Source organism: Aeromonas sp. CD (genome assembly GCF_033349375.1).
In the GTDB taxonomy this organism is placed as follows: Bacteria; Pseudomonadota; Gammaproteobacteria; order Enterobacterales; family Aeromonadaceae; genus Aeromonas; species Aeromonas hydrophila.
The window spans coordinates 3,455,368-3,569,916 of record NZ_CP137631.1; the positions used below are offsets into that span (position 1 = coordinate 3,455,368).

General features: G+C 63.2%; 97 protein-coding genes and 4 tRNA genes (2 of these 101 cut by a window edge). 54 read left to right on the forward strand and 47 right to left on the reverse strand.

Annotated features, from left to right (window positions below; genetic code table 11):
• Both thrA and R2E40_RS15950 read right to left on the reverse strand, forming a co-directional pair.
• Positions 1-289 carry the start of a bifunctional aspartate kinase/homoserine dehydrogenase I gene (gene thrA / locus R2E40_RS15945; protein ID WP_318163872.1) on the reverse strand. It extends 2,171 nt beyond the left edge of the window, so 289 of the gene's 2,460 nt are visible here — the first part of the coding sequence; it begins with the start codon at positions 287-289; the stop codon falls past the left edge of the window.
• 260 nt (positions 290-549) lie between these two features.
• The gene (locus R2E40_RS15950) at positions 550-1,242 is read right to left on the reverse strand and encodes a tRNA/rRNA methyltransferase (protein ID WP_318163873.1); all 693 of its coding nucleotides are present in this window, start codon (positions 1,240-1,242) and stop codon (positions 550-552) included.
• 195 nt (positions 1,243-1,437) lie between these two features.
• Between R2E40_RS15950 and aceK the strand changes: the two genes are divergently transcribed.
• On the forward strand, positions 1,438-3,165 hold the full coding sequence (gene aceK / locus R2E40_RS15955; RefSeq protein ID WP_318163874.1) for a bifunctional isocitrate dehydrogenase kinase/phosphatase: 1,728 nt from the start codon (positions 1,438-1,440) through the stop codon (positions 3,163-3,165).
• A gap of 115 nt (positions 3,166-3,280) precedes the next feature.
• Here the strand turns inward: aceK and R2E40_RS15960 are convergent, their stop codons facing one another.
• Complete coding sequence (locus tag R2E40_RS15960) at positions 3,281-3,679, reverse strand: META domain-containing protein (RefSeq protein WP_024943684.1); 399 nt, start codon at positions 3,677-3,679, stop codon at positions 3,281-3,283.
• Positions 3,680-3,851: 172 nt separating this feature from the next.
• On the opposite strand from R2E40_RS15960, the gene R2E40_RS15965 reads away from it, so the two are divergent.
• Positions 3,852-4,328, forward strand: a complete 477-nt coding sequence (locus R2E40_RS15965; RefSeq protein WP_318163875.1) for a hypothetical protein — start codon at positions 3,852-3,854, stop codon at positions 4,326-4,328.
• 5 nt (positions 4,329-4,333) lie between these two features.
• Here the strand turns inward: R2E40_RS15965 and R2E40_RS15970 are convergent, their stop codons facing one another.
• Entirely contained in the window at positions 4,334-4,813 is a 480-nt protein-coding gene (locus R2E40_RS15970; RefSeq protein ID WP_318165570.1) for a putative 4-hydroxy-4-methyl-2-oxoglutarate aldolase, read from the reverse strand.
• Between the two features lie 42 nt (positions 4,814-4,855).
• Positions 4,856-5,272: a DUF3293 domain-containing protein gene (locus R2E40_RS15975; RefSeq protein WP_318163876.1), complete on the reverse strand. Its 417-nt coding sequence runs from the start codon at positions 5,270-5,272 to the stop codon at positions 4,856-4,858.
• Between the two features lie 376 nt (positions 5,273-5,648).
• Here R2E40_RS15975 and arcA point away from each other — a divergent pair, with 376 nt between their 5' ends.
• Together arcA and R2E40_RS15985 are read left to right on the forward strand one after the other, a co-directional pair.
• Positions 5,649-6,368, forward strand: coding sequence for a two-component system response regulator ArcA (gene arcA / locus R2E40_RS15980; protein ID WP_011706824.1), 720 nt, complete (start codon positions 5,649-5,651; stop codon positions 6,366-6,368).
• Positions 6,369-6,545: 177 nt separating this feature from the next.
• Positions 6,546-7,508 (forward strand): IS1595 family transposase, encoded by a 963-nt coding sequence (locus R2E40_RS15985; protein ID WP_318163877.1) that lies wholly within the window; start codon positions 6,546-6,548, stop codon positions 7,506-7,508.
• Between the two features lie 46 nt (positions 7,509-7,554).
• Here R2E40_RS15985 and R2E40_RS15990 read toward each other — a convergent pair.
• Both R2E40_RS15990 and R2E40_RS15995 read right to left on the reverse strand, forming a co-directional pair.
• Positions 7,555-7,629, reverse strand: a tRNA-Gly gene (locus tag R2E40_RS15990).
• Positions 7,630-7,723: 94 nt separating this feature from the next.
• A tRNA-Gly gene (locus tag R2E40_RS15995) sits at positions 7,724-7,797 on the reverse strand.
• A 201-nt stretch (positions 7,798-7,998) separates the two neighbouring features.
• On the opposite strand from R2E40_RS15995, the gene cydD reads away from it, so the two are divergent.
• The 4 genes from cydD to R2E40_RS16015 all read left to right on the forward strand — a co-directional run bounded on the left by cydD (position 7,999) and on the right by R2E40_RS16015 (position 12,546).
• Entirely contained in the window at positions 7,999-9,768 is a 1,770-nt protein-coding gene (gene cydD, locus R2E40_RS16000; protein ID WP_318163878.1) for a heme ABC transporter permease/ATP-binding protein CydD, read from the forward strand.
• Positions 9,761-11,506, forward strand: coding sequence for a heme ABC transporter ATP-binding protein/permease CydC (gene cydC / locus R2E40_RS16005; RefSeq protein ID WP_318163879.1), 1,746 nt, complete (start codon positions 9,761-9,763; stop codon positions 11,504-11,506). Before cydD ends, cydC begins: the two co-directional genes overlap by 8 nt.
• A 253-nt stretch (positions 11,507-11,759) precedes the next feature.
• Positions 11,760-12,131 carry an Rcs stress response system protein RcsF gene (gene rcsF, locus R2E40_RS16010; RefSeq protein ID WP_010633326.1) on the forward strand — a complete coding sequence of 124 codons (372 nt, stop codon included), beginning with the start codon at positions 11,760-11,762 and terminating at the stop codon, positions 12,129-12,131.
• A 22-nt stretch (positions 12,132-12,153) separates the two neighbouring features.
• The gene (locus tag R2E40_RS16015) at positions 12,154-12,546 is read left to right on the forward strand and encodes a DUF488 domain-containing protein (protein ID WP_043166616.1); all 393 of its coding nucleotides are present in this window, start codon (positions 12,154-12,156) and stop codon (positions 12,544-12,546) included.
• 70 nt (positions 12,547-12,616) lie between these two features.
• On the opposite strand, the gene R2E40_RS16020 is transcribed toward R2E40_RS16015, so the two are convergent.
• Positions 12,617-13,597: an NAD-dependent epimerase/dehydratase family protein gene (locus R2E40_RS16020; protein WP_318163880.1), complete on the reverse strand. Its 981-nt coding sequence runs from the start codon at positions 13,595-13,597 to the stop codon at positions 12,617-12,619.
• Between the two features lie 247 nt (positions 13,598-13,844).
• Between R2E40_RS16020 and tsaA the strand changes: the two genes are divergently transcribed.
• Positions 13,845-14,552, forward strand: a complete 708-nt coding sequence (gene tsaA / locus R2E40_RS16025; protein ID WP_318163881.1) for a tRNA (N6-threonylcarbamoyladenosine(37)-N6)-methyltransferase TrmO — start codon at positions 13,845-13,847, stop codon at positions 14,550-14,552.
• Positions 14,553-14,614: 62 nt separating this feature from the next.
• On the opposite strand, the gene R2E40_RS16030 is transcribed toward tsaA, so the two are convergent.
• Genes R2E40_RS16030 through R2E40_RS16040 form a run of 3 tightly spaced genes read right to left on the reverse strand, consistent with a single transcriptional unit; the run spans position 14,615 to position 17,801 of the window.
• Positions 14,615-15,736, reverse strand: a complete 1,122-nt coding sequence (locus tag R2E40_RS16030) for a beta-ketoacyl-ACP synthase III (protein WP_318163882.1) — start codon at positions 15,734-15,736, stop codon at positions 14,615-14,617.
• Between the two features lie 55 nt (positions 15,737-15,791).
• A complete protein-coding gene (locus R2E40_RS16035) occupies positions 15,792-16,955 on the reverse strand; it encodes a vWA domain-containing protein (protein ID WP_318163883.1) in 1,164 nt (387 codons plus the stop codon).
• Between the two features lie 3 nt (positions 16,956-16,958).
• Positions 16,959-17,801 (reverse strand): AAA family ATPase, encoded by an 843-nt coding sequence (locus R2E40_RS16040; RefSeq protein ID WP_011706832.1) that lies wholly within the window; start codon positions 17,799-17,801, stop codon positions 16,959-16,961.
• Between the two features lie 167 nt (positions 17,802-17,968).
• Here R2E40_RS16040 and cysK point away from each other — a divergent pair, with 167 nt between their 5' ends.
• From cysK to crr, 4 genes are all read left to right on the forward strand, one after another.
• Entirely contained in the window at positions 17,969-18,937 is a 969-nt protein-coding gene (gene cysK / locus R2E40_RS16045; protein WP_011706833.1) for a cysteine synthase A, read from the forward strand.
• A 442-nt stretch (positions 18,938-19,379) separates the two neighbouring features.
• A complete protein-coding gene (locus R2E40_RS16050) occupies positions 19,380-19,637 on the forward strand; it encodes an HPr family phosphocarrier protein (RefSeq protein WP_005303128.1) in 258 nt (85 codons plus the stop codon).
• Between the two features lie 44 nt (positions 19,638-19,681).
• Positions 19,682-21,409 (forward strand): phosphoenolpyruvate-protein phosphotransferase PtsI, encoded by a 1,728-nt coding sequence (gene ptsI, locus R2E40_RS16055; RefSeq protein ID WP_318163884.1) that lies wholly within the window; start codon positions 19,682-19,684, stop codon positions 21,407-21,409.
• Between the two features lie 43 nt (positions 21,410-21,452).
• Entirely contained in the window at positions 21,453-21,962 is a 510-nt protein-coding gene (crr, locus tag R2E40_RS16060) for a PTS glucose transporter subunit IIA (protein WP_005303134.1), read from the forward strand.
• 78 nt (positions 21,963-22,040) lie between these two features.
• Here crr and R2E40_RS16065 read toward each other — a convergent pair whose 3' ends face one another.
• Positions 22,041-23,003, reverse strand: a complete 963-nt coding sequence (locus R2E40_RS16065) for a GGDEF domain-containing protein (protein ID WP_318163885.1) — start codon at positions 23,001-23,003, stop codon at positions 22,041-22,043.
• A gap of 61 nt (positions 23,004-23,064) precedes the next feature.
• Positions 23,065-23,883: an ABC transporter substrate-binding protein gene (locus R2E40_RS16070; RefSeq protein WP_318163886.1), complete on the reverse strand. Its 819-nt coding sequence runs from the start codon at positions 23,881-23,883 to the stop codon at positions 23,065-23,067.
• 219 nt (positions 23,884-24,102) lie between these two features.
• Here R2E40_RS16070 and R2E40_RS16075 point away from each other — a divergent pair, with 219 nt between their 5' ends.
• Positions 24,103-24,651, forward strand: coding sequence for a cytochrome b (locus R2E40_RS16075; RefSeq protein WP_318163887.1), 549 nt, complete (start codon positions 24,103-24,105; stop codon positions 24,649-24,651).
• A 41-nt stretch (positions 24,652-24,692) separates the two neighbouring features.
• On the opposite strand, the gene R2E40_RS16080 is transcribed toward R2E40_RS16075, so the two are convergent.
• The 4 genes from R2E40_RS16080 to R2E40_RS16095 all read right to left on the reverse strand — a co-directional run bounded on the left by R2E40_RS16080 (position 24,693) and on the right by R2E40_RS16095 (position 31,020).
• Positions 24,693-25,334, reverse strand: coding sequence for a polymer-forming cytoskeletal protein (locus R2E40_RS16080; protein WP_318163888.1), 642 nt, complete (start codon positions 25,332-25,334; stop codon positions 24,693-24,695).
• A gap of 174 nt (positions 25,335-25,508) precedes the next feature.
• Positions 25,509-29,267 carry an AAA family ATPase gene (locus R2E40_RS16085; RefSeq protein WP_318163889.1) on the reverse strand — a complete coding sequence of 1,253 codons (3,759 nt, stop codon included), beginning with the start codon at positions 29,265-29,267 and terminating at the stop codon, positions 25,509-25,511.
• The gene (locus R2E40_RS16090) at positions 29,264-30,490 is read right to left on the reverse strand and encodes an exonuclease SbcCD subunit D (protein WP_318163890.1); all 1,227 of its coding nucleotides are present in this window, start codon (positions 30,488-30,490) and stop codon (positions 29,264-29,266) included. Before R2E40_RS16090 ends, R2E40_RS16085 begins: the two co-directional genes overlap by 4 nt.
• A 101-nt stretch (positions 30,491-30,591) precedes the next feature.
• A complete protein-coding gene (locus tag R2E40_RS16095; protein WP_045527681.1) occupies positions 30,592-31,020 on the reverse strand; it encodes a GNAT family N-acetyltransferase in 429 nt (142 codons plus the stop codon).
• 180 nt (positions 31,021-31,200) lie between these two features.
• Here R2E40_RS16095 and rdgC point away from each other — a divergent pair, with 180 nt between their 5' ends.
• The 4 genes from rdgC (at position 31,201) to R2E40_RS16115 (ending at position 37,681) form a co-directional block, all read left to right on the forward strand.
• Positions 31,201-32,112, forward strand: coding sequence for a recombination-associated protein RdgC (gene rdgC / locus R2E40_RS16100; protein WP_011706841.1), 912 nt, complete (start codon positions 31,201-31,203; stop codon positions 32,110-32,112).
• Positions 32,113-32,291: 179 nt separating this feature from the next.
• Positions 32,292-34,070 carry a gamma-glutamyltransferase gene (ggt, locus tag R2E40_RS16105; RefSeq protein WP_318163891.1) on the forward strand — a complete coding sequence of 593 codons (1,779 nt, stop codon included), beginning with the start codon at positions 32,292-32,294 and terminating at the stop codon, positions 34,068-34,070.
• Between the two features lie 386 nt (positions 34,071-34,456).
• Positions 34,457-36,100, forward strand: a complete 1,644-nt coding sequence (ybaL, locus tag R2E40_RS16110) for a YbaL family putative K(+) efflux transporter (RefSeq protein ID WP_318163892.1) — start codon at positions 34,457-34,459, stop codon at positions 36,098-36,100.
• A gap of 399 nt (positions 36,101-36,499) precedes the next feature.
• Positions 36,500-37,681, forward strand: a complete 1,182-nt coding sequence (locus R2E40_RS16115; protein WP_024944172.1) for a M28 family metallopeptidase — start codon at positions 36,500-36,502, stop codon at positions 37,679-37,681.
• Between the two features lie 74 nt (positions 37,682-37,755).
• On the opposite strand, the gene R2E40_RS16120 is transcribed toward R2E40_RS16115, so the two are convergent.
• On the reverse strand, positions 37,756-37,968 hold the full coding sequence (locus R2E40_RS16120) for a hypothetical protein (protein ID WP_318163893.1): 213 nt from the start codon (positions 37,966-37,968) through the stop codon (positions 37,756-37,758).
• Positions 37,969-38,272: 304 nt separating this feature from the next.
• On the opposite strand from R2E40_RS16120, the gene pykF reads away from it, so the two are divergent.
• The 4 genes from pykF to R2E40_RS16140 all read left to right on the forward strand — a co-directional run bounded on the left by pykF (position 38,273) and on the right by R2E40_RS16140 (position 45,276).
• Positions 38,273-39,685: a pyruvate kinase PykF gene (pykF, locus tag R2E40_RS16125; protein WP_010633307.1), complete on the forward strand. Its 1,413-nt coding sequence runs from the start codon at positions 38,273-38,275 to the stop codon at positions 39,683-39,685.
• 149 nt (positions 39,686-39,834) lie between these two features.
• Positions 39,835-43,158 (forward strand): mechanosensitive channel MscK, encoded by a 3,324-nt coding sequence (mscK, locus tag R2E40_RS16130; RefSeq protein ID WP_318163894.1) that lies wholly within the window; start codon positions 39,835-39,837, stop codon positions 43,156-43,158.
• Positions 43,159-43,370: 212 nt separating this feature from the next.
• Positions 43,371-44,204 (forward strand): hypothetical protein, encoded by an 834-nt coding sequence (locus R2E40_RS16135; protein WP_318163895.1) that lies wholly within the window; start codon positions 43,371-43,373, stop codon positions 44,202-44,204.
• A 64-nt stretch (positions 44,205-44,268) separates the two neighbouring features.
• Positions 44,269-45,276 (forward strand): beta-propeller fold lactonase family protein, encoded by a 1,008-nt coding sequence (locus R2E40_RS16140; protein ID WP_318163896.1) that lies wholly within the window; start codon positions 44,269-44,271, stop codon positions 45,274-45,276.
• A 101-nt stretch (positions 45,277-45,377) separates the two neighbouring features.
• Here the strand turns inward: R2E40_RS16140 and R2E40_RS16145 are convergent, their stop codons facing one another.
• The gene (locus tag R2E40_RS16145) at positions 45,378-46,616 is read right to left on the reverse strand and encodes a uracil-xanthine permease family protein (protein ID WP_318163897.1); all 1,239 of its coding nucleotides are present in this window, start codon (positions 46,614-46,616) and stop codon (positions 45,378-45,380) included.
• Positions 46,617-46,921: 305 nt separating this feature from the next.
• Here R2E40_RS16145 and R2E40_RS16150 point away from each other — a divergent pair, with 305 nt between their 5' ends.
• Both R2E40_RS16150 and R2E40_RS16155 read left to right on the forward strand, forming a co-directional pair.
• Positions 46,922-48,223 carry a hypothetical protein gene (locus tag R2E40_RS16150; protein ID WP_318163898.1) on the forward strand — a complete coding sequence of 434 codons (1,302 nt, stop codon included), beginning with the start codon at positions 46,922-46,924 and terminating at the stop codon, positions 48,221-48,223.
• Entirely contained in the window at positions 48,220-48,561 is a 342-nt protein-coding gene (locus R2E40_RS16155) for an RT0821/Lpp0805 family surface protein (RefSeq protein WP_139707086.1), read from the forward strand. Before R2E40_RS16150 ends, R2E40_RS16155 begins: the two co-directional genes overlap by 4 nt.
• Before the next feature lie 68 nt (positions 48,562-48,629).
• Here the strand turns inward: R2E40_RS16155 and R2E40_RS16160 are convergent, their stop codons facing one another.
• The gene (locus R2E40_RS16160) at positions 48,630-50,345 is read right to left on the reverse strand and encodes an NAD-dependent malic enzyme (protein ID WP_024944164.1); all 1,716 of its coding nucleotides are present in this window, start codon (positions 50,343-50,345) and stop codon (positions 48,630-48,632) included.
• Positions 50,346-50,585: 240 nt separating this feature from the next.
• Between R2E40_RS16160 and R2E40_RS16165 the strand changes: the two genes are divergently transcribed.
• A complete protein-coding gene (locus tag R2E40_RS16165) occupies positions 50,586-51,716 on the forward strand; it encodes a hybrid sensor histidine kinase/response regulator (protein ID WP_318163899.1) in 1,131 nt (376 codons plus the stop codon).
• Between the two features lie 65 nt (positions 51,717-51,781).
• Here R2E40_RS16165 and R2E40_RS16170 read toward each other — a convergent pair whose 3' ends face one another.
• The 10 genes from R2E40_RS16170 to R2E40_RS16215 all read right to left on the reverse strand — a co-directional run bounded on the left by R2E40_RS16170 (position 51,782) and on the right by R2E40_RS16215 (position 61,537).
• Entirely contained in the window at positions 51,782-52,753 is a 972-nt protein-coding gene (locus R2E40_RS16170) for a formate dehydrogenase subunit gamma (RefSeq protein WP_318163900.1), read from the reverse strand.
• Complete coding sequence (gene fdh3B, locus R2E40_RS16175) at positions 52,750-53,373, reverse strand: formate dehydrogenase FDH3 subunit beta (RefSeq protein ID WP_011706855.1); 624 nt, start codon at positions 53,371-53,373, stop codon at positions 52,750-52,752. Before fdh3B ends, R2E40_RS16170 begins: the two co-directional genes overlap by 4 nt.
• A 4-nt stretch (positions 53,374-53,377) precedes the next feature.
• A complete protein-coding gene (locus R2E40_RS16180; RefSeq protein ID WP_318163901.1) occupies positions 53,378-56,266 on the reverse strand; it encodes a formate dehydrogenase subunit alpha in 2,889 nt (962 codons plus the stop codon).
• A gap of 23 nt (positions 56,267-56,289) precedes the next feature.
• Positions 56,290-56,493 carry a transcriptional initiation protein Tat gene (locus tag R2E40_RS16185; RefSeq protein WP_005303194.1) on the reverse strand — a complete coding sequence of 68 codons (204 nt, stop codon included), beginning with the start codon at positions 56,491-56,493 and terminating at the stop codon, positions 56,290-56,292.
• A gap of 69 nt (positions 56,494-56,562) precedes the next feature.
• On the reverse strand, positions 56,563-57,183 hold the full coding sequence (locus tag R2E40_RS16190) for a molecular chaperone (RefSeq protein WP_017409114.1): 621 nt from the start codon (positions 57,181-57,183) through the stop codon (positions 56,563-56,565).
• Positions 57,184-57,193: 10 nt separating this feature from the next.
• Positions 57,194-58,936: a 4Fe-4S dicluster domain-containing protein gene (locus R2E40_RS16195; protein ID WP_318163902.1), complete on the reverse strand. Its 1,743-nt coding sequence runs from the start codon at positions 58,934-58,936 to the stop codon at positions 57,194-57,196.
• Positions 58,937-59,040: 104 nt separating this feature from the next.
• Positions 59,041-59,643 carry a DUF3306 domain-containing protein gene (locus R2E40_RS16200; protein WP_318163903.1) on the reverse strand — a complete coding sequence of 201 codons (603 nt, stop codon included), beginning with the start codon at positions 59,641-59,643 and terminating at the stop codon, positions 59,041-59,043.
• Positions 59,636-60,214, reverse strand: coding sequence for a DUF3305 domain-containing protein (locus R2E40_RS16205; RefSeq protein ID WP_253626346.1), 579 nt, complete (start codon positions 60,212-60,214; stop codon positions 59,636-59,638). Before R2E40_RS16205 ends, R2E40_RS16200 begins: the two co-directional genes overlap by 8 nt.
• Before the next feature lie 355 nt (positions 60,215-60,569).
• Positions 60,570-60,911: a hypothetical protein gene (locus R2E40_RS16210; protein WP_253626347.1), complete on the reverse strand. Its 342-nt coding sequence runs from the start codon at positions 60,909-60,911 to the stop codon at positions 60,570-60,572.
• Positions 60,912-60,913: 2 nt separating this feature from the next.
• Positions 60,914-61,537, reverse strand: coding sequence for a hypothetical protein (locus tag R2E40_RS16215; protein ID WP_202000167.1), 624 nt, complete (start codon positions 61,535-61,537; stop codon positions 60,914-60,916).
• Positions 61,538-61,876: 339 nt separating this feature from the next.
• On the opposite strand from R2E40_RS16215, the gene R2E40_RS16220 reads away from it, so the two are divergent.
• Complete coding sequence (locus tag R2E40_RS16220; protein ID WP_318163904.1) at positions 61,877-62,734, forward strand: formate dehydrogenase accessory sulfurtransferase FdhD; 858 nt, start codon at positions 61,877-61,879, stop codon at positions 62,732-62,734.
• An 89-nt stretch (positions 62,735-62,823) separates the two neighbouring features.
• Positions 62,824-63,690, forward strand: a complete 867-nt coding sequence (locus tag R2E40_RS16225) for a helix-turn-helix transcriptional regulator (RefSeq protein WP_318163905.1) — start codon at positions 62,824-62,826, stop codon at positions 63,688-63,690.
• Between the two features lie 150 nt (positions 63,691-63,840).
• On the opposite strand, the gene R2E40_RS16230 is transcribed toward R2E40_RS16225, so the two are convergent.
• Positions 63,841-65,934, reverse strand: a complete 2,094-nt coding sequence (locus R2E40_RS16230; protein WP_318163906.1) for a cache domain-containing protein — start codon at positions 65,932-65,934, stop codon at positions 63,841-63,843.
• A 31-nt stretch (positions 65,935-65,965) separates the two neighbouring features.
• Positions 65,966-67,321 carry a sigma-54-dependent transcriptional regulator gene (locus tag R2E40_RS16235; protein WP_017409121.1) on the reverse strand — a complete coding sequence of 452 codons (1,356 nt, stop codon included), beginning with the start codon at positions 67,319-67,321 and terminating at the stop codon, positions 65,966-65,968.
• 248 nt (positions 67,322-67,569) lie between these two features.
• Here R2E40_RS16235 and R2E40_RS16240 point away from each other — a divergent pair, with 248 nt between their 5' ends.
• The 6 genes from R2E40_RS16240 to R2E40_RS16265 all read left to right on the forward strand — a co-directional run bounded on the left by R2E40_RS16240 (position 67,570) and on the right by R2E40_RS16265 (position 73,460).
• Complete coding sequence (locus tag R2E40_RS16240) at positions 67,570-68,412, forward strand: substrate-binding domain-containing protein (RefSeq protein ID WP_171281360.1); 843 nt, start codon at positions 67,570-67,572, stop codon at positions 68,410-68,412.
• 67 nt (positions 68,413-68,479) lie between these two features.
• A complete protein-coding gene (locus R2E40_RS16245; RefSeq protein WP_016351543.1) occupies positions 68,480-69,181 on the forward strand; it encodes an ABC transporter permease in 702 nt (233 codons plus the stop codon).
• A 109-nt stretch (positions 69,182-69,290) separates the two neighbouring features.
• Positions 69,291-69,986, forward strand: coding sequence for an energy-coupling factor ABC transporter ATP-binding protein (locus R2E40_RS16250; protein ID WP_318163907.1), 696 nt, complete (start codon positions 69,291-69,293; stop codon positions 69,984-69,986).
• A complete protein-coding gene (gene mobA / locus R2E40_RS16255) occupies positions 69,958-70,596 on the forward strand; it encodes a molybdenum cofactor guanylyltransferase MobA (protein ID WP_118880736.1) in 639 nt (212 codons plus the stop codon). The genes R2E40_RS16250 and mobA overlap by 29 nt, the downstream gene beginning before the upstream one ends.
• Positions 70,593-72,338: a bifunctional molybdopterin-guanine dinucleotide biosynthesis adaptor protein MobB/molybdopterin molybdotransferase MoeA gene (locus R2E40_RS16260; RefSeq protein WP_318163908.1), complete on the forward strand. Its 1,746-nt coding sequence runs from the start codon at positions 70,593-70,595 to the stop codon at positions 72,336-72,338. Before mobA ends, R2E40_RS16260 begins: the two co-directional genes overlap by 4 nt.
• A 63-nt stretch (positions 72,339-72,401) precedes the next feature.
• Positions 72,402-73,460 (forward strand): FUSC family protein, encoded by a 1,059-nt coding sequence (locus tag R2E40_RS16265; RefSeq protein ID WP_318163909.1) that lies wholly within the window; start codon positions 72,402-72,404, stop codon positions 73,458-73,460.
• 46 nt (positions 73,461-73,506) lie between these two features.
• Here R2E40_RS16265 and R2E40_RS16270 read toward each other — a convergent pair whose 3' ends face one another.
• The 8 genes from R2E40_RS16270 to R2E40_RS16305 all read right to left on the reverse strand — a co-directional run bounded on the left by R2E40_RS16270 (position 73,507) and on the right by R2E40_RS16305 (position 79,097).
• Positions 73,507-74,127, reverse strand: coding sequence for a DUF3332 domain-containing protein (locus R2E40_RS16270; RefSeq protein ID WP_259230441.1), 621 nt, complete (start codon positions 74,125-74,127; stop codon positions 73,507-73,509).
• Between the two features lie 95 nt (positions 74,128-74,222).
• Positions 74,223-75,524, reverse strand: a complete 1,302-nt coding sequence (locus R2E40_RS16275; protein WP_318163910.1) for a PAS domain-containing methyl-accepting chemotaxis protein — start codon at positions 75,522-75,524, stop codon at positions 74,223-74,225.
• 91 nt (positions 75,525-75,615) lie between these two features.
• Positions 75,616-76,080, reverse strand: coding sequence for a GNAT family N-acetyltransferase (locus tag R2E40_RS16280; RefSeq protein ID WP_253626358.1), 465 nt, complete (start codon positions 76,078-76,080; stop codon positions 75,616-75,618).
• Positions 76,081-76,158: 78 nt separating this feature from the next.
• Positions 76,159-76,602, reverse strand: a complete 444-nt coding sequence (locus R2E40_RS16285; protein WP_042065681.1) for a DoxX family protein — start codon at positions 76,600-76,602, stop codon at positions 76,159-76,161.
• Between the two features lie 5 nt (positions 76,603-76,607).
• Entirely contained in the window at positions 76,608-77,363 is a 756-nt protein-coding gene (locus tag R2E40_RS16290) for a DNA-binding domain-containing protein (RefSeq protein ID WP_318163911.1), read from the reverse strand.
• Positions 77,356-78,204 carry a DUF692 domain-containing protein gene (locus R2E40_RS16295; RefSeq protein ID WP_318163912.1) on the reverse strand — a complete coding sequence of 283 codons (849 nt, stop codon included), beginning with the start codon at positions 78,202-78,204 and terminating at the stop codon, positions 77,356-77,358. Before R2E40_RS16295 ends, R2E40_RS16290 begins: the two co-directional genes overlap by 8 nt.
• 71 nt (positions 78,205-78,275) lie before the next feature.
• A complete protein-coding gene (locus tag R2E40_RS16300; protein WP_016351554.1) occupies positions 78,276-78,539 on the reverse strand; it encodes a DUF2282 domain-containing protein in 264 nt (87 codons plus the stop codon).
• Positions 78,540-78,896: 357 nt separating this feature from the next.
• Positions 78,897-79,097, reverse strand: a complete 201-nt coding sequence (locus tag R2E40_RS16305) for a YbfA family protein (protein WP_011706879.1) — start codon at positions 79,095-79,097, stop codon at positions 78,897-78,899.
• A gap of 214 nt (positions 79,098-79,311) precedes the next feature.
• On the opposite strand from R2E40_RS16305, the gene R2E40_RS16310 reads away from it, so the two are divergent.
• Positions 79,312-79,605: a hypothetical protein gene (locus R2E40_RS16310; RefSeq protein ID WP_011706880.1), complete on the forward strand. Its 294-nt coding sequence runs from the start codon at positions 79,312-79,314 to the stop codon at positions 79,603-79,605.
• A gap of 62 nt (positions 79,606-79,667) precedes the next feature.
• On the opposite strand, the gene R2E40_RS16315 is transcribed toward R2E40_RS16310, so the two are convergent.
• Positions 79,668-79,741 (reverse strand) — tRNA-Cys (locus R2E40_RS16315).
• A gap of 55 nt (positions 79,742-79,796) precedes the next feature.
• Positions 79,797-79,872 (reverse strand) — tRNA-Gly (locus R2E40_RS16320).
• 249 nt (positions 79,873-80,121) lie between these two features.
• Between R2E40_RS16320 and R2E40_RS16325 the strand changes: the two genes are divergently transcribed.
• The 11 genes from R2E40_RS16325 (at position 80,122) to R2E40_RS16375 (ending at position 96,613) form a co-directional block, all read left to right on the forward strand.
• Positions 80,122-83,559, forward strand: a complete 3,438-nt coding sequence (locus R2E40_RS16325) for an ATP-binding protein (protein WP_318163913.1) — start codon at positions 80,122-80,124, stop codon at positions 83,557-83,559.
• A 402-nt stretch (positions 83,560-83,961) separates the two neighbouring features.
• Positions 83,962-85,647, forward strand: a complete 1,686-nt coding sequence (locus R2E40_RS16330; RefSeq protein ID WP_076360291.1) for an ABC transporter substrate-binding protein — start codon at positions 83,962-83,964, stop codon at positions 85,645-85,647.
• Positions 85,648-85,766: 119 nt separating this feature from the next.
• A complete protein-coding gene (locus R2E40_RS16335) occupies positions 85,767-86,750 on the forward strand; it encodes an ABC transporter permease (protein WP_011706883.1) in 984 nt (327 codons plus the stop codon).
• A 1-nt stretch (position 86,751) separates the two neighbouring features.
• Positions 86,752-87,672: an ABC transporter permease gene (locus R2E40_RS16340; RefSeq protein WP_011706884.1), complete on the forward strand. Its 921-nt coding sequence runs from the start codon at positions 86,752-86,754 to the stop codon at positions 87,670-87,672.
• Complete coding sequence (locus R2E40_RS16345) at positions 87,669-88,691, forward strand: ABC transporter ATP-binding protein (RefSeq protein ID WP_011706885.1); 1,023 nt, start codon at positions 87,669-87,671, stop codon at positions 88,689-88,691. The genes R2E40_RS16340 and R2E40_RS16345 overlap by 4 nt, the downstream gene beginning before the upstream one ends.
• 11 nt (positions 88,692-88,702) lie before the next feature.
• Positions 88,703-89,695 (forward strand): ABC transporter ATP-binding protein, encoded by a 993-nt coding sequence (locus tag R2E40_RS16350; RefSeq protein ID WP_101150162.1) that lies wholly within the window; start codon positions 88,703-88,705, stop codon positions 89,693-89,695.
• A gap of 102 nt (positions 89,696-89,797) precedes the next feature.
• Complete coding sequence (locus tag R2E40_RS16355) at positions 89,798-91,525, forward strand: glycoside hydrolase family 9 protein (RefSeq protein ID WP_318163914.1); 1,728 nt, start codon at positions 89,798-89,800, stop codon at positions 91,523-91,525.
• Positions 91,518-92,390 (forward strand): BadF/BadG/BcrA/BcrD ATPase family protein, encoded by an 873-nt coding sequence (locus tag R2E40_RS16360; RefSeq protein ID WP_318163915.1) that lies wholly within the window; start codon positions 91,518-91,520, stop codon positions 92,388-92,390. The genes R2E40_RS16355 and R2E40_RS16360 overlap by 8 nt, the downstream gene beginning before the upstream one ends.
• A 160-nt stretch (positions 92,391-92,550) precedes the next feature.
• On the forward strand, positions 92,551-94,419 hold the full coding sequence (locus R2E40_RS16365; protein ID WP_130631929.1) for a beta-N-acetylhexosaminidase: 1,869 nt from the start codon (positions 92,551-92,553) through the stop codon (positions 94,417-94,419).
• A gap of 216 nt (positions 94,420-94,635) precedes the next feature.
• Complete coding sequence (locus R2E40_RS16370; RefSeq protein ID WP_318163916.1) at positions 94,636-96,189, forward strand: PAS domain-containing methyl-accepting chemotaxis protein; 1,554 nt, start codon at positions 94,636-94,638, stop codon at positions 96,187-96,189.
• A gap of 67 nt (positions 96,190-96,256) precedes the next feature.
• Entirely contained in the window at positions 96,257-96,613 is a 357-nt protein-coding gene (locus R2E40_RS16375; protein WP_024944134.1) for an MGMT family protein, read from the forward strand.
• A gap of 15 nt (positions 96,614-96,628) precedes the next feature.
• On the opposite strand, the gene R2E40_RS16380 is transcribed toward R2E40_RS16375, so the two are convergent.
• Together R2E40_RS16380 and topA are read right to left on the reverse strand one after the other, a co-directional pair.
• On the reverse strand, positions 96,629-96,796 hold the full coding sequence (locus R2E40_RS16380; RefSeq protein ID WP_005303277.1) for a hypothetical protein: 168 nt from the start codon (positions 96,794-96,796) through the stop codon (positions 96,629-96,631).
• A gap of 114 nt (positions 96,797-96,910) precedes the next feature.
• Positions 96,911-99,532, reverse strand: a complete 2,622-nt coding sequence (topA, locus tag R2E40_RS16385) for a type I DNA topoisomerase (protein ID WP_318163917.1) — start codon at positions 99,530-99,532, stop codon at positions 96,911-96,913.
• A 361-nt stretch (positions 99,533-99,893) separates the two neighbouring features.
• Between topA and astB the strand changes: the two genes are divergently transcribed.
• Positions 99,894-101,231, forward strand: coding sequence for an N-succinylarginine dihydrolase (gene astB / locus R2E40_RS16390; protein WP_017409145.1), 1,338 nt, complete (start codon positions 99,894-99,896; stop codon positions 101,229-101,231).
• Between the two features lie 85 nt (positions 101,232-101,316).
• Here the strand turns inward: astB and sohB are convergent, their stop codons facing one another.
• Positions 101,317-102,324, reverse strand: coding sequence for a protease SohB (sohB, locus tag R2E40_RS16395; RefSeq protein ID WP_318163918.1), 1,008 nt, complete (start codon positions 102,322-102,324; stop codon positions 101,317-101,319).
• 233 nt (positions 102,325-102,557) lie between these two features.
• Between sohB and R2E40_RS16400 the strand changes: the two genes are divergently transcribed.
• Positions 102,558-103,313 carry a YciK family oxidoreductase gene (locus R2E40_RS16400; protein ID WP_318163919.1) on the forward strand — a complete coding sequence of 252 codons (756 nt, stop codon included), beginning with the start codon at positions 102,558-102,560 and terminating at the stop codon, positions 103,311-103,313.
• Between the two features lie 99 nt (positions 103,314-103,412).
• A complete protein-coding gene (locus tag R2E40_RS16405; RefSeq protein WP_011706897.1) occupies positions 103,413-104,297 on the forward strand; it encodes a LysR family transcriptional regulator in 885 nt (294 codons plus the stop codon).
• A gap of 65 nt (positions 104,298-104,362) precedes the next feature.
• Here R2E40_RS16405 and R2E40_RS16410 read toward each other — a convergent pair whose 3' ends face one another.
• A complete protein-coding gene (locus R2E40_RS16410; protein ID WP_318163920.1) occupies positions 104,363-105,535 on the reverse strand; it encodes an MFS transporter in 1,173 nt (390 codons plus the stop codon).
• Between the two features lie 161 nt (positions 105,536-105,696).
• On the opposite strand from R2E40_RS16410, the gene R2E40_RS16415 reads away from it, so the two are divergent.
• A complete protein-coding gene (locus R2E40_RS16415; protein ID WP_039215611.1) occupies positions 105,697-106,833 on the forward strand; it encodes a MalY/PatB family protein in 1,137 nt (378 codons plus the stop codon).
• Positions 106,834-107,095: 262 nt separating this feature from the next.
• The gene (locus R2E40_RS16420) at positions 107,096-108,487 is read left to right on the forward strand and encodes a TAXI family TRAP transporter solute-binding subunit (protein ID WP_318163921.1); all 1,392 of its coding nucleotides are present in this window, start codon (positions 107,096-107,098) and stop codon (positions 108,485-108,487) included.
• Positions 108,488-108,557: 70 nt separating this feature from the next.
• On the opposite strand, the gene R2E40_RS16425 is transcribed toward R2E40_RS16420, so the two are convergent.
• Positions 108,558-109,466, reverse strand: a complete 909-nt coding sequence (locus tag R2E40_RS16425; RefSeq protein ID WP_011706900.1) for a LysR family transcriptional regulator — start codon at positions 109,464-109,466, stop codon at positions 108,558-108,560.
• Positions 109,467-109,653: 187 nt separating this feature from the next.
• Between R2E40_RS16425 and R2E40_RS16430 the strand changes: the two genes are divergently transcribed.
• The 4 genes from R2E40_RS16430 to ygjK form a co-directional block, all read left to right on the forward strand.
• Positions 109,654-110,910: an adenylosuccinate synthetase gene (locus tag R2E40_RS16430; RefSeq protein WP_005303296.1), complete on the forward strand. Its 1,257-nt coding sequence runs from the start codon at positions 109,654-109,656 to the stop codon at positions 110,908-110,910.
• A 214-nt stretch (positions 110,911-111,124) separates the two neighbouring features.
• Positions 111,125-111,661, forward strand: a complete 537-nt coding sequence (locus R2E40_RS16435; protein ID WP_025201329.1) for a YbhB/YbcL family Raf kinase inhibitor-like protein — start codon at positions 111,125-111,127, stop codon at positions 111,659-111,661.
• Between the two features lie 11 nt (positions 111,662-111,672).
• On the forward strand, positions 111,673-112,485 hold the full coding sequence (locus R2E40_RS16440) for a helix-turn-helix transcriptional regulator (protein ID WP_263677900.1): 813 nt from the start codon (positions 111,673-111,675) through the stop codon (positions 112,483-112,485).
• A 184-nt stretch (positions 112,486-112,669) separates the two neighbouring features.
• On the forward strand, positions 112,670-114,549 hold the 5' portion of the coding sequence (gene ygjK / locus R2E40_RS16445; RefSeq protein WP_318163922.1) for an alpha-glucosidase. The gene runs 601 nt beyond the window's last position; 1,880 of the gene's 2,481 nt are visible here — the first part of the coding sequence; the start codon lies at positions 112,670-112,672; its stop codon lies beyond the right edge, outside the window.

Sequence of the window (114,549 nt, forward strand, 5' to 3'; positions counted from 1 at the left end):
CGGCGGTGAGGCGGGCCTGCAGCGCCTTGTCATCCAGCGCCGGATAGGCTGCCTTCAAGCCGGCCAGCAGGCGGGAGAAGATGCCGTTGATCTCGAACAATGTGCTGCTGGCATCCATGCCGCGGCTGGTCTGCTCTACCAGTGCCACCAGGTGGTTGGTCACCTTGGCCGGTGCCGACAGCACCAGGGCAACCTGGGATTGGCCGTGGGTATTCACCGCGATATCGGCGACCCGTAAAAAACGCTCTGCATCGGCCAGTGACGACCCGCCAAACTTCAACACTCTCATCGCTTTCTCTCCCTGTGATCCTTGCAAATTTGCCCGAAAATGGTTCTGAAAATCATCCAACAAAAAGGCCCGTACTGGGTGGGTACGGGCCTTTTCTGATTTCTGTGCTTGTTCGTCAGCGCATCAACCGGCCCCAGTGCCACCTGTGGTGGTACCGGTAATAATGGTGGTGGTGATGACGTTGGTGAATAACTGCATGACGAACACTCTTGAACGAAGCTGGCTTTTAGCAATACCGCGCCGGGCGCAGGGCTGTCAACCTAAACCTCTTTGCCAAGTTTGCGGGCAAGGTCTTTGCAGAGCAGATGGAGCATATTCAAATCCCGCTGCGGCAGCATGGGCACTCGGTCCATCACCCATTGATGCAGTTTTTCATCCTGCGAAACACCGAGTTCACCGAGAATTTCTGCTGCTTTGCTTTTCAGCACCCGAACCTGTCCGGCGTTATCAACATTTTCTGCTACCACCTCCGGCTCATCGAGCAACTGGCTCAGCTCGTAGGCGTACAGCATGATCGCCTGCCCCAGGTTCAGGGACGGGTAGCTCACCTTGAGCGGCAGATAGCTGATGAGGTCGACCTGGGCCAGCTGCTCATTGGAGAGCCCCGACTCCTCGCAGCCAAACACGATGGCGACCTTGTCCAGCGACGGCTTGGCCTTGATCTGATCGCGGATCTCGGCCGGCGTGAGGTAGTGCTGATAACGGCCGCGCTGGCGGGCGGTGGTGGCCACCACCAGGTCCATGTCGGCCAGCGCCTCTTCCAGGGTGTCGAACGCCTCGGCCTGGGTCAGGATCTCCTGCGCACCGTGGGCCACCCAGCTCGCCTCCTCCTCTTCGTGCACCCGGCTTGCCACCAGCCGCATGGCATCAAAGCCCATGGTTTTCATGGCGCGGGCGGCAGCGCCCACGTTGGCCGGGCGGGCAGGGGCCACCAGCACAAAATAGAGTTTCATCGGGTTTTCTCCTGGGCAGGGCCGAACGCGCAAACAACAGCGGATCATCGGCAAAACAGGGGCGCAATCTACCGTTTTCACCCGAAAATTGCCACTTGAACAGACGTTTGAATATTGCCATAGTGGCCGGGAATGTGAACAAATTGCAGCCAATCCCAGGCGCCATCGGCCCGACAGATCACAAGGAAGAGAGAGATGCAGCAGCCATTGGAACAGGCCGTCGCCGAGACGATTCTGCAACGCTTCGAGTCGTTTTACAGCCGGTTTCTCGAAATCACCCAGGGCAGCAAGAGCCGCTTCGAGAACAGCGACTGGCTGGGGGTGCAGCTCGCCGGGCGCGAGCGCATTCGCCTCTATGATCATCACGTCGGCGCCACCACGGCGCTGATCAAGCAGATGATGGGGGCTACCCTGCCGAGCCAGGCCCTGCTCAAGCAGGTGAAGGGGGCGTTCAGCGATCTGCTGCCCAAGTGCGAGAACTTCGAGGTGGCGGAGTCCTTCTTCAACTCCGTCTATCGCCGCATCTTCCGCCATCGCAACATTCGCGACGAGAACCTCTATATCCACCCGTTTCGCAGCCGGGGGGAGCACCCCGATCTGAGCGCCCTGCTGCGCATCTATCGCACCGATCTCGCCCACCTGCCGCAGACCCTGAGCCAGCTGCTGGGGGATTACAGCTTCACCCTGCCCTATGAGGACAAACAGCGCGATATTGTCGACATCCAGCACCATCTTGCCGAGAACGGGCCGGCCATCCTGCACGATGAGCCGTTCGCCATCGAGCTGCTCAAGGAGGTGTTCTACCGCAACAAGGGGGCCTATCTGGTGGGACTGATCCGGGTCAAGGGGCAGGTCTTCCCCTTCATCCTGCCGCTGCTCAGTACCGGCCAGAGCATCTATGTGGATACCGTCATCTTCGAGCCGGAGCTGGCCTCCATCGTGTTCGGCTTCGCCCGCGCCTACTTCATGGTCTATGCCCCCGTGCCGGCGCTGTTCGTGCTGTTCCTGCGCCAGATCATGCCCCACAAGCCGGACTACGAGATCTACAACGCCATCGGTTGCCAGAAGCACGGCAAGACCGAGCTCTATCGCCACTACCAGCAGCACCTGGCCCAGAGCCGGGAACAGTTCGTCATCGCCCCCGGCATCAAGGGGATGGTGATGAGCGTGTTTACCCTCCCCTCCTATGACGTGGTGTTCAAGGTGATCAAAGACGAGTTCACGCCGCCCAAAGACGTGAGCCACGAGCAGGTCAAGGCGAAATACCGGCTGGTAAAACAACATGACCGGGTGGGCCGCATGGCCGATACCCAGGAGTTCACCAACTTCGAGTTTCCCCTCGATCGCATCTCGCCCGAACTGCTGGCCGAGCTCAAGACGGTGGCACCGTCAGCACTGACCCTCACCGACGACAAGCTGGTGATCAAGCACCTCTACACCGAGCGCAAGATGATCCCGCTCAACCTCTATCTGGACAAGGCGGACGAGCAGCAGACCCGGCTCGCGCTGGAGGAGTATGGCAACGCCATCAAGCAGCTGGCGGCGGCCAACATCTTCCCGGGCGACATGCTGTTCAAGAACTTCGGCGTCACCCGTCACGGCCGGGTGGTGTTCTACGACTACGACGAGATCTGCTACATGACGGAGTGCAACTTCCGCCAGATCCCGCCGCCGCGCTACCCCGAGGATGAGTGGAGCGCCGAACCCTGGTACTCGGTTGCCCCCAACGACATCTTCCCCGAGGAGTTCGCCACCTTCTTGCTGCAAAAACCCCAGGTGCGCGACATCATGATGCAGCTGCACAAGGAGCTGTTCGATGCCAACTACTGGAGGATGCTGCAGAGCAACATCAAGGAGGGAGTGTTCGAGGATGTCTATCCCTATCGGCGCAAGAAGCGCTTCAAGTTTCAGCGAGGGGGCTAGCCTATCCGGGAGCCCAGTTGCAAAAGGGAGTGCAAATAGCAAAAGGGACGCCGAGGCGTCCCTTTTGCTTTGGGTCATCAGCTCGCGCTACGACAGCCCCTGACAAAACCGTCAGTTACTTGGCGGCAGGCATGGCATCGAAGGTGAGCAGCGCCGCCTTGTTGGCGTCGCTCAATACCAGCTGCTGACCGCTGATCTGGAAGCTCGCCACTTTCTCCAGCTTCTGCAGATAGAGCATCTCCTTGCCGGCCAGATCGCCCATGCACATCATGCGGGTCGAACCCATGGGGCCCAGCGCCAGCACACCGTCACCCTGCTGGGTGATGGCGCCGAAATAGCGGTTGCAACCGCCCTTGCCCGCCACCTTGTCACCGGCGACTTGCAGGGTAAAGGTGTCGCCGCTCGCCCCTTGCAGTTGCCAGGTGGAGGCTTGCAGTTGAGTCAGCTTGGAACCAGTTGCCATGGCGCAGCCTCCCAGGGCCAGTACGGCCAGCAGAGTCAGTTTTTTGTTCATGGGTTCACCTCTTGATATCAGCAAAATAGGGGAAGAAACATGGTGATGGGGGCCTGTGTATCATGAGAGCGGAGCAAATCAAAACTGTTTTATTGTGATCGGGGTTCCCTTTACTACCAGCTGGCATGTGCCATGCTTGTATTCCTGTTCCGGACCCAGGGAGGGGAAAAGAATGGTCAAATCATCCGTCATCGCACTCGTCTCATGCCTCAGCCTTACCGCCCAGGCCGCCGACTGGGATTTCCTCAAGAACGACGCCAACAGCCAGCTCTACGTCAAGAGTTACTCCGGCGTGCTGCTCGGCAATCAGGCTCATCACAACGACAGTTTCGATCTCTGGCTCATCAATACCGGCTATCAGTATCCGCTGCACGATGGCGTCAGCCTCTACATGGAAGCAGGCCCGGCCGTCGGCCCCAGCAGCGAGCAATCCGGCTACAACCTGAGCTCGGGGGTGCGCTATCAGCTCTCCCCCATGCTCAACATCGGCAGCCAGCTCAAACAGCTGGAAGTGAACAAGCCCAGCACCCTGCTGGAGCTCAACACCAGCCTGCTGTTGACCCCGCAACTGGCCATCACTGCCAACTACGGTGTCAGCGCCTTTCGCACCGAACAATCCCTCAGCGTCGGGGTCGGCTTCAACTTCTAGCGGGATCAGATCAGCCGGGTGGCACTCACCAGCACGCCGTTGAGATCGGCGTAAACGTAGTCCCCCGGATGTATGGTCACCCCGGCAAACGACACCACGGCATCCAGTTCCCCTTGTCCCCGCTTCTCGGTTTTGACCGGACAGGGCGCCAATGCCTTGACCCCCAGCGCCAGTGTCGCCAGCGTGCCCACGTCGCGCACTGCGCCGTAGATCACGATGCCTTCCCAGCCCTGCTCCGCCGCCTTGATCGCCAGCTGATCGCCGAGCAGGGCACGGCGCAGGGAACCGCCGCCATCGATCACCATCACCCGCCCCTGCCCGGGCCGGTTGACCAGCTCCCGCACCAGACTGTTGTCCTCGTAACAAGAGAGGGTGACCGCCTGGCCGTGAAACAGCGCCTTGCCACCAAAATTTTGAAACAGCGGCTCCGCCACCTGCAGGCCATCGCCGTACTCGTCACAGAGATCGGGCAGTAGATCCAGCATCATAAGTCTCCTTCCATGGACATGAATTCGCTCATTCTTTCATCAAGCAGAGCCCCTGACAATCCAGTGGGATTCAATTCTGCCCAGATGGTGTGGCTCCCCCGCCAGCAACACCGGCAGCAGCCAGAGCTCCCCCTGTTCCACCCAGTAGATGGCATTCTGGCCAAAGCGGGCCGCCAGTTGGATGGCCTCGCTGCGCGTGGAGGCCAGCAGCAGCGACGACTCCTGCCAGCTTTCGTCCAGCGAACTGCCCCGACAAGGCCCCATCGCCTGCCAGCGAGGAACCGCCGCAATGGCCCGCCACAGGGCCCGCTGACGGCGGGTATTGCGACGCATTCCCAGCTGGCGGCTGGCAGGATTCCAGGCCGTCACAATGGCGTAGGCAGGCCATTTCGGCGCCGAAAAGGGTGCAATAAAGCAGATTTTTCTGTAGTTTTCCCACAAATTCATGTCAACCACATGTTACATTCCATTACATTTTATAGGGGCGAAAATGGGGGCAACCCCAAGTATCATGCTGTGAACTCAGGGTTTGACCTATATCAAACCAGAGTTAAAAAGTTGCTATCTGACGGCAAAGAGTGTTGTTATGCGCCTGTTAACTGATAAAATGCAGCCACTTTTGTAATGGACTACCTTTCCAGGCTTCTCTCGATCAGACTTATTGAGAGCCTATGTGTGGCACAGGGATGTTTGCCAACGCTGATGCCAAATTCGCGATAATCCGACCTGACATTCATACCCAGGATGACGTAATAAATTTTCAGGACCGGTCGGGTAACGCCAAAGAGTGTTAAAATTTAGATAACTAACTGATAAGAATCTGGGAATACTCATGCAAACACCACACATTCTGATCGTCGAAGACGAACTGGTCACTCGCAATACCCTGAAAAGCATCTTCGAGGCAGAGGGCTATATCGTGCTCGAAGCCAACAATGGCGACGAGATGCATCAGGCTCTGACTTCCCACACCATCAATCTGGTGATCATGGACATCAACCTGCCGGGCAAGAATGGCCTGCTGCTGGCACGCGAGCTGCGTGAGGACGACAACATCGCCCTGATGTTCCTGACCGGTCGTGACAACGAAGTGGACAAGATCCTGGGTCTGGAGATCGGTGCCGACGATTACATCACCAAGCCGTTCAACCCCCGTGAGCTGACCATCCGTGCCCGCAACCTGCTGAGCCGCACCATGAACGTGGCCGCCGGTGGCGAAGAGAAGAAGCTGGTGGAGCGTTACCTGTTCAACGGCTGGGCACTGGACATCAACAGCCGCGCCCTGGTCAGCCCGGCTGGCGACATGTTCAAGCTGCCGCGCTCCGAGTTCCGCGCCATGCTGCACTTCTGCGAAAACCCGGGCCAGATCCAGACCCGTGCCGAGCTGCTCAAGAAGATGACCGGCCGTGAGCTCAAGCCCCACGACCGCACCGTGGATGTCACCATCCGCCGTATCCGCAAGCACTTCGAGAGCGTCAACGACACCCCCGAGATCATCGCCACCATCCATGGCGAAGGCTATCGCTTCTGCGGTGAGCTGGAGCAGGAGTAATCCTCCCTCCTCCCGAGTTGAAAAGGCGCCGATGGCGCCTTTTCCATTTCTGCGCCATTCAGCTTGGCCGATCTGGCACTATCGCCGGCATCAAAAAACAGACAACAAAAGGCTCTGTCCCAGTTATGTGTTGAAAGGCTAACCTTGAAGTAGGTCATCACCTTGAGGGCCTCCATCATGGATACCCAAGCCTTTCAACAGCTACTGTCCCTCTTCCCATCGCTCACTTCGCGTCAGCGTCGTCTCGCGCAACATGAACTCACCACCCCTCACCCCATCACCTCGCTGGCAACTCAACTCCCCGCATGCCAATGCTGCCCTCACTGTCAGGCCGAGACCACACAGCTGGCTCCCTGGGGCTGGTCTCGAGGGCTGCGCCGTTATCGCTGCAAGCAGTGTCTGCGCACCAGTTCCGTTCTCACCAACACGCCTCTCGCTCGACTTCGCAAGCCACAATGCTGGGAAGACTATGCACAGGCCCTCATCGACGGTCTGACCGTCCGGCAGGCGGCGCTCCGCTGTGGGGTCGGTAAAAACACCGCCTTTTTATGGCGCCACCGCTTCCTGAAAGCCATGGCAACCCATCAGGCGGTACGGGAAGACGGTATCGTCGAGGTCGATGAGACCTTCTTCCTGGAGTCATTCAAAGGACAGCGCGGATTGCCCCGGCCGGCCCGCCATCGTGGCGGCAAAGGCCGTACCCGAGGCACAGGACCGGATTACATCCCGGTGATGGTGGTGCAAGACCGAGCAGGCCACCTGGCCGATTTCCAGTTGGAACAGTTGAATGCCAGGGCGGTGAAGGCGGTGCTTGAGCCGCTTATCGCCCCGGATGCCGCCCTGTGCAGCGATGGTGCCGGGGTGTATGCGAGTTTCAGCGAGGGACTGGGGATAACACACCAAGTGGTGCGCAATCGAGCGGGAGAGCGGGTGGTGGGTGCATATCACATCCAACATGTGAACGGGTACCACAGGCGATTGAAGGAGTGGATGGAGCGGTTCCATGGGGTAGCGACCCACTATCTGAAGAATTATCTGGGTTGGCGCAGGATGTTGGAGCGCTATGGGCGGGAAGTGAATATCTCACGTTGCTTGCATGAGGCGCTGGGGCGCCCCATGCAACACGTAATTGGGACATAGCCCAACAAAAAGCCCACTCGCAGGAGTGGGCTTTTTGCATGAAGGCTGGAGCGGGCAGCGGGAATCGAACCCGCATCATCAGCTTGGAAGGCTGAGGTAATAGCCATTATACGATGCCCGCCTGGCATCAAAACTTGCTTGGTGTGATGGGGAAGCCCCACGACAGACAGCCGTTTCGGCTGAGGTGACAACGGCCTTGACCATTATCTGGAATTTGGAGCGGGTGATGGGAATCGAACCCACGTATGCAGCTTGGGAAGCTACCGTTCTACCATTGAACTACACCCGCGTCAGGGCCTCTACTATATGCATTTTGCCGCCGAGCGCAATCACCTCGATACGGTTTTTTACCGTAAATCAATCTGTTCGACCAACTAATGAGCAGCAAGCCGCTTTTTCAATCAACCGTTTTCACAAGCCGGAATTTACAAGGTTGCCAAGCCTGGGGGGCGAGGATAGTCTTGCGCCACTCGACGCGAGGATGGTGGTAATGGATAAAAAAACGCAAAAACGACTCTATGGCTGGTTGCGCAATCAATCGAGCCACGGCCGGCGCTGGATCGGCCTCTCCATCGGCTTTGGCCTGGGTCAGGGCATCCTGATGGTGGCGCAGGCCTGGCTGCTGGCCACCCTGCTGCACGGTTTCATCATCGAAGGCACCACGCCGGCGCAATCCATTCCCCTCTTCATCGCCCTGCTGCTGGCCACCCTCGGCAAGGCGGTGCTGGCCTATGGCCGTGAAGTGGCCAGCTTCAAGGCCGGCAGTGCGGTGCGCCAGGCCATCCGCGAGCTGGTGCTCACCCGCCTCGGTCGCTTGGGGCCGGCCTACATCCAGCGTCGACCGGCCGGCAGCTGGGCCAGCCTGCTGCTGGAGCAGATTGAAAACATGCAGGATTTCTTCTCCCGCTACCTGCCGCAGATGGCGATTGCCGTGTTCATTCCGGTGGTGATCCTGGTGGCCGTGTTCCCGGTCAACTGGGCCGCTGGCCTGATCCTGCTGGGCACGGCGCCCCTTATTCCCCTCTTCATGATCCTGGTGGGGGTCGGCGCTGCCGATGCCAACCGCCGCAACTTCCAGGCGCTGGCCCGTCTCTCCGGCCACTTCCTCGATCGCTTGAAGGGACTGCGCACTTTGCAGCTGTTCATGCGCACCCAGGCGGAAGGGGATGCCATTCGCGATGCGTCGGAAGATTTTCGCGAACGCACCATGGAGGTGCTGCGCCTTGCCTTCCTCAGCACCGCCGTGCTGGAGTTCTTCGCCGCCCTCTCGGTGGCGCTGGTGGCCGTCTACTTCGGTTTCTCCTATATCGATCACCTGAACTTCGGCCACTATGGCACCAAAGTTACCCTCTTTACCGGCCTGTTCGTGCTGTTTCTGGCACCCGAGTTCTATGCCCCGCTGCGCGAACTCGGCGCCCACTACCACGCCAAGGCGCAGGCCATCGGCGCCGCCGAACAGCTGCTGGAGTTCCTCGAAGCCGAGGTGACGGAACCCGCCTCAGGCAATGCGCCCTTCCATGCCGACGCCCCCGTCAAGGTAGAAGCCAAAGGCCTTGAAGTGCTGAGCGCCGAGGGCAAGGTGCTGGTCGGTCCCATCGACTTCACCCTGGCGTCCGGCTCGCGCACCGCCCTCATCGGCATCAGCGGCGCCGGCAAGAGCTCGCTGGTCAATGCCCTGCTCGGCTTTGCCCCCTATCGCGGCGAGCTCAAGGTCAACGGCCAGGAGCTGGCCAGCCTCGACATGAGCCAGTGGCGCCGCCAGCTGGGCTGGCTCTCCCAGAACCCGCAGCTGTTCCATGCCTCGCTGCGCGACAATTTGTTGCTGGCCAACCCCTCCGCCAGTGACAGCGAACTGGAGGAGGCCCTGAAACGGGCTCAGGCCTGGGAGTTTGCCATGGAGAAGGGGCTCGACTATGCGGTGGGGGATCAGGCCGGCGGCCTCTCGGTCGGCCAGGCCCAGCGCCTCGCCCTGGCTCGAACCCTGCTCAAGTCCACCCAGCTGATGGTGCTGGACGAGCCGACCGCCAGCCTGGATCGCCACTCCGAGCGGGCCATCATGACCACGCTCGAACAAGCCGCCGCAGGCCAGACCCTGCTGATGGTCACCCACCGCATCGACCAGCTCACCAAGATGGACCAGATCCTGGTGCTAGAGCGCGGCAAGCTGGTGGAGCAGGGCAGCTTCCAGCAACTGAGTACCGCGCAGGGGCCGTTCGCCCGCCTGCTCTCCCAACGTAACGAGGGTTCTCTCGATGACTGATCTCTTGCCGTTTCTGCGCCTCTATCGCCAGCACTGGCTGAGCCTCTCCCTCGGCCTGCTGCTGGCCCTGGTGACCCTGGTGGCCGGGATGGGACTGCTGTCGCTCTCCGGCTGGTTCCTCTCCGCCGCCGCCGTGGCGGGGATGGCGGTCGCCAGTCGCGACACCTTCAACTACATGACGCCGGCTGGCGGGGTACGCTTCTTCTCCATCATCCGCACCGCCGGCCGCTGGGGTGAGCGGGTGGTGAGCCACGACGCCACCTTCCGGGTGCTGACCCGGCTGCGGGTCTGGTTCTGGCAAAAGCTCTCGCCGCTCTCCACCGGTGCCCTGGCGGGCTTTCGCCAGGCGGACCTGCTCAACCGGCTGGTGGCCGACATCGACGCCATGGACCACGTCTACCTGCGGCTGGTCACTCCCATAGGTGCGGCCCTGCTCAGCACCGCCGGTCTGGTGTTCTTCCTCTCGCTGTTCGATGCCGACCTGGCCCTGATACTGGGCGCCATCCTGCTGTTCGGCATGCTGGCCCTGCCGCTGGTGTTCTACTTCCTCGGCCGCCAGCCTGGTCGCCAGCTGATCGCCGAGAAGTCCAGCCTGCGTACCCGTCTGGTGGACTATCTGGACGGTCAGGCCGAGCTACAGATGTTTGCCGCCGCCCCCCGGGCGCGCGACGAGCTGCAGCAGGCCGAACAGGCGCTGATCCAGGCCCAGGCCCGCATGGCCCGGGTGAGCGGGCTGGCCAACGGCTCGGTGCAACTGCTGAGCGGCTGGACCCTCACTCTGATGCTGTGGCTGGCCGGTCACGGGGTAGCAGGCGCCGCGCCGGATCCCATCACGGCGCTGATGGTGTTCGCCACCCTGGCCAGCTTCGAGGCGCTGATGCCGCTGGCCGGTGCCTTCCAGCACCTCTCCACCAGCCTCACCTCGGCCCGCCGCCTCAACGAGATCCTGCAGGAGGCCAAGGCCCCCGAGTGGGGCCACGAACAGCGCCACGCGCCGCAGGGGGCGCTGCAGATAAGCGACCTCTATTTCAGCTACCCAGGCAACCCGCAGCCGGTGCTGCGCGGCTGCACCCTGCAGTTGCAGGCCGGCGAAAAACTGGCGCTGCTGGGCCAGACCGGCTGCGGCAAGTCCACCCTGATGGGGCTGCTGACCCGCGAATGGAACCCGCAGGCCGGCAAGATCCTGCTCGATGGCAAGCCGCTCACCGACTACAGCGAAGGGGCGCTGCGCGCCTCCCTCTCGGTGGTGAGCCAGCGGGTGCACCTGTTTGCCGATACCCTGCGCGGCAACCTCAAGCTGGCCACCCCCCATGCCAGTGACGAGCAGCTGGTGCAGGTGCTGACCCAGGTCGGCCTCGCCAATCTGCTGGAAGATGACAACGGCCACAGCGACAGCGGGCTCGATGCCTGGCTGGGGGATGGCGGCCGGCCGCTCTCCGGTGGCGAGCGCCGCCGCATCGGCATCGCCCGCGCCTTGCTGCACGACGCCCCGCTCTGGCTGCTGGATGAGCCGACCGAGGGGCTCGACAGCCAGACCGAGCGGGAGATCATGGATCTGTTGTTCAAGCTGGGATCGGATCGCACCCTGCTGCTCATCTCTCACCGTTTGCTGGGGCTGGAGCAGATGGACCGGATCGCCCTGATGGAAGAGGGGCAGATCCGCCTCTGCGCCCCCCATCAGACGCTGCTGGCGGACGACTACTATCGCAGCCTGCATCAGCGGCTGGCGCCGGCCTGATGAGCAACGAGAGAGGGGCGCCCGGTGCGCCTCTCTCTCATGACACCGGGCCAGTCATCTTTGCCGGCAGCGTGCAGCTGCACGGGCAACACACCGCCGGATCCTGATCACACCCCGCCCATACGGCTAAAAATGGGGCTGGTCGACACCGTCGACTGGCCCCTATAATGGCCCCTTCGCTATTCCACAAGATGCCGACATGGAGCGCCTGCGCCTTGCTACTGTCCTCATCACCGACACAAGATACGAGACGATGAAACGCCTGATCCTGATGATGCCCCTGATTGCCTCCGGCTGCGCCGACTTTGCCTTCAACAGCAATCTGGACAAAGAGAACTTCGACGAGTACTTCAAGCCGGGCAGCGTTCAGATCTATGAACAGGGCCAGCTGGCCGATCTCAACTACCTCTACCTCGGCACCGTCGAAGGGGAGTCCTGCCAGAGCGATGCCAAGCAGCCGATCCCCAACGCCGGCGAGGCCCGTACCCTGGCCCGCCGCCGCGTGGCCGACATGGGCGGCAACGGCGTCACCTTCGACAAGTGCGCCGAATTCAGCGATACCCCGGGCTGCCTGAAGCAGGTGATCTGCTACGGTCAGGCACTGAAGGTCGCCACCGAGAAATAAGCGTCAACTGCAAGGAGCCTGCATGGCACTGGCCATCGTTCGCCTCGGCACGCCCCGTCTGACCGACGAGGGGCTGCGGATCGGCACCGTGCGCCGCCCGCCCCGCGGCGTGCCCAAAACCGAGTTTGCCAGCCAGGATTGGTACGACGTCTGGTTCCCCAATCTCGCCCCCAGCAACGACACCATGAAGCTGGGCCAGGCTGCCGAGACGCCCGCCCAGTGGAACGCCTTCTGCAAACAGTACAAGGCCGAGCTGGCCACTCCGGCCGCCAGGCACGATCTGGCGCTGCTGGCCGCCCTCTCCCACACCACCAACCTGTCGGTGGGCTGCTACTGCGAGCAGGAGTCCCGCTGTCATCGCGCCATCCTGCGCGAGCAACTGACCGCTGCCGGCGCCGCCATGCGCACCGAGTAGCGGCGCTCACACCAGACAGAAAAGGGCATCTCTCGATGCCCTTTTGCTTTGCTGCCGCATTTGCCGGCCTCTATCGGACAAGCTGACGCAGCCGCGTCTCCTGCTCGGCGGTGATGCCGGCGGCCACCGCGGCGTCCGGCGCGCCGGCCAGCCACTCGGCCACATCCGCCACCGTCTCCTCCAGCGGCCGAAAGTTGAGACCCTGCACGATGGCCGCCTCGGCGCTGATGCGACCATAACCGGCATACTCGGGCTGCTCATTGGGCAACAGGGTCGGATAGCTCTGCCAGGGCTCCACCCCGGCAGCCAGCAGCGCGGGCCATGGCGCCCACTCCGGCACGAGCGGGGTCGCAGGAGCCAGCCTGGCAGCCAGACGATCCACCCAGTCGTTCAGTGCGATACCGGGCTTGACCAGATTGAAAGTACCGCTCAATTGCTGCTCGGCGGCCCGCAGCACGAACTCGGCGCAGTCGCGCACGTCCAGATATTGCAGCCGGTCTTCCCCCTGCCCCGGCAGCAGCCAGGGACCGCCCTGCTGCACCCGCTTCACCCACCAGGCCAGCCGGCCGGTGGGATCATGGGGGCCGCACAAGACACCTGGGCGCAAAACACAGAGCCGCTCGCCCCAACGGGCCCGATACGTGGCCTCGCACAGCACCTTGAGGGGGCCGTAATCTTCCGGCATCTTCCCCTCGGCAATCGCGTGCAGCGGCGCCGACTCGTCCTGCCCGGGCTGGGCGAAGTCGCGATAGACGCTGATGGTGGAGATGAAGATCAACCGCTCGCAGCGCCCGAGCAGGGCGGCCGAGAGGCTCGTCGCCTGTTCGGGACGATAGCAGCAGGTGTCGATGGCCAGATCCCAGCTTCCCTGATAGCGATGCAGCGGGGTCAGGTCCTGATCCCGGTCCCCCTGCAGCTGGGTGAGTTCGCGCCAGTCCGGGTGCTGGCGTCGGCCGCGATTGAACAAGGTCACCTCGTGGCCCCAGTCCAGCGCCAGCGCAGTGAGATGGCGCCCCAGAAATCCGGTGCCGCCGATGATCAGCAGTTTCATCCCTGTCTCTCCTGTGCGGCGCGGCCCCTCTCCTGCGGTCACGCCGGTTGTAGCAAGCCGCCCTGCTGGCGGACGCGCCTTTCACTCATCCTGCGCCCACCCTACGCAACTTGGCGGCGCGATACAGCCCCGAAGCGGCCGGGATGGGAGCGGGATCACGGCAAGCAGGCAGCCACCGGCCGGCGGGCAAGCCTGCGTTTTGAGGGCCGCTGTGCTACATTGCCGGGGTTTTCAGTCAGGATCCGCCATGAAGTTCGAAATCGACACCCTGGGTATCATCCGCTCTCCCTACAAGGAGAAGTTCGCCATCCCGCGCCAGCCCGGTCTGGTCAAATCGGCCCGCGCCCGCCTCGAGTTGCTGCCCCCCTACGATCAGCCGGACGTGCTGCGCGGCATCGAGCAGTTCTCCCACCTCTGGCTCAGCTTCGTGTTTCACCAGACCATGGCGCAGGGCTGGCACCCGACGGTGCGCCCGCCGCGTCTGGGCGGCAACGAGCGGGTCGGAGTATTTGCCACCCGCTCCACCTTTCGTCCCAACCCGCTCGGCCTCTCGGTGGTCGAGCTGCACGGGGTCGGTCGTGAGCGCGGCAAACTCTGGCTCGAGCTGGGGGCGGTGGACCTGCTCGATGGCACTCCCATCGTCGACATCAAGCCCTATATCCCCTATGCCGACAGCCTGCCGGATGCCCGCGGCGGTTTCGCCCCCGATGCGCCCACCCCGCCGCTGGCGGTGAGTTTCAGCCCCGAGGCGGAGCAGCAGCTGCAACCCTGGCTCAAGGCCCACCCCGAGCTGCGCCTGCTGGTGAGCGAAGTGCTGGCCCAGGATCCGCGCCCCGCCTACAAGAAGGGCAAGCCGGATGACAAGGAGTACGGCGTCAGGCTCTTTGACTGCAACGTACGCTTTCGCATCAGTGAGCCCAGTTGCCAGGTGCTCGCCATCGAGCCGGCCCAGTGAGCCAGCCATAAAAAAACCACCCGCCCGGGTGGTTTTTTGTTGCTTGCCGCTGCTCGGCCCCCTTACAAACGGGTGAGCAGCAGGCTGCCGATGGAGTAACCGGCGCCGAACGAGCAGAGCACGCCGCGCGCCCCGGCGGGAAGGTCGCCGTTGTGGAGGTGGAACGCAATGATGGAACCGGCCGAGCTGGTGTTGCCGTAACTGTCGAGAATGACCGGCGCCTCCTGCTGGCTGGCGTCGTGACCGAGCAATTTGCGGGCGATGAACTGGTTCATGGTGAGGTTGGCCTGATGGAGCCAGAGCCGGCTCAGGGAATCGGCTGCCCAGCCCTGCTCGTCGAGCTGGCCGGCAATCTGGTCACACACCAGCGGCAGCACCTCCTTGAACACCTTGCGCCCCTGTTGGCGGAACAGCTTGTCATCGCCGTAGCGGGTGCGCGGGCTGAGCCGGTTCAGGAAGCCGAAGTTGTTGCGGATGTTGTTGGAGTACTGGGTCACCAGCTTGCTGGCCACCAATTGCCAGGGGTTGGCCACCTTGCAATCGGCCTCCCGCTCCAGCAGCACGGCGGTACAGGCGTCGCCGAAGATGAAGTGACTGTCCCGATCGCGAAAGTTGAGGTGCCCCGAGCAGATCTCCGGATTGACCACCAGCGCCAGTTTGGCACTGCCGGCCGCCAGCATGTCTGCCGCCGTCTTGATGCCGAAGGTGGCGGAGGAGCAGGCCACGTTCATGTCAAACGCCATGCCGCCCGCCCCCAGATAGTGCTGTAGCTCGATGGAGAGGGCCGGATAGGGGCGCGGCATGTTGGAGGCGGCGACGATGACCAGATCGATCTCGCCGGGCTCGCGACCGGCGGCGATCAGCGCCTGCTCGGCGGCGGCCACCGCCATCTCCACCATGATGGAGGGCTTGTCATCGGGCCGCTCCGCCAGCAATGGCTGCATGATGTCGGGATCCAGCACCCCCTCCTTGCTTACCAGATAACGGCTCTTGATGCCGGAGGCCTTCTCGATGAACTCGCTGCTCGAGTGCTGCTTGGCGGGCAGCTGGCCGGCGTCGATGGCGGAGGCGTTCTCCTCGTTGTAGAGATCCACATACTGGTTGAAGGCGGCCACCAGCGCTTCGTTGCTGACGGCAAAGGGAGGGGTATAGAGGCCTGAGCCACTGATCACGATAGAGGTCATCTTTGCTCCTCGCCGGGTTCACTCCCGGCTTGTTGGTCTGTTCGGGTAGAGAGGGTCACAGCTGGTCGATGGCCGCAGCCAGACCCGCCAGGGTCAGCGGGTGCATGCGCCCGCCGATCAATTCGTTCATCAGCTTGATGGAGGGATGCCAGAGCCACTCCCGCCGCGGGGTGGGGTTGATCCACACCAGCTTGGGAAAGTGCTGCTGCAGGCGGGCCAGCCACACCTGACCGGCCTCCTCGTTCCAATACTCGACGCTGCCGCCCGGCCAGGTGATCTCGTAGGGGCCCATGGTGGCATCCCCCACCAGGATCACCTTGTAGTCGCTGCCGTAGGTGCGCAGCAGGCGCAGGGTATCGAAGCGCGCCTCCTGCCGGCGGGCGTTGTCCTGCCAGACGAAGTCGTAGAGACAGTTGTGAAAATAGAAGTACTCCAGATGCTTGAACTCGTGGCGCAGGGCCGAGAAGAGCCGCTGCACCTCGGCCACGTGGGCATCCATGGAGCCTCCCACATCGAAGAAGACCAGCAACTTGACCCCGTTGTGGCGCTCGGGTCTGAGCTTCACATCGAGCCAGCCCTGTCTGGCCGTGCTCTGGATGGTGTCGTCGAGATCCAGCTCGTCGGGGTTGCCCTTGCGCACCCAGCGCCTGAGCTTGCGCAGCGCCAGCTGGATGGCCCGTTGCCCCAGCGGCGAATCGTCGCTGAAGTTGCGATAGTGGCGCGCCTCCCACACCTTGACCGCCTTGCCATGCTGGCCCTCTCCCCCCATGCGCACTCCTTCCGGGTGAAAACCGCCGTGACCGAACGGGCTGCTGCCGCCGGTACCGACCCACTTGTTGCCGCCGGCGTGACGCTCCTTCTGCTCGCTTAACCGCTGGTTGAGGGTCGCCAGCAGCTGGTCGAGCCCGCCGAGGGATGTGAGCAACGCCTTCTCCTCGGCGCTCAATAGCCGCTCGAACTCCTTGCGCAGCCACTCCTCGGGCAGGCTTTCCGGCAACAGGGGGATGGCGGCCAGCCCCTCGTAATACTCGGCGAAGGCGCGATCGAAGCGATCGTAGTGGGCCTCGTCTTTCACCAGCAGGCAGCGGGAGAGCTGGTAGAACTCGTCCATGTCGAGGCTGGCCAGCCGGGCTGCCAGCGCCGCGTGCAAGTCCAGCAGTTCACGCAGACTGCAAGGGAGCTTGTGGCGGCGCAGGTGGGTAAAAAAGTCGATGAGCATCAGTCAGCTGCCGCGCCGGGCCAGAAAGGCGAGCTTCTCAAACAGATGCAGGTCCTGCTCGGTCTTGAGCAGGGCGCCGTAGAGGGCAGGCACCAGCTTGCCCGGCTCGCGGGCACGCATCGCCTCGGGAGCGATATCGTCGGCCAGTAGCAGGCGGATCCAGTCCAGCAGCTCCGAGGTGGAGGGCTTCTTGCGCAGCCCTTCTACTTCGCGCAGCTCGAAGAAGAGATCCATCGCCTCACCGAGCAGGCTCTCCTTGAGGTCGGGGTAGTGGAGTTTGACGATGGCCTGCATCTCGGCCTTGTCGGGGAAGCGGATGTAGTGGAAGAAGCAGCGGCGCAGGAAGGCGTCCGGCAGCTCCTTCTCGTTGTTGGAGGTGATGATGACCACCGGCCGCTGCTGGGCCTTGACTCGCTCGCCGGTCTCGTAGACATCGAACTCCATCCGATCGAGCTCCTGCAGCAGATCGTTGGGGAACTCGATGTCCGCCTTGTCGATTTCATCGATGAGCAGCACCGGGCGCTGGTCGGCGGTGAAAGCCTGCCACAGCTTGCCCCGGCGTATGTAGTGGCTGATCTCCCCTACCCTGGGGTCGCCGAGCTGGGAGTCCCGCAGCCTGGCCACCGCATCGTACTCATAGAGCCCTTGCTGGGCCTTGGTAGTGGATTTGATGTGCCAGGCAATCAGCTCGGTGCCCAGATGGCGGGCCACCGCTTCGGCCAGCTCGGTCTTGCCCGTACCGGGCTCCCCTTTGATAAGCAAGGGTTTTTCCAGCACGATAGCGGCATTGACCGCCATCTTGAGCGATTCAGAGGCGAGATAGCGATCGCTTCCTGCAAATCCCATAACGTCCATTCCTTTGACGATGAGAGACCTTTTTGAGATCGAGGCCTCAATAAGAAAGAATAAGCTCTATATCTTGTAATAACATATTGTTATAACAAATCGTCACTTCTCATTCAGAAACCACAGGGTAATCTTGTTTCATCGCCGTAACAAACAGGGATAGCACCATGAGCAAAATTTTTGAGGACAACAGCCAGACCATAGGTCACACCCCGCTGGTTCGTCTCAACCGTGTTACCAAGGGCCGCGTGCTGGCCAAGATTGAGAGCCGTAACCCGAGCTTCAGCGTCAAGTGCCGTATCGGCGCCAACCTGATCTGGGATGCCGAGAAACGCGGCGTCCTGACCAAGGGCAAGGAGATCATCGAACCCACCAGCGGCAACACGGGTATTGCTCTGGCCTTCGTGGCCGCCGCCCGTGGCTATCCCATCACATTGACCATGCCGGCCACCATGAGTCTGGAGCGCCGCAAGCTGCTCAAGGCACTCGGCGCCAATCTGGTGCTGACCGAAGGGCCGCTCGGCATGAAGGGCGCCATTGCCAAGGCCAACGAGATCCTCGAATCCGAGCCGGGCAAATACGTGCTGCTGCAACAGTTTGAAAACCCCGCCAACCCGGAGATCCACGAGAAGACCACGGGCCCCGAGATCTGGGATGCCACCGATGGTCAGGTGGATGTATTTGTGGCCGGCGTCGGTACCGGCGGCACCATCACGGGTGTCTCTCGCTACCTGAAACAGACCAAGGGCAAGGCGGTGGTCTCCGTCGCCGTCGAGCCGAGCGAATCGCCGGTGATCAGCCAGCGTCTGGCCGGTCTTGAAATAAAACCGGGTCCCCACAAGATCCAGGGCATCGGTGCCGGTTTCATCCCGGGTAACCTGGACCTCACCCTGCTGGATCGCGTCGAGCAGGTGAACAGCGATGACGCCATCGAGATGGCTCGCCGCCTGATGGAAGAGGAAGGGATCCTGGCCGGGATCAGCTCAGGCGCCGCCGTGGTGGCCGCTGCCCGCCTTGCCGAGCTGCCGGAGTTTGCCGACAAGACCATCGTCGTCATTCTGCCGAGCGCCGCCGAGCGTTACCTCTCCAGCGCCCTGTTTGCCGGGGTGTTCAGCGAGCAGGAACTGCAACAATAAGTGATCGGATTATTTCAAAACAACGGCGCTCCCAGGAGCGCCGTTTCTTTATGAGCTAGACTGAGCACTTGGCAGCGCCAGTCGACCCCTTATTTTTCGGGGTAAAATAACAAGCAACCCAGCGACAAAAAAAGCAGACATTCTGTGATAAATCTCATATCCTGTGCCGCGTCACGAGGTGTTTGCCGACTAGGTATCACAAAGTAACAAAGTGTTATTTTTCGTTATAAAATAATTTCAAGCCAGCATTGACGCGGCTTGTAGAGCGATAACGGAAAAGAGTTGAGGCAGACACCGAATACTGCACAGAAAATTGACCTGGATTAAACCATTGCAGGTCTGATTTCGTTACTTTACAACATATCCATACTGACACGGTGCGAGAAGGAAGCGTCAAAAGCATCCCTCACACCAAAAAATATCAATAATATGGGGTGAAACCATGTACGAGAAGTCTGTTGTTATTACTGCTGAAAACGGCCTGCACACCCGTCCGGCAGCTCAGTTCGTGAAAGAAGCCAAAGAATTCCAAAGCGAGATCACTGTGGTCTCCGGTGGCAAATCCGCCAGCGCCAAGAGCCTGTTCAAGCTGCAGACCCTGGGCCTGACCAAAGGCACCAACGTGACCATCCAGGCCGACGGCCCGGACGCTCAGAAAGCCGTTGAGAAGCTGGTTGCCCTGATGGACGAGCTGGAGTAATCCAGCTTTATTCCTCCCCCACAGTCGTTTTAATAGGAAGGATTATGATATCTGGCATTCTTGCGTCCCCCGGTATCGCATTCGGCAAGGCGCTTCTTCTGAAAGAAGATGAAATCGTTATCAATCAGGGCAAAATTGCTGCCGAACAGATTGATGCCGAAATCAACCGCTTCCTCGAAGCCCGCACCAAGTCAGCCGCACAGCTGGAAGCCATCAAAGAGATGGCCGGTCGCACCTTCGGTGAAGAAAAAGAGGCCATCTTCGAAGGCCACATCATGCTGCTCGAAGATGAAGAGCTGGAAGGGGATATCAGATCCTTCATCAAAGACAACAAGGCCAGCGCCGACAAGGCCATCTACGAGGTCATCGAGCAGTACGCGAAGATGATGGCCGAGCTGGATGACCCCTATCTGCGCGAGCGCGCCACCGACTTCCGTGACATCGGCACCCGTCTGGTCAAGAATGTACTGGGCATCGCCGTTGTCAACCTGAGCACCATCGACGAAGAGGTGATCCTGGTCGCCAAAGACCTGACCCCGTCCGAAACCGCTCAGATCAACCTGAAATACGTGCTGGGTTTCGTCACCGACATCGGTGGCCGTACTTCCCACACCTCCATCATGGCCCGCTCCCTGGAGCTGCCGGCCATCGTGGGCACCAACGACATCACCGAGCGCGTCAAGAATGGTGACGTGCTGGTGCTGGACGCGATCAACAACCAGATCATCATCAATCCGACTGCCGAACAGCTGAACGAAGCCAAGCAATTCCAGGCCCAGTTCCAGGCCGAGAAAGATGAACTGGCCAAGCTCAAAGATCTGCCTGCCATCACGCTGGATGGCCATCAGGTCGAAGTGTGCGCCAACATCGGTACCGTCAAGGATACCGAAGGTGCCATCCGCAATGGCGCCGAAGGCGTGGGTCTGTACCGTACCGAGTTCCTGTTCATGGACCGTGACGCGCTGCCGACCGAAGACGAGCAGTTCAAAGCCTACAAAGAAGTGGCCGAAGCGATGCCGGATCAGCCGATCATCGTGCGCACCATGGACATCGGCGGCGACAAAGAACTGCCCTACATGAATTTCCCGAAAGAGATGAACCCCTTCCTGGGCTGGCGTGCCGTGCGGATCTTCTTCGATCGCGCCGACATCATGCACGCCCAGCTGCGGGCCATCCTGCGTGCGTCTGCCTTCGGCAAACTGCGCATCATGTTCCCGATGATCATCTCTGTCGAAGAGTTCCGCAGCCTGAAGGCTACCGTAGAGACGCTGAAAGCCGAACTGCGTGCCGAAGGCAAAGCCTTTGATGAATCCATCGAAGTGGGTATCATGATCGAGACCCCGGCTGCTGCCGTGATGGCTCATCATCTGGCCAAGGAAGTGGATTTCTTCAGTATCGGTACCAACGACCTGACCCAGTACACCCTGGCTGTCGACCGTGGTAACGAGATGATTTCCGCCATGTACAACCCGCTGTCACCCTCCGTCCTGACGCTGATCAAGATGGTTATCGATGCATCCCACGCCGAAGGCAAGTGGACCGGTATGTGTGGTGAACTGGCTGGTGACGAGCGTGCCACCCTGCTGCTACTGGGTATGGGTCTGGATGAGTTCTCCATGAGCGCCATCTCTGTACCGCGTATCAAGAAGCTTATCCGCAACACCAACTTCGAAGATGTGAAGGCCATGGCTGATCAAGCGCTGAGCTTTGCCACCGCCGCCGAAATCGAAGCCTGTGTAGATAACTTTATTAAGCAGAAGGCAGTCTGCTAAGATCGGCTGCAAACAGCGACAATCATCTCTAGGAGCTTTTACTATGGGTCTGTTTGATAAACTGAAGAAACTGGTTTCCGATGACAGTTCTGATACCGGCGGCATCGAAATTTTTGCCCCGCTGTCAGGCGAAATCGTACCGATCGAAGATGTACCCGACGTAGTCTTCGCCGAGAAGATCGTCGGCGACGGCATCGCCATCAAGCCGGCTGGCAACAAGATGGTTGCGCCGTGCGACGGCACCATCGGCAAGATCTTCGAGACCAACCACGCGTTCTCGCTGGAATCTGACTCTGGTATCGAGCTGTTCGTTCACTTCGGTATCGACACCGTTGAACTGAAAGGCGAAGGCTTCAAGCGCATCGCCCAGGAAGGTCAACAGGTCAAGCGCGGTGACACCATCATCGAGTTCGATCTGGCCGTTCTGGAAGCCAAAGCCAAATCTACCCTGACTCCGGTGGTCATCTCCAACATGGACGAGATCAAAGAGCTGGTGAAGATGACAGGTGCCGTGACCGTGGGCGAGACCCCGGTGATCCGCATCAAGAAATAAGGCCGCATGGGCCGAGCGCCCGTCGCCGCAACAAAAAACCGAAGCCCTGGCTTCGGTTTTTTTATGGGCGTTTTCCGGCTAGGCCCTGCCAAATACCACCCGGTTGCGGCCGTTGCTCTTGGCCTGGTAGAGCGCCTTGTCCGCCACCTGCAGCAGGCTGTCGCAGCTCTTGCACTCGCCTCGGGTGGCACAGCCCAGACTCATCGTCAGGGAAAAACTCTGCCCCTCCCACGCCACCACATGGTCGACAAACTGCCGGCGCAACTGCTCGGCTCGCTCGACCACCTGTTCGGCATCCACCCCAGGCAGGATCAACAGAAACTCCTCCCCGCCCCAGCGGGCCAGATGCTCTGCGGGCTGCAGCTGCTGCGCCATGATGCGGGCCACCTCGCACAACGCCGCATCCCCGGCGGGATGACCGTAGCGGTCATTGATCTGCTTGAAGTGGTCGATATCGCACAGGATCACCGAGAAGGGCTCCCCCTGCAGCCAGAGCGCCTGCAACTGCTGCCCGGCGGCACGCCGATTGCCGAGCTCGGTCAGCGGATCGGTGCAGGAGAGCCGGCTCACCTCCTCTATCATGCAGTGCAGGTCGTGGATGTCGCGCAGCGTCACTATGTGCCAGCCCGGCATGGCATCCGCCGTCAGCTGGGCCGTGATGGTAAACCAGCGCTGCTGGCCGCTCTTGCAGTAGAGACAGGCGTTCATCTCGGCCACCGCCGCGCCGTTGGCCAGACTGGTCATCACCGCCTGATTCCAGCTCTCAATCGCCTGGGCCCTGCTCTCTTCATCGCGATAGACGGTGGCAAACCAGCTGGCCATGTCGGGCAGATCCGTCAGGTCGTAGCCCAGCTGAGTCACGAAGGCCCGGTTCACGAACCTGTGATGACGGGCCGGGATCTCCGACAGTCGGGTGGGTATGCTGCCCAGCGTCTCGCTGCAGGCGGATTCCGATATCAGGATCGGAAACGGGATCACGTCGAAGGAGCGAAACAGGATCTGCTGCAGCTCGGTCAGGATCACAGGATCGGTGATGTTCAAGGTAACTCCTTTACCAAGGTACCGTTCCAAGGTAAGTGAGCGCTGATCGCGGGTAAAGCGCTCATTGCGCGGCTCTGACCGCCTTGGTCGCAGCATTTTCTCCCGGTTGCCACTCCTGATAGGGACCGTGAATGCCGGAGTAGATCTTGTCGAGCTGACCGGAGGCCCTGAGCCGCTCGATGGACTGGGTCAGGAAGCGGTCGACCGCATCCCCTTTCGGCCCCTTGGGGATGATGAACACATCGTCGAACTCGCCGAAATAGACCCGGTGGATATTGGTCAGCCCCATCTTGCGCAGGGTGAAATCCGCCTCCTCCTGCGCCCACAGAAAGGCATCGATGCGGCCCCGGCTCAACTTGCCGAGGGATTGCTCGAGCGAGAGGGAGCGCTTGACCGAGAAGGGCCAGAAGTCGGTCACCCCCTCGATGAGCAGATCCCGCTTGGTGTACTCGTAGCCCAGCACCATGGCGGGAGTAATGGGCGCCGCACTGTTGCTGTAGAGCACGTGGGTCACCTTGCCAAAGGTCGCCGAGCTGAAGCGATAGGGCAGCATGGACTCATCGATGTAGGGGTTGCGCAGCGCCGGCAGGTTGAAGTCCGCCTCCCCCACCACCACGCTGCGGGTGGCACGGGACATGGGGTAGACCATCACGCTCACCTCCACCCCGTCATCCAGCCCGGCGATGGCCTTGACCAGGTCGACGAAGGGACCGGTGCCGTTGGAATCGATGAGCCCCGGCAACAAACCAAGATAGGCTGAAAAATGAGTCGGTCGGCCAGGTTCTGCCGCAGCCAGCCGCTCCTCGTCGACCCCCATCATCCCCAGCAGCATGGCAAGCAGCATCAAGCCTGCCAGCACGCCCACTCTCAGATGCTTCATGATGCAACCTCTCACCACCCTGGCCGGCATGGCCCTGTTGATCAGAAGCATAGACTCGGCACCGAGTGTGTCGGGCGAGTTGCAAATAAGATGTTAAAACACACACCGAGATCAAGGTTTTGACACATCTGCGCGGTAACATGAAAAGGAATGGTGCGGGGGCAGGATGCCCGATGCGACCACCCTTGATGCAATGCGAGCCCCGAGAAGGATATGAGCATGTTGAAAAATACCGAACAACGTTATGGCAGCCTGAGCATAGGGCTGCACTGGTTGACCCTGCTGCTGATGATCGCCGTCTATGCGCTGATGGAATTCAGGGGTATATTCCCCAAAGGGTCGGCCGGCCGCGACCTGATGAAGGAGTTTCACTTCATGGTGGGTCTGCTGATCCTGGCGCTGGTGGTCGTGCGCCTGCTGGTGCGCGTGGCTAGCCCCTCACCGCGTATCGTGCCCGAGCTCTCCCCCCTGATGCTCACACTGGCCAAGCTCGCCCACCTGGCGCTCTATGGCTTCCTGATCCTCACCCCGCTGCTGGGCTGGCTGCTGCTGAGCGCAGGCGGCAAACCCATCCCCTTCTTCGGCCTGGAACTCCCCGCCCTCATCGCCCCCGACGACGGCCTGAAGGGCACTATCAAGGAGCTGCACGAGACGCTTGCCAACATTGGCTATGCCCTGATTGCCCTGCACGCGGCGGCAGCCATCTACCACCACCATGTTCTCAAGGACAACACTCTGACCAATATGCTGCCCGAGCGGCGCAGTTGATCCCTCGCCAGCAAAGAGGGGCGTACTCGCCCCTCTTTTGATCAGGCCTGTTTGGCCACCACCTCGGCAGTATCGGCAGCCTTGTTTTTACCTTCAGGCTGTAGCTGCTTGACGTTGCCCTTGCTCTCGCCCTTCTGCTCCTCCTGAGACTGGGACTGGCCGACAAACTGTCCTCCTTTGCGGATGGAGAGGCTCCCGCCCTTGAACAACCCCTTCATCTTGCCGTTTTCGAGGATCTCCACCTCGCTTGAGGCGCAGGTGCCATCCAGAGTGCCATTGATGATCACGTGGGCGGCGCTGACATCCCCTTCAATCCGGCCGCCTTCCATGATGCGTACCGTCCCGCCGTTCAGTTGCAGCGTCCCGACGAACTGGCCATGCACCTCCAGATTGCCCTCCACCTGCAACTCGCCCTTGAAACGGGCCCCCTTGGCGATCACCGTGGTCGTGCTCCCTGCCCCGACCACCTCAGACTCATTGCGCTTTCGTCCAAACATCTTGGTTTTCTCCACCATCAACAGCAGCACCATCAGTAGCAACGGCACTATGGGTAATTTGTAATATGCAGATCCCGCCACATAGAGCAGCAACGCCAGGCCCCAGCAGAACCAGATGAGATACAGCGCGTCACTGCGTGGCCGCATCGCGATGCGAGCCAGGATCCTTTCAGGCATCAATGTCATTGACCATTCCCTCTTGCGGGCAGATGGATGCAAGACCGGGGTCAACCCCTCACTCTCGTTTCCCGCGATACGCGGGCATGGACCTAGCTCAAGCGACCAGATTGCCGAAACACTGAAACAAAAAAGCCCCGCCAGAAGGCGGGGCCGTGATTCATCAGCAAACAGAGGCAGGACTCAGGGCAGTACCACCCGGCTTTCGCCGCCGCCGAGGGCCTCCACCCGCACCTGCACGCCGATCCGCTCCACCAGGGTCTGCACGTGGGAGATGACTCCGATCTGGCGGCCGGCCGCCTGCAGGGAGTCGAGGCTGGAGAGCGCCAGATCCAGGCTGTCGGGATCGAGCGTGCCGAAGCCCTCGTCGATAAAGAGCGATTCGACCTGGGTCTGGCGCGACGACAGGCTGGAGAGAGCTAGCGCCAGCGCCAGCGACACCAGAAAACTCTCGCCGCCGGAGAGGGAATCCACCGAGCGCACCTCATCCCCCATGTCGAGATCCACCACCTGCAGCGCCAGATCGGTGCCGGGCACTCGCTCCAGCCGATAGCGGGGGGAGAGCTCGGCAAGCTGGGCGTTGGCCTCCAGCAGCAGCCGTTCCAGCGTGAGGCTCTGGGCGAAGGTACGCAGCTTGGCGCCGCTGGCCGAGCCGATGAGATCGGAGAGGCGCTGCCAGTGATCCGCCACCGCCTGCTGGGCGGCCAGCTCCTCCTGCAAGGTGCCCGCCTTGAGGGCGGCTGCCTCGGCCTGGGCCAGCGTACTCTTGCACTGGAACAGCTGCTCGTCGAGGGCGCGGCAGTGCGCCTCCAGCGCCGTCAGCCGGCTGGCGAGATCCTGTGGCGCCAACGCGGCCAGCTCGGGGTGATGCTCGCGGTAACGATCCCGCTTGCTCTCCTCCAGCGCCAGTGCCCGCTGCCGCTCGGTCAAACGGGTACGCGCCTCGGCGCGGGCATCCTCCAGCGCCTGCAAGGCGGCACGGCGCCCCTTGAGCTCATCCGGGCTCATGGCCAGCAGGCGGCGCAGGTCATATTCGGCGATACCGAGACTGCTGGCGTGGGCAGCCCAGCGCCCCAGCACCTCCCGCCGCCGCCGACTGCTCACCTGTTTCTCCTGCTCCAGATGGCTGAGACGGGTCTTGAGCTCGGTCTGGCGCTCGCGCAAGGCGCGGGCCGCCCCCTGCATCGTCTCCAGCTCGCTGGCCAGCTGCTGCAGCCGCTGCTGCCAGCGATGCTCGACCAGGGCTATCTCCTCGCCCCCCAGACAGGTGGCACGGCTGGTGACCAGCCCCTGCCGCTGTTGTTCATGCTCCTTGTAGTCGCGCTCGAGCTTGTGCAGCAGCTCGCGCTGGGTCTGCAGGCGCGCCTCCTGGGCGCTCAGGGCCGGGGTGAGGCTGGCAATCTCGCCGGCCAGCCGCTCCCACTCGCTCTGGCCGTGCAGCCAGGCCTCGCAGGCCCGCTGCCACTCGTGCCACTGCTGGCTGCCGAGCCACTGGCGCCAGGGCTGGCCCCCCATCTGTTCGTCGAGCCGGCTGCCCCCCTGCTCAAGGCGCTGGCGCAGGGTCGTTTCCTGCTCGCCCATCGCCTTCACCTCCCCTTCCAGGGCGATGCGCTGGCGGTCGGCCTCCTGCCACTGCTGCTCGAACTGCTGATGCTGGCTGGCCAGTTGGCTCAGTTGCTGACGCACGGCCTGCAACTGCTGCTGGCCGAGCTGGGCCTCGCGCAGTTGCTGCTGGCTGCGGGCCAGCCCCTGCTCCAGACTCTGGCCGCGGCCGAGCAGGGTACTCATCAGTTCGTTCCACTCGATCGGGCTCTGACGCAGCGGCAACGGATGGCCCAGCAGTTCGGCACCGCCGAGCTGCTGCCAGCGCTGGGTCAGCTGCTCGGCGCGCGTCTCCAGCTCAGGCAGATGTTGCTGGCGCACCGCCAGCTGGCGAGCCAGCTCCTGGCGTTCGCTCTCGCACTGAATGTATTGGTGATTGAGCCGATCCCACTCGAGCTCCAGGCTGCGGACGCGCTCCGCCAACTGCCCCAGAATACCCGCCACCTGTGGCTGACTCTGGTGATAGGGGTGCTCCTCGGCGCCGCAGAGCGGGCAAGGTTCACCGTCGCGCAGGATGTGGCGATGCTGCTCGAAACTGGCGATGGCGCGAGACTGCTCCAGCGCGTGGCGTGCCTCGTCTCGTTGCAGGGCGAGCCGCTCGCGGGCCGGCGTCAACTCGTCGCCGAGGATGGCCAGCTTGCCGAGCGCCTGCTCCAGCTGGGCGATCTCCTGCTGCAGGCGACCATGCTGCTCGCCGTGATTGCGGCCATAGTCGGCCAGCTCCAGCAGCTGGCGCAGCTGGCCCAGCTGCTCGGTCTGCCCTTGCCACTGCTCCTGCGCCTTGGCCAGACGCCCCTCCCACTGCAGCTCCTGCAGCTCGTGCTGTTGCTGCTGCAGCCGCTCCTGCTCGCGCTGCCAGTAGTCGCGCTCCTGCTGCCCCTGCTCCAGCTGGTGCTGCAACTGCCTGAGGGCGCGCAGCTTGTGTTCGCGCAGGGTAAGGAGCTGCTGCAGCCTGTCGGCATCCTCGGCCCAATCCTGCATGGCAGTGAGCAGAGGCTGCCACTGGCGGGCCACCGGCGCCAGCTCCTTGTGCTCCTCAAGCCAGGCACCCCACTGCAGGTGCTGGGCCTGGAGCTGCTCCACCTGCTGGCGCTGCTGGCGCCAGCCCTGCTCCAGGGTAAGCTGCACCTCCCGCTCCTGCGCGCCCTCCTGCTGGATCTTCTGCAGTTGCTGCTGCTTTTCCCGAATGCGGGTATCGAGCTCCTGCGCCCGTTTGAGTTCAGGCTGCAGGGCGCCCCACTCGCGCTCGGCGGCGATCTTCTCCGCCAGCAACTGCTGTTCGGTGAGGGCGCTCTGCTGGGTCTGCTCCTCCAGCTTGCCAAGTTCGGGACCAAACTCGGCCAGCGCCTTCTCCTGCTGCTGCACCTCCAGGGTGAGGCGGGCCAGCTCGTCGTGATCGGCGCGGGCCACCTGGGCCTGCTCGGCGCGGGAGAACTCCTCGCGCTCGGGGGCGGCCGCAGCGTGGGCCGCCTCAGTCGCGGCAAGGGCCGCCTCTCCCTCCTGACAGGCCTGCACCTGGGCGGCGATACGGCCGTTGAGATCGCGCAAGTCCTGCATCAGCTGCTGTTGCTGCTGCTCGTGTTTGAGGCTGGTGGCGAGGCTGACCTGCTGGCTAACCCACTGCTCGCGGGTCGCCTCGTCCATCAGTGCCACGTCGCCGAGCCGCTGGCTGATGGCGGCCAGTTTCTGCTGCTCCTCCCGCGCCCGCTCATGAGTCTGAACCGAAATGGCGGAGTAAAGCTCGGTGCCGGTCATCCGTTCGAGCAGGGCTGAACGCTCGTCGGCGCTCGATTTGAGGAAGGCGGCAAACTCCCCCTGCGGCAGGATGACGGCGCGGCGAAACTGCTCCCAGGAGAGCCCCACCAGCTCGTCGATGCGATCCTGCAGCTCCCGCTTGCTGCCACTGAACACCTGACCCGACGCCACGTCGGTCAGGCTGCGCTCCTGGGCCTGAAAGCGCCCCTCGGCGCGGTTGCGGGCCCGGCGCACCGCCCAGCGGGCCAGCCAGATGCGGCCGTCACAGCCGCGAAACTGCACCTCGGCAAAACAGCTGGCATGGCCGCGGCTGAGGATGTTTTTCACATCATTGGCGGTTAACTTTTCTTTTTCGTCTTCATCTGCTCGGCCAATTTTCTCAACATTCTTGCGGTTGGCGATAAAGCGCGGCATCTCGTCGTAGAGCGCCAGACAGATGGCATCGAGCAGGGTGCTCTTGCCGGCGCCGGTATTGCCGGTGATGGCAAACAGGCCGGCGGCCCCCAGGGCGCCACCGGCAAAATCGATGGTGAATTGACCGGTCAGGCTGGCCAGATTCTCCCCTGACAGCGACAAGATTTTCATTGGCTAGACTCCTTCACCTGCTCCAGGATCTCTTCAAACGACGCCACCAGCTCGGCCTCCGGCTCCCCGTCAAACTGACGCTGATAGCAGAGGCGAAACACCTCGCTGGGGGAGAGTTCATCGAGCCGGCGCTGGCCGGCACCGTCCGCCAGTCCCTGGCCCGAGCCCTGATAACTGGTCGTGATGCGGGCAAGGCGCACCGGCTTGTCGCCGATGGCGACCAGCACGCGCTCGCGGATGCGGGCCTCGGGTTTGGGCAACAGCAGCCGCACCTCGAGGAAGGGCTGCGCCTGCTGCGGGCAAGCGGGTAGCTCCAGCGCCTCAATGGCCTGGAGCGCCTCGTCGAGGCCGCTCTGGGGCAGCCGGATCATCTCCACCGCGCGGGGCACCGGGATCCGCTCAAGCCGGGCCAGCTTGCCCCCCTCAAACGTCACCTCCAGCACCTGATGGTTGTAGTTCGCCTCGGCCAGCGAGAGCGGCAGCGGCGAGCCGCTGTAGTGCACCCCCTCGGCCGGGCTCTGGGCCAGGTGCAAATGACCCAGCGCCGTGTAGTCGGCGGCGGCAAACAGCTCGGCAGGCAGGGCATGCTGGTTGCCGCCGAGCACCCGCCGCTCGGAGAGCTCGGAGAGCTGGCCCGCCGCCAGATAGGCGTGGCCCATGGCGATGAGGGCCTGATCCGGATTGCAGCGCGCACGCCCCTCGCTCAGCACCGCCTCATAGACCTGGCGTACCCCTTCGATGAGTCTGTCCTGCCCCTCGCTGAGCCCGTCGGGGCGCAGATCGCTGCTGCGCAGAAACGGCACGGCGGCGCACCAGGCGGCCACCTCACCATCCTTGCCTCGCAGCGGCACCAGCAGACGCTCGGTCTCGAGGCGCCCCTCGTCGTCCCGGCTGATGCTGCCCACCAGATGCAGGTCGAAGGCGCGCAGCAGCTCGTGAGGGGCATCCAGCTTGGAGGGAGAGTCATGGTTGCCGCCGATCAGCACCATCTCCAGTGCCGGGTGCTCGGCGCGCAGCCGCGCCAGAAAACGGTAGAGCTGCTGCCAGGCGCTGGCGGGGGGATTGGCGGTATCGAACAGATCGCCCGCCACCAGCAGGGCGTCGATGTCGCGGCGCTTGATGGTGTCGGCCAGCCAGTCGAGAAAGGCATCGTGTTCAAAACGGCGATCGTGGCCATGGAGTTGATGGCCAAGATGCCAGTCGGCGGTATGCAGGATCTTCATGAAAAACGGCTCGTATGGAGGAGGTGTCAGCGGCACCCGATGCAGACAAGATGAGGATATGCCTCCCCTTTTTCAAGCCATACCCGGCGCGGCCGGCAGAGTCAGGCGGGCTCGCAGCACATCTGGTACTGGGAATGGCCGGTGAGGGGATCGGCCACCTCCCCCTCGATCACGAAACCGTGGCGACGATAGAAGCGCACCGCCAGATCGTTTTCCACGAACACCCGCGCATGCAGTCGGGCCCCCTTGGATTTGGCCTCCTGCAGCAGGGCATGGCCCACCCCCCGCCCCTGGCGGTCGGGGCGCACGAACAGGGCCGCCAGATAGTCATCCACCAGCGCCATGAAACCGAGCAGCTCGCCGCGCTCCTCGAACACCCAGATGCGGGCGTGATCGAGATAGCGGGTGCGCAGATCTTCCTGGGCCTGCCACCAGCAGGAGGCATCGACAAAGTCGTGGGCCTGCAGGGAGGCCAGCAACCAGATTTCGACGATCTCGTCCATGTCGTCGGACCGACTCGCCCTCAGCATATTGGTATCCTTGTTAACAACCTGAACATCCGCAGTCTAGGGGAGTTTGATGACGGCTTTGGGGACGAATATGACTCCCTGTGAAGTCGATCGCCCTTTATTTAACAAGAATGATTGGCTGATCACAAAGCGCCTCTCTAGTACAATGCCCGCCGGACAATCTATGAGACCGAGGACGCCATGTGGTTTAAAAACCTGCAGATTTATCGCTTTACCCGCCCCTTCGAGCTGACCGTCGAGCAGCTGGAAACCCAGCTGGAAGCCTGTGCCTTCACCCCGTGCGGCAGCCAGGACATCTCCCGGTTCGGGTGGGTCAAGCCCCTTGGCAAATTCGGCTCCACCCTGACCCACTCCGCCGCCGGCCACATCCTCATCTGTGCCCGCAAGGAAGAGAAGATGCTGCCCGGCACCGTGGTCAAGGAGATGCTGGCGGAGAAAGTAGAAGCGATCGAGTTCGAGCAGGGCCGCGCCCTCAAGAAGAAAGAGAAGGAAGCGCTCAAGGAGGAGATCCTCCACACCCTGCTGCCGCGCGCCTTCAGCCGCACCAGCCAGACCTTCGCCTGGATCAATCCGGCCGACAACCTGATGGTGGTGGACGCGGGCTCCGCCAAGAAGGCGGATGACCTGCTGGCCCTGCTGCGCAAATCCATCGGCACCCTGCCGGTGGTGCCGGTGGCCCTCAAGAACCCGCCCGAGATCACCATGACCGAGTGGCTGAACGAGGGCAACCTGCCCGCCTCCTTCACCCTGGAGGACGAGGCCGAGCTGCGCAGCGCCATGGAGCACGGTGGCATCATCCGCTGCAAGCAGCAGGATCTGATGACAGACGAGATCAAGAACCACCTGGCCAACGACAAGCTGGTCACCAAGCTGGCCCTCAACTGGGGCGAAACCCTGAGCTTCGTGCTGGGGGACGATCTCTCCATCAAGCGCCTGAAATTCAGCGAAGAGCTGCGCGAGCAAAACGACGACGTCACCAGCGAAGATCCAGCCGCCCGTCTGGATGCCGACTTCGCCCTGGTCACCGCCGAGCTGGCCCAGTTCATCCCGGCCCTGTTTGCCGCCCTGGGCGGTGAAGAGCAGTCCATCTAAGCGAATTGGCCCAGCCTGATTGCAAAAAGCCGCCTCCGGGCGGTTTTTTTTATGGGCGTACGCAGGCGTGACTTGTTGATAGATGAGTAACTTGTTGATCTGATTCAACAACTTGAGTCATTAGCGCCAATCGTGACATAGTCGCCCTTCATGCTCATAAAACAGACAAGGAGAGTGTCATGTTGCGCAAACCACTGGGGCTGGCCATCGCCCTCGCTCTGCTGGCCGGCTGCGCCGCTCAGCAGAGCCTGCAAGCGCCCCCCGCCCACACCCTGATCGCACCGGAGGCCGCCAGCGGCTGGCAGGACAAGCAGGGCTGGCAAGGCCGCGACTTCATGGTGGCCGCCGCCAACCCGCTGGCGGTGGAAACGGGCTACCAGATGATCCAGGCCGGTGGCAGCGCGGTGGACGCCGCCATCGCGGTGCAGCTGGTGTTGACCCTGGTGGAACCGCAATCCTCCGGCATCGGCGGCGGCTCCCTCATGCTGGTGTGGGATGGCCAGAAAGTTGCGGCGGTGGATGGCCGCGAGACAGCCCCCGCCGCCGCTACCGATCAGCTGTTCATGAAGGATGGCAAGCCGATGGCCTTCTACGACGGCGTGGTGGGCGGGCGCTCGGTGGGCGCCCCCGGCACGGTGCGGGCACTGGCGCTGGCCCACCAGCGTTACGGCAAGCTGCCCTGGGCTGCGCTGTTCGAGCCCGCCATCACCCTCGCGGAGCAGGGATTCGTGATAAGCCCGCGGCTGGCCGCGCTGCTGGCCAAGGACCCTTACCTTGCCAAGGACCCGGACGCGCGGGCCTACTTCTATCAGGCCGACGGCAGCCCCAAACCAGCGGGCAGCCGACTGACCAACCCGGCACTGGCCAAGGTGCTGCGAACCCTGGCAAGCCAGGGGCCGGACGCCTTCTATCGCGGCCCGCTGGCCGAGGCCATGGTGGCCAAGGTGCACGCCCACCCAACCAACCCCGGAGTGCTGAGCGCCGTCGATCTCGCCAGCTACCGCGCCAAGCTGCGCGACGGCCTCTGCTTTGACTATCGCCAGAGCCGGGTATGCGGCTTCCCGGCCCCCTCGTCCGGCACCATTGCCCTCGGCCAGATCTTCGGCATGCTGGAGAGCCGCGACATGGCGGCCCTCAAACCGGTGCAGGGGGAGCAGGGCCAGCCGGCCGCCTCCGCCGAGGCGATCCACCTCTACAGCGAGGCGGCGCGGCTCGCCTTTGCCGATCGCAACCAGTACCTGGCGGACAGCGACTATGTGGCGGTCCCCGTCAGTGGCCTGCTCGACAAGCACTATCTGGCCCGCCGCGGCGCCCTCATCGGTGAGCGTTCCATGGGCCTGGCCAAAGCGGGCACCCCGCCACTGGCGCCGGCTCGCGGCCAGGATGCCACCCCGGAGCTCCCCTCCACCAGCCATGTCTCCATCGTCGACAGGGCGGGGATGGCGGTCTCCATGACCAGCTCCATCGAAGACGGCTTCGGCTCGCGGCTGATGGTCAACGGCTACCTGCTCAACAACCAGCTCACCGACTTCTCCTTCACCTCGCTGGACGCCGCCGGGCTGCCGGTGGCCAACCGGGTGGAGCCGGGCAAGCGGCCGCGCTCCTCCATGTCCCCCCTGCTGGTATTTGACAAGAGCAGCGGCGAGCTGGAGATGAGCCTGGGCTCGCCGGGGGGCTCCGCCATCATCAACTACGTGGGCAAGACGTTGCTGGGCACCCAGGATTGGGGGCTCAACCTGCAGCAGGCGATCAATCTGCCCAACTTCGGCAGTCGCAACGGCCCTACCGAGCTGGAGGCGGGTCGCACCCCAGCCGCCGTAGTCGAGGCGCTCAAGGCGAAGGGGCACGAGGTGGTGCTGAGCGAGCAGACCTCGGGCCTGCAGGGCGTGCAGCGCAACGCCGGTGGCTGGCTTGGCGCTGCCGATCCGCGCCGGGAGGGGATCGCCAAGGGCCAGTGAGCGCGGCTAACTCTGCACTCGGAACCTCATGCAGCGAGCGGCCAGTCGGCCGCTTTTTTATTCTCCACCCTCCTCCAGCTATGGCCGGAAAAACCATCATCGATTGATTACTGTTGCCAACCTGAGCACCAGAGAAGCGCGCTTTCGCCTCAAAACAGCCACTTATACAGTTTTAATCGCAAATTAAGTCTTAGATGTGGATAAATATTGTTTTTCTACCAAAAACGTATTATTTTTCAACAGAAACGGCAACTGTTGTCCCCCAGACACACCCTCTGTGCATGCGGCCAGCATCTGTCTCTTTCGCCCCCTGCTCATTGACAGCTGCCCTCTTCGCCCGCGCGGTGATCTGGTAGCCCCCTGACTGCCATTAGCGAGGTGACGACATGGACCACTCCCTTCCCCTGATTACCACTCTGGTCGGCGGCTTCGTGCTGGCCTACATCCTCGGCATGTTTGCCCAGCGCCTCAAGATCTCCCCCATGGTGGGTTATCTGGCGGCCGGGGTGATCTCGGGCCCCTTCACCCCGGGTTATGTGGCCGACATGAAGCTGGTGCCCGAGCTGGCGGAGCTGGGGGTGATCCTGCTGATGTTCGGGGTGGGGCTGCACTTCTCCTTCCGCGACCTGATGTCGGTGAAGCGGATTGCCATCCCTGGCGCCATCGCCCAGATCGCGGTCGCCACCCTGCTCGGCATGGGGCTCTCCTCCCTGCTGGGCTGGGATCCGGTCGCCGGCCTGATGTTCGGCCTCGCCCTCTCCACCGCCAGTACCGTGGTGCTGCTGCGGGCGCTGGAGAGCCGTCAGAATCTGGAAACCCTGCAGGGGCGCATCGCCATCGGCTGGCTCATCGTCGAGGATCTGGTGATGGTGCTGGCGCTGGTGATGCTGCCGATCATCGCCGACATCCAGTTCGGCGAGCAGACCCTGAGCTGGCAGAGCATAGCGCTGGATCTGGGCTGGACTCTCGGCAAGGTGAGCCTGTTCGTGGCACTGATGATGGTGGTGGGCAGCCGCTTCATCCCCTGGCTGCTGGCCCACACCGCCAGCACCGGCTCACGCGAGCTGTTCACCCTGGCGGTACTGACCTGCTCGCTCGGCATCGCCTTCGGCGCGGTCAAGCTGTTCGGCGTCTCCTTCGCCCTCGGCGCCTTCTTCACTGGCATCGTCATGAACCGCTCCGAGCTGAGCCACCGCGCCGCCAACAACACCCTGCCGCTGCAGGACGCCTTCGCCGTGCTGTTCTTCGTCTCGGTGGGCATGCTGTTCAACCCGGCGGTGCTGCTGACCGAACCGCTGGCGGTGCTGGCCACCCTGTTCATCATCATGTTCGGCAAATCGGCGGCGGCTTACGCCATCGTGCGACTGTTCCGCTACAGCCGGCGCACCGCCCTCACCATCTCCGCCAGCCTGGCCCAGATCGGCGAGTTCTCCTTCATCCTCATCGGGCTGGCCATCGTGCTCAAGCTGGTGCCGGAAGGAGCCCGTGACCTGATCCTGGTGGGTGCCAGCCTCTCCATCATGCTCAACCCGCTGGTGTTCAACGCCGTCGAGCGCTACCTGGAGAAACACCCGGACGCCGACAACGCCAAGGTGCTGGCCGAGTGCAAATGCCCGGCGGTGGAGATGAAGGCCCACACCATACTGGTGGGCTATGGCCGGGTCGGCCGCCTGCTGGTGAACGGCCTGCAGCAGGCCGGGCGCGAGCTGGTGGTGATCGAGCAGGATCCGCACCGGCTGGAGAGCCTGCGCCAGGCCGACATTCCCCACGTCAACGGCAACGTGGCCGATGACGAGGTGCTGTGCCGCGCCGCCATCACCGACGCCAGCTGGCTGCTGGTGGCCATCCCCAACAGCTTCGAGGCCGGCGAGGCCATCGCCCAGGCCAAGCTCATCAACCCGGCGATCCGGGTGATCGCCCGCGCCCACAGCGACGACGAGGTGAGCTTCCTCACCAGGCAGGGGGCGGACAAGGTGATCATGGGCGAGCGGGAGATAGCCCTTGGCATGCTGGCCCAGGCCACCGCATAAACCGCCATCCAGTGAACCAGAGGGGCCTTGGCCCCTCTTTTCATGCCTCTTTGTCCACCCGCGCTTTGGGGTACCCAGGCCCCTCCCCACCCATTCCCGCCAGCTTCTCGCGGCGATATGGCACAATTTGACTCCCTTTGTCAGCCCCCCAGGTCAGGGCGGCACGCCGCCTCTGCGGCGGGCACGCTGCGCAGCTTCCCCTCGCCAGCACAAAGCTCCAGCGGTTACCCCCAGCGGGGCACAGTAGACAGCAGATCCTGCAGCGGCCCCCACCGGACGGGGGTAGGGTCGCGCCAGATGGGCAAATTCGCCGGTCAGCCACCTTGGCTAGACTGGGCCAGTCGTCTTATGACACCCACTTGGCACACATGCCCGCAACTCATTCTGGAAGGATCCGCTATGAAACCCTTGTTGACCGCCCTCTTGCTTCCCCTGCTGCCCCTCGCCGTACAGGCTGCCGAACCCGTCTGGATCACGGTCGGTGCCGACAGCGGCGTCGAGCTCAAGCAGGTCAAGGCCAAGCTGGCCCCCCTGTTCAGCGCCAGCGGCGCCCCGGTCCAGCTGGCCCAGGTCGAGGCGAGTGAACTTGGTACCCTCTCCCACCTGATGCACGAAGGGCACCAGCGCTGCGGCGGCTATGTGGTGCACAGCACCCTGGCCGACGCCCTGCAGAGCATGGCCCAGCCCATCAGTCAGAACCTGTTCAGCGCCCCGCCGCTGACCCAGGGGGCCAGCGTCAACCGGCTGCTGCCCTATCTGGATCAGGGCAACATAGTCGGCACCATCAGCCAGCTCGCCAGCTGGCGCAACCGCTACTACACCACCACCACAGGGGTGCAGTCGGCGGACTGGGTAGCCGGTCAGTGGCAGACCCTGAGCGCGACCCTGCCCTGGGCCAGCGTCAGCCGGGTCAAGCACAGCGGCTATCCGCAGCAATCCGTGGTGCTGACCCTCAAGGGCAGCCGCTACCCGGACGAGGTGGTGGTGCTCGGCGGTCACCTCGATTCCACCGCGGGCTCGGCCCCCAACAGCCGCACCCTGGCCCCCGGCGCCGATGACGATGCCTCCGGCATCGCCACCCTGACCGAGGTGCTGCGGGTCATCGCCGAGCAGGGCCGCCAGCCGGAGCGCACCCTGCAGTTCATCGGTTATGCGGCGGAAGAGGTGGGGCTGCGCGGCTCCAAGGACATCGCTACCCGCTACAAGGCGGCCAACACCAAGGTGCTGGCGGCGCTGCAGCTGGACATGACCAACTACCAGGGCTCGGCGGAAGATATCGTCTTCATGACCGACTACACCGACAAGGGGCTGACCGGCTATCTGGCCCAGCTGCTCGACGCCTATCTTCCCCAGATCCGCTACGGCTATGACAGCTGCGGTTACGGCTGCTCGGATCACGCCTCCTGGCACAATCAGGGCTACCCGGCCGCCATGCCGTTCGAGTCGCGCTTCAACGACTACAACCCCAACATCCACACCGCCCAGGACACCTTGCAAAACTCGGATCCCTCGGCTGCCCACGCCCTCAAGTTCGCCCAGCTGGCCACCAGCTTTGCCATCGAGATGGGCAAGATAAACTGAGCCGCCGAGGCGAGGTGACGCATCCAAAACAAGAGGGAGGCCAGGCCTCCCTCTTTCGTCTCAGCGTCTGCCACTCAGGGCTGTCGATGCGCCCCGTCAAGCGGGGGATTGGGGTGCGGCAAGCCTTGCTGCGCGCGGACCGTGGCGGCCTGGGCCTGGTGCATTTCAAGGCGCTCGAACGCGCGCAGCGCGCCATCTAGGGGAGCAGGATCCGCCGGCCAGCAGCTGGCGGGCAGCGCCTGCACGCCCAGCAGGGCAACGGACAACAGCAACAGATAAGGGGCCATTTTGCAGCACTCCGGTGGCAACAGAGTGTCTATTCTTGTCGAGGACCGATGACGGCTTGATGACGGGACGGGATCGTCATTTTACAACATCTGACGAGGCAGGCCGGCGCCGAGATACATATGGCGACATTTATGCCAAATCTGCGCGGACCAGTTAATTTATGCCCTAAAAAGTAGCCAAGAGGAAAACGTTATCCCTGAAAAGAAAACGTTATCTGGTCAAAACGTTGTTTCTGGATCATAAAAAGTATCCAAAAACTGGTGTATATTGCACGGCGGAAACTCCTTAACCATGAAGACTGACATGAAAAAGACCAAAATCGTCTGCACCATCGGTCCCAAGACCGAATCCAAAGAAATGCTGGCCAAGATGCTGGACGCCGGCATGAACGTCATGCGCCTGAACTTCTCCCACGGCGACTACGCCGAGCACGGTGGTCGCATCAGCAACCTGCGCGCTGTCATGGCCGAAACCGGCAAGCACGCAGCCATTCTGCTGGACACCAAGGGTCCGGAAATCCGTACCATCAAGCTGGAAGGCGGCAACGACGTTGCCTTGGTCGCTGGCCAGACCTTCACCTTCACCACCGACCAGACCGTGGTTGGCAACAAAGACAAAGTAGCCGTGACCTATGCCGGTTTCGCCAACGACCTGCGCGTCGGCAACCGCATCCTGGTTGACGATGGCCTGATCGGTCTGGACGTCATCGAGATCACCGAGCGCGAAGTCATCTGTAAAGTACTGAACAACGGCGATCTGGGCGAGAACAAGGGCATCAACCTGCCGGGCGTCTCCATCAAGCTGCCGGCCCTGGCCGAGAAAGACAAGCGCGACCTGATCTTCGGTTGCGAGCAAGGCGTTGATTTCGTTGCCGCCTCCTTCATTCGCAAGAAAGAAGACGTGCTGGAAATCCGTGAGCACCTGAAAGCCCACGGTGGCGAGAACATCCAGATCATCTCCAAGATCGAGAACCAGGAAGGCCTGGACAACTTCGACGAGATCCTGGCTGTCTCCGACGGCATCATGGTTGCTCGTGGCGACATGGGTGTAGAAATTCCGGTTGAAGAAGTTATCTTCGCCCAGAAGATGATCATCGAGAAGTGCAACAAAGCCCGCAAAGTGGTCATCACCGCCACCCAGATGCTGGACTCCATGATCAAGAACCCGCGTCCGACCCGCGCCGAAGCCGGCGACGTGGCCAACGCCATCCTGGACGGTACCGACGCAGTCATGCTGTCCGGTGAGTCCGCCAAGGGCAAATACCCGCTGGAAGCCGTAACCATCATGGCCACCATCTGCGAGCGTACCGATGCCGTGATGCCGTCCAACCTGTCTGCTGCCAACGACAGCAACAAGCTGCGCATCACCGAAGCCGTATGTAAAGGCGCGGTAGAGACCTCCGAGAAGCTGGACGCCCCGCTGATCGTGGTTGCCACCGAAGGCGGCAAGTCTGCCAAGGCCATCCGCAAGTACTTCCCGAAAGCCTGGATCCTGGCCATCACCACCAACAAGAAGACCGCTGCCCAGCTGGTACTGACCAAGGGTGTGGTTGCTCACGTGGTTGACAGCATCGCCTCCACCGACGATTTCTATCGTATCGGTAAAGAAGCGGCGCTGGCCAGCGGCATGGGTCTGAAGGGTGACGTGGTTGTCATGGTCTCCGGTGCCCTGGTACCGAGCGGCACCACCAACACCGCTTCTGTTCACGTTCTTTAATCGGAACTGAACAAGCTGAAAACGGCGCCTGCGGGCGCCGTTTTTTTTATCTGCCCCCCTGCTGCCCATTCCTGCCCGGTGTTAGAATCCACGCGGATTTAATCCAAGTGGGAAATCTCCCAAATATCGCGTAATAACCCGGAAGTTTTATGCTCTCAACACGCTTCAAAAGAGCCTCGGCCACCCTGTTGCCGGTGCTCTGCTTACTCGTCAGCCTCTGCGCCCCGCAGGCCATGGCGCAGGATGTGCCCTCACGTGCCAGTGTGCAGCGGGCGCTCGATGCCCTTGGCAAGTCTGATACCCTCACCGTCAGCCAGCAGGCCGACCAGAAATTCCTGACCGACACCCTCAGCCTGCTCGACAGCATCGAGAAGGAGAAGAGCAAGGCCAAGAGCCAGAGCGAGCGCATCCGCTCCCTGCCGGCCGAGCTCAGGGACATCAGCGCCAAGCTCGATGCCCTGACCCAGAACAAGAGTGCCGAACAGATCAAGAGTGAATACGCCAGCATGAGCCTGAGCGAGCTGGAGAGTCGCCAGCCCGACGTCATGGCCAACATGCAGGATGCCCAGGAAGCCCTCGGCACCATCGGCAGTCAGATCACCAGCCTGCAAACCCTGCCGGAGCGGGCCCAGGCCCTGATGAGCCGCGCCTATCAGCGCAGCCAGGAGATCCGTACCCGCCTCAACGCCGGTGACGGGGTGAGCGGCGCCGAGAAGATGAAGCTGGGCGCCGAGCTGGCCTTGCAGGAGCTGCAACTGGCCAACCTGCAACAGCAGCTGGACAACCGCACCAGCATGCAGGATCTGGCGGTCAAGCAGCGCGACTACCAGAGCGCCCGCCTCGCGAGCGAAGAGCAGAAGCTGCAACTGCTGCAAGAGCAGAGCAGTGCCAAGCGCCTCGGTGACACCGAAAAGACCGCCGAACAGACCGGCGAGCTGGTCGCCGCGGATGACAATCCGCTGGTACAAAAAGAGCAGGAGCTCAACCATCAGCTCAGCCAGCAGCTGGTCAGCGCCACCACCAACCTCAACTCGCTGGTACAGAAGAACCTGCAGGCCAAGAGCTGGCTGGAGCGCGGCACCCAGACCGAGCGCAACCTCAACGAACAGGTGCAGATGCTCAAGGGCAACCTGCTGCTGTCACGCATTCTCTACCAGCTCTATCAACAGCTGGAGTCGTCGCCCTCCACGCTGGTGAAGAACCTGGAAGAGCAGATCGCCGACCTGCACCTGGCCCAGTTCGAGCTGAGTCAGCAGCGCGACCAGCTGTTCCAGAAGACCCAGTATCTGGACAACCTGATCGCCAACAGTAGCGAGCCGGTGAGCGAGGAGGACAGAACCAGCCTCTCCAAGCTGCTCGACACCCGCATCAGCCTGCTCGACCAGCTCAACCGCCAGCTGGATGCCCAGCTGACCAACGCCATCAGCCTGCAGCTGACCCAGCAGCAGCTGGCGCGGATCTACTCCTCCATCGAATTTACCCTGCAGCAGCACATCTTCTGGGTGAGCAGCAACAAGCCCATCGATGCCAAGTGGTTCATCAACTGGCCGGCCCAGGCCTACAAGCAGGCCTCCGACTGGGTGCTGAAACCGGATTGGAGCGGCTGGGGTGAAACCTTGCTGCCCATCACCCTGCTGGCCCTGCCGCTGCTGCTGATTGGCGGTCTGCTGATCTGGAAGCGCCCGGCGCTGGTGGAGCGGCAGAAGAAGATCACCAAGGATCTGGGACGTTTTCGCCAGGACAGCCAGTGGCACACCCCGCGTGCCCTGCTGTTTACCGTGCTGCAGCGCCTGCCGGGCAGCCTGTTCATCCTGGCTGCCGGCCTGCTGCTGACTGACTGTGGTCTGCTCAGCTCCAAGCTGATTTTCCAGATCACCCTCAACCTAGCGCTCGGCTACCTGGTGTTCAGCGTCTATCTGGCGGTGATGCGGCCGGGCGGCATTGCCGAGACCCATTTCCGCATGCCGAAAGCCGAGCTGCAGGCCAAACGCACCAGCATGCGCTACCTGTGGGTGCCCTTGCTGCCGCTCATCATGCTGTCGACCAAGGCGGTGGTAGAACCCTCCTCCCTTGGCAATGACGTGGTGGGTCAGGCGCTGACCCTGGCCCTGCTGGGGCTGGCCGCCTACCTGGTGTTCCCCATCTCCCGCGCCCGCATCAAGGGCGAGGCGAGCATGCAGCAGTCCATCACCGCCATCGCCCTGGCGCTGGCACCGGTGGCGCTGATAGTGCTGGTGGGACTGGGTTACTACTACACCGCCCTCAAGCTGACCGGCCGGCTGATCGAATCCTTCTACCTCATCATCATCTGGAGCCTGGTCTACCGCACCGCCCTGCGCGGCCTGGAGCTGGCGGCCCGCCGTCTGGCCTATCGCCGTGCGGTGGCCAAGCGCGAGCACAAGGCCCAGGAGGATGCGGAAGGGGGTGAGTCCATCGAAGAGCAGCCCATGGATCTGGAGGATGTCAGCCAGCAGTCCCTGCGTCTGACCCGTACCGTGCTGCTGCTGGTGTTCGGCGTCGCCTTCTACTGGCTCTGGTCCGATCTGGTGGCGGTCTTCTCCTACCTCGACAGCATGGTGCTCTGGCACCGCACTGAAGGGACAGGGGCCAATGCCGTGCTTTTCCCGATCAGCCTGAGCGACGTGCTGATAGGCTTCCTGCTGCTAGGCGGCGCCTGGTCGCTGGCCCGCAACCTGCCGGGTCTGCTGGAGGTGTTGGTGCTCTCCAAGCTGAACCTGGCCCAGGGCACGGCCTACGCCATCACCACCATGCTCAACTATGTGCTGATCGGGGTCGGCTCGCTGACTGCCCTCTCCATGATGGGGGTGCAGTGGGACAAGCTGCAGTGGGTCGCCGGTGGTCTGTCGGTCGGTATCGGTTTCGGCATGAAGGAGATCCTCTCCAACTTCGTCTCCGGCATCATCATCCTGTTCGAGCGTCCGGTGCGGATCGGTGACACCGTCACCATAGGTTCCTTCTCCGGCACCGTCTCGCGGATCCGTATTCGCGCCACCACCCTGACCGACTTCGACCGCAAGGAGGTGATCATCCCCAACCAGCAGCTGATGACCGAGCGGCTGATCAACTGGTCGCTGAGCGACACCGTCACCCGGGTCATCGTGCGGGTGGGGGTGGCCTACGGTTCGGATCTGGAGCTGACCCGTACCCTGCTGAAACAGGCGGCGGACGACAACAGCCGCGTCTTGAAAGACCCGGCCCCCATCGTCTACTTCCTCACCTTCGGCCCCAGCACCCTGGATCACGAGCTGCGCTTCTTCGTGAGCGAGCTCGGCGATCGCAACCCGGCGGTGGACGAGCTGAACCGCAAGATAGACCAGCTGTTCCGCGAGAACGGCATCGAGATCGCGTTCAACCAGATGGACGTCTACATCAAGAACATGAAGGACGAAGAGCAGAAGGTGGAGTCCGACTCCGCCCAGCCTCCCGCCCTGCCGGGTGCCCAGCCCGTCTAAGGCAGCACGCCATGCCACTCGAAGGCCCCGCAAGGGGCCTTTTTTATGACCAGCCGCCGGCCGCCCACGCTGGTTTTGTGACATGCCGGCCAGAATGGGACACCGTTTGCCGCTAGCCTGAAGCGCTTACCTCCCCCAGTGAGGGGGTCTGCCAATCCGGGCCGGCCGCGATACACTGAGGGGCCAACCCCCACATTTGCCAAGGTGCGCCAATGAGTTCCCAACCCTCTCTGCTCTCTTTTCTCGGCTCTCCCCTGCTCGGGGTGGCCGCCACCTATGTCGACCCCGCCAGCAAGGAGACCGGCGTCTACATCTGCGGGGTCGAGATCCAGGCCGGCGACGAGCTGCTGCTGAGCTTCCCCAAGGGGCACCAGCTGGTGGTGGGGGAGAAGATCACCCTGCATCTGGACAACCGCACCGGGGTCGACGAGTACGATGCCTCCTTGAGCGTCTATCGCGTCTCCTACAAGGGGGTGATAACACGCACCGCCCCGGACAAGGTGCAGGTCACCCCGCTGCAGTTCGAGCTCTGGTACGGCAACCGGGTAGTCTATGGCTTCGCCCGGCCGGACTATCAGCATCCGGCCGATGAACGCCCCGCCCGCGAGCTGCCGGTCACCCCGCTCACCGGCCTGCCGGTGCCTGACCTGCGCGAAGTGGAGAACAAGATCGGGGTACTGGTAACCCAGGCCCAGTCCCAGCCACACACCACAGTGCTGGCGTTTCTCTCCTCCGATGAGGACGACATCTTCTTCATCACCTTCCCCGAGACCTTCAAGTCGCAGTTGCTCAAACGCGACGGGCGCTGCCACTTCGCCATCGACTCGCGGGCGGTGTTCACCTACACCCGCGCCATCGAGTGGAACTACACCATCATCGCCGCCGATGCCTACCAGATCCCGCAGGATCACCCACTGTTCGAGCCCATCCGCGCCGCCTTCGTGCAGAAAAACCCGTGGGAAGTGGGCTTCTTCAGCCACCCGCAAGTGGAGCTCTACCACCTCAAGGCCCGTCAGGTGGTCTGCCCGAGGCGGGCAAAAGAGTAGGCCAGAGCGGTCCCGAAAGAGGATAAGATGACCGCCGTTGCCCATGACAAGGAGTAGAGAGCAGATGCAGCAGGTAGTTTATGTCGCAAGCCCCGCCAGCCAGCAGATCCACGTGTTCGCCCTGGCCGCGAGCGGGGAGCTCGCGTTATTGCAGGTGGTCGACACCCCGGGCCAGGTCCAGCCGCTGGTGATCAGCCCGGACGGACACTGGCTCCATGCCGCCGTGCGGCCCGATTTTGCGCTTATCAGCTACCGGATTGGTGTGGATGGCCGGCTCAGCGAGCCGGGCTCGGCGCCGCTGGCGGGCAGCGCCTCCCACACCGCCATCTCGGCCGATGGCCGCTTCCTGCTGGCGGCCTCCTATGCCTTCAATCATGTCACCGTCTCCGCCATCGGAAGCGCCGGTCGGGCAGAGTCGCCCCACCAGCAGCTCGACGGCTTGCAGGCCGCCCACTCGGTCACCCTGCTGGCCGCCGATGGCCAGGGCGAGCAGGAGGTGCTGGTCGCCTGCCTCAAGGAGGACCGTATCCGCCGCTTGGTGCTCTGCCGGGAGGGTCGGCTGCGCCCCCATCCGCTGGGGGATCTGCAGACCGCCAGCGGCGCCGGCCCGCGCCATCTGGCGCTCCACCCAAGCAATGGCGACCTCTATTGCCTGAACGAGCTCGACTGCACCATCAACCGCTATCGGCGTAGCGCCGATGGCGACATCACACTGTGCCAGAGCCTGGAGATGCTGCCCGCCGGTTATCAGGGGGAGTACTGGGGCGCGGATCTGCACGTGACGCCGGATGGGCGCTTTCTCTACAGCAGCGAGCGGGCCAGCAGCCTGCTGACCCAGTTCGCCATTGCGCCGGATGGCGAGCTCGGCGTAGTCGACCACTTCCCCACCGAAACCATGCCGCGCGGCTTTGCCATCGACGGGCAGGGCCGCTGGCTGCTGGCGGCAGGGCAGGCCTCCCACCGGCTGGCGCTGCACCGCATCGATCCGGCCAGCGGCGCCCTCACCCTGCAGGCTCGCCAGCCGGTGGGCGAAGGGGCCATGTGGGTACGGGTATTGACGCTGACGCCCTGAGCCCTCAGCACTTAGCCCCGAGCCCGGCGCATCGACAAAACAGAGAGGCCACCCTGGGGTGGCCTCTTTTTTCATCATCTCAACGAACAACAGCCAGGCGCTTAATCCTTGGCGCTCTCCATGTCCCCCTCTTCGGAGTGTTGGGGCAGGATGAGGTTGAGCAGGATGGCGGCCACCGAGGCCAGACCCACGCCCGCCAGGGCGAAGTCACCGATCTTCATCTCCAGCGCGCCGACACCCACGGTCAGGGTCACGGCCACGATGGCGATGTTGCGCGACAGCCCCAGGTCCACCTTGGACTCCACCAGGGTCTTGAGACCGATGGCGGCGATGGATCCGAACAGCAGCAGCATGATGCCGCCCATCACCGGCATCGGGATGGAGGTGAGCAGGGCGTTGAACTTGCCGAAGAAGGCCAGAATGATGGCGAACACCGCAGCCCAGGTCATGGTGACCGGGTTGAAGTTGCGAGTGATCATCACGGCGCCGGTCACTTCGGCATAGGTAGTGACGGGGGGGCCACCGATGAAGCCGGCGAAGCAGACGCCGATGCCGTCACCGGCCAGGGTACGGTGCAGACCCGGGTTCTTGGTGTAATCCTTGCCCGTCACACCACCGATGGCCAGCACGCCGCCGATGTGTTCGATACAGGGGGCGATGGCCACCGGCAGCATGAACAGCGCCGCAGCCCAGTTGATCTCGGGGGTCACGAAGTGGGGCAGCGCCAACCAGGGGGCGTTCACCATGCCATCGAAGCTCACCTGACCCATCAGCACGGCGGCCACGTAACCGGCGATGACACCGGAGAGGATGGGGATGAGCTTGATCCAGCCCTTGCAGAACACCGCCGCAATCAGGGTGACCGCCAGCGAGATGCCAGCCAGGGTCAGCGCAACCGAGGCTGGCACGACCTGCTCACCACCGGCACGGCCCATCGCCATGTTGCAGGCCACCTGGGCGACCGACAGACCGATCACCATGATCACCGGACCAATCACCACAGGCGGCAGCAGCTTGTGCACGAAGCCCATCCCACGCACGCGAATGAGCGCGGCCAAGATGAAGTACATGAAACCGGCGGCAAACAGACCGAACATGGTGGAGGGCAGGCCCCAGGTCTGGGTGGCGTAAATGATGGGGGCGATGAAGGCAAAGCTGGAACCGAGGAAAATCGGGACCTGGCGGCGGGTGCAGAGCTGGAACAGCAGGGTGCCCACACCGGCGCCAAGCAGGGCCATGGAGGGGTTCAGTCCGGTGAGCAGGGGCACCAGAACCATGGCACCGAAGGCGACAAACAAGATTTGCAGCCCGGCGACACTTTGCTTGACTAAGGAAAACATGGATGTCCTTAATTTTTTGATAACTGACAGGGATATTTGACACTTTTCAGTTATCACAAGACTTTTTCAAGGCACTGAATGAGCCATTTGGCGTCATTTGTTGCCTCTTACTGCTTGGGGAGGGCATGAAACTGGCTTTTTAGGCGGGATTCGTTGCTACAAGCATCGAGGAAGCGATTTTACGCACTTTTATGGCCGGCGCCAATCGTTTTTCCATACTGTTTTGTTGTCAGGTGTTGCCCCTGCCCCGCCACCGGCCCCCTCTATACTTGATGACGTGAACCCAGCCGGACAAGGAGTCCCCCATGTCACTGCCCGCTTTCAAGCCCAGCCAGCGCCGACTGCTGGTGGGCTCGGCCATCGCCCTGGCCCTGTTTGCCACCCCGCTGAGCTATGACTTCAGCCACCATCAATGGCAGCTGAATCAGGCCTATGCCAAGTCCTGTTTCGTAGCCGGCACCCGCATCCTGATGGCCGACGGGGAGGAGCGCCCCATCGAGACCCTACAGATCGGTGAACGGGTACGGGATCAATATGGCCACAGCAACCGGATCCTGGCGGTCGAACGGGTGCTGCTGGGAGCGCGCCGGCTCTACGGGCTCAACCGGCTGGCCCCCTTCTTCACCGCCGAACACCCCTTTCTGACCACCCGCGGCTGGGCGGCCATCGCCCCGGCCATGACTCGTACCGAAAACCCGACCCTCGCCGTGCTGCCGCTCTTTACCGGCATGTATCTGCTGGGTTGGTCGGAACACGGCAGCGCAGGCAGCCTGGCGCTGGCACCTCACCCCACCCCACTGCTGGTGGAGTCCCTCTGCTGGCTTGACGCCCCGCCCACCACCGCACTGTTCAACCTGATCCTGGATGGCAGCCACAGCTATGTCGCCAATGGGCTGATCGTTCACAACAAGGATGGCGATGGCAGTGGAAACGGTGGAGGAGGAAATAGCGGCGGAGGTGGTAGCGGTAGCAGTAGTGGAGGCAGTGACAGCGATGGCGGTGGAGGCAGCGACAGCGATGGCGGCGGCAGCGGTGGTGGAGGCAGTGACAGCGATGGCGGCGGCAGCAGTAGTGGAGACAATGACAGCGATGGCGGCAGCAGCAGTGGTGGAGGCAATGACAGCGATGGCGGCAGCAGCCATGGCGGTGACGACCACGGCGGTGGGGAACACGCCGGGGGCGATCGGCATGCCGGTGGTGAACAGCATGGCGGAGGGGACCGCCACGCCGGCGGCGATCGTCACGGTGGCGGGCGTGGCCTCGGTAACGGCCTCGACAACAACGGGGTAGACGCCGTCGATGCCAATGGCAACGAGATCCGGGGCGACGGCACGGTCGACGACAACGGCATGGATGCCATCGATGCCAACGGCAACGAGATCCGGGGCAACGGCACGGTCGACGACAACGGGATAGACGCCGTCGATGCCAATGGCAACCAGATCCGGGGTGACGGCACAGTCGACGACAACGGGGTAGACGCCGTCGACGCCAACGGCAACCAGATCCGGGGCGACGGCACGACCGACGATCGCGGCCAGACCCTGACCGATGCACAGGAGCAAGCGCTGATCCAGCAAGGATTCAACAGCAAGGTGCAACCATGAGCCGTTATCTGCTGATCTGCCTGGCGCTGTCGCTGTCCGGCTGTGCCACCCAGCCAACCGCCCCGCTCTATCACCAGATGGACGAGCAGGACGTGGTGCTGGCCAATCAGGCACTGGCCGAGGCGCTGCAAACCCGTCCCAAGGGCCAGAGCCTCACCTGGTTCAACTCCGCCAACCGCCACTCGGGCAGCGTCACGCCGCTGCGCACCTTTCGCCATTCCAACGGCCTCTGGTGCCGCGACTACCGCGAGCAGCTCTACATAGGCCAGGCCAGTCAGCAGTGGCAGGACACCGCCTGCCGCAGCAAGGCGGGCCACTGGCTGCCGCTGCGCAGCTGACAGCTCAGGTAACAAAAGGGGGTGGCCATGGCCACCCCTCTTCTATTGCAAGTGCAAGCTTGCGACCATCATACCCGGCGATAGGGCAGATAGACCGGCTCCCACATGTGGTTGAGGATGTGCTGCTGCAGATCCTGACCGATCAGCGGGTGGGAAGGATCCCGCCGCACTATGTCCTTGAGCACCGCTGTCGCCACGTGCACCGAGATGTTGCGCAGCTCGCGAATGCGCGGATAGACGGCCCCCTTGGCCAGGTCCACCTCGCTCACACACTCCGCCAGCGCGAAGGCAGCGGTGGTGAAGATGTCCGGCGTGATCTCGCGGATCTGGCTGACGATGGCCGCCAGACCCACCCCCGGGAAGATGAAGACGTTGTTGCCCTGGCCGACCCGGAACTCCTGACCCTCGTAGTGCACATCCTTGAATGGGCTGCCGGTGGCGACAATGGCCTTGCCCTGGCTCCAGCGATAGATGTCGTCCGGCAGCGCCTCGCAGTTGGCGGTCGGGTTGGAGAGCGGGAACACCATGGGGCGCGCGCAGTGTTTTTGCATCAGCTGCACGTGCTCCTCCTTGAAGGCGCCGCCCGAGCCGCTGGTGCCCAGCAGCACTGTGATCGGCACGTGACGCAGCACGTCGGTCAGGTTGGCCTTGCCGGGCACTTCGGTGTCCCAGCCGGCCAGCAGCAGGCCCGGCTTGGCGTAGCGACGCTTGTACTCGTCGAGCCCCTCGCGGTTGTCACACACCAGCCCCTGGGTATCCAGGATGTAGATGCGATCGCGAGCCGCCTGCGGATCCAGCCCTTCGCGGATCATGCCCGCGCAGATCTGATCCGCCACCCCGACCCCGCCGGCACCGGCGCCATAGACCAGGTAGTTCTGCTGGCCCAGGGTCTCGCCCTTGACCTTGACCGCCCCTATGATGCCCGCCAGCACCACGGCCCCGGTACCCTGGATGTCGTCGTTGAACGACGGCAGCGACTGCTGATAACGAGAGAGATTGTTGAAGGCGTTGGACTTGCTGAAGTCCTCCCACTGCAGCACGGCGTTCGGGAAGTGACGCTTGACCCCGGCCACGAACTTGTCGATGAAGTCGTCGTACTCCTTGCCGCGAATGCGCTTGTGGGGCTGACCCAGGTACATGGGATCATCCAGCAGCGCCTGATTGTCAGTGCCGACATCCAGCGCGATGGGCAGGCAGCAGGCGGGGTGAATGCCGGCGGCCAGGGTATAGAGGGAGAGCTTGCCGATGGGAATGCCCATGCCGCCCACCCCCTGGTCACCGATCCCCAGGATCCCCTGGCTGTCGGTCACGACGATGATGCGCACCGATTTGGCATCCAGCTGACGGGCCAGGGAGCCCATGTCATCGACGTTCTTCGGGGTGATGTAGAGGCCGCGCGCCTTCTGGTAGCGGTGGCTGAACTCCTGGCACGCCTTGCCCACGGTCGGGGTGTAGATGATGGGGGTCATCTCCTCCACGTGGCGCGCCAGCAGGGCGTAGAACAGGGTCTCGTTGCGATCCTGCAATGCCCGCAGGTTCTGATACTTCTCGATGTCGCTGCAGGCGCTCAGAAAGCCCTGATAGACCCGATCCAGCTGGGCTTCGAAGGTTTGCACCTGGGGAGGCAACAGGCCGTCGAGCTCGAAGTCGGCGCGCTCCTGTTCGGTAAAGGCGGTGCCCTTGTTGAGATTGCGATCGTTGAGCAGATCGGTGCCAGTCAGTGCAACGGGGCGAAAATCTTGTCCCTGTGCATCTTTCCACAGCAGATATTGTCCGGTAGCCATAGTCATTCTCTTTGATTTACGTGAAATTGCCGTTCGGCAGGAGAGCAAGACTCATAATGAAATCAATCATATGACGTTTGCCTGTTTAGTTTTGTGAGCTTGGGCATACCCTGCGGCCAAAATCCGCGCCGAGGCGGGTAATGGTCTCATACCGGCCACGCGCCACAGAGAGCGGCCAACTATGCTCAACAGCAGGCCACCGGCAGGGAGAGGTTCCCGGGGGCAGGAGAAAACAAACAGATGAGTGAAATCCTGATCGTCGATGACATGGCATCCAACCGCTACATCTTGCGCAGTCTGCTGGAAGAGGCGGGTTACCGGGTGCGGGAGGCCACCGACGGCCTGCAGGCGGTGGATGCCGCCACCGAGTTCCCCCCCGATCTGGTGCTGATGGACATCAACATGCCGGTGATGGACGGTTACGAGGCGTGCCGCCGCATCAAGCAGTTGCCGGGCCAGTGGTGCCTGCCGGTGCTCTTCATCAGCACCAACAGCGGGATCGGGGCGCTCGAGCAGGCCTTTCAGGCCGGTGGCTGCGACTATGTCTCCAAGCCGTTCCACCAGCTCGAGGTGCTGGCCCGGGTGCAAAACCAGCTGCGCCTCAAGGAGCTGGGGCGCCAGCAGGCCAAGGTGCAGCTCTACCAGAGCCTGTTTCAGCTCACCGCCGGCATCGCCCACGAGATCAACACCCCCATCGGTATCGGCATCACCGCCTCCAGCCTCATTCACGGCGCCGGCGATCTGCTGGCCAGCGCGGTGCAAAACGGCATGCTGGGGCAGCGCCTGCTCCAGCAGCAGCTCACCGACATCAAGGAGGGCACCGAGCTGGTGGAGTCCAGCCTGCGCCGGGTCGCCCTGCTGGTGACCCGCTTCAAGGAGCTGACCCGGGATCAGACCGAACTGCCCGCCACCCCCTTCGCCGTACAGAAAAGCCTGCGCAAGCTGCTGCAGGCCTTCACCCCGGAGTTTCTCATCGCCAGGGTCAACGCCGATCTGGGTGGCGAAGAGGTCACCCTGACCGTCCCCGAGTCGCTGTTTCTCGACCTAGTGCAGGAGCTCATCAAGAACAGCATGGAGCACGCCTTCAAGGGGCCGGGGGAGCATCGCCTCACCCTGCAGGTGGAGCGGGCCGGCAGCGAGCTGCTGCTGATCTACCGGGACAACGGCCCCGGCATGGCGGCCGAGCAGCTGGCCCACCTGTTCGAGCCCTTCTTCACCACCCTGCGCGGGGACGCCCGCCACTGCGGGCTGAGCGCCTGTCGCATCCACAATCTGGTGGAGAACAACCTGCACGGCCAGCTTGCCGTCACCAGCCCGCCCGGCGAGGGGCTCTGCTACCGCATCCGGCTGCCGCTGCAGCCGCCGCTTTGAGGGGCAGACACAACAAAGGGGCGCCGCAGCGCCCCTTCTCTTTCATCCTGATCTCGCAGTCAGCCTCAGCCTGACTTGCCTGCCTTGGGCTCCTCAAGCTGGTGCTTCACCTCTTCATACCAGAGGTCGTGGTGCTCCTTGGCCCAGGTCTCGTCCACCTCGCCGCTGATCATCCCCTCCAGCGCCCCTTCCAGCTGGAACAGGCCCATATAGATATGGAAGATGAAGCCGCAGATGAGGATCAAGGCGCCGACGATGTGGATGAAACTGGCCCACTCCATCTGGCGGCGCAGCTGGCCGAAGATGGGGAAGTCCAGAAACAGCCCGGTCGCCACCACGATGCCGCCAAACCAGATCAGCAGCCAGAAAATGGCCTTCTCGCCGCCGTTGGAGAAGCCCGCCGAGGGGTGACTCCCCTTGTGGGGCCCCAGCATGCCGCCCGCCTTCATGAACCAGCGCACGTCCACCATGTTGACGATGTTGTGGCGAAACCACTTGATGAGCACTCCCATCAGACAGAGGAAGAAGAGCGGCCCCACGTAGTTGTGGAACACCTTGGCGAACCAGATCCAGTTCTCCCACACCCCGAGGCTCACCACCGGCTTGATGAAGTGCTTGCCATAGATGATGGCCAGCCCCGACCCGGACAGGGTCAGAAACATCCCAGCCGTGCTCCAGTGCAGCGCCCGATCGAGCCGGCTCCAGCGCTTGAGCTTGCGCCCGGTGCGCGGTTTGGAGAGCTTGGTCGGCCCCACCGCCCAGTACATCAGGCCGCACATGGCCAAGGAGCCGAAGATAGCGATGGCACCGAGCGGCGACACCCACTTGGTCTTCACCTCGAACCAGAGCTGGCCCGGCACCGAGATGAGCACCCCGTGCTCCGGCGAGCGGGAGGTGGTCACCCCCTCCTGCCCGTCCTTCACCGCACGCCAGTAGTCGGCGCCGGCAAAGCCGACCGCCTCTTTCTCGGCGTCGGCGAAGCTGGCGGTACTCACCAGCAGCAGGGCAGCAAACAGGGCCATTAGCCAGGTTTTCATGCCGCCCCTCCCTTGCCCGCCTTGCTGGCGTCGTAAAACAGCTCTTCACCACTGCCCCAGCCCGCTTCCTTGGCGCCGCGATAGGCGACCCGCTCGCGGAAGATGTCGGAGATGACCTGCGCGTCACCGGCCAGCAGCGCCTTGGTGGAGCAGAGCTCGGCACACATGGGCAGCTTGCCCTCGGCGATGCGGTTGGCACCGTACTTCTGGCGCTCCGCCTCGCTGTGATCCTCCTCCGGGCCGCCGGCACAGAAGGTGCACTTGTCCATCTTGCCCCGATCGCCGAAGGCGGCGGTCTTCGGGAACTGGGGCGCCCCGAACGGGCAGGCAAACAGGCAGTAGCCGCAACCGATGCAGAGATCCTTGTTGTGCAGAACGATGCCGTCGTCGGTGTGATAGAAGCAGTCGGCCGGGCAGACCGCCATGCAGGGAGCGTCGGTACAGTGCATGCAGGCGACCGAGATGGAGGTTTCCCCCGGCAGGCCGTCGTTGAGGGTCACCACCCGGCGGCGCTGGATGCCCCACTCCAGGGCATCGTCGTTCTCGTTCTTGCACGCCGTCACACAGCCGTTGCACTCGATGCAGCGCTTGGTGTCACACATGAATTTCATTCTGGCCATGAGATCAGGCTCCTACTTGGCGAAAACGGCACAGGGTGACCTTGGTCTCCTGCATCTGGGTAACCGGGTCATAGCCATAGGTGGTGACTATGTTGACCGACTCCCCCAGCACATAGGGGTCTGACCCTTCCGGATATTTGGCGCGCAGATCCTGGCCCTCGAAGTGGCCGCCGAAGTGGAACGGCATAAAGGCAAGCCCAGGTTTGACCCGCGGGGTCACCAGCGCCTTCACCTTGACCCGGCCCCCTTCCGGCCCCTCCACCCACACATCCTGACCGTCACGCACGCCGACGTCGTTGGCATCCGCCGGGTTCATCTCGACGAACATCTCCTGCTGCAGCTCGGCCAGCCAGGGGTTGGAGCGGGTCTCATCGCCCCCTCCCTCGTATTCCACCAGACGGCCGGAGGTGAGGATGATCGGGAACTCCTTGCTGACGTCTTTCTCCTGCACCGAAGCGTACTGGGTCGGCAGGCGCCACAGGCTCTTGGCATCGGGCCAGGTGGCGTAGTCGGCCAACAGATCCCGGCGCGGGGTGTAGAGCGGCTCGCGGTGCTTGGGCACCTGATCCGGGAAGGTCCACACCACGCAGCGCGCCTTGGCGTTGCCGTAGGGCACGAAGCCATGCTTGATGGCCACCCGCTGGATGCCACCGGAGAGGTCGGTCTTCCAGTTCTTGCCCTCGGCCTCTTTCTTCTCGGCCTCGGTCAGCTCATCCCACCAGCCAAGCTGCTTCAGCAGATCTGCGGTGATCTCGGGATAGCCATCCTCCACCTCGCTCCCCTTGGGCCAGGAGTCTTCGGCCAGCAGCGAGACGCCCTGATACTCGATGCCGAAACGGGCGCGGAAACCGCCGCCCCCTTCCGACACCGGAATGCTGGTGTCGTAGAGGATGTGGCTGCCGGGGTGCTTCATCTCCGGGGTACCCCAGCAGGGCCAGGGCAGACCGTACACTTCGCCACTGACCGGGCCCCCTTCGGCCTTGAGGTTGGTCTTGTGGAAGGTGTGCCAGTTCTGCTGGTGCGCCTTGAGCCGCTCCGGGCTCTGGCCGGTGTAGCCCACGCTCCACATGCCGCGGTTGTATTCGCGGGTGATGTCTTCCAAGAGCGGCTCGTTGTTCTCCACCTTGATGTGCTTGAACAGCTCATCGGCAAAGCCAAGCTTCTTGCTCAAGAGATACATGATCTCGTGGTCGACCTTGGATTCGAACAGGGGTTCTATCACCTTGTCGCGCCACTGCATGGAGCGGTTGGTGGCGGTGACAGAGCCATAGGTCTCGAACTGGGTGGTGGCCGGCAGCAGGTAGACGCCGTCGGTGCGATCGTTCATGACGGCGGCGACCGTAGGGTACGGGTCGACAATCACCATCATGTCGAGCTTTTGCATCGCCTTCTTCATCTCGGGGCCGCGAGTCTGGGAGTTGACCGCATGGCCCCAGTAGAACATGGCGCGGATGTTGGAGCCCTGCTCGATGAGATCGGCGTTCTCCAGCACCCCATCCACCCAGCGGGAGACCGGAATGCCGTTGTTGTTCATCGGCAGCTTGCCGTTGTAGGCCTTGTTGTCAAAACGCGCCTTGATCCACTCGTAATCGACGTCCCACACCCGGGCCCAGTGTTTCCAGGAGCCCTCTTCCAGCCCGTAGTAACCGGGCAGGGAGTCGGAGGTGACGCCAAAGTCGGTGGCGCCCTGCACGTTGTCGTGACCGCGGAAGATATTGGTGCCCGCCCCGCTCTTGCCCACGTTGCCGAGGGCCAGTTCGAGGATGCAGTAGGCGCGGGTGTTGTTGTTGCCGGTGGTGTGCTGGGTGCCGCCCATGCACCAGACCACGCAGCCGGGGCGGTTGTCGGCCAGCAGCTTGGCGGCACCATGAACCTGCTGTTCGTTGAGGCCGGTCACCCGTTCCACTTCGGCCGGGGTCCAGCGCGCCACCTCTTTTTGCACCTCGTCCATGCCATAGACGCGGGTGCGGATGAACTCTTTATCTTCCCAGCCGTTCTTGAAGATGTGCCAGAGCATGCCCCAGATAAAGGCGACGTCGGTGCCCGGACGCAGGGAGAGGTACATGTCCGCCTTGGCGGCGGTGCGGGTACGGCGCGGGTCGACCACCAGGATCTTGCAGCCGTTGCGCTCTTTGGCCAGCAGGATGTGCTGCATGGCGACCGGGTGGGCCTCCGCCGGGTTGGAGCCGATGAACATGATCGACTTGCTGTTGTGCATGTCGTTCAGGCTGTTGGTCATGGCGCCGTAACCCCAGGTGTTGGCGACCCCGGCCACCGTGGTGGAGTGGCAGATGCGCGCCTGGTGATCCACGTTGTTGGTGCCCCACAGGGACGCCATCTTGCGAAACAGGTAGGCCTGCTCGTTGGAGTGCTTGGCGGAGCCAAGCCAGTAGACGCTGTCGGGGCCGGACTCCTTGCGAAGGCGCAGCACTTCATTGCCCACCTCTTCGATGGCCTGATCCCAGCTCAGACGCTGCCACTTGCCGCCCACCAGTTTCATCGGGTACTTGAGGCGACGCTCACCGTGGCCGTGCTCGCGCAGGGCCGCCCCTTTGGCGCAGTGACCACCGAGGTTGAAGGGGTGATCGAAGGCCGGCTCCTGACCGGTCCAGACGCCGTTTTGCACCTCGGCATAGACGCCGCAGCCCACCGAGCAGTGAGAGCAGATGGTGCGCTTCACTTCGACCGGCACCTCGGCCGCTACGGTTTTGGCCTCGGCCCGCTGCATCATGGCCGGTGCCAGCCAGCCGGCTGCCACGGCGCCACCGGCCACCAGACTTGAGTTGACCATAAAGGCGCGACGGGTCAGCCCCTGACCGCGGGCGGTCCCATTGCTTTGCAAGCTGCCCTGCTCGCCCGCCTGGGGCTGCTCGGCACGTTTCGTCAGTTTCATGAGTTCTCCTTCACTGAGTCGGCTCAGTCGGTGCCGCGCAGGGTGCGATAAAAGTCGTGAACGTGGGGGGTCTCCCGATAGCCCTTGTCGGGCTCGGTGTCGTGGGTCAGCACCTCTTTGCCCACCACCCGGCCCGTGGCACCGGCCAGCACGCCTATGGTGGCAACCACCCCCACCCCCTTGATCAGATTGCGGCGGGACGGGTCTTTCAGCTGTTCATCGCTCATCTTTCTGTGACCTCTGTTGTTATGGTCGGCTGCGGTGAGCCGGTTTTGCTATGAGTGGGTGGCGCAGCGTCATGGCTGCGTCACCACCGGGCTGCCAAAGGGCAGGCGCAGTTCCTGTTCCAGTTTGAAAAAGTCTTCGGCAAGGGCCCCGACCGCCCGGTAGAAGCTGCCCCCTTTCGCCTGTTGTTGATCGCGGCAGCAGGCGAGTACCCAGGGGGCAAGGTGGCGTTCATAGAAGCGGTTGCGATCCGGGTGCTGCTCGGCAATCAGTACCGCCATCACCTCACAGAGGGCGGCGAGGTGATCTTCCGGCTCGCACACTCCGCTCTGGCGCTCGAAACCGAGGGACTGCAGGTCTGCACGCAGCACCGCCAGCGGCAGCTCCATCAGTGAACCGGTGAGATACCAGGAGGCAAACGGCACGATTTCACCACGCCCCAGCCCGATAAAGAGATCCTGATACTCCTCGGCAAGCTCGTTTTCGTGGTGGCTGCTGGCTGCCAGCTGCACCAGCCCCAACCCTCTGGCAAAGGGGCCGGGCATGGCCTGCAGGCCTTGCAGCCAGGCGAGTTGCTCGCCACGGGGGGCGGCGCGCCAGAGGCTCGCCAGCAGGGCATACATGTCGGCGCTATTGCGATCCAGGTCGGTCATTGCCGGCGCCTCCGGGTAGTCATTGCGTTGTTCAGTCATCAGAGCCCCCTCACACCTTGAGCTGGGAGACGGGATCCGCCGCCAGCGCCGCAAACACATCCTTGACCCTGCAGTCCTCGCACATCAGCAGCCGCTGGGCGGCCTCGTTCTGAAAGTGGGAGTGACCGGCCAGTTTCTGCTGGATGCGGCGGATAAGGGAGGCCGGCGCGAACGGCTTGCCACAGCGAATGCAGCAGGCGGCTTCTTCGGCTTTGAGGCTCTGCACGGTGCGGCGCGCCTCGGGCACGGGTTGCAGGCGGGGCATCAGCACGATGGCCTGCTCGGGGCACGCCTTTTCGCACATGCCGCACTGGATGCAATCCTGCTCGATAAAGTTGAGGCCTGGGGCATGGCCCACCGCATGCAGGGCGCGGCTCGGGCAGACCGCCACGCAGCCCATGCAGAGGGTGCAGTCAGCGTCTTTGAGCTCCACGCTGCCGTAAGGGGCGCCGTGGGGCACCGCCAGCGGCTCGCGGCTTCCCTCGTTGGCCTGCCAGAGGGCGTCGAAGGCGGCAAACAGATTCTCCCGTTTGTCCCCTTTCAGCGGTTTGTCCAGCAGGGCAACAGCTGGCTCACAGAAGAGCGGCTTATCTTGTTCGGCATCCGGATTAAACAGGGCGATGCGATCGGCAGCAAGACCGGCACCCGCCAGCAGCACGGCGGCGCTCGCCAGCTCCCGCTCAACCAGCGCGCGGACGCTGGCGGGGGTATCATCGCCCAGCGCAATGCGCACCCCGCAGGCGCCATAGGCGAGGGCGGCGAACCAGCTCTCGATGCCTAGACTCGCACTCTCCTCCACCCAGACCGGCAGCCAGTTGGCGGGTAGAGCAGCAAGTTCGGCTTCCACCCATTCGCGCTCGCTTTCACCGGCAATCAGCAGCCGAGGCGCGTCTCCCCCCGCCTCCCGGTAGTGCTTGAGCAGACGCAGCAGGTAGTCGCCGCTGGTGTTGGCATCGGGCTGGTGATAGCCAATCGCCCCGGTCGGACAGGCCGAGGCGCAGCTGCCGAAGCCCTGACAGAGATGGGGATCGATCTGGATGCGACCATTGACGGGCTTGAGGGCATCGGTCGGGCAGACATCGAGACAGCGGCTGCAACCGGGCACGCCGCGGGCGGTAAAGGCACACGCCTCGGGGTCGAGGCGAAAATAGCGCGGCTTGTCGAAGATGCCGGTCAGCGCACAAAGTTCTGCGAGTTGCCCGGCGAGTCGTGCGGCCTGGTCAGCGTCATCAAAGAGATGCAGATAGCCCACCGGCGGGCGCTCCAGCGCAAACAGCTGGGTCGTACCCAGATCGGCCACCAGATCGAAACGCGGTTCGCTACCAACAGTCGCTTGTTGTGGAAAACAGAGCGCCGCCAGAGAAATACGCTCACCCTGCCCATCGAGGCCGGTGAGCTGGAACTGACCGAGATACCCGGTCAGGCTCGGTTCGCGCAGGGTCAGGGCATCCAGGGCGGCGGTAGCCTCGAAGATGGCCTCGAGATCCGCCGCCTCGGCGTCGTGGACCGCTTCGGTCACCAGCAGGGTCGGCATCACGCCTTGGGGCAGCAGGCTGGCGGCGCGGCGAATGCGGTCTTCCGGGCCGACCAGCAGCAAGCGCCCCTGACTCTGGTAGGAGACGGTGGCCGGGATCAGGTTGTCGGTCTTGACCGTATGCTGCAGGGCATGGGCGCGGGCACGTTCGCTGCGCGCGGCCACGCCATCGGCGGTCAGAGTTGCGACGGATGTTGTTATGGGTTGTTCGATGCTCACATGCACTCCTGTGCGCGCCACCTCGTGGGATGGCGTGCTTGTTGGTCAGCTGGGAGAGCAAGAGCCGAGCCAACTCCCCCAGGAAAAAAGTGACTGGCAGGGAGTCAGGATCCCAAATGCTCCATTCCCCCACCCTTGGTTGGGACATTTTGTCCATCATGGTCAACCAAAATGTCCCGATCGTCGGTGGGGTTTTGAGAATGGTTATCAGCCAACCCTTGCGGCTCGCTGGTTATGGCCGTGGCGGCCACCGTCGCCGGTTCGGGTGCGGCAGCGGTTGAGTGAGGGGCTTCACCATCCGGTGTGCTCACCTGCTCCACCAGCCAGTTGCGCAGCCCGGCGCTCAAGGCTGCTGGCAGCAATTCGGGCTGACTGAAATCCTGGGTGTAGTCGTCGAGCCCATCCGGCTTATGGCTGCGAAACATGGCGCGCAGCGCCTCCTTGTCGGGGAGTTTGGCCTTGCCCGACTGCGCCGTTTTCAGCGGAGGTTCGCCACTCTCTGCCCCCTCAACAGCAAGGGGGTCACAGCTCCCCTTGTCAGTGCTGACTACGGGGCTATCCAGCGCAGTATCAGGCATTTCACCTTCGCCACTGCCTTCGATGGGGGTCGCAAGCGCCTCAGGAGTCACCTCCTCTCGTGGCTGCAATGCCTGATGCTTGCGCGCCTCACTCTTGCGAGACGACCAGCGCTTGAGAAACTCACTCATGGGCGCTGTTTCCGGCCTTGTTTCCGGCACAGGTTCCGGCGTCGCTGCCACGCTCGCGGCCATCGGGGCCGGTGGCCTTGACGGCGCCACAACTGGCTTGATCCTGGCTATCGACACCGAGCTGATCCTGCGCCCGCCCCTTGCCCTTCTTGCCCTTGCGACGGGCCTCCAGCAGCTCGCCGTGGCGGCCGATAAAGGCCTCCACCCAGGCTTGCAGCGCCTCGGGCAGCGGGCAAGAGAGCACCTGCCGCTCGCCATCCATATAGGCGGCGGCCACGGTCTGACTCAGGGTGAGGCCATCGGCCACAAAGCCATTGTCCACGCGGCTTCCGGTGACAAAGAGGCGGGGCGAACCGGAGCTCAAATTGAAGCGATAATCCCCCCGCTCGTCGCGAAACAGGGTAAGGGGCAAGGCACCGGCAGCCTCGGGCTCGGCGGGATGGAGCGCCGCAATCTCGAAACGGCGGCTCTGCCAGCGGCCAACCTGGCTGTCGATGGCCTTTAACTCCAGCTGCAGCCAGCGCTGCGGGGAGAGAATATTGGTTGTGTCTTGCACTGTCGCGGCTCCCATCAGAAGGTCTCTGCCGGGCCGCCCTCCCCCGTGATTCCACCCCATTAGGAGCGGATCAGAGCAGGAGATTCATGGCGGCCACGGCCATCAATGGGATAAGACTTAGCAAGAGTGGGGCCAAGGCCGGTTTGGTGGTTGATGGTGGGGCCTTGTGCGGGACATGGGTTGGCGCTGAGCACAGCCCAACATACGGAGCAAGGCTAATCTGCCAGTACCGAGTAGAGGGGATGACAATAATCGAATAACACCGAACTATCCGATTATTGCTGTTGAAATATTCCGCGGTAAACGTTGGGCTTCACTTCGTTCAGCCCCAACATACGAGATAACCTACGATTTATCATCTCATATGAAATTAACAATCATGGACATTAATTAACGTCACATTGATAGTCTTCCCTTTTGGCCATTTGTACTCAACTTTTTTACAGAGTCCTTTGGGTTTGAACTCGACAATGCCAATTGCGCTGAAATATAACGATTCACTTCCAGAAAATGTAGCTTTAGAAGTGAGCTGATTTTTATTTATTGCATCCAATTGCTCCCCTCCAGATAGCCATCCCTCCTGTTCCGTTAAATAAAACAAAGCAAACCCAGATTCCCAGCGCCCTTGTTTTAGCTCAGCAGCATGACGATTATAAATATATAAAGTTACAGCTATCAAAATCAAAAAACAGATGATTGATATTTTATTCATAACTATCCAAAGATATAAGCAACAAAAAATGGGCTTTGATAGTTCTGATTCGATAAGTATGTCAACGTTGGATTCAAAACATCTTTTTCATCAGCCTGTTCCATTTCCCATTCTTTATATGCAACCGGAACCGCTACCTCTTTTATCCACCTAAACATACTTAACGGCCCACCTTTTATCGCATAACCTGCCGATTTCTCAATAAAAGTCATCCATAAAGCCAATGCTTTAGAACCATCAAGGGTTTTATCATACATATAGTAATAGGTATTTGAAACCTCTTCATTAAATGAATATCCCGATGGAGGTGTAAATACAGTACATTTATTTCCATAAATGTTTCTATCCCCTACAACCCTAAATCTTTCCATACATTGCAAAAAATATTGTTCCGCCTCTGCCGGTGTCGGTTCTAAGTCATAACCGAGTAACTTATATTTTGACTCAATTAGACCAAAAATATCCTCGCCCTTACAGTCAAGAACTTCAGATATGGAAAGATTAGGTAAATTAAATGCTTTATTCATTTTTTCAAATTGCGCAGCCTGCAGTTCCTTTATTGACAAATCAACATTGAATGAATTTAACGCATCTGCAGCTTTTAATCTGAAATCAGCCATAGTCATCAATCAACCTCCACAAGAAACTCAATTGAACCACTATACATACTAACTAATGTTGTTTTTGTGATATGGCTGGCATTTATTTTCTTGACATTAACATTGGTTTGCAATCATCGAATTTAATTACTCATACGAGAATTTGTGTTGCAAACTGACCGACAATCAATCTCTGAATGCACACCGTCAGATCCTACTTTTAAATATCCACTGTTCATACTTGCAATTTTTCTTTCACCAGATGTTCTCTTCAAATGAGATCGCGCCACCATCTACTTAACCGGTCTGGAACAAAACTTGCTGTACCTCTCCCCTTAGATCCCGGCAACCGGTCGCGAGGGGCCCATGACACCGACCTTTATCAAAAGCAATGCCGCCGCCCAGCTCACCATGGCCGTCGAGGTGATGGATGAGCAGGGGCAGTTGCAAACCCGCCAAATCGCCTGTGAGCGGCCACTGACGGTCTACCTCAACTGGAAGGAGATCGTAACCCTGATGACGCTGGGGGCCCGCCCCGAGGCGCTGGTACTGGGTTATCTGAAAAATCAGGGCTTTATCGAGGATATTTCGGCCATCGAGTCGGTGATCGTCGACTGGGAGAGCGAGGCCGCCGCCGTGGTGAGCAGCCAGCAGGCCGCCGATCTCGACAAGTCACTAGAGAAGAAGACGGTCACCTCCGGCTGCGGTCAGGGCACCATGTATGGCAGCGTGATGAAAAAGCTCGAAGGGGTCGTGCTAGCGGCGCCAGAGCTTAAACAGAGCACCCTCTACGCCCTGCTCAAGGCGCTGTCGGCCCATAACGAAACCTACAAGATGGCCGGTGCCGTGCATGGCTGCGCCATCTGCCGCGGCAGCGAAATCCTCTCCTTTGTCGAGGATGTGGGGCGTCACAATGCGGTGGATACCCTGGCGGGCGAGCTCTGGATGCGCGGCGAGGCTGGCCACGACAAGATCTTCTACACCACCGGGCGGCTCACCTCGGAGATGGTGATCAAGGTGGCGCAGATGGGCATTCCGGTGCTGCTGTCGCGCTCCGGCGTCACCCAGATGGGGCTGGATCTGGCCCGCCAGCTCGGCATCACCATGATTGCCCGCGCCAAGGGGCGCCACTTCGAGGTCTTCAGCGGCCACGACCATCTCGTGCTGGACGAGAAGCCACCGGTGCTGGCGCCCGGTTCGGCCGGTCGCGGGATGCGGGATTAAGCCATGAACGAATTGATGAGTACCCAGCAGATCGCTCAGTGTCTCGATCAGACCAGCCAGAGGGCCAAACGCAAGCCATGAACGAGTTTATGAACGTGAAGCAGGTGGCGGAATACCTCGATCTCAACGAGAAGAAGGTCTACCAGCTCGCCAACGAGGCGCGTATCCCCGCCACCAAGGCGACCGGCAAGTGGCTGTTTCCGCGCTCCCTGCTCGATCGCTGGCTGCTCGGCAGCTGTCACGAGGGGGTGATGAACGACCGGCTGCTGCTGGCGGGCTCGGACGACGTGCTGCTCCACTACGCCAGCAGCCGGCTAGCCCAGCAGCTCGGCACCCAGGCACTGGTGGGCTATACCCCGTGCGGCACAAGGCAGGGGTTGGCGATGCTGGCGCGCGGCCACGTGGATCTGTGCGCCATCCACTGGGGTCAGGCCGAAGAGGCCCACCTGCGCCACCCGGCGCTAGTACAGCAGTATCAGGGCCACCGGCAATGGGTGATCGTTCATGGATTTCGGCGGGTGCAGGGGCTGGTGCTGCGCCGGGGCTTGCAACCGAAAGAGGCGAGACAGGCGCTCGACTGGCGCTGGGCCATGCGCCAGGAGGGGGCCGGCAGCCAGCGCGCCCTGCAGGAGTGGCTGCAAACGCAAGGGGAGTCGCTGACCCGGCTGGAGCGCACCCTCGAGGTCAACAGCGAGCGGGAGCTGGCCGCCGCCATCAGCCGCGGCGATGCCGACGTCGGACCCGGCGCCCAGAGCACCGCCACCGAGTTTGGCCTCGACTTCATGCTGCTCTCCCAGGAGTGCTTCGATCTGGTGATGCCACAGGGGGTCTTCTTTCGCACCCTGCTGCAGCAGCTGATCGGCTGGCTGCAATCCCCCGAGGGGCGCGAGCTGGCGGCCCGCCTCGGCGGCTATGACCTGACCCAGAGCGGCAAGCTGGTGTGGAGCCCGCAGTAAGTATCCCCTCACTCACCCGTAAAAAAGCCCGCCAAGACCAATATTGACGGGCTTTTTTGTGCCTCACTCTGAAGCTCGGCAGCCACCCCCTCCCCATTGAGGGCAATGCGCACCCTTCAAGTTCGGCGGGCTTTTTTGTGGCTGGCGTGGTTAAGACGGGTGGTCGCCACCGGCATCACGCCCCTCGGCATTGAGGGCGATACGCCACCCCTCCAGTCGGGCGCGCTCGCCGCCACTGGCCAGCCGGGCGTGGCTGCGCAGGCGGATGGTAAAGCAACTGCCCAGCCCCGGGGTGGAATCCACCAACAGCTCCCCGCCCCAGCGGCTGATGATGCGGTGGCTCAGGGCCAGCCCCAGCCCAGTGCCGGTGGCGCGGGTGGTGAAGAAGGGGTCGAAGATCTTGTCGATGATGGCCGCCTCGATGCCGCTGCCGTTGTCGATGACCCGCACCTCGGCCCCTTGCAACTGGCCGGCGTCATCCAGCCAGTCGCGGCTCTCGACCCGGATCTCCCCCTGCTCCCCCAGCGCATGGCTGGCGTTGACCAAAAGGTTTATCAGCACCTGCAGCAGCTGCTGGCGATCCGCCTCGATGGGCTGCTGGGCCCTGAGATCGGCCACCAGGTTCACCTGCTGCTGGCGCAGGGCGGAGCGCACCAGGGTCAGGCTCTCCTCGATGATGGGGGTGAGGTGCTGCCACACCGGCGCCGTCTCGTAGTCGCCGGGACGGGAATATTGCAGCAGGCTGCGGGTGATGGCGCGAATGCGCTCGATCTGGGCCAGCACCAGCGCCAGCTCCTCGCTCACCGGCGCGGCCGCCTCCCCCAGCTCCAGCTTCATCAGCTCCACGTTGCCGAGGATCACCGCCAGCGGGTTGTTGATCTCGTGGGCCACCCCGGCGCAGAGCTCGCCGAGGGCCGCCAGCTTCTCGCTGATCAGCAGCTGCTGGCGGGCCTGGGTCAGCATGTGGATGTGGTGCTCGAGCTCGGCGGTCTTCTGCTCAAGACTCTGGGTGCGCTCGGCCACCTTCTGCTCCAGCTCGTCGGCGCTGCGGGCCAGCTGCTGCTGGTGCGCCGCCTGCTGATCCAGCATGGCGTCGAACTGGCGACCGAGCTGGGCCAGCTCGTGAGCGGGGTCGAGGGCCAGCACGCCGATGCGGGCCGGCTGACCCGCCTGCACCTGGCGCACCACCTTGTGCATCCGCTCGATGGGGGTGAACAAGTCGCGCGCGCCGCGATAGACCAGCAGACCGGAGAGCAGCAGCAACACCACCACGCCGGAGCCCAGCTCCAGCAGGTTGGTGAGGTAAGTGCGGATGATGGGCCACTCGAGAAAACCGACGTAGAGCATGCCGATGCGCTCACCATTGGCCCCCAGCAGCGGCTCGTAACCCGACACATACCAGGCGTCGTGCACGAAGGCGCGATCAATCCAGGGCTCACCGCGTCCCAGCACCTGCTCGCGCACCGGCGCCGACACCCGGGTGCCCACCGCCCGCCCCAGCTGGCGACTGCTGCTGGCGGGCACGTTGGTGCTCACTCGCAGATCGCCGAGAAACAGGGTGACGGTGCCGATGCTGCCGGCCGGCAGGGTGTTCTTGGCGAACACCTGGCCCTTGAGCTCATCCACCAGCCGGGTGCTGCCGTTGATGAGCTCGCCCCCCTCCAGCACGCCCCAGAGGCTGCCGTCCCGCCCCATCACCGGGGTCAGCGAGAGGCTGACCAGGCCGCGGGTCTCCTGCCCGGCCACCGGATCATACTCCCGCTCCAGCACAGCGCGGCTGGCCAGTGCCGGCGAGAGCGCCAGCAGTTGCTCCCGCGACCAGACCACGAAGTGGCTGATGCTGCGCCCGGCGGCGAGGGCCGCGCGATCCTGCGCTGGCAGCAGATCCAGCTCGCTGCCGCTGCGCAGGCGCAAAAAATCGAGGCCGTAGTTGGCGGCCAGCGGCATCACCCATTGGCGCAAGCGAGCGGGGGATTCACGCAGCTGCAACTGGAAGGCCCAGGCATCGCGCAGGTGCTCGAGGTGTTCGGCCTGACGCTGCTGCTGCACGCTCACCGCGTGGTGGGCAACGCCAAGGTCGCTGCGCACCGTGGTGAGCAGGTTCTGCCAGCTGTAGGTGAGGGTCCAGTAGAGAGTGAGCCCGATCATGCCGGCCAAAGTCAGCATGATGGGCACCGAGGTGAGCAGCAGCAGACGCCAGCGCACCTTGGTTCTGAGCAACCCCGGGATCTGCGCCAGCCTCATGACTCACTCCGGCGGCAAGGGGCGAGCCGGCTCATTCGATGGCCCACTCCTTGAACTTGCGCTCCAGGGTCTTGCGCGCCACCCCGAGTACCCGGGAGGCAGCTGACTTGTTGCCATCATGGCTCGCCACCACCTGCAGGATGTGGGCCTTCTCCACCTCGGCCAGCGCCCACTCCAGCGGATAGCCCTCCTCGCTCCGCGCCGACTCGGCCGGCTTGGCGCTCTGCCAGTACTCGGCGGGCGGCTTGCCCAGCAGCAGGCAGCGCTCAATGAGGTTGCGCAGCTCGCGCACGTTGCCAGGCCAGGGGTAGGCCTGCATGGCCACCACGTCCTCGTGGGTCCAGTGCAGGGCCCCCATGCCCATCTCGGCGGTGAGCTGGCGGGTGAAGTGGTGCACCAGGGCGGGGATGTCGTCGATGCGCTCGCGCAGGGGCGCCACCGGCAGCGCCACCACGTTGAGGCGGTAGAAGAGGTCTTCACGAAACCGGCCCGCCTCCACCTCCGCCTTCAGGTTGCGGTTGGTGGCGGCGACGATGCGCACGTCCACCGAAAGCTCCCGCTCGGCCCCCACTGGGCGGATGGCCTTCTGCTCCAGCGCCCGCAGCAGGGAAGCCTGCATGGCGAGCGGCATCTCGCCGATCTCGTCCAGAAACAGCGTGCCCTGGTGGGCGACCCGGAACAGGCCGTCGCGCCCCTTGCGGGCGCCGGTAAAGGCCCCCTGCACGTGGCCGAACAGCTCGCTCTCCAAAAGCTCGGGGGCGATGGAGGCGCAGTTGAGCGGCACGAAGGCTCCCATCCGGCCGGAGAGCTGGTGCAGGGCGCGGGCCACCAGCTCCTTGCCGGTACCGGACTCCCCCTCCACCAGCACGGCGGCGTTGGAGGGGGCGACCCGGGCGATCAACGTCTTGAGCTCGCGGGTCTTGGCGCTGTCGCCGATCAGGGTGGGCGGGAACAGCTTGCTCACCTCCCGGCGCAGCAGCAGGTTCTCCCGCTCCATCTGGCGGCGCTCGATAACCCGGTCCACCGCCTGCACCATCTGATCCAGGTTGAAGGGTTTGAGAATGAAGTCGCTGGCGCCGAGCCGCAGCGCCTTGAGGGCGGTCTCCATGTCGCCGAAACCGGTCATGAAGATGATGTCGCTGCGCCGGGTGGCGGGATCGATGGCCTCGTGCCACTCGATGCCGGAGCGTCCCGGCAGGCGGATGTCGGCGATAATGAGATCAAAATGCAGGCGGCAGCGCAGGGCTTCGGCCTCCTCCACGCTGGCGGCCGTCTCTATCTGGGCGAAGCGGCGGGCCAGCGCCTTGGCGAGGAAGCTGCGCATGCCGGGTTCGTCGTCGACGATGAGCAAGGAGAGGGCGGACCAGCGGCTGGCGGGTGCAGTCATCAAAAAAGTACCTCAGATTCGACAAGGTTCCGGGATTGTCCCACCGACCTTATAAACTGTGGGACATTTTGTCGCTAACCGGCCTCAAGTGCCAACTCCGTTTATTAAAAGCGACGGTGCCATCACGCAATTAGTGCGCTTAACCGACTGTTTTCACATTAAAAACCGGGCCAAACAAGGCACGCGGTCAGCTTGGCACCCTGCTTGCTTAGTCCTGCCCTCTCTCCATCACCGGGTACCCTGACATCATGATCACAGCCACAGTGCGCAAACGCCTCGCCCTTGCCCTCTCCTCCGCCCTGCTGCTCAGCCTGCCGCTCTGGAGCGCTGCCAGCCATGCCGAGACCAAGGCGCCCATCCGCCTCGCCACCACCACCAGCACCGAACAGTCCGGCCTGCTGGGCTGGCTGCTGCCCCAGTTCACCAAGGAGACCGGCTACCCTGTGCAGGTGATGGCGGCCGGTACCGGCCAGAGCCTGAAGATGGGCGAGAACGGCGACGCGGATCTGGTGATGACCCACGCCCCCTCTGCCGAGAAGGCCTTCGTCGAAGCGGGCTTTGGCATCGAGCCGGAGCATCTGATGTACAACGACTTCGTCATCGTCGGCCCGGCGAAAGATCCGGCCGGTCTTGGCAAGCTGCACGACGCCGCCAAGGCGCTGGAGGCCATCAAAGACAAGGGGCAGACCTTTATCTCCCGCGGGGACGAGTCCGGCACCCACATCAAGGAGAAGACCCTGTGGCAGGCGGCCGACGTCAAGCCTGAGTTCGCCGGCTACAAGTCCATCGGCCAGGGTATGGGGCCGACCCTGACCATGGCTTCGGAGCTCGGTGCCTACACCCTGACCGACCGCGGCACCTGGCTCGCCTACCAGAGCAAGCTGGATCTCGCCGTGCTGCTGGAGGGGGACAAGCGGTTGTTCAACCCCTATCAGGTGATCCTGGTCAACCCCAAGCGCTACCCGGATCTCAACACCGAAGGGGCCCGCACCCTGAAGAACTGGCTGGTCTCCCAGCATGGCCAGCAGCTTATCGGTGACTTCAAGGTGGCCGGCCAGCCGCTGTTCGTGGCCGACGCCAAGCCACAGTGATGCCAAGGCCGACCCTGCTCGACCTGCCCCTGGTGCCCCTCGCCACCTTGAGTGACGGAGGCGCCCGGTGCCGACCCTGATCGAGACCACACTGGCGGCGCTGGCGCTGCTGTTCAGTGGTGACGCCGAACTGTGGCAGGTGGTGGGGGTTTCCTTCTCGGTGTCGGGCCTCGCGCTCGGGCTGGTGCTGCTGCCGGCCCTGCTGCTCGGCTTCGCGCTGGCCTACCTGCCGATCCCGGCCCGCTGGCTCTGGCTCTCCTGCATCAATACCCTGCAGTCGGTGCCGACCGTGGTGATTGGCCTCTTGCTCTACATGCTGCTGTCGCGAGCCGGCCCCTTCGGCGACTGGAAGATGCTGTTCACCCAGCAGGCCATGGTGGTGGGGCAGATGCTGATCGCCTTTCCGGTGATCGCCACCATGGCCCACGCCGCGTTCGTGCAAAGCGATCGGCGCGCCTGGGAGACCGCCCGCACCCTGGGGCTCTCCTGGCCCAGGGCGCTGCTCGGGCTGATGCGCGAGTGCCGTTTCGGCCTGCTGGCGGCGGTGATCGGCGCCTTCAGCCGCATCGTCACCGAGGTGGGCTGCTCCATGATGGTGGGGGGCAACATTTTGCACTTCACCCGCAACATCCCCACCGCCATCGCGCTGGAGACCCAGAAAGGGGCCTTCACCCAGGGGGTGGCACTCGGCATAGTGCTGCTGGCCCTGGCCCTGCTGCTCAACCTGTTGCTGACCGCGTGCCGTGGTCACAGCTATCTGAAGAACTGACCATGGCGCAGCGCACTATTATCCATAACCAAATGCTGCTGACCCCCTCTCTGTCACGGTTATGTGAAGAACCGACCATGCCCCCACCGTCCATCCACCGGAGTACGCCATGGCCCTGACCGCCCACCAGCTGATGATGCGCTTTGGCGAGCGCGACCTGTTCCAGATTGAGCAGCTCTCCATCGCGGCCGGCGACGCCATCTGGCTGCGCGGCGCGAACGGGGTGGGCAAGACCACCCTGCTCAAGATCCTGGCCGGCCTGCTCACCCCGACCCGGGGCCACACCAACCTCCCCTCTGGCTGGCACGGCAAGCTTGGTCAGTGGCTCAAGCGCGATCCGGGGCCTGGCCGGGTCACCTACCTGCATCAGACCCCCTACCTGTTTGATCGCAGCGTGCACGACAACGTGGCCTGGGCCCTCGGCCATCGCGCCGCCGACGAGGTGCGGGTGTTCGAGGCGCTGCGCCGGGTCGAACTGGAGAGCCTGGCGCGCGAGCACATCAGCATTTTGTCTGGCGGCGAGCGCCAGCGGCTGGCCATGGCCCGCGCCTGGGCGCTGCAGCCCGCCTTTTTGCTGATGGACGAGCCCACCGCCAATCTGGATGCACATTCGGTTGCCCTGATGGCCGCCATGGCGCAAGATCTGCGGGAACAGGGCAGCGGCCTGGTCATCATCAGCCACCAGAGCAACGATCTGACCGACCTGTGCGAGCGGCAATGGACCCTCGCCCGGGGCCGGCTGCACGAACCCACTCCTTTGAAAATCATCGAGCGACATGACTTCAAACAGCGAACCTCGTACTGACCGCTTTCCCGTCTCCGCCGTGGTGCTGGCCGGCGGCCGTGCCACCCGCATGGGGGGCGCCGACAAGGGCTGGGTCGAGTTGGCGGGCCGCCCGCTCATCGACCACGTGCTTGACCGACTGAGGCCCCAGGTGGACGAGATCCTGATCAACGCCAACCGCAGCCAGGCCCGCTACCAGGCGCTGGCCCCGGTCATCGGCGACGACAACCCCGACTATCTCGGCCCACTGGCCGGCATGCAGGCAGGCCTTGCCGCCGCCCGCCACGACTGGGTGCTGTTCGTGCCCTGCGACGGCCCCGCCCTGCCCCGCGATCTGATGGCGCGCTTTCGCGCCGCCCTGACCCCGGCGACCGAGCTGGTGGTGGCCCATGACGGTGACTGGCTGCAACCCGTGGTGGCCCTGCTGCACAAATCCCTGCTCCCCTCCCTATCCGCCGCGCTGGCCGAGGGAGAGCGCAAAATCGATATCTGGTTTGCCCGCCACCAGATGGCGGTGGTGAGCTTTGCCGACCAGCCGGATGCCTTCATCAATCTCAACAGCCCGGACGAGCTGGCCGCCTACGAGGCGCGCCTGCCAGACGCCACGACCGGACAAGGAGCCACTTCATGACCCCGGCCCCCACCCTGCCCCTGCTCGGCTTTGCCGCCTGGAGCGGCACCGGCAAGACCACCTTGCTCGAGCAGCTCATCCCCCTGCTGGTGAGCCGCGGCCTGCGCCTCGGGGTGCTCAAGCACGCCCACCACGACTTTGATATCGACCAGCCGGGCAAAGACAGCCACCGCCTGCGCCAGGCCGGCGCCAGCCAGATGATGGTGGCCTCCCGCCGCCGTCACGCCCGCATCGTTGAGACCGATCTGGGTGAGGCCGATTTTCGCGAGCTGCTGGCCAGCTTCGATCAGCGCAGCCTCGACCTGCTGCTGGTGGAAGGGTTCAAGCACGAGCACTTCCCGAAAATCGAGCTGCACCGCGCCGCTATCGGCAAGCCGCTGCTGTTCCCAGACGATCGCGACATCATCGCCGTGGCCAGCGACCAGCCCGCAGAGACCGCCCTGCCCCGGCTCGACATCAATGATCTGGAGGCCATCGCCGACTTCGTCTGCCACTGGCTCAAAGAGAGTCAGACGCGGGAGCAGGAGGCTGGCAACGGCTTTCTGTCGGTCGAGGGGGCGCGCCAGGCCATTCTTGACGCACTCGAGCCTGCCACCCGCAGCATCGACCTGCCGCTCGCCCGCTGCCACGGCGCCGTGCTGGCGGAGGATCTCGTCAGCCCCATCAATGTGCCGCCCCACGCCAACTCGGCGATGGACGGCATTGGCCTGCGCAGCGACGATCTCGCCGCCGGCCGCTGGCAACTGGTGGGAGAAGTGCTGGCGGGCCAGCCGCGCAGCGAGCCGGTACTGGCGGGCGAGGCGGTGCAGATCATGACCGGCGCCCCGCTCCCCCCCGGCGTCGACACCGTGGTGATGCGCGAAGAGACCCAGCTTGAGGGTGAGTGGGTCAGCGTCAGCGCCCCCGTCAAGGCGGGGCAGAACGTGCGCCAGGCAGGCGAAGATCTGGCGCTGGGCGCGGTCGCCATCCCAGCCGGCACCCGCCTCGGCGCCCCTCAGCTCGGGCTGGCGGCTTCTCTGGGGCAGGCAACTCTGACGGTGCGCGCACCGCTCAAGGTGGCGCTGTTCAGTACCGGCGACGAGGTGCAGGCACCGGGCGAGACGCTCGCTCCGGGCCATATCTTCGACAGCAACCGCTTCACCCTGATGGCGCTCATCGCCGGGGCTGGCTGCGAGGTGATGGACCTTGGCATCATCCCCGATGACCCAGCCATCCTGCGCCAGCAGTTGGCACAGGCCGCGGCCGATGCCGACCTGGTGCTGAGCTCGGGCGGGGTGTCGGTGGGCAATGCCGACTTCATCAAGCAGGTGCTGGCCGAGCTTGGCCAGATCGCCTTCTGGCGCATCCAGATGCGGCCGGGCCGTCCGCTCGCCTTCGGCAAGCTGGGGCAGACCCCCTTCTTCGGCCTGCCCGGCAACCCGGTGGCCGCCATGATCTGCTTCCTGCAATTCGTCGAACCCGCCATCGCCCGCCTGCAGGGCCGGGTCTGGCAGCCGCTGCGCCTGTCGGCGCTGGCCGAGCAGCAGATGCAGAGCCGCCCTGGCCGCACCGAGTTTCTGCGCGGCATCTTCCATCAGGACGCCAGCGGCGTGCTGCGGGTGCGCACTACAGGGCCGCAGGGCTCCGGCATTCTCAGCTCCATGAGCGATGCCAACTGCCTGATTGAAATCGTCCCCGCCCAGCCCGCCATCGCGGTCGGCGAGCGGGTCTGGATCCACCCACTCCAGGGACGAGTGGCCTGATACCGGTCTCCACCCCGCCGGGCGTGGCGGGGTGGCTGCCCCCATGAATCCGAGGCTTGTCCCTTGCGCCTGAATGCCCCCCTCTCCCGGCTCGATCTGCTGATCTACGGCCACTACCGCATCGTCCACGGCCTGCGCATCGCGCTCGCCTTCATGCTCACCTTTCTGCTGACCCGCGAGCTCAAGCTGCCGGAAAGCACCTGGCCCCTCATCACCCTGGTGGTGGTGATGGGCCCCATCTCGTTCTGGGGCAATGTGCTGTCGCGCGCCCTGCAGCGGGTGGTCGGCACCATCTTCGGCGCCAGCTGCGGGGTGGTGGCGCTCTATCTGGAGCTCTACTCCCTGCCGCTGATGCTGCTGTGGTGCGGCTGCATCATGTTTTTGTGCGGCTATCTGGCGCTCGGCAAACGCCCCTACGTGGGGCTGCTCATCGGCATCACCCTCGGCGTCACCATGGGGGCCATGCCCGGCGACATCGAGACCGCCCTGTGGCGCAGTGCCGACGTGATCCTGGGCTCATTGCTGGCGCTGCTGTTTTGCAGCATCTATCCCCAGCGCGCCTACAGCCACTGGCGGCTGCAGATGCACGACACCCTGCAGCAGGCCCAGCGGCTCTATCACACCCACCTCTCCCCCAACGTGCTGGAGCGGCCACGGCTCGCCCACAGCCACGCCAGACTGCTCTCCAAGATGGTGAGTCTGCGTCCCCTGCTGACCCCGGCCGTCAAGGAGACCCGCCTTGGCAGCGCCCTGTTCGAAGCGATCCAGACCACCATGCGCAACACCCTCTGCACCCTGGAGATGTTGGCCAACACCTACTGGCGCGATCGCCAGAGCCACTTTCTGATGCAGAGCACCCCGGAGCTGCGCGCCTGCCAACAGGCGACCGAGGCGCTGATGAGCGAGCTGGCGCTGATGCTCAAGAGCGGCAAGCTACAGGGCTCGGAACTGGCCATCAGCCGTCTGCAGGAGGCGGCCGGTAGAGTGCGGATCGATGCCGGTGGCGAGGCCGCCATCAGCGGCTATCTGTGGCTCAATCTGCAACTCACCGAACAGCTCACCCACCTGCGCCGGCTGCTGGGCCTGGTGATGCACCCGCCCCGCAGCCAGAGCCACCCATAGCAAAACGCCCCGCAAAGCGGGGCGTTGTCGTTGCAGGCCGGTGACGTCAGGCCATCGCGGGGTGGCGGCTGGCCAGCTCGTCCAGCTGGGCCGGCGTCAGGGTCGACACCAGCCGGCCGTCGAAGTAGATGTCCAGCAGCTCGCCGCGCTTCTCACCACGCATCAGGCTGCTGCGTCCGTCCAGGTAGTGCACCTCCATCTGGGCGGTGCGCTCGTCCGGGTAGCTTACCTCCACCTCGCGCACCCCTTGCGGCAGCATGGCCAGCGGCACCTTGTTGAGAGACGGATCCAGGTGCTGATTGACCTTGATCAGGGCGTCCAGCTTCTGATCCACCAGCGCCGGCGACTTGCCGGTGATGGGGTTCTTGCCAGACCAGAATTCGATGGTGTTGAACACGAACAGATCGGCGGTGGCCGCCAGACCGTAGACCGGCGAGAGCAGGACGAAGACCCCGGCCCGGCCGTAACGGTTGTCCACCACACTGAGGTTGCCCTTGGTCACCATGGAGGAGAGCCCCATCTGCCCCATGCAGCCGCTCAACCCCACGCTTGCCACCATGCCCGCCAGCAGCGCCAGTGCCCTGCCATGTCTTCTCGTTGCCATCGTCTTCGCTTGCTCCAGAAATAATGAGGCGGCAAGCCTAAACAGGCCGCTGCCGGCGGGCAATTCACAAGCAGGGAGCGATACAGCGGGGGTTCAGATTGACGAGTCGTTCGCACAAATATCAGGCAGCCACCCACGGGCGGCTGCCTGGAACAGACTCAGGCACCGATGGCCAGACCGGAGACGGTTTCAGTCACGTTGCTCGCCCCCTGTTCGATCTGGGTCATCACGCTGCTCGCCTCGACAATCTGTTCCTTGCCGCGCTGAGCACTCAGGGCAACCTCATTGATGTTGTTGGTGATCTGCGCCGTCAGTTCGCGGTTTTTCTGCACCACGCCGTCAATCTCGCTGGTAGAGAGGGTGGTGCGTGCCGCCAGCTGGCGCACCTCGTCGGCCACCACTGCGAAACCGCGTCCCTGATCCCCGGCCCGAGCAGCCTCGATGGCGGCATTGAGGGCCAGCAGATTGGTCTGCTCGGCAATGCTGCTGATGGTGGAAACGATGGACTGGATGCTCTTTGACTGCTCGTTGAGCAGCCCGATGAGCTCTGCCATCCTGCCCACCTGCTCCGAAATGGCGGTGGAGAGCGTCACCGATGAGTTGAGCAAGGCGGTACCGGTTGCCGCCGCCCGAGTCGTATCCTGCGAGATGGAGTGCGCCACCCGGGCGGCATCGCTCACCGCTTGTGCCCGCAGGATCCGCTCGGTCACATCGCTGGCAAACTTGATCACCTTGATGACCTTGCCCTCTTCATCCTTGATGGGGTTGTAGCTCGCCTCCAGCCAGATGTCGTTGCCATGGCTGGTGCGGCGCAGGAACAGTCCGGACTTTACCTGGCCCCTGGCCAGATCCTCCCAGAAGTGCGGCTGCTCCCGATAGAAGCTCTCATCGCAGAAGATCTTGTGATGCTGGCCTTTTATCTGCGACAGCGAATAGCCCATGCAGGAGAGAAAATTCTGGTTGGCACCGACAATCTCCCCTCTGGGGGTGAACTCTATGATGGCTTGAGAACGATCGAGGGCGCTTGAGGTCGCTTCCTGGCTCAGCAGTTGCTCATGGCTGTGGGTGATGTCGGAAGCGACCTTGATCACCCGTACCACCCGCCCCTCTTGTCTGACCGGAAAGTAGGTCGCATCCAGCCACAGCGTATGACCCTGCTTGTTCAGCCGCCGAAAGACACCACTGTGGCTGCGCCCTTGCCGCAGCTGTTCCCAGAATTGCTGATAGGCATTTGACTGGGCATACAGACCGTCACAGAAGATCCGGTGTGGCTGACCCACGACCTCAGACTCACTGTAACCAACCACCCCGAGAAACAGGGGATTGGCCTCCAGGATCTGCCCCTCAGGCGTGAAGGTAATCACCGCCACCCCGCCCTTGACCGCATCAATGAAGGTCTGTGCCTGCGCCAACTGCTCCTGACAAGCCTGAAGTTCGGCTTTGAGTTTAAGATTGAACATCTTGTCTTTACCTCGTCATCAGGGTACGCGCCCCGCCTGAATTGATCTTAGTCAAGGTTTCTAGCGTTTCAGCGTCTGAATCGCAATGGGCTTAGCCGGTAACGGGCCACTCCAGATAGGCGGGATTGGCCACAAAACCGATCCGCTCATAGAGCGGGCGTCCCTCGTCGCTGGCGTGCAGCCAGACCCGGCCCAGTTGCTGCGCCCTGGCATAGTCCGCCATCTGATCCAGCAGGGCGCCGGCCAGCCCCTGCCGGCGGTAGGGCGGCAGGGTATACATGTTGAGCAGATAGCCCTCCCTTCCCGCCAGGTTGCCGGGATAGGGCGGGCGCACGAAGAGGGCCAGGGTCGCACTCGCCACCACCTCGCCATCCACTTCCGCCACCCAGGAGCGAGCGCTCTCCTCGGCCTGCGCCGTGCTGAAGTAGCGGCTGGTCGCCTGCCAGAGATCGAGGTCGGCCAGCGGTTCGCTCAGCTCCCCCACCTCGCAAAACAGTGCCATGCGCAGGGTCACCAGCGCGGGAATGTCTGCCTGCGTTGCCTGACGGATGATCATCGGCGCTTCTCCTTGTGACGCTCGTTGAGGTGAACAGGCCCCCTGTGGGTGCCTGAACAAAGCGCCAGTGTGGAGACTTCACGCCCGCCTGGCAAGGCGCCACTGGTCCCAGGCCAGCGGCCCCGCGCCCCAGACGACCAGGGTCAGCAGCATCCAGCCCCACAGCTGGTGATCGTAAAAGCCGCCGGCCCAGAGGGTGGGATAGGAGATCACCGCCACCATGTTGAAGGCAAACAACAGGGCGGCGACCGGCCGGGTAAAGAGCCCGACCAGCAGCAGCACCGGCAGCAGCAGTTCGGTGGCCGTGCCAAGCCAGGCCGCCCACTGCCAGGGCAGCAGGGGCACCTGATACTCGAATTCGAACAGATAGAGGGTGCTGTCCCAGGCGCTCAGCTTGAGCCAGCCGGAACGAAAGAAGGCCGCCGCCACCCAGCATCTGGCCAGCAGCAACAGGGCGCCGCTCAGCCACCAGGGAACGGCGGGGCCCACCGGTTGCATCAGTGTCCACTTGTGATTTGTCATCGAATTTACTCCAGCGTTGAGGTCACATCGACCAGCAGGCCCAGGGTGACGAGGCGGGTCAGAAACTCTGCAGCCTGCGAGTCCCGTGCCAGCAGGGCCGACAGGGCAATGCCCCGGCGGCAGCCATCCAGCAGGCGCCACTCTCCTTCGCTCAGGCTCAGTGGCAATACCCGGCAATCGGGCTGTTTCTTGAGGGCAAGCCAGGCGGGAGCCGCCAGATCCTGCACTGTCTCGCCTTCGTGCAGGGCCATCAGCCAGAGGGCATCAACCGGGCGCGGACTGTCGAACAGGCACAGATCGCAGGCCGGGAGCAGCACCAGCGTCTGCCAGGCCGCTGGTGACAAGCCGGCCACCCGCTCGGCCGGCCAGTGGCGCCCCTCGGAGGCCAGCAAACTGGTGCGCTCCAGAGCCCACTCGAAGCGGGCCAGCTCCCCCAGCCAGGGCAGTTCGGCAGTGGTCGGCAGCCGGGCAAGCCAGTCGCCAAAGCCGGCGCCGTAGTGCATCACGCTCCCTTCGCAGAGCGGCTCTGCCAGCACGAAGCCGCGCGCCGCAGCGTCGAAAAACGCCTCCCCCACCATGGCTTTGACGGCCGGGTAGCTGCCCGCCAGCACCTCGCCAAGGCTCAGGATGAAGTGGTTGCGATAGACCTGCAGCACGGCATCCGCCGTAAAGAGACGGGAGTGGATGTGGGGCAGGATGGCCTCGCTCTGGCCAAGCAGCCCCTCGGCAAACTGCTGCTGCCGACGAGCCAGTTCAGACATGGGCGGCCTCCGGCACAAGATCGGTGGCCATGGCGGCGTCCAGCATGGCGCTCGCGCGCTCGGCCTCTGCCAACAGCACGGGAAGCGGCGGTATCTCCAGGTCCCACTCGATCAGGGTGGGGATGGCGCGCTGGCGGCAGATCTCCTCATAGAGGGCCCAGACCGGTTCGCTCACCGGCGCGCTGTGGGTATCGATGTAAAGATGCCCCTGTGGCAGAGACTGATCGGTAAAACCGGCCAGGTGAATTTCGCCCACAGTAGCGATGTCGATGGCAGCCAGATAGTCGCTGCATGCAAAGCCGTGGTTGAAGGCACTGACGTAGAGGTTGTTGAGATCGAGCAGGATGGCGCAGTCGCTGCGTCGCTGCAGCTCCGCCAGAAACTCCCACTCCGGCATCTCCCCCGCCAGTTGCAGGTATGAAGAGGGGTTCTCGATCAGCAGCCGGCAGCCGAGTGCATCCTGCACCTGCATGATCTTGTCGCTCATGTTGAGCAGGCTCTTCCGGGTATAGGGGACCGGCAGCAGATCGTTGAAGTGGCGCCCCCCAATGCTGCCCCAGCTAAGGTGTTCCGAGATGCGCACCGGTTTGATGGCGCGGGCCAGCGCCGAGAGGCTGGCCAGATGTTCAAGATCGAGCCCATCGGCCGAGCCCAAGGACATGCCGACACCGTGCAGGCTGACGGGATAGTGCCGGGCCAGCTCGCTCAGCACCTGAAAACCCCGGCTGTGACGCTCAAAGTAATTTTCGCTGTGCACCTCCAGCCAGCCAACCGCCGGCAGGGTGCGCAATATCTCGTCGTAATGGGGCGTGCGCAATCCAATACCAATCAAGGGGTTCATCGCAAAGCCTCGCTGCAAACCAGCCAAAAGAAGGCCACGGTGCCCCTGAGGCAACACCGTGGCACCCAGCCTTACTTGGGTTGCAGCGAGCCGCCTGCTAGCTTCTCGCACAGCCCCTTGGGCACCACCACGAAGGCGTCACCCTGGGCATCCATCTTGGCGGTACCGGCGCAGGAGCTGGTCTTGGTCGCGCAGTCGTTCTTGCTCGCCTTCACCACCCCGTAGCACTTCTCCTTCTCATCGGCCGCCATGGCAGGGGCGGCGACAAACTGGGCACCGAGGGCCAGCAGACCGGTCATGGCGGAGGCGATGGCAGTGCTCTTTTTAACGTTCATTCTCTGTTCCTTCTGATTGTGTGTGGTGTGCCCGATCGGTCACGACCGGATGCCCTCCATAGAACCGGAGCGCCGGCGAATTGATTTCAAAAAAATGCAAAATCGACACATCTATAAAAAACACAATTGGCAATATATTGTTTTTAAAGGGTTATTCCATTCCACTTTCAAATGAACTTTCGCCATGAAAATGTGCACTGCGCCACCCTGCCGCCGCCAATGCCCGGGATGTAGGCAATAAAAAACCCCGCCAGAGGGCGGGGTTTGCTTGGCACGATACCACCGTGCGGGCATCGGCGGCCGGTGCTTAATGACAAAAAAGACAGCCGTAGCTGTCTTTTTCAATTGAAACCTGACTTAGTAGAAGATCCGCTCGCCACGCTCGCTCATCTTGAGCCATACCGGCTTGGTACTGGTCTTGTTCCAGATCCGGTGCAGATAGCTGTAGAAACGGGCCCGATCGCTGCGAAACAGCATCACGGGGAAAGCCAGCATACCCACCAGCAGCACATAGATGCGACGAAGAATTATCTGAGTCAGAGAATAGGGATGAAACATGATAGAACTCCTTACTGGTAAGACCACTGAGCAAAGATTACTCCACAATTTGTAGGATTACTACACCAAGATTCCCATTTTTTTGCAAAAAGATCCCTTAAAAGCCTTAAAGTGAAATTGGGTTACATCCATTAACTTACAAGCAACAAAAGCTGGCAAAGCAGCTCCCGTCGACCAGATTTAATGAGTTGGCACTCAAGATGGAGTCGGTGCGATGAAACCCGCAGAAATGGCGATCATAGGGATACTGGGCCTGCTGCTCTGGTCGGAATGGCAGGATTGGCAGCTCAACCAGGCCGACAGCATCACGCTGGCCTACAAGGGAGCACCGACTGTCAGCATGTGGCAATGCGGCCAGTTGAAACAGAAGATGATGGATGTGACCGAACACTCGGCCGAAGTGCAGTTTCAATACCGAGGACAAGACCTGACGCAGGTCAACCGCTATCTGGAACGGGAGTGGCAGCAACAGGGCTGTGAGCAGCTGTTGTTGCAGCAAGGATATTGAACAGAGTGATCCACACCGGGCTGGTGTGATGAAATACTGTAAGAAATGAAACAAAGAGAAGATGGAGGCACGTTCCGGAGTCGAACCGGACTAAACGGATTTGCAATCCGCTGCATAACCGCTTTGCTAACGCGCCATGCTGACAAGGCATTGCCTTGAAAGTGATATCCATGATTGGTGCCATGGAAGATTGGAGCGGGAAACGAGACTCGAACTCGCGACCCCGACCTTGGCAAGGTCGTGCTCTACCAACTGAGCTATTCCCGCCTGTACTGCTTGCTGCCAGTTACCTGACAACGAGGCGCATTATACGTACCCCGAGCGCGGGCACAACCCTTTTTTCGCACTTTGGCCCCTTTCCCGTGCTGTTTGCTCAGGGTTTAGACGGCTTGCCCAAAAAATCCGCACCAGGCTGTGACCCCACAGGCGAATTTGAGATAAAGTCATTGAAATGATTAGCCTTTAGTCAGAGACTTGCTGCGGTTAGTAACCGGATTCTCAATTGAAAATCACCCGATGAAATGGATCTTCAAGCCCCGTGGGCTCAGGCCGCAGCTGATGCTGGCATTTTTCATGCTAGCCATGGTGCCCTTCCTGGTCGTCACCCTGTTTTTCCTCTATAGCCACGGCAAGGATCTCACCACCCAGACTTCCAACCATCTGGTTTCCGTTCGCAACATCAAGAAGAACCAGCTGGAAGACTATTTCGGCAACCTCAAAGAGCAGATCATCAACTTCTCCCAGCAGGATTTTGCCGGCAACAGTATCGGTCGCTTCTATGGCTTCACCGGTGCCTTCGAGAAACTCGGCACCACACCGCAGGAGGCCCGTGCCCGTGCCCAGGCCCGCTATGTGCCGGGCTCCTGGGATCAGCTGCAAAAACCCGACAGCACCAGCGACATCGAACCCTCCATCAGCGCCCTGATCCTGGCGGACGAGATGTACGGCCGGGTGCACCAGCGCTTTCACCGCGGCTACGCCGACATGGTGCGCAAGTCCAACTACAGCGACATCTTTCTCATCGATCTCAACGGTGACGTGGTCTATTCGGTCACCAAGCACGCCAACTTCGCCACCAACCTGCTCTCCGGCCCCTACCAGTCGAGCGGCCTTGGCAGCACCTTCGCCAAGATCAAGCGGCGCCTCGACGGTGGCCAGAAGCCGCAGCAGATCTTCGAGTTCACCGATTTTGGCCGCAACGAGCTGACCGGCCAGGTGGTCGCCTACATGGCGGCCCCCGTTATGCAATACGACTATGTGCGCGGCGTGGTGATCTTCGAGCTGCTGCCTGACAAGCTCAACCAGATCATGGCGGAGCGTGAAGGACTGGGCGAGACCGGCGAAACCATCCTCATCGGTCCGGACAAGCGGATGCGGGCCAACGCCTGGCTGGCACCCGAATTCAGCGTGGAGAATAGCTTCAGCCCCAACTTCCGGCCGCTGCAGACCCCGCTGGTGGTCAAGGCGCTCTCCGGCGAGCAGGGGGTCGGGCTGTTTCGCTCCTACCACGATGACGAGGTGCTGGCCGCCTACACCCAGGTGAAGGTATTCGACACCGAGTGGGCCTTCATCGCCGAGATCTCCACCAGCGAGGCCTATCGCCCCATCCGCCAGCTGGAGACCCTGGTGATCCTGCTGGGGGCCGGCTCATTGCTGCTGCTGATCCTCTTCTCCCGCTGGCTCTCCCACTCCATCACGGCGCCGCTGCGCTCCCTCACCGCCGCCGCCGAACAGGTGGCCGACGGTGCGCTGGATCACCCCATCGCCATAGAACGTACCGACGATGACATCGACCGGCTCGCCCAGGCGTTTCGCCACATGCAGCGCTCGGTGAAGGACAAGATCGAACTCATCGAGCGCCAGACCCAGGAGCTGCAGCAGCAGGTCAAGCTGACCCACAAGCAGAACCTCAGTCTGCAGCAGGCGGACAAACTCAAGGATGAGCTGCTGGCCAACACCTCCCACGAGCTGCGCACCCCCATTCACGGCATCAAGGGGATGGCCGAATCCATGCTTGCCAGCCAGCAGGACTTGACCGAAGGGCAGCAAAAACAGCTGGGGCTCATCATCAAGAGTGCCGACGGCCTGGCCCGGCTGGTGGACGATCTGCTCGACTACCACCAGATGCGCTACGGCCAGCTGGAGATCCACCCCCAGCCGGTCTCCTCCAAGGGGGTCATCCGGCTGGTGCTGGATCTCTGCCAGCACCTGGTGCAGGCCAAGCCGCTCACCCTGGTGGACATAAGCCCGGTGGAGCTGCCGCCGGTGCTGGCCGACGAGCAGCGACTCGAACAGGTGCTCTACAACCTGGTGGGCAATGCCATCAAGTACACGCCGCAGGGCAAGGTGGTGCTGAGCGCCCTGGTGGAGGGCAACTTCCTGCGCATCAAGGTGACCGACACCGGCATCGGCATCGCCAAGGACCACCTGGAACACATCTTCGAGCCGCTGGTGCAGATGAGCCCGGAGGTCAGCAAGCAGGGGGCCGGTCTCGGCCTCTCCATCACCCGCCAGCTGGTGCACCTGATGGGGGGCGAGCTGTTCGTGGAGAGCGAGCCGAGCGTCGGCTCCACCTTCGCCTTCACCCTGCCGCTCGCCAGTGGCAAGGCGGGCAGCCTGACCCTCGACAGCCGTCAGATCGAGCACCAGCTGGTGCGCCAGCAGCCGCTGATCCTGCCGGACTGGGAGAGCGATGACCTCTCGCCTCCCCCCGAGGATGCCCCCCTCATCCTGGTGGTGGACGACGAGCCCATCAATTTGCACATCCTGCGCCACCTGCTGCAGCCCTGCGGTTATCGCATCCTGCCCAGCAGCGACGGCCACGATGCGCTGGCCAAGCTGGCTCAGGAGCCGGTCGACCTCATCCTGCTGGACGTGATGATGCCCACCCTCTCCGGTTTCGACGTCTGCCGCCGGCTGCGCCAGCAACACCCCAAGGAGAAGCTGCCGGTCCTGCTGCTCACCGCCCTCAACCAGCCCAAGGACATCGAGGAGGGCTTCAACGCCGGCGCCAACGACTATCTGGTCAAACCCTTCTGCAAGGAGGAGCTGTTCGCCCGGGTCAGGGCCCTGCTGGAAGCGAGCGCCGGGCGCGCCTCTCTGGTGGAGAACCGCTTGCTCAAGCAGGAGATAGAGCACCGTCTGCTGCTGCAGGAGCAGCTGCATCAGGATCAGGAGCGACTGCTGGGTCTGCTCGGCGAAGGGGCCGACCCCATGGTGTTCATCGATGGTCAGGGCACAGTGCTGTTCGCCTCGCGCGCGCTGGCCCGCCTGCTGGGCCAGGAGCCGGAAGCCATGGAGGGGCAACCGCTTGACGACTGGCTGGCCAGCCCGCTCACCAGCCAGTGGCCCGATCTGCACGATCGGGGGGAGCAGCAGCTGGCGTTTCTGGTGGCCGGCCAGAAAGACGAGCTCAATGCCCGCGCCTTGCCCATCAGCCTGGGGGGCCAGGCCGCCTTCGCCCTCACCCTCAGCACCGAGCTGCGCCAGGACGAGAACCGGGTGATGGCGCTGGAGAACGCCCTCAAGAGCCTGTCACGCCAGGCCATCATCGAAGATGGCCAACTGCTGGGCGAGCTGAGCCGGCTGGGCGGGGAGTTCCGCTCGCTGGCCGACGACCTCATCCGCCAGCAGGATGACGAGCCCCTGCGCCGCGCCCTGGTGGACACCATGCGGCTCACCCTGGATGCCTGGCAGCAGAGCACCGGCAAGGGCAAGATAGTGCTGGCCGAGAAGAGCAAGCTGTGGCGGGTCTACATGGACCGCTCCAGCCCGCAGACCCGCACCCTCGACAAGTACCTGAGCCTGGATACCCTGCCCAAGGCGCCACGCTGGAAGACGGTGGTCGCCACCGCCGAGTATGTGCTGAGCCACGGCCCGCTCAACGAGGCCCAGCGCCAGCAGCTGCACCACAGCGCCCAGACCCTGCGTCAGCTCGCCAACCGCAAGCCCTGATATCCACCGCCCAATCTGCGCCCTGGCTCACACTTGCCGGGGCGGTTTTTTTTTGTGCAGAATTAAGCCTTCGCCATACGTCAAAACGAGAGCCGATCCAATTCACACAATTGTCATGGAAGGTCGATTGACAGGGACTTATTACGCCAAAGCAATTAACATAACCTAATGATTTAAATCGAGTTAAAAGCGGTTTTGACGAAATTGACGTGAGAGCGTCGATTTTTACGATATCGACGATCTGAACAGTTGTTGTTTTCCTGTTAACTCTGCTTTGCTAGGAACGTTGGATGACACAACTACAAGGGTGCAAAACCTGGCCAACATTGAGGGCCGACCTCCCCAGCATGCGAAGTCGGTGCTCAAATCCAAACAAGGAATATAAATAAGAAAGGAAATAATATGCTTGCCAAAGTATCCAAAATCTCTACTGCTGTAATGCTGGGCACCATGATGCTTGCCGGCGCTGCCGGCAACGCCATGGCGGCCGACAACAAGACGGTGCTGACCCTGGTCGCACAACAGGAGACCGCGTGGGTCAAGAACTTCAACCCCTTCCTGCAAGCGGGTCTGTTGCACACCACTCGTCACTTCATCTATGAACCGCTGGTGATCTTCAACGATATGCAGGGTGGCAAACCCGTCTATCGTCTGGCCACCCACTACGAGTTCAGCAAGGACCTCAAGTCTGTCACCTTCGATCTGCGTGACGGCGTGAAGTGGTCGGACGGTCAGCCCTTTACCGCCGATGACATCCTGTTCTCCTTCAATCTGGTCAAGGCCAACAAGGCGCTGGACGAGCGCTCAATCTGGACCCAGATCAAGAGCGTCGAGAAGCTGGCTCCCAACAAGGTCAAGTTCGAGCTGACCGACGTAAACACCAACGTGGTGAACGATCTGGTACTGGTCCCCATCGTGCCCGAGCACCAGTGGAAATCGGTGAAAGACCCAGTCGCCTTCACCAACGACAAGCCGGTCGGCACCGGTCCCTTCACCGAAGTGGACAACTTCTCCGCCCAGCTCTACACCCAGTGCCGCAACCCGCACTACTGGGACAACGCCAACCTCTCCATCGACTGCCTGCGCATGCCGCAGATGGCCACCAACGACCAGGTACTGGCCGCGGTGATGAAGGGTGACGTGGACTGGTTCGGCTCCTTCGTACCGGACATCGAGCGCCTCTACGTCGGCAACGATCCGAAGAACAACAAGTACTGGTTCCCGGCCTCCGGCACGGTGGCGTTCAACGTCAACTTCCAGGCCAAGAAACCGGGCAACCACGAAGCCTTCAACGACATCAACTTCCGTCGCGCCTTCTCCATGGCGATGGATCGCCAGTCCATGGTGGATATCGCAGGCTACGGCTACCCGACCGTCAACGAGTACCCGTCAGGGCTCGGCAAAGCCTTTGACTCCTGGAACAACCCGGAAGTGGACAAGAAGTACGGCAAGTACAACAAGTTCGATCTGGAAGGCGCCAAGGCCCTGCTGAAACAGGCCGGCTACAAGGATTGTGACGGCGACAAGTTCCTCGACACTCCCACCTGCCAGAAGATCGAGTTCAAGGTGCTGGTACCGAACGGCTGGACCGACTGGGTCAACACCGCCCAGATCGGCGTGGAAGGGCTGCAGGCACTGGGCCTGAACGCCAAGACCGCCACCCCGGAAGCCACCGTCTGGACCGAGAACCTCATCACCGGTGACTTCGATGTCGCCTTGCAGGGTTACTTTGCCGGTGCCAACCCGCACAAGTACTTCGAGACGGCCTTCCACTCCCGCAACATGGGTGAGCGTGGCAACCGCTTTGCGGCACCCCGCTACAAGGATCCGGCACTGGACAAGCTGATCGACGACTTTACCCAGACCGCCGATGCCGCCAAGCAGAAGGAGATCATGTTCGAGATCCAGGACAAGGTCGGTGCCAACCAGACCATCATCCCGGTATTCAACAACCCGACCTGGTACGAATACAGCACCAAGCGTTTCCACGGCTGGTTCAGTGCCGACAACCCGGTCGCCAAGCCGCAGGTTCACCCGGACACCCCGGAGCGTCTGCTGCACGTGTTGTCACTCAAGCCGAACAGCTAATCAATCCCGGCCCCCTGCGGGGGGCCCTCTTCCCCGCCCATCCCCCTTTTTTCCCGGCTCTACCGGGGTTGGGGTAACTATGCCCGGCGCGGGGCGGACCAGCAGTAAAAGGTATCATCATGGGATTCATACTGAGACGCTTTTCCTTCTATCTGGTCGCCTTTCTGGTGGCCGCCACCATCAACTTCCTGCTACCCAGAGCCATGCCGGGGGATCCCGTCTCCGTCATGTTTGCCCGGGCTGGCGCCATGATGGAACCCGCCGCCCTGGAAGCCCTCAAGGCTACCTTCGGGTTCGTGGACGGCCCCATCGGCACCCAATTTCTCACCTATGTGAAGAGTGTCTTCACCTGGGATCTCGGCACCTCGGTGCGCTACTACCCCCAACCGGTCGCCGACGTGCTCGGCCGCGCCATCGGCTGGACCCTGTTCCTGGTGGGCACCTCCACCATTCTGAGCTTCTCCATCGGTTCCATCGTCGGCATCTTCGCCGCCTGGCACCGGGGTGGGCGCATGGACAGCTTCCTCTCCCCGCTCACCCTGGTGATGCAGGCCATTCCGCCGGTGGTCATCTCGCTGCTGGCGCTCTTCCTGTTCGGGGTGAGTCTGGAGTGGCTGCCCATCGGCTACGCCTACAGCCCGGAGATCAAGCCTGACTGGGGCTGGGAGCACATCAAGAGCATCCTGACCCACGCCATCATGCCGGTGGGCACCCTGGCCATGGTGCAGGTGGGGGGCTTTCTCATCACCATGCGCAACAACATGATCAACCTGCTGGGCGAAGACTACATCACCATGGCCAAGGCCAAGGGGCTCTCCAGCAACCGGGTGATCTTCAACTACGGCGCCCGCAACGCCATCTTGCCGAGCGTCACCGCCCTCTCCATGGCGCTGGGCTTCGTCATCGGCGGATCCCTCATCACCGAGGTGATCTTCAACTACCCGGGACTGGGTCTGACCCTCTATCAGGGCATTCTGGCCCGCGACTACCCGCTCATTCAGGGGCAGCTGCTCATCATGACCATCACCATGCTCAGCTTCAACTTCCTGGCCGACGTGCTCTACGTCTTCCTGGATCCCCGTCTGCGTACCGGAGGCAAATAAGATGCGCATGCCGACTATTCTGAAAATCCTGCTGGGCAACAAGAAGGCCGCCTGCGGCCTCTTCATCGTGGTCAGCTTCGTGCTGATGGCACTGTTCGCCCCGCTGCTGGCCAGCTACGAGCCGACCAAGCGGGTCTCCCGCCCGCACCAGCCACCCAGTGCCGAGTACGTGATGGGCACCACCCGCATGGGTCACGACATCTGGGCCCAGTTCACCAACGGCGCCCGCATCTCCCTGATGGTGGGCTTCGGGGCCGGCATTCTGGTGTGCGCCCTCGCCATCACGGTCGGCATCACCGCCGGCTACTTCGGCGGCGTCATAGACGAATGCCTCACCTTCCTGATGAACGTGGTGCTGGTGATCCCCAACCTCCCCTTGCTGCTGGTGCTGGCAAGCTTTATCGGGGAGGCGTCGCCGACGGTGATCGCGCTCATCATAGGCTTTACCTCCTGGGCCTATGGCGCGCGCGTCATCCGGGCCCAGACCCTGGCGCTGCGCGAAAAAGAGTTCGTCATCGCCGCCGAGGTGCTGGGCGAGCCGGCCTGGCGCATCATCCTGGTGGAGATATTGCCCAACCTCATCTCCATCATCGGGGTGAGCTTCATCGGCTCCATCATCTACGCCATCGTCACCGAGGCGACCCTGGAGTTCCTGGGGCTCGGCGATCCGACCGTGGTCAGCTGGGGCATCATGCTCTACAACGCCCAGACCTCAAGCGCCATCCTGGTCGGCGCCTGGTGGGAGATCCTGGCCCCCTGCTTCGCCATCGCCACCTTGGGCGCCGGCCTGGCCCTGCTCAACTTCGCCATCGATGAAATCGCCAACCCGCAGTTGCGCTCCCACAAGGGGCTCAATCGCTGGAAGAAACTCGCCGCCCCCGTCACCACGCCGGTGCCGGCCGTACAGGAGAAGACAGCATGAGATCGCAACAACCCCTGCTGTCGGTACGCAACCTCTGCGTCGACTACATCACCGAGAACGGCGACGTGCGCGCCGTCAACTCGGTCAGCTTCGACATTGCCCCCGGTGAAGTGTTCGGCCTGGCCGGCGAGTCGGGCTGCGGCAAGTCCACCGTCGCCTTCTCGGTGGCACGGCTGCACAAGCCGCCCGCCTACATCAGCGGCGGCGAGATCCTGTTCAAGGGGGAGAACATCCTCCACTACGGCGACGAGCGGCTGCGATCCTACCGCTGGCAGCAGGTGTCGGTGGTGTTCCAGTCCGCCATGAATGCGCTCAACCCGGTACTGCGCATGGAGGAGCAGTTCTGCGACGTGCTGCTGGCCCACAACCCGGGGCTGACCCGCTATGAAGCGATCAAGCGCGCCCAGGAGCTGCTCGCCATCGTCGACATCCACCCGAGCCGACTCAAGGACTACCCGCACCAGTTCTCCGGCGGCATGCGCCAGCGGCTGGTGATCGCCATCGCCATGGCGCTCAACCCCGAGCTGCTCATCATGGACGAGCCGACCACGGCGCTCGACGTGGTGGTGCAGCGGGAGATCCTGCAGAAGGTTTATGCGCTGAAAGAGAAGTTCAACTTCTCCATCCTGTTCATCACCCACGACCTCTCCTTGATGGTCGAGTTTTGCGATCGCATCGGCATCATGTATGCCGGTGAACTGGTGGAGGTGGCGCCGGCCAAGGCGATCCTGACCGCGCCGCTGCACCCCTATACCAAGGGGCTCGGCAACTCCTTCCCACCCCTGCACGGGCCCAAGACGGTGCTGGAAGGGATCCCGGGCACCCCGCTCAACCTGCTGGAGGTGCCGGTGGGCTGCCGCTTTCAGGCCCGCTGCGCCAGGGTGCACGAGCGCTGCCGCCAGCAGTACACCAAACTGGCCGAGATCCGCCCCGGCCAACAAACCGCCTGCCACCTCTATGAGGCGCAGGATGAGCAACAAGATCCCCTGATCTATCTGGACAAGGCCGCTGGCTGTTAAGGATGTCTGTCATGCAAATCGCCCAAACCGACGCCCCCATCATCGAAGTCCAGCACCTCTACAAGGACTTCCCCGTCAACTCCAACGCCATCAAGAGCGGCAAGATGCGGGCCCTCTCGGACATCACCTTCAACCTGCACCGGGGCCGCGCCCTGGCGGTGGTGGGAGAGTCCGGCTCCGGCAAGAGCACCATCGCCAAGATCATCGCCAAGATGTACAAGCTCTCCGGCGGCCGCATCCTCTATCGTGGCCGCGACCTCGAGGAGTTCAACAAGGGCACCGCCCTGCTCGACTACCGTCAGAGCGTGCAGATGGTGTGGCAAGATCCGTTCGGTTCATTGAACCCGACCCACACCATCTACCACCACATCGCCCGCCCCCTGCTGCTGCACAGCAAGGTGATCGACAAGAGAGATCTGCCCGACATGGTCTACGGCCTGCTGGAGAAGGTGGGGCTCACTCCCGCCAAGGCCACCGCGGCCAAGTACCCGCACCAGCTCTCCGGCGGCCAGCGCCAGCGGGTCAACATCGCCCGCAACCTGGCGGTGGAAGCCGAAGTGGTGCTGGCGGACGAGCCGACCTCCATGCTCGACGTCTCCATTCGCATCGGCATCCTCAACCTGATGGAGCAGATGAAGGATGAGCTCGGGGTCTCCATGCTCTACATCACCCACGACATCGCCACCGCCCGCTACGTGGCCGAAGATCTGGCGGTGATGTACGTGGGGCACATGGTGGAGTGGGGCGAGGTGGACGAGATCCTGCACCACCCCCAGCACCCCTACACCCAGCTGCTCATCTCGGCGGTGCCGGACCCCGAGAAGAGCATCCACGCCGAGCTGGAGGGGGGCCGCAAGGGGGAGATCCCGCTCTGGACACCGGAGTCCTGCGGCTGCCCGTTTGCCGGGCGCTGCAATCAGGCGATGCCCCGCTGCAAGGAGACCCTGCCCCCCGTCAGCAAGCTCGCCGACAACCACTTCGTGCGCTGCTACCTCTACCAATGACAGACCGGCCGGACACGGCGTCCGGCCACGCCTCGCAACGGGGCCGTCAGGGCCCCGCAATGTGCCTCGCCACACCAGACGAGCCACAGGAGTAAGACGTTGATGGAACTCTTGATCAATCAGGTGGGTTACCAGTGCGACGGGGAGAAGATCGCCCTGTTGCAGAGCGACACCGACCTCGATATTCGCGGCCACCTCAGGCTGCTGCGCCAGGATGACGAACGCATCCTGCTGGAAGTCCCGCTGCAGCCGGCCGGTCAGGTCGAGGGCTGGCAGGGGCGCCACTACTGGCGCGCCGACTTCTCCCCCTGCAAAGAGCCCGGTCACTACCGGCTGGAGGCCCTCATCCAGACGGGCGCCAAGGAGCGCATCGTGCGCACCGCCCCCTTCACCATCGACGAGGATCTGCTGGCGAGCCGCTGCCTCTCCGACGTCATTCACTACTTCAAGGGGCAGCGCGCCAGCGGCGCCTTCGATCGGGCCGACCGCAGCGCCCGCCTGTTTGGCAGCGATCAGCGCAAAGACGTGCACGGCGGCTGGTATGACGCCAGCGGGGATGTGAGCAAGTACCTGAGCCACCTCTCCTACGCCAACTACCTCAACCCCCAGCAGACCCCCATGGTGGTCTGGTCCCTGCTCAAGTGCCGGGAGCTCTTGGCCCCGCGCCAGGACATCGACGGGATCAACCTCTGCAAGCGGCTCAACGACGAGGCGCTGCACGGCGCGGATTTTCTCTGCCGGATGCAGGATGAGTCGGGCTTCTTCTACATGACCCTGTTCGACAAGTGGAGCAAGGATCCCGCCCAGCGCGAGCTGTGCGCCTACGCCACCCAGCAGGGGCTCAAGTCCACCAGCTGGCAGGCAGGTTTTCGGCAAGGGGGCGGCATGGCCATTGCGGCGCTGGCCCGCGCCGCCCGCGAGAGCGTCAGCGGCGACTTTGATGCCAGCCGTTACGCCGAGGCGGCCCGCCGCGGCTACCTGCACCTGCGTGAACACAACCTGGCCTATCTGGACGACGGGGTCGAGAACATCATCGACGACTACTGCGCCCTGCTGGCCGCCATCGAACTGACCCGCACCCTGGGCCCCGAATGGCTGGCAGAGGCCAGAGTGCGGGCCGACAAGCTGTGTGCCCGCCAGCGCCCTCACCCTGAGCTCGGCCACTACTGGTCGGCCAACGAGGATGGCTCGCGCCCCTACTACCACGCCGCCGAGGCGGGCCTGCCGGTGCTGGCGCTGCTGGAGTATCTCGCCATCGAGCCGGATCCGGCGCGCCAGGGGACGGCCCAGCGCGTCATCGAACAGGCGCTGGCCGCCGAGCTGGCGCTTTGCGCCCGTCCCGGCAACCCGTTCGCCCTCGCCCGCCAGTATGTGAAGGGGGTCGATGAGGCGCCCCGGGTGAGCTTTTTCATGCCCCATCACAACGAGTCGGGCTACTGGTGGCAGGGGGAGAACGCACGGCTGGCGTCGCTCGCCGCCATGGCGTTTGCCGCCGCGGCCCAGCTGCCGCGCCAGTGCAAGCCGCTGCTCACCTTCGGCCAGCACCAGCTCGACTGGATCCTGGGGCAGAATCCCTTCAACGCCTGCATGTTGGCGGGCCATGGCAGCAACAACCCCGTCTACACCGCCGGTTATCCCAATGCGCTGGGGGGGGTCTGCAACGGCATCACCGCCGGTTTCGATGACGAGGCGGAGATCGCATTCATTCCAGAGGCGTACAAGGATCGGCTGGATCAGAACTGGCGCTGGGGCGAGCAGTGGATACCCCACGCAGCCTGGTTCGCCCTAGCCATCAGCTGGCAGAGCGCCCTCGGAGGTTCCCATGATTGAGTACTGGGTCGGGGTCGATGGTGGCGGCACCCACACCCGTGCCCGCATTCGGGATCGGGCCGGCAAGCTGCTCGGCGAGGGGCGTGCCGCCGGCTCCAATCTGGAGCTCGGCATCGCGCTCGCCCACGGCAACGTGCTGGCCGCCATCGAGCAGGCCCGTATCGAGGCAGGGCTGACTGAGGATGCCCAGCAACGGATGGGGGTCGGGCTGGCGCTCGCCTCCGCCGAGCTGGCCGACTGCTATCACGCCATGCTGACCATGCCCTTCCCCTTTGCGAGCGTGCGGCTCACCTCCGACGCCTTCGGTGCCTGCCTCGGCGCCTTTGGCGGCGAGGAGGGGGCCATCCTCATCGCCGGCACCGGCTCGGCCGGGCTCATCTATCGCCACGGCCAGCTGCACACCTGCTCCGGCCGCGGTTTTCCCATCTCGGATCTGGGCAGCGGCGCCTGGCTGGGACTGCGCGCCATCCAGCAATCCCTGCTCTGCCACGACGGCATCCTGCCCCCTAGCACGCTGGCCATCCGCTTGCTCGATCACTTCAAGCGGGATCAGGCCGAGGTAGTGCGCTGGGCCGCCCGCGCCATTCCCGCCGACTACGGCCGCTTCGCCCCCTGGGTGTTCGATGCCGCCAGCGACGGCGATGAGCTTGCCTGCCAGCTGCTGGATGAAACCTGCCAACAGCTGGCTACTCTGCTGGAGGGGATGCGACAGCTGGGCGCCGACCGGATAGCCCTGCTCGGCGGCATCGGCATGCGACTCGCCCCCCGTCTGGCACACCTGCCGCTGGTCAGTCCCGCTGCCGATGCGCTGGAGGGGGCCATCCTGTTTGCCCGATCGGAGGCCTACCCATGTCTGCATCCCTGAACCTGCCCCCATTCACCCCACCCCAAAGTGCGGGCCTGACCCCGGTCTGCCCGCTGCGGGGGGTGCCCATGTCAGCCCTGCGGCTCCCGGCCGAGGTTGACCAATACCACAAGGACGCTGTCTGGCTGTTCGTCCCCTTCACTCCATCAGAGGAATTTTCATGTCTGCACCCCTGATCCACACCCAGGTCGACCGACGCGACGGCGATGACGTCTGGTTTCGTTTCAGCCTGAGCCAGCTGCCGGATGCCCCCTGGAAACTCCACTTCTGCTTGGCCCGCCACATCGACCCCGGCTCGGTAGAGGGGGGGGAGCTGGAGCGCCAGAGCGGCAGCTACAAGGTCTTGATCCCGCAAACGGGGGCCAGCGAGCTGTGCTTCTGCTGTCGCAACACCCCCATCAAGCGTCTCTCCGACATGCCGCGCGGCTTCTTCCTGAGCCTGCCCCAGGCCAGCGGCGGCCCCCAGCTGATGCCGGTGGAACTGACCGGCGAGGAGCTGGGCCTGCCACAATCCGCCACTGCGGCGCCGGATCTGCCCGAGGTGGAGCCCCTCGCCGGCATCGTGCCCCAGCCGGATCGGCTGTTGCTGCTGGAGGGCAACTTCCGGCTGGCGGAGCGCGCCCACGTCAGCGGCCCGAGCCCCCTGCTCGGCCCGCTGCTGGCCCACTTCAACGAGCTGACCGGGCTCGCGCTGGCGCAAGATCATGACGCCGAGATCCGGCTGGTTGAAAGCGGGCTGGGCCCGGAGGCCTACCGGCTGACCATCACCCCGGAGGAGATAGTGATTGCCGCCAGCGGCGAGGCGGGCTGGCGCCACGGCCTCGTCAGCCTGGCCCAGTGGTATCTGCAGCACGGCGAGAGCCTGCCCTGCATCGAGCTCAGCGATGCACCGCGCTTCGGTTTTCGCGGCATCTTTCTCGACTGTGCCCGCCACTTTCACTCCCTCGCCACCCTCAAGCGCCTGCTCAAGCTGATGAGCCTCTACAAGTTCAACCGCTTCCACTGGCACCTCACCGATGACGAGGGGTGGCGACTCGAGATCAAGGCCTTCCCCCAGCTGACCGAGCTGGCCGCCTGGCGCGGTCACGCCCTGCCGGTGGGGCCCCAGCTGAGCGGCGGCCCCGAGCCCTACGGCGGTTACTACACCCAGAGCGAGGTGCGCGAACTGGTGGCCTACGGCGCCGGGCTCGGCATCACCATCATTCCGGAAATAGACATCCCGGGTCACTGCCACGCTGCCATCAAGGCGCTGCCCGAACTGCTGGTGGAGGAGGCCGACCGCTCCCGCTACCTGTCGGTGCAATATTTTGACGACAACGTGCTCAACCCGGCGCTACCCGGCACCTACCGCTTCCTGGAAGCCGTGATGGACGAGGTGTGCGAACTGTTCCCGGGGCCGCTGGTGCACATGGGGGGGGATGAGGTGCCCGCCGGGGTCTGGACCGACAGCCCCGCCTGCCAGCAGCTGATGAAGCAGCAGGGGTATCAGGATTGCCGCGAGCTGCAGGGCCACCTGCTGCGCCACTGCCAGCAGTACCTGGCCGGCAAGGGCAAGCGGATGCTGGGTTGGGAGGAGATTTTGCACGGCGACAAGGTGAGCCGGGACGCCACCATCTTCGCCTGGACCAGCTTCCAGGCCGGGCTCGACGCCGCGACCGCCGGTTATCCGGTGGTGATGGCACCGGCCCAGCACCTCTACCTGGATCTCGCCTGGAGCCAGGACATCCATGAACCCGGCCTCTACTGGGCGGGCACCCTCAATCTGGCGCAGGTCTACGCGTGTGACCCGGCCCCAGCCGATTTCCATGCCAACGATAACATCCTGGGGGTGTTGAGCCCCTTATGGTCGGAGCTGATCACCTCTCGCGATCGCCTCGACTATATGTTGTTCCCGCGCATGCTGGCGACCGCCGAGGTGGCCTGGAGCGACCCCGCCCGCAAGGCGTGGGAGCACTTCGCCGCCCGTCTGCCGGGCCAGCTGCAGATCCTCGACCAGCTTCAGGTGCGTTACCGGGTACCACAGAGGTAGTGTTATCTTTTTGCCTTGGCGGCCCGATGGCCGCCTTTTTTTTACGATTCGCCAACAAAACATCAACTTGCCCCTACCATTCATCCGCCATTGTTGGCAAAATTCAGCCCCCTATGAAGCCGGTCTGCCGCCTGCTGGCGCGAGCCTGCAGCCACCTCCAGATCTGCCACAATAACAACGACAAAGTTATCAACAAGAACATCGGAGCGTATTCCTATGGCCCGCAGAGACGTCCATACCCTGGACAGCGAAGTGGAGTTTCCTGCCGACGAACAACTGGTTTCCACCACGGATCTGCGCGGGGTGATCACCTACGCCAACCCCGCCTTCTGCCGCATCGCCGGCTACCCCGTCGAGGAGCTGGTCGGTCACAATCACAACCTGGTACGCCACCCCGACATGCCCAAGGCCGCCTTCGCCGATCTCTGGGCCCGCCTCAAGGAGGGCAAACCCTGGCGCGGTATGGTGAAGAACCGCTGCAAGGATGGCCGCTACTACTGGGTCGATGCCTATGTGACCCCCATCTACGAGGGCAACCGGATCAGCGGCTACCAGTCGGTACGCTGCAAGCCGGATCCCCAGCTCAAGCGCATCGCCAGCCAGACCTACCAGGCCCTGCTCAAGGTGGAGCGCGGCACCAGCAGCCGCCTCCCCTCCCTCGCCCGTGCCCGCCTGCCACTGCTCGCGCTGTTGCTGCTCGGCCTGCTGGGCTGGGCCGCCAGCAGTCAAGGCCCGATGACAGCCCTGCTGATGCAGCTACCCCTGCTGCTCATCGGCGGCGCCTACTGGCGCGAGCTCTTCGCCCTGCCGCTCTATCTGCAGCAGCTGGGTCGCGAATACGACAGCCTGACCCGGCTGGTCTACTCCGGTGACGGCCCCGGCGCCATCGCCGACTTTCACATCAAGATGCTGCAGGCCCGCATCCGCACCGTGCTGGGCCGGGTCAACGATGCGACCAATCCGCTGCAGACCCTGGCCACCAACCTGAAACAGGCCTCCCATCAGGCCTGCCTCGACATCAACGAGCAGGATGCCCAGACCCAGCAGATGGCCGCCGCCATGACCCAGATGGCCAGCACGGCCCACGAGATTGCCCGCAACATCCAGGACTCCAACGGTCAGGTCAGCGAGGCCCGCAGCCGCTGCCAGCACACGGACAAGCAGCTGGCCCAGACCGAGCAGCGCATCGAGCAGCTCGCCAGACAGGCGGAGCTGGCCTTCAACTCGGCAGTGGAGCTGGCCAGCGAGTCGGAGCGGATCGGCAGCGTGATGGGGGAGATCCAGGGCATCGCCGACCAGACCAACCTGCTGGCGCTGAACGCCGCCATCGAGGCGGCCAGGGCCGGCGAGCAGGGGCGCGGCTTTGCAGTGGTGGCCGACGAGGTGCGTACCCTGTCGACCCGCACCCACAAGGCGACCGAGCAGATCCAGGGCAGCATCCAGCAAATCCAGCACACCCTGGGCCGCTGGAAGGGGATGATGCAGGAGAACCTGCAGCAGACCCGCGAATGCGCCGAGATGACACGCCAGGGCTCCAGCAGCCTGCACAGCGTGCTGCAGGAGATCGAGCTGGTCACCGAGTTCTCCACCCAGATCGCAGCCGCCGCCGAGCAGCAGCAGACGGTGGTGGAGGACATCAGCCGCAGCATCAACCAGATCTCCGAGTACTCCCACGCCAACAGCCAGAAGATGCAGGAGGTCGACGACTCCAGTCAGGAGCTGCTGGAGCGGGCCAAGCAGCTCAAGGGGCTCAGCCAGACCTTCGGCTGACCCATTTGCCAGCCACCCGACAGAAGCGCCACAATGGCGCTTCTGTCGTTATTGACGAGTGATCCGGATGAGAATGGAATCGACCCCTGCCCCGCTGAACAAGGTTGCCCGCATCGAGGCGATCCTCGCCCTAATCCCGGCCGGTCGCGTGGTGAGTTACGGCCAGGTGGCGGATCTGGCGGGGCTGCCCGGTCGGGCCAGGCTGGTGGGTAAGGTGCTGCGGGAGACCGACAAGGTGCTGCCCTGGCACCGGGTGCTGGGCGCGGCGGGCACCATCTCACTGCCCAAGGGGTCGGCAGGCTTCGATAAACAAGCGGGATTGCTGCAGGAAGAGGGGGTACCCGTGATTGGCGGGCGGGTCAGGATGCGGGAGTGGCAGTGGCAGCCCGACCTCGCCGAGCTGCTGTTTCTCCTGCCCTTTTGACGATGGCGGCCCGCCTCACCGGGTGATAGGGGCCAGGATCTCGTCGCTGCGCACCTGCACCGGGATGGTTTCGTACTCCCGCTGCAGCAGCACCAGCAGACTCTGCTTGTCTACTTCCAGCACATAGGCGGTTCCTTCCCGGGTCAGACAGGTCATTCCCGGCCGGATCTCGTTAATCTCCATCACAACCTCCGTGTCCAGCGCTGCCATCCTTGCAGCGGTTTCAGTATACCGCCATCCGAAAACAAAAAGGCCCCTGCGAGGGGCCTCTTTCATCAGAGTGTGAACTGCGCGCAATCACGCCTTCTTCGACTTGGCCAGGCTCGCCTGCCACTTGCCGTTGTCGTAGTGCGCCGTCCAGCCGGTCGCCTTGCCGTTCACCTCGGTCATCACGTACTGCTCCTTGGTCTTGCGACTGAAGCGCACGATGGCGAGGTTTCCGTCAGGATCTGACGCCGGGGCATCGGCCAGATACTGGTGCTTGGGCGACAGACGCTCCTTGAAGCGCTTGAGCTCTTCCACCAGCGGCGCACGGGTCTCGCGGGATTTCGGGAAGTTGCTGGCGGCCAGGAACAGGCCGGCCGCCCCGTCACGCAGCACGAAGTGGGCATCGGACTGGGTGCACTTGAGCTCCGGCAGCGGGACCGGATCTTCCTTCGGCGGCGCGATATCACCGTTTTTCAGGATCTTGCGGGTGTTCTTGCAGGTGTCGTTGGTGCAACCCATGTACTTGCCGAAGCGGCCGTTCTTGAGCTGCATCTCGGATCCGCAGCGGTCGCACTCGATGCTCGGCCCTTCGTAGCCCTTGAGCTTGAACTGGCCTTTTTCGATTTCGTAGCCATCGCAATCCGGGTTGCGACCACAGACGTGCAGCTTGCGGCTGTCGTCGATGATGTAGGCATCCATCGCGGTGCCACACACGCCACAGCGATGCTTGGCACGCAGCGCCTCGGTCTCGGCCTCTTCACCGTCGGTAGCGGAGACGAACTCGTCGGCGGAGACGAGGTTGATGGTCTTCTTGCAGCGCTCTTTGGGCGGCAGTGCGTAGCCGGAACAGCCGAGGAACACCCCGGTGGTGGCGGTACGGATGCCCATCTTGCGGCCGCAATCCGGGCAGTCGATGTCGGTCAGCACCATCTGGTTGGCACGCATGCCTCCCTCTTCCGGCGCCTTGTCCGCTTTTTCCAGCTCCTGGGTGAACTCGGCGTAGAAGGCGTCCAGCACCTTCTTCCACTCCAGGCTCCCTTCGGCGATGCCATCGAGCTTGTCTTCCATCTTGGCGGTGAACTCGTAGTTCATCAGCTCGACGAAGTTTTCCACCAGCCGGTCGGTGACGATCTCACCCATCTTCTCGGCGAAGAAACGGCGGCTCTCGACCCGCACATAACCACGATCGACGATGGTGGAGATGATGGAGGCGTAGGTGGATGGACGGCCGATGCCGCGCTTCTCCAGCTCGCGTACCAGCGCCGCTTCGGTGAAGCGAGCGGGTGGCTTGGTGAAGTGCTGGCGCGGATCCAGCTTGACGAGTTTGAGGATCTCGCCGACGGTCACCGCCGGCAGCTGGCTGTCTTCGCCCTTGCGGCCCATCGGCGGCAGTGCCTTGGTCCAACCGGCGAAGCGCAGGGTACGGCCGCGCGCCTTGAGCTCGAACTCACCGGCCTTGACGGTCAGGGTGGAGGAGTCGTATTGCGCCGGGGTCATCTGACAGGCGACAAACTGACGCCAGATGAGGTCATACAGACGCATCGCGTCCGGCTCCATGCCTTCGAGCATCTCGGCGGTGACCTGGACGCTGGAGGGACGGATCGCCTCGTGGGCCTCCTGGGCATTCGCCTTGGCACCGTACAGGTTCGGATCGCTCGGCAGGTAGGCTTCGCCATACTGCTCGCCGATGTATTCCCGCACCGCTTCGACCGCCTCTTTGCTGAGGTTGGTGGAGTCGGTACGCATATAGGTGATGTAACCCGCTTCATAGAGGCGCTGGGCCATCATCATGGTCTTCTTGACCCCGAAGCTCAGCCGGGTGGAGGCCGCCTGCTGCAGGGTAGAAGTGATGAAGGGGGCGGACGGCTTGGAGCCGGTCGGCTTGTCTTCCCGGTTCACCACCTTGTAGTCGACCCCTTCCAAGGCGGCCACGGCGGCGAAGGTCTCGGCCTGGGTCACCGGCTTGAAGTCGGCGCCATTGCGGCTGACCACTTCCATCCGCAGATCGCTCTTGTCGGCGGTCAGCAGATCGGCGTTGAGATCCCAGAACTCGACCGGCACGAACGCCTTGATCTCGCGCTCTTTATCGACGATAAGGCGCACCGCGACGGACTGTACCCGACCGGCGGAGAGGCCGCGGGCCAGCTTCTTCCACAGCAGCGGGGAAACCATGTAGCCCACCACCCGGTCGAGGAAACGACGGGCCTGCTGGGCGTTGACGCGGTGAATGTTCAGCTCGGATGGCTGGGCAAACGCCTCCTGGATGGCGGTCTTGGTGATCTCGTTGAACACCACGCGCTTGTAGCGGCTGTCGTCGCCGCCGATGATCTCGCGCAGGTGCCAGGCGATCGCTTCTCCCTCTCTATCCAAGTCGGTTGCGAGATAGATGGTGTCGGCCTTCTCGGCCAGACTCTGCAACTCGCTGACCACTTTTTCCTTGCCGGGCAAAATCTGGTAGTTGGCCTGCCAGCCTGCGGTCGGATTGATCCCCATCCGTGAGAACAGGGCATTGCGATCCTTGGCAGCCTTCTCTGCTTCGCTCAGCTTGATGCCGCGAATGACAGGTTTTTTGGGCTCGTTGCTGGCGCTGCCGCTGGTGGGCAGATCGCGCACGTGACCGACGCTGGATTTCACCACGTAGTCCTTGCCCAAATATTTGTTGATGGTCTTGGCCTTGGCCGGAGACTCCACTATGACCAGTGATTTGCCCATGCTGTAACTATTATCCTCATTGCACCCGACGGGGTTGGTGTGCGGTTTTGTGGGGCTGTATAAGAGATTTGACGGGAAAAAGCAATCTTGTGAGCAAATTTGCCCGGCAGCCCGAACCACTTTGTTTCTTTATTTATTAATGCGAAGCCGAGCCGCGGGAAGCAACCGCTTTTTTATTTTTATGCTATATCCACCCTCTTTTTATATTTGAAACGACATAACCAACCGCTCTTGTAACATAACAAACCAGTTTCGTTATCAGCTTGTTACAAAAGACAAAATCTCCTTATAATGGCTGCATCCCGCAGCATTGTGCGCGGAAGGAACCGCTACCCATATAAAAATCGAAAGGATGTACTCAATGAAGCACTTCGAGGTCAACTTCGACGGCCTGGTCGGCCCGACTCACAACTATGCCGGCTTGTCCTATGGCAACGTCGCCTCCCAGAACAATGCCAAGGAGGCGTCCAATCCGAAGGAGGCGGCCAAGCAGGGTCTGCGCAAGATGAAGGCACTGACCGAGCTCGGCATGACCCAGGGAGTGCTGGCACCGCAGGAGCGACCGGATCTCGCCACCCTGCGCCGCCTCGGCTTCACCGGCAACGATGCCAGCGTGCTGGCCCAGGCCGCCAAACAGGCTCCCGCCGTGCTGGCCGCCTGCTATTCGGCCTCCAGCATGTGGACCGCCAACGCTGCCACCGTCTCCCCGAGTGCCGATACCCAGGATGGCCGCATCCACTTCACCCCCGCCAACCTGACCAACAAGTTTCACCGCTCCCTCGAACCCGAGGTAACCGGCCGCATCCTGCGCGCCGTGTTCAACAACGACCGCCACTTCTATCACCATCAGCACCTGCCGGAGAACGACCACTTCGGCGACGAGGGGGCCGCCAACCACACCCGGCTGTGCCGCGCCTATGGCGAGTCCGGGGTCGAGCTGTTCGTCTATGGCCGCAGCGCCTTCGACGTCTCCCAGCCCGCCCCCAAACGCTACCCGGCCCGCCAGACCCTGGAAGCGAGCCAGGCCATCGCCCGCCTGCACGGCCTGGGGGACGAGAGCGCGGTCTTCATCCAGCAGAACCCGGACGTCATCGATCAGGGGGTGTTCCACAACGACGTGATCGCGGTGGGCAACCAGAACGTGCTGTTCTTCCACCAGCAGGCGTTTCTCAACACCGCCTCGGCGCTGGCCGAGGTGCGCACCAAGTTCGGCGACGGCGAGCTGCACTTCATCGAGGTGCCGACTGCCGAGGTGTCGGTGCAGGATGCGGTGAAGTCCTATCTGTTCAACACCCAGATCCTCACCCTGCCCTCCGGCGAGATGGCGATCATCGCCCCCACCGAATGTCGCGACAACCCGGCGGTATCCGCCTATCTGGCCAAGCTGGTGACCCTGGGGACCCCGATCAAGGGGGTGCACTACATGGACGTGAAGCAGAGCATGCGCAACGGCGGCGGCCCCGCCTGCCTGCGGCTGCGGGTGGCCATGAACGACACCGAGCTGGCTGCGGTCAACCCGGCCTGCCTCATCACCGACAGCCAGTTTTCCCGCCTCGATGGCTGGGTCGATCGCCACTACCGCGACAGCCTGGCACTGGATGACCTGCGGGATCCGGCGCTGGTCATAGAGTCCCGCACCGCGCTGGACGAGCTGACCCAGATCCTCAAACTCGGCTCCGTCTACCCGTTCCAGCGCTGAGACGCGCCATCGGCCTGCAGCGCCGACGCCATGAAAAAGCCGGGCAAGTGCCCGGCTTTTTTATTGGGTTTTACGTTGCCCTGACTCAGCGCCAGGGGCTCTGCTGCCACAACCGACCAAGACCGGACTCCAGCGCCACGGCGGCCTGCTGACCGAGCTTCTGGGTCAGACTCTTTGGCTTGCTGTAGCGAATGCCGACCACCTTGTGCTGGCTGGCTTGGGCCAGCAGATAGTCATCGCTGGTGCAGAGGCTGTCCACCAGCCCGAGCTGCTTGGCCTGGCTCGCCAGCCAGTGTTCGCCGGTGGTGACGCTGTCGATGTCGAGGTTGGGTCTGTGCTCGGCCACGAATGCCTTGAAGCGCTCGTGGATGGCGCCCAGCTCCTCGCGAAACTTCTCGCGCCCCTGATCGTCGTTCTCGCCAAACATGGTGATGGTGCGCTTGTACTGGCCGGCGGTGTGCATCTCGAACTCGATGTCGTGCTTTTTGAGCAGCTTGTTGAAGTTCGGCAGCTGGGCGATCACCCCGATGGAGCCGACGATGGCGAACGGCGCTGCCAGGATCTGATCCGCCACGCAGGCCATCATGTAGCCGCCGCTCGCCGCCACCTTGTCGATGGCCACGGTCAGCTTGATGTCACGATCCCGCAGCCGCTGCAACTGGGAGGCAGCCAGGCCGTAGCCGTGTACCACGCCGCCGCCGGATTCGAGCCGCAGCAGCACCTCGTCGCCGGGCTGGGCCACCCCTATCACGGCGCTCACCTCTTCACGCAGGGAGGCCACCTCCTTGGCATCCATGCTGCCGTGAAAATCGATGACGAACAGCCGGCTGCGCGCATCTTCGCTCTTGGCCCGCGCCTTGTGCTCGGCCTTGCGTGCCTTCTCCAGCTGCTTACGCTCCGCCTTGCCGGCCAGCGCGGCCTGCAACTGGTGACGTCCCTGCTCCAGCTCGCTGGAGAGATCGGTCACCACCAGCTCCCCCTTGCGGGATTTGGGCTGACGGCAGCTCACCACCATCAGGATGACGGCGCCGATGGCGAGCAGTAGGGTGAGGGTCTTGGCCAGGAACAGGCCGTATTCGGTCAAAAATGCCACTTGATGCTCCACTGGTGTGCCCCGGGGGGACGATTTTTTCACATTCTAGGGAGTTTGCCCGGTGTGCGCAAAAACTCTGCGTCAACCCGTCAAAAATGCCAATCGACAATCACAACCCCTCTAATTTATTCACATTTTTGCCATCTCATACTGGTCAAACGCCGTGCGGGATCAGTACACTTGCCCCTCTATTTGCCGCGCGCATCTGCCACGAATTGTTAACAGGAGTTGTCATGTTCAACTATCAGGCCCCCCAGGATCTGCTCAAGGACAAGGTCATTCTGGTCACGGGTGCCGGTGACGGCATCGGCCGCGAAGCGGCGCTCACCTATGCGGCCCACGGCGCCACCGTGATCCTGCTCGGCCGCACCAGCGCCAAGCTGGAGGCTGTCTACGACCAGATCGAGGCCGCCGGCCACCCGCTGCCCGCCATCGTGCCGGTGGATCTGAAAGGGGCGACCAAGAGCCACTACCTTGGCATGGCCGAGACCTTCGCCCAGCAGTTCGGCCGCCTCGACGGTGTGCTGTTCAACGCCGGCCTGCTCGGCACCCTGTCACCGTTCGAACACATCCAGGAGCAGGAGTGGGACGAGGTGATGCAGGTCAACGTCAAATCCGAATTCCTGCTGACCCAGGCGCTGCTGCCGCTCATCCGCCAGACCGCCAAGGAGCAGGGCAATGCCTCCATCGTCTACACCTCCTCCAGCGTGGGCCGCAAGGGCCGCGCCTACTGGGGCACCTATGCCATCTCCAAGTTCGCCATCGAAGGCATGATGGAAGTGCTGGCTGACGAGCTGGAAAATACCGGCGTGCGGGTCAACACCCTCAACCCGGGCGGCACCCGCACCAAGATGCGGGCCAGCGCCTTCCCGGCCGAAGATCCGATGAACCTCAAGACCCCGGCCGACCTGATGCCGCTCTATCTCTATCTGATGGGTGCGGACAGCCGGGGCAAAACCGGCCAGACCTTTGTGGCCCAGCCCAAATAAATCAACAAAATAACCGCAACCCTGCGCCGCATGGGGTTACATTCAATAGGGTGCCGTCGGCACCCTGTTGCAACATCCGCTCCCTTATCAGGTTGAGATATGTTTCGTCCCAAGAGCACGTTTGAGCAATGGCGGATCTTTCAGGCCGTGGTGGACTGTGGCGGCTACGCCCAGGCCGCCGAGGCGCTGAACAAGAGCCAATCCTCTCTCAATCATGCGGTAGCCAAGCTGCAGCAGAGTCTGGGTGTGGCTCTGCTGGAGGTGAGAGGGCGCAAGGCGGTATTGACGCCGGCGGGGGAGATCTTCCTCAAGCGGGCCCGTCAGCTCAGCCAGCAGGTGGAAGAGTTGGAGAATCTGGCCAACAACCTGGAACGGCAGTGGGAGCCGCAGATCAACCTCTATGTGTCGGTGTTGCAACCGCGCGAGCGGCTCTATCGGGCGCTGGCCCACTTCTACCCCCGCAGCCGGGGCTGCCGGGTCAATCTGCACGAGCGCATCCACTGCCACTTCAATGCCCTGCAGGTGGGGGATCTGATGCTCTCCGAACACCTGCCCCACGATCGCACCGGCCTGCCGCTGGACGAGGTGTGCCTGCTGCCGCTCTGCTCGGCCGAGCACCCGCTCGCCACCCAGGGGGGCGCCATCGCCGCCGAGGAGCTGGCCAGCCACAACCAGATCAGCCTGCATCCCCCCATTCACCGCTCGGTGGACTGGAACGACGCGGACGACACCGGCTGGAAGGCGACCCACTATCACGAGGTGATCGCCATGCTCAAGCTCGGCCTCGGCTACGCCTGGCTGCCGCGCCACCTGGTGCAGGAAGAGCTGACAAGCGGCGCCCTGGTACCGCTGGATCTGGCGAGCGGCAACGAGCGCCACCTCTATACCTATCTGCTGACCCCGTCGGCCGACGCGCTGGGTCCGGCCACCGAGCTGCTGCTGCGCTGCCTGCGCAACGAATACCAGAACGACAACGACCGCTAGAGCGCCTCCCCGCCGCCACAGACATTGAGGCGGGCCAACCCGCTCGCCCCCTCACCCTTTCAGCTTCAGACGTTCGGCACCCGCCAGCAGGCGGCCAGCGCCAGCAGCGCCAGCCCCATGGCCACCATGAAGACCCCGTGGAAGCTCCAGATCTCCGCCACAGTCCCCGCTATCGCCCCCGCCATGATGGAGCCGGTGCGGATGCTGTTGGCGAACAGGGTGGTCGCCACCCCGGCGCGACCCGGCATCAGATCCTGGAAGTAGGACATGCCGATGCCGGCGACGATGCCGATGAAGATGGCGTTGAGCAGTTGCAGCGCAATGAGGGCATGCTGGCTCGACAGGGTCACCAGCCCCACGTAGAAGCCGACTCCGGCCAGCACCGCCAGCAGCATCATGGGGCGCTTGCCAAAGCGCTGGGTGTAATGGCCCGCCAGCAGCATGAAGGGGATTTCGAGGGCCGCCGCCGTGCCCATCAGCACCCCGGCCAGCTTCTCCTCCAGCCCCAGCTCGCGGGTGATGTAGAGCGGCATGTTGATGAGGTACATGCTGTTGCAGGTCCACATCAGGGTGGAGGCGATAAAGAGCGCCCGCACCGACGGATCCCGCCAGCTGCTGACCCGCTCCACCTCGCTGTCCATCACCGGCAGCGGCAACGAGGGCAGCCAGCGCCACACCACGAAGGCGCAGAGCAGATAGGCCACCGCGGAGGCGAGGTACATCACCTCGAAGCCGTAGCCGATGGCCAGCGCGAAGGCGATGGGCGGCCCTATCACCCAGGCCAGCGAGAACTGGGCCCGCAACACCGAGCTGAACATGTCGGCCCGCTTGTTGCGGCTGTCGGCGTATTCCCGCGCCAGCGCGAACAGCTGGGGGCTGGCGGTCGCCGCCAGGCTCGCCAGCAACACCCCCAGGCTCACCAGCAACCAGTACTGCCGGTTCCAGGCAAACAGCAGGGAGAGCACCACGCCGGCGAAGCAGCAGCGCAGGATCAGCCGCTTGCGATCCCCCTTGTTGTCGGAGCGATGGCCCAGCCACTGGCTGATGAGGATGCCGATCACCGCGTTGACGGTATAGAAGAGCCCTACCAGGAAGGGGCGCACCTGCACCTCCTCGGCCAGGAACAGGCTCAAGGTGGGCACCTGCAGTGCCACCGCCACCCCGGTCATAAAGGTCACGGCCAGAAAAGAGAGAGAGACGGGGTCCGTCCTGTTGCGAGCGGCGGTCAGCAAGTGCATAGAATTACCACTGATTGGAGGGAAGAAAACTGGCCAAAATTCGGCAAGTGCATGAAATGGCGTCGCTTATTTTATGTCATTATCAAGAGCCACCTCAAGGCTTGCGACCCCGTCCCCGACCCCGTACAGTGAAAGCCCACTGGCCAGCATAAGGATTTCACATGTTTGATTTTGACCGGGAAATAGATCGCAGCGGCACCATGAGCCTGAAATGGGACAAGTACAAGGGACAGGACGTGCTGCCCATGTGGGTTGCCGACACCGACTTCGTCTCCCCCCCTGCCGTCATCGAGGCCCTCACCCAGCGTGTCGCCCACGGCATCTTCGGCTACTCGCGCCCCTCTCCCCGGCTGATCGAACTCATCATCGCGCGGCTGGCCAGCCGCTATGGCTGGACCATCCAGCCCGAGTGGATCGTCTTCCTGCCCGGCGTGGTGCCGGGTCTCAACCTCGCCTGCAAGGCCTGGAGCCAGCACGGCCGTGGCATCATCACTCCCAAGCCGGTCTACTACCCCTTCCTGCAAGCGCCGGGCTTCAACGACCGGCCGCTGCTCACCGTGCCCATGGTGGAAGAGGCCGGTCGCTGGGTGCTGGACATCGAGGAGCTGGAGCGCCAGGCGCCGGCGGCGGATCTGCTGCTGCTGTGCAACCCGCACAACCCGGGCGGCACTGTGTTCACCCGCGAGGAGCTGCTGGCCATCGACGCCATCGCCGAGCGCCACAACCTGGTGATCTGCTCCGATGAAATTCACTGCGACCTGTTGCTGGACAAGGACGCCCGCCACATCCCCTACGGCGCCATCAGCCCGGCGGCGGCCGAGCGCTCGGCGGTGATGATGGCCCCGAGCAAGACCTTCAACATCGCCGGGCTCTGCTGCTCCTTCGCAGTGGTTCCCAATGCCCGCCTGCGCCTCAAGCTGCAGCAGGCGATGCGCGGCATCAGTGCCGACGTCAACCTGCTGGGCTTCGTGGCGGCAGAGGCGGCCTACGAAGGGGGCGAACAGTGGCTCAGCGAACAGCTCGACTACCTGGCCGCCAACCTGGCCCTGATCGAACAGGCGGTCGCCCGCTGGCCCGGCATCAAACTGGCGCGCCACCAGGCCACCTACCTCGCCTGGATCGACATGAGTGCGCTCGGGCTGGACGACCCCATCGCCTTCTTCGAGCAGGCCGGGGTGGGGCTCTCCCCCGGCGCCCAGTTTGGTGACGGCCAGTTCGTGCGCCTCAACTTCGGCTGCACCCGGGCTCGCCTCGTCGAGGCGCTGGCCCGCATGGAGAAGGCCATTCTGGCGCGCTGATCACGCGCGCTCTCCCTCATGGCCTCACCATATGGGCAGTGGCGGGGCCGGCAGCAGCTGGCCCCGCAATATATTGAAGTCAGCCAGATCCGTATCCGATCGCAATAGGGTATATTTTCGCAACATGCCGCCACGGCCCCGCAACCCGGGATTGTCGATGGCGCCGAATACGGCACAGTGCCGCCGCCAGCAGCTGGCGCGGCCGAATGCCAACCGGGATGGGCCAGCCCATCCCTTTTATCAGCCATTGATCCGGTTCACTATGCCCCAACCAGCCTTGCACCCTCTGCCGACCCTGCTTCGCCGCACCCTGCCCTGGCTGGCGGCGGCCCTGGCGCTGCCCCTGCAGGCAGCCACGCCTGCCTATCTCACCATCGGTACTGGGCCCCTCAACGGCGTCTACTACCCGACCGGTGGCGCCATTTGCCGGCTGCTCAATGAAGAGACGGCCAACCATGGCCTGCACTGCTCGGTGCAGAGCACCTCCGGCTCCCTTGCCAACCTGAAGGCGCTGCATCAAGGGAAAGTGCAGCTGGCGCTGGTGCAGTCCGATGTGGTGCACCATGCCGCCCACAGCACCGGCCCCTTCATGGGTCAGGCGCCCGATGACCAGCTGCGCAGCCTCTACCGGCTTCATCAGGAGTCGCTGACCCTGCTCGCCAGCGCCAACAGCAACATCAACACCCTGGCCGACATCGAGGGCAAACGGGTCGATCTGGGCAATCCGGGCTCCGGCGAGCACATCACCAGCCAGGCCCTGCTCGATGCCATGGGCTGGCAGGCCAAGAGCTTTGCCCCCGTCATCCCCGCCGCGGCCAACAACCGGCTGGAGGGGCTCTGTGACGGCACCCTGGACGCCGCCTTCGTGGTGGCGGGCCACCCCAATCAAGCCATCGGCGATCTCACCGGCCGCTGCAAGGCGCGCCTCATCCCCATCGAAGGAGAGCAGGTCGACGCGCTGCTCAAACAGCATCCCTACTATCAGCGCAGCCGCATCGGCGCCAACCTCTACCCGGGCCAGCCCAGCGGCGTCAACACCTTCGCCGTCACCGCCGAGCTGGTGGCGCTGGCCAGCCTGCCAGAGGGCGAGGTGCGCACCGTGCGCGACGTGTTGAGCGGGCGACTCAAGCAGTTCACCCGCCTCCATCCGGCCCTCACTGCCCTCACCCTGGAGGGAATGCAGGGCGAGGCGGAAGTACCGCGCCACGCCGGCATGGCGGATGCCCCGCCCGCCCTGCTGCCCGAAACCCTGAGCCCGGCTCCGGCCACCTCGGAGGCCCTGGCAACTTCATCAGCCGCGCAGCCCACCGAACTGGCACACCCCGCCGGTGAAAACACGGCACAACCTGCCGGTGAAACGGGCGCCCCCTCCCCGGAAGGTACGCCCGCCACCTCGTCCGGGCAGACCCCTGGCGCCCTGCTGCCGACTCCCTCGGCAGCCACAACTACCGAACCTGGCGCGAGTAACGTGCTCGAAGGGGCCGCCGTGGAGCAGGGCGGCAAACTGACGGGCACGGCCGCGCCAAGCCCCTCTGCCGTGATGAGCGGGGAACAACCCTCCTCTCCGGCCCCCGCCGAACCGGCATCGACAGCACCGGCACCGGCCACGCCAAGCGCCGCCTCACCGACCGGGGACGGCGTGCCAGCCAAGTAAGGCCGCCAAACAGCCACAACGACAGAGGCCACCCAAGGGTGGCCTCTTTTTGTTTCGATATTGGGTGGGCTCAAGCCCTGGCGTCCGGCAACGGCTGCGGGCGCTGGATCTCCTGCTCCACCCAGTGCAGCAGTTGCTTGATGGCGCGCGACAGCACCTGGTTCTGGCGCACCACGTACCCCAAGCTGGTGCCGGGGAAATCGGTGAGCCGGGTCACCGGGGCGGTCAGCTTGAGCCGCGGGTGAATGGAAAAGTCCGGCACTATGGCCACCCCGAAACCCGCCTCGGCCCAGTCGAGCTGGGCGTCCACGCTGCCTACTTCCATGATGCGGCAGCTGGGCAGACCGAGCAGCGGCAAAGAGGGGTCAATGAGCGCCCGGGTACGGGTGTCGTGGCCCAGCAGGATCAGGGTCGGCTCGTCGAGGGGATCGCTCTCCCCCGCCTTTGCCCGCGCCTGCCAGCGAGCGAGACCGTGGCCCAGCGCGCACCAGGTCACCTGCTGCAACTCGGTGTAGAACAGCGGCTCGCTGCGCTTTTGCGCCATCACGAAGCCCAGATCCGCCTTGCCCGCCTTGACCAGCTCCGCCGCCTGATCCGAGGTGGTGTTGAACAGGGTGAGGTCGATGCCGGGGAACTCCTGCTTGAAGCGCTGAAAGGGCTGAATGAGCAGCAGGCGCGAGATGATGTCGCTGGCGGCGATGGCCAGCGTCCCCTGACTCAGCTGGTTGAGGGCGTTGAGATCGGACTGGCAGAGCTGCAGCTCGGCGATGGCGCGCTCGGCGCTTTGCAGCAGCCGCTCGCCCGCCTGGGTCAGCCGAAACGGGCTGCGCTCGATGAGTTTGACCCGGGTGGCCTGCTCCAGATTCTTGAGGTGCAGGCTCACATTGGGCTGGGTCATGTGCAGTTCGGTGGCAGTCTGGCCGAAGTGCTGCAGCCGGGCCAGGGTGACGAAGGTGTGCAACCAGTGAATATCCAGCATGGGGATCCTCTTGTGCCGCCACGGCCACACGGGCCCCTGAGGGGGACGTCGGCACGGCAGCGGGGCGGTTTGCCGATAAATTCACCGCAATTATATGACTCTCTTATCGGAATTATAAAGATAATTAATTTTTCTAATCCTCCTGAGCCTCCTAGGATGATCGCCTAACGTCTTAGGAGAAAGAGTCATGTCGTCTATCGTAGTCGTAGGTGCCAACTGGGGTGATGAAGGCAAAGGCCGCATCGTGGATTATCTGGCAGGCCAAGCAGGCGCCAGCATTCGCTTCCAGGGCGGCAACAACGCCGGCCATACCGTCGTCAACGACCTTGGCACCTTCAAGCTGCACCAGGTTCCGAGCGGTGTGTTCAACCCGGATTGCCTGGTCGTGCTCGGCCCTGGCATGGTGATCAGCCCCGAGAAACTGACCGTCGAGCTGGACGAAGTGAAAGCCTCCGGCGTCACTCCCAAGCTGGCCATCTCTGATCGCGCCACCCTCTGCCTGCCGCTGCACGCCATGGAAGATACCCTGGAAGAGCAGCGCCTGGGTGACGGCGCCTACGGTTCCACCCGTCAGGGCATCGCTCCCGCCTATGGCGATCGCGTCATGAAGAAGGCGATCCTGGTGGGCTGGCTGAAGCAGCCGGAAGTACTGGTCGAGCGCATTCAATTCTTCCTCGACTGGAAACTGCCGCAGCTCAAGGCCCTCTACCCGACCTTCGAATTCAACCAGACCGCCCAGGAGATGGCTGACTGGCTGCTGGAAGTGTCCGCACCCTGGATCGACTCTGTCTGCAACGTCAGCATGCCGCTCAAAGCGCTGCAGGCCGAAGGCAAGACCCTGCTGTTCGAAGCCCAGCTGGGCGCCGGCCGTGATCTGATCTACGGCGAATACCCCTGGGTGACCTCCTCCCACGTTTCCGGCGCCTATGCCGGCATCGGTGGCGGCCTGCCGGGTCTGCGTCCCGAGCGCGTCATCGCCGTCGCCAAGGCGTTCAGCACCTCCGTCGGTACCGGCACCCTGCTGACCGCCATGGAGAACCAGGACGAGTTCCGCAAGATCGCCAACGAGTTCGGCGCCACCACCGGTCGTCCCCGTGACGTCGGCTACTTCGATGCCGTTGCCACCAAGAACGGTGTCGAGCTGCAGGCTGCCAACGAAGTGGCGCTGACCAAGCTGGACTGCCTGACCGGTCTGCCGGATCTGAAGATCTGCGTCGCCTACGAAGGTGCCCACACCGAGAACCCGATCTGGCCGCAAACTGCCGGTCTGAAGCCGGTTTACGAAGTAATGGAAAGCTGGAGCGAAGACATCACCGGCTGCCGTACCTTCGCCGAGCTGCCCAAAGCGGCTCAGCAGTACGTACTGCGCATCGAAGAGCTGCTGGGCGTACCGGTGCCGATGGTCTCCGTCGGCCCGGGCCGTGACGAGATGATCCTGCGCTAAGTCGCGCGATCAGCTGTCAGCACAGTAAAAAACCGGCATCCAGGATGCCGGTTTTTTTATGCCCGGGCGCACCACATCTCTTTCACCGCCCTCATTAAAAATCAACGTAAAGACTCATATCATGGCAGCAAGACGGCCACTTTGAGCGGTTGAGTCACTCACATCCTCCTCCTCTTCGCTAGACTGATCCCATCATCCACCGAGGAGCCTCACCATGAAGATTGCCAAGCGTACCACCCTGCTCTCCCTACTGTGCGTGGCGGCCCTGCCCGCCAGTGCCATGACCCTAAAGAGCAGCGACATCCACGAAGGCCAGCTGATGGACAAGGCCTTCAGCTTCAACGGCTTCGGCTGCAGCGGTGACAACCGCTCGCCCCAGCTGAGCTGGCAGGACCTGCCTGCCGGCACCAAGAGCGTCGCCATCACCGCCTATGACCCCGACGCCCCCACCGGCAGCGGCTGGTGGCACTGGCTGGTGGTGAACCTGCCTGCCAGTCAGAACGAACTGCCAAGCAACGCCTCCGGCAAGCTCAAGCAGGGGCTGGAGCTTAAGACCGACTTCGGCAGTCAGGGTTACGGCGGCCCCTGCCCGCCCGCCGGCCACGGCATGCACCGCTACCAGTTTACCGCCTGGGCCCTGCCCCAGCCCCTGGAGGTGAAGGCAGACACCCCGCCCGCCATGGTAGGCTACATGCTCAACAGCATGGCCCTTGGCAAGGCCACCCTGACCGCCACCTTCGTCACCCCCTAGGAGCCAGCCGGATGAGCACGCCGCTGCTGCAACTGCACCACTATCTCGGGATCCGCCAGCAGCCGCTGCACCGGGTACTCATCTACGCCCCCACCATCATCTGGGTGGAGCAGGGTCACAAGCAGTTGTGGTGGCAGGAGAAGCGCCTGGCATTCGATCAGGCGAGCTGGCTGCTGATCCCGGCCGGTCACCAGCTCACCTTCGTCAACCAGCCGGAGCAGGGCAAGTTTCGCTCCCGCGCGCTGACCCTGCTGACCCCGCCCCCCGTCGAATGGCTCGGCGCGGCCCAGGCCGGCCCGCTCAGGGAGCCGCGCCTGGCGGTCAGTCCGGCGCTAGCCTTCTGTTTCGAGCTGGTCTGCTCCATGGCGGATCGGCGGCTCAATGAGACCACCCAGGCCCAGCTGCTGCAGGGCTTCTATGCCGAGCTGCAGGCCGCCGGCGGGCTCGACCTGCTGTTTCCCGCCCACACCATGACCCTCGGCGAGCGGCTGGCCCGCTACCTCGGGGTGGAGCCGGGCGCCGATCACACCCTGGAGGGGGTCGCACCGCACTTCGCCATGAGCCGCGCCTCCATGGCGCGCAAGCTGGCCGCCGAGGGGCGCAGCTTTCGCCAGCTGCTGACCCAGGTGCGCATGAGCCACGCCCTCACCCTGCTGCAGCAGGGGCTGGCGCCGCTGGAGACGGCCCTCGCCTGTGGCTACGACTCCCCCAGCCGCTTTGCCGCCCGCTTCAAGCAGGAGTTCGGCCTGACCCCCTATCAATACCTGCGCACCTGCCCCTCCTCTCTCTCGCTGGCTGCCGCCAGACAAGTAAATAGTTACTAAAATACCAAGCTATGTAACCTCGTGTAACCGGGTGATCCGGCTCACACCTTCCCCTCCTGCACTGTGATGCAGCGCCAACAATCCCCTCAAAATCGCCCTATAATCGCTCTCGCAAACGCTTTCACTAAAACAAGCACTAAAAAACACCTTCCTTAACCTACAAAAACTGTCATTGGAGCGAGAGATGTTTCGTAAAAGTTTACTATCCGTTACCCTGAGCGTCGCCCTGTTCGGCCTCACTGCCTGCAACGGCAATGACTCCAGCAGCCCGGCCGCCCCCAGCGCCACCCTGGCGAACCAGTATCAGAATGTGATCGACCGCAGCGGTACCCCGCTCCAGTTCCGTGACTTTGACAGCTACTCCAACCTCAAATACAACCCGCTGCTCGATCTCGGCGCCTGGCACGGCTTCCTGCTGCCCGCCAGCGACAGCGAATGGGGCGGCTTTACCGGCCCCATGGTCATCGCCGAGGAGTACAGCCTGTTCTTCGCAAGCGAATTGGACAAGCTGACCCTGAGCGACGAGAGCGGCCGCGCCTTCCCGCTCACCAGCGCCAGCAAGCAGGCGCTGTACGCCATCCCGGGGGCGCTGGTGCAGCGCTTCGAATTCGAACCCTTCACCCTGGAGCTGGAGCTGCGCTACGGCGATGCCCGCACTGCGCTGGTTCGCACCCGCCTCATCAACCATACTGACGCCCCCTTCACCCTCAAGCTCAACTGGCAGGGGGAGCTGCTCAACCAGTGGGATGCCAACAAGACGGTCGCCGAGCAGTACCCCGCCTGGACCCGCACCATCAGCCAGACCGAGCGCGGCGTGGCATTCCAGTTCGGCAAACTGCGCAGCACCTGGAACATCATGCAAAGCGGCAGCGCCAGCTACCGCATCGATCGCACCCTGCCCAGCCGTACCACCCTCGACGAGCAGGGGCTCGGCTACGTGAGCGAGGCCAGCCTCACCCTGGCCGCCAAGGGCCAGCAGGATATCTATACCCTGCAGAGCTATGTCCACAGCCGTGCTGACGCCGACCGTTTCGAGCAGAGCCGCCAGGCGCTGCTGGCCGACCCCGCCAGCCATTTCGACGACTCCATCCGCCGCTGGGAGGATTACCTGGCGCGCGGCCTCTCCAATCAGGGGATCCCGGAATCGGAGCGACGCATCGCGGTCAAGGCGATGGAGACCCTCAACGGCAACTGGCGCTCGCCGGCCGGCGCCATCCTGCACGACGGGGTGACCCCCTCCAACACCGCCCGCTGGTTCGACGGGGTCTGGGCCTGGGACAGCTGGAAGCACGCCTACGCCATGGCCCACTTCAACCCCGAGATAGCCAAGAACAACGTGCGCGCCATGTATGACTACCAGATCCAAGCCGATGATCCGGTTCGGCCGCAGGATGCCGGCATGGTGATCGACGCCGTCTTCTACAACAAGCTCGCCGATCGCGGTGGCGACGGCGGCAACTGGAACGAGCGCGACACCAAGCCGCCCCTCTCCGCCTGGGCCATCTGGGAGATCTACAGCGCCACCCAGGACAAAGCCTTCATCGCCGAGATGTATCCGAAGATCCAGGCCTATCACGACTGGTGGTACCGGGCGCGGGACAACAACCGCAACGGCATCATCGAATATGGCGCCACCCGTCACGTCGAGCACAACGACGAGTTCGGCAACATCACCTTCAAGGTGCAGTACCCGACGGGGGCACCGGCCGGGCTGGATCTGTCGAGCTGTACCGATGAAGGAGATGGCTGGTATGGCTGCGCCGGCATGGCGCTCTATCAGCAGGTATTGAGCGTTGGCGGCTACGCCGACATGGATATTGGCGCCCAGCACGGCGCCGGCTGGGAGTCCGGCATGGACAACGCCGCCCGCTTCGGCTTTATCGAGCCGGATCAGCTCAAGCGCTATGCCGATAACACCTATGGCGGCGACATGGCCAAGGCGCGCCAGGACTGGAACGTCTTCTTCTTCGAAAACCATCAGGACGATGGCAGCCTCATCGGCTTCTCTATCGATCAGGAGTCGGTGGAGCTCAACGCCTTCCTCGCCAAGGAGAAGCGCATCCT

Excerpts from the sequence above, each read along its gene's own strand:
- R2E40_RS15950 (WP_318163873.1), bottom strand. The coding sequence starts at position 1,242 with ATGAAACTCTATTTTGTGCTGGTGGCCCCTGCCCGCCCGGCCAACGTG.
- aceK (WP_318163874.1), top strand. The coding sequence starts at position 1,438 with ATGCAGCAGCCATTGGAACAGGCCGTCGCCGAGACGATTCTGCAACGC.
- R2E40_RS15960 (WP_024943684.1), bottom strand. The coding sequence starts at position 3,679 with ATGAACAAAAAACTGACTCTGCTGGCCGTACTGGCCCTGGGAGGCTGC.
- R2E40_RS15965 (WP_318163875.1), top strand. The coding sequence starts at position 3,852 with ATGGTCAAATCATCCGTCATCGCACTCGTCTCATGCCTCAGCCTTACC.
- R2E40_RS15970 (WP_318165570.1), bottom strand. The coding sequence starts at position 4,813 with ATGCTGGATCTACTGCCCGATCTCTGTGACGAGTACGGCGATGGCCTG.
- arcA (WP_011706824.1), top strand. The coding sequence starts at position 5,649 with ATGCAAACACCACACATTCTGATCGTCGAAGACGAACTGGTCACTCGC.
- R2E40_RS15985 (WP_318163877.1), top strand. The coding sequence starts at position 6,546 with ATGGATACCCAAGCCTTTCAACAGCTACTGTCCCTCTTCCCATCGCTC.
- cydD (WP_318163878.1), top strand. The coding sequence starts at position 7,999 with ATGGATAAAAAAACGCAAAAACGACTCTATGGCTGGTTGCGCAATCAA.
- cydC (WP_318163879.1), top strand. The coding sequence starts at position 9,761 with ATGACTGATCTCTTGCCGTTTCTGCGCCTCTATCGCCAGCACTGGCTG.
- rcsF (WP_010633326.1), top strand. The coding sequence starts at position 11,760 with ATGAAACGCCTGATCCTGATGATGCCCCTGATTGCCTCCGGCTGCGCC.
- R2E40_RS16015 (WP_043166616.1), top strand. The coding sequence starts at position 12,154 with ATGGCACTGGCCATCGTTCGCCTCGGCACGCCCCGTCTGACCGACGAG.
- R2E40_RS16020 (WP_318163880.1), bottom strand. The coding sequence starts at position 13,597 with ATGAAACTGCTGATCATCGGCGGCACCGGATTTCTGGGGCGCCATCTC.
- tsaA (WP_318163881.1), top strand. The coding sequence starts at position 13,845 with ATGAAGTTCGAAATCGACACCCTGGGTATCATCCGCTCTCCCTACAAG.
- R2E40_RS16030 (WP_318163882.1), bottom strand. The coding sequence starts at position 15,736 with ATGACCTCTATCGTGATCAGTGGCTCAGGCCTCTATACCCCTCCCTTT.
- R2E40_RS16035 (WP_318163883.1), bottom strand. The coding sequence starts at position 16,955 with ATGCTCATCGACTTTTTTACCCACCTGCGCCGCCACAAGCTCCCTTGC.
- R2E40_RS16040 (WP_011706832.1), bottom strand. The coding sequence starts at position 17,801 with ATGGGATTTGCAGGAAGCGATCGCTATCTCGCCTCTGAATCGCTCAAG.
- cysK (WP_011706833.1), top strand. The coding sequence starts at position 17,969 with ATGAGCAAAATTTTTGAGGACAACAGCCAGACCATAGGTCACACCCCG.
- R2E40_RS16050 (WP_005303128.1), top strand. The coding sequence starts at position 19,380 with ATGTACGAGAAGTCTGTTGTTATTACTGCTGAAAACGGCCTGCACACC.
- ptsI (WP_318163884.1), top strand. The coding sequence starts at position 19,682 with ATGATATCTGGCATTCTTGCGTCCCCCGGTATCGCATTCGGCAAGGCG.
- crr (WP_005303134.1), top strand. The coding sequence starts at position 21,453 with ATGGGTCTGTTTGATAAACTGAAGAAACTGGTTTCCGATGACAGTTCT.
- R2E40_RS16070 (WP_318163886.1), bottom strand. The coding sequence starts at position 23,883 with ATGAAGCATCTGAGAGTGGGCGTGCTGGCAGGCTTGATGCTGCTTGCC.
- R2E40_RS16075 (WP_318163887.1), top strand. The coding sequence starts at position 24,103 with ATGTTGAAAAATACCGAACAACGTTATGGCAGCCTGAGCATAGGGCTG.
- R2E40_RS16080 (WP_318163888.1), bottom strand. The coding sequence starts at position 25,334 with ATGACATTGATGCCTGAAAGGATCCTGGCTCGCATCGCGATGCGGCCA.
- R2E40_RS16085 (WP_318163889.1), bottom strand. The coding sequence starts at position 29,267 with ATGAAAATCTTGTCGCTGTCAGGGGAGAATCTGGCCAGCCTGACCGGT.
- R2E40_RS16090 (WP_318163890.1), bottom strand. The coding sequence starts at position 30,490 with ATGAAGATCCTGCATACCGCCGACTGGCATCTTGGCCATCAACTCCAT.
- R2E40_RS16095 (WP_045527681.1), bottom strand. The coding sequence starts at position 31,020 with ATGCTGAGGGCGAGTCGGTCCGACGACATGGACGAGATCGTCGAAATC.
- rdgC (WP_011706841.1), top strand. The coding sequence starts at position 31,201 with ATGTGGTTTAAAAACCTGCAGATTTATCGCTTTACCCGCCCCTTCGAG.
- ggt (WP_318163891.1), top strand. The coding sequence starts at position 32,292 with ATGTTGCGCAAACCACTGGGGCTGGCCATCGCCCTCGCTCTGCTGGCC.
- ybaL (WP_318163892.1), top strand. The coding sequence starts at position 34,457 with ATGGACCACTCCCTTCCCCTGATTACCACTCTGGTCGGCGGCTTCGTG.
- R2E40_RS16115 (WP_024944172.1), top strand. The coding sequence starts at position 36,500 with ATGAAACCCTTGTTGACCGCCCTCTTGCTTCCCCTGCTGCCCCTCGCC.
- R2E40_RS16120 (WP_318163893.1), bottom strand. The coding sequence starts at position 37,968 with ATGGCCCCTTATCTGTTGCTGTTGTCCGTTGCCCTGCTGGGCGTGCAG.
- pykF (WP_010633307.1), top strand. The coding sequence starts at position 38,273 with ATGAAAAAGACCAAAATCGTCTGCACCATCGGTCCCAAGACCGAATCC.
- mscK (WP_318163894.1), top strand. The coding sequence starts at position 39,835 with ATGCTCTCAACACGCTTCAAAAGAGCCTCGGCCACCCTGTTGCCGGTG.
- R2E40_RS16135 (WP_318163895.1), top strand. The coding sequence starts at position 43,371 with ATGAGTTCCCAACCCTCTCTGCTCTCTTTTCTCGGCTCTCCCCTGCTC.
- R2E40_RS16140 (WP_318163896.1), top strand. The coding sequence starts at position 44,269 with ATGCAGCAGGTAGTTTATGTCGCAAGCCCCGCCAGCCAGCAGATCCAC.
- R2E40_RS16145 (WP_318163897.1), bottom strand. The coding sequence starts at position 46,616 with ATGTTTTCCTTAGTCAAGCAAAGTGTCGCCGGGCTGCAAATCTTGTTT.
- R2E40_RS16150 (WP_318163898.1), top strand. The coding sequence starts at position 46,922 with ATGTCACTGCCCGCTTTCAAGCCCAGCCAGCGCCGACTGCTGGTGGGC.
- R2E40_RS16155 (WP_139707086.1), top strand. The coding sequence starts at position 48,220 with ATGAGCCGTTATCTGCTGATCTGCCTGGCGCTGTCGCTGTCCGGCTGT.
- R2E40_RS16160 (WP_024944164.1), bottom strand. The coding sequence starts at position 50,345 with ATGGCTACCGGACAATATCTGCTGTGGAAAGATGCACAGGGACAAGAT.
- R2E40_RS16165 (WP_318163899.1), top strand. The coding sequence starts at position 50,586 with ATGAGTGAAATCCTGATCGTCGATGACATGGCATCCAACCGCTACATC.
- R2E40_RS16170 (WP_318163900.1), bottom strand. The coding sequence starts at position 52,753 with ATGAAAACCTGGCTAATGGCCCTGTTTGCTGCCCTGCTGCTGGTGAGT.
- fdh3B (WP_011706855.1), bottom strand. The coding sequence starts at position 53,373 with ATGGCCAGAATGAAATTCATGTGTGACACCAAGCGCTGCATCGAGTGC.
- R2E40_RS16180 (WP_318163901.1), bottom strand. The coding sequence starts at position 56,266 with ATGAAACTGACGAAACGTGCCGAGCAGCCCCAGGCGGGCGAGCAGGGC.
- R2E40_RS16185 (WP_005303194.1), bottom strand. The coding sequence starts at position 56,493 with ATGAGCGATGAACAGCTGAAAGACCCGTCCCGCCGCAATCTGATCAAG.
- R2E40_RS16190 (WP_017409114.1), bottom strand. The coding sequence starts at position 57,183 with ATGACTGAACAACGCAATGACTACCCGGAGGCGCCGGCAATGACCGAC.
- R2E40_RS16200 (WP_318163903.1), bottom strand. The coding sequence starts at position 59,643 with ATGAGTGAGTTTCTCAAGCGCTGGTCGTCTCGCAAGAGTGAGGCGCGC.
- R2E40_RS16205 (WP_253626346.1), bottom strand. The coding sequence starts at position 60,214 with ATGGGAGCCGCGACAGTGCAAGACACAACCAATATTCTCTCCCCGCAG.
- R2E40_RS16210 (WP_253626347.1), bottom strand. The coding sequence starts at position 60,911 with ATGAATAAAATATCAATCATCTGTTTTTTGATTTTGATAGCTGTAACT.
- R2E40_RS16215 (WP_202000167.1), bottom strand. The coding sequence starts at position 61,537 with ATGACTATGGCTGATTTCAGATTAAAAGCTGCAGATGCGTTAAATTCA.
- R2E40_RS16220 (WP_318163904.1), top strand. The coding sequence starts at position 61,877 with ATGACACCGACCTTTATCAAAAGCAATGCCGCCGCCCAGCTCACCATG.
- R2E40_RS16225 (WP_318163905.1), top strand. The coding sequence starts at position 62,824 with ATGAACGTGAAGCAGGTGGCGGAATACCTCGATCTCAACGAGAAGAAG.
- R2E40_RS16230 (WP_318163906.1), bottom strand. The coding sequence starts at position 65,934 with ATGAGGCTGGCGCAGATCCCGGGGTTGCTCAGAACCAAGGTGCGCTGG.
- R2E40_RS16235 (WP_017409121.1), bottom strand. The coding sequence starts at position 67,321 with ATGACTGCACCCGCCAGCCGCTGGTCCGCCCTCTCCTTGCTCATCGTC.
- R2E40_RS16240 (WP_171281360.1), top strand. The coding sequence starts at position 67,570 with ATGATCACAGCCACAGTGCGCAAACGCCTCGCCCTTGCCCTCTCCTCC.
- R2E40_RS16250 (WP_318163907.1), top strand. The coding sequence starts at position 69,291 with ATGGCCCTGACCGCCCACCAGCTGATGATGCGCTTTGGCGAGCGCGAC.
- mobA (WP_118880736.1), top strand. The coding sequence starts at position 69,958 with ATGACTTCAAACAGCGAACCTCGTACTGACCGCTTTCCCGTCTCCGCC.
- R2E40_RS16260 (WP_318163908.1), top strand. The coding sequence starts at position 70,593 with ATGACCCCGGCCCCCACCCTGCCCCTGCTCGGCTTTGCCGCCTGGAGC.
- R2E40_RS16275 (WP_318163910.1), bottom strand. The coding sequence starts at position 75,524 with ATGTTCAATCTTAAACTCAAAGCCGAACTTCAGGCTTGTCAGGAGCAG.
- R2E40_RS16280 (WP_253626358.1), bottom strand. The coding sequence starts at position 76,080 with ATGATCATCCGTCAGGCAACGCAGGCAGACATTCCCGCGCTGGTGACC.
- R2E40_RS16285 (WP_042065681.1), bottom strand. The coding sequence starts at position 76,602 with ATGACAAATCACAAGTGGACACTGATGCAACCGGTGGGCCCCGCCGTT.
- R2E40_RS16290 (WP_318163911.1), bottom strand. The coding sequence starts at position 77,363 with ATGTCTGAACTGGCTCGTCGGCAGCAGCAGTTTGCCGAGGGGCTGCTT.
- R2E40_RS16295 (WP_318163912.1), bottom strand. The coding sequence starts at position 78,204 with ATGAACCCCTTGATTGGTATTGGATTGCGCACGCCCCATTACGACGAG.
- R2E40_RS16300 (WP_016351554.1), bottom strand. The coding sequence starts at position 78,539 with ATGAACGTTAAAAAGAGCACTGCCATCGCCTCCGCCATGACCGGTCTG.
- R2E40_RS16305 (WP_011706879.1), bottom strand. The coding sequence starts at position 79,097 with ATGTTTCATCCCTATTCTCTGACTCAGATAATTCTTCGTCGCATCTAT.
- R2E40_RS16310 (WP_011706880.1), top strand. The coding sequence starts at position 79,312 with ATGAAACCCGCAGAAATGGCGATCATAGGGATACTGGGCCTGCTGCTC.
- R2E40_RS16325 (WP_318163913.1), top strand. The coding sequence starts at position 80,122 with ATGAAATGGATCTTCAAGCCCCGTGGGCTCAGGCCGCAGCTGATGCTG.
- R2E40_RS16330 (WP_076360291.1), top strand. The coding sequence starts at position 83,962 with ATGCTTGCCAAAGTATCCAAAATCTCTACTGCTGTAATGCTGGGCACC.
- R2E40_RS16335 (WP_011706883.1), top strand. The coding sequence starts at position 85,767 with ATGGGATTCATACTGAGACGCTTTTCCTTCTATCTGGTCGCCTTTCTG.
- R2E40_RS16340 (WP_011706884.1), top strand. The coding sequence starts at position 86,752 with ATGCGCATGCCGACTATTCTGAAAATCCTGCTGGGCAACAAGAAGGCC.
- R2E40_RS16345 (WP_011706885.1), top strand. The coding sequence starts at position 87,669 with ATGAGATCGCAACAACCCCTGCTGTCGGTACGCAACCTCTGCGTCGAC.
- R2E40_RS16350 (WP_101150162.1), top strand. The coding sequence starts at position 88,703 with ATGCAAATCGCCCAAACCGACGCCCCCATCATCGAAGTCCAGCACCTC.
- R2E40_RS16355 (WP_318163914.1), top strand. The coding sequence starts at position 89,798 with ATGGAACTCTTGATCAATCAGGTGGGTTACCAGTGCGACGGGGAGAAG.
- R2E40_RS16360 (WP_318163915.1), top strand. The coding sequence starts at position 91,518 with ATGATTGAGTACTGGGTCGGGGTCGATGGTGGCGGCACCCACACCCGT.
- R2E40_RS16365 (WP_130631929.1), top strand. The coding sequence starts at position 92,551 with ATGTCTGCACCCCTGATCCACACCCAGGTCGACCGACGCGACGGCGAT.
- R2E40_RS16370 (WP_318163916.1), top strand. The coding sequence starts at position 94,636 with ATGGCCCGCAGAGACGTCCATACCCTGGACAGCGAAGTGGAGTTTCCT.
- R2E40_RS16375 (WP_024944134.1), top strand. The coding sequence starts at position 96,257 with ATGAGAATGGAATCGACCCCTGCCCCGCTGAACAAGGTTGCCCGCATC.
- R2E40_RS16380 (WP_005303277.1), bottom strand. The coding sequence starts at position 96,796 with ATGGAGATTAACGAGATCCGGCCGGGAATGACCTGTCTGACCCGGGAA.
- topA (WP_318163917.1), bottom strand. The coding sequence starts at position 99,532 with ATGGGCAAATCACTGGTCATAGTGGAGTCTCCGGCCAAGGCCAAGACC.
- astB (WP_017409145.1), top strand. The coding sequence starts at position 99,894 with ATGAAGCACTTCGAGGTCAACTTCGACGGCCTGGTCGGCCCGACTCAC.
- R2E40_RS16400 (WP_318163919.1), top strand. The coding sequence starts at position 102,558 with ATGTTCAACTATCAGGCCCCCCAGGATCTGCTCAAGGACAAGGTCATT.
- R2E40_RS16405 (WP_011706897.1), top strand. The coding sequence starts at position 103,413 with ATGTTTCGTCCCAAGAGCACGTTTGAGCAATGGCGGATCTTTCAGGCC.
- R2E40_RS16410 (WP_318163920.1), bottom strand. The coding sequence starts at position 105,535 with ATGCACTTGCTGACCGCCGCTCGCAACAGGACGGACCCCGTCTCTCTC.
- R2E40_RS16415 (WP_039215611.1), top strand. The coding sequence starts at position 105,697 with ATGTTTGATTTTGACCGGGAAATAGATCGCAGCGGCACCATGAGCCTG.
- R2E40_RS16420 (WP_318163921.1), top strand. The coding sequence starts at position 107,096 with ATGCCCCAACCAGCCTTGCACCCTCTGCCGACCCTGCTTCGCCGCACC.
- R2E40_RS16425 (WP_011706900.1), bottom strand. The coding sequence starts at position 109,466 with ATGCTGGATATTCACTGGTTGCACACCTTCGTCACCCTGGCCCGGCTG.
- R2E40_RS16430 (WP_005303296.1), top strand. The coding sequence starts at position 109,654 with ATGTCGTCTATCGTAGTCGTAGGTGCCAACTGGGGTGATGAAGGCAAA.
- R2E40_RS16435 (WP_025201329.1), top strand. The coding sequence starts at position 111,125 with ATGAAGATTGCCAAGCGTACCACCCTGCTCTCCCTACTGTGCGTGGCG.
- R2E40_RS16440 (WP_263677900.1), top strand. The coding sequence starts at position 111,673 with ATGAGCACGCCGCTGCTGCAACTGCACCACTATCTCGGGATCCGCCAG.